Here is a 107,036-nt window from a genome sequence, read left to right on the forward strand (position 1 = left end):
TTTAACTTTTTTCGTCTGCATATAATCCTCCCGAAAAGATAAGAGGGAACATTTCTATTCCCTCGTTTATGTATTATATATTTCTATTTACCATTAAAGAGTGGAGAGAGTCTCGTCTTTGTAGATTGCCAAAGTGTGACGACCCGCATCAACTAATCCCGCTCCCATATGTTTGTCAAAGCGCATTGTATAAGAACGATCCTTAATTGTTTGTTCTTGCATAGGTACAACATCACCAGCAAATTGAACTTTAAGAGTTTTCAGGTCATCAGATGCTGCTGGAACGATATAGATCAATCCTTTATCTAGTGCAGTCTCATAACCTTGGAATCCAACATAAGGATTATCCAATTTAATAACTGGAGCTCCTTTATATGTACCAATCAAACCATTGGAGTTTACTTCATCGATAATGTTGTCACTGGTGCGACCTTGAATAGAAGTCAAATTAGGAAGTTTTTGCAAAGCTTCGTAGTCACCGATGATTGCAGCTCGACCACCAAAGCGCTGCATAGCAGTAAGCAATGGATCGAACGCATTTGCAATAACGCCGTTACCTGAAGCATAGATTGGAGCAGCAAGACCTTCATAACCAGCATACAGAGTGCTTTGTACTTTTTGAGCTGCTTTGATTTCAAATTCATTTGCTGTGTCACGAAGCAATTCTACAAAATCATATCGACCAGCAGCAATTTCAGCCCACTCAGCAACTGGCATTGCAGACAGCTCTTCAATATCCAGCCCAGAATATTTATGTCCTACTTTAGAGCGATCCGCAGTACCGCCAATTGCCTGCCAGTAAGCTTTAATTCCTTCTGTTTTTGTTTTGAATTTTGGACGTTCATTGAAATCTGTTCGCTTAACTTCGGCAATCATTTCAATGTACTTAAGTCTAGTGTCCAAAATAGTATCTACAGAGTAAGCAACAATTTGGTTGAGTTCATATAGGTTCATCGGGTTTGGGTTTGAAGCCAATTCCTTGATTAAATTAACAGAATCCTCGTAATCCATCTCATTATATTTTTTATTAGTGGTTGCTTTGGACATTGTTTCGATAATTGCTGATCTTTTGTTAATGTTGGACATGTATTTTTATTCCTCCGAATTATGTATTATTAAACAGTTACTACTTGAACTTTAAGAGCTGGCTTACCATATAGAGTTGTTTTATCTTTTACGACAAAAGTAATTGCTGGGGTACGAGATCCAATCGCCTCTAGTTTTCCGCCTGCGCCAACCGCCACAATATCATTTACATTGAATGTGGCGATATCGCCATTGATTTGGTCAGTGGTAAAAGCGTTACTTGGGAGGAAGGGCTTAAGGCGTAGGAATTTTTCAGCACGAACAACGAAGTCTGCGTCGGCTACAAGTTCTTGGTCGATGTGTGTATTTTGGTTGTAAACCATCAACAACCCTGCCTTATCACCAGCAGTAGCGTCCACTACAGGCGTTGCTGATTGAGTGCCATAATTTGGTGTTACAAATACACCGTTAGCTGTTGGTACAGTTGATTTGAGATTTCCGATATATGTATTATCTGTTGCTTGATTAATAATTGCGGACATTTATAAATCCTCCTAGTATTCTAAAATTAGTTTCGTGGTGCGTAGAGACGTTCTTTTGCTGATTGAGGGATAAGATCTTGCTGTTTTGAGGCAGTAACAATTACAGTTTCTTCTTTTTGTTCATCTGCTTCATCTTTAGAAGACTTACTCAAAATCTGTGCAACAACAATAGCATCTAGTTTGCTAGAGTTTAGTTCATTAATTGCTTGTACTACTTCTTCAGATTTCATTGACTCCTCAGTAAGTACTTTTTGATATTTGCTTTGTAGTTCATTGATTTGCTGCTCTTTTTCTGCTGTTTCAACTTTAGATTTATATGGTTCCAATTCTTCAATTTTAGAGTTCAGCTCTTTTTTGCTTTCCTCAAGACTCTGAATCTCTTCTTGTTTACCAACTAGAGCGCTATTGAGTTCTTTGACTTGTTTATCTAGTTCTTCGATCTTACTGTTTAGTTCTTTTACTTCTTCTTCCATTTTTTCAGTTTCCTCCTTATGTCTTGCATTTAGTTCAGTCGTGATTGTCGCTGCCTCTGATTCTTCTTTTTCTCTTGCTTCAATTAGTTCATCTACATTCACACCTTTTGGGATAAATCCTTTATAGCCCTCAATCCAATTTTCCTTGTCGTCCAGAATAACAATATCGTTCTCAATCTTATAGTTGATCTTAAAAAGAACTTTGTAATCATCTTCATCTTCAACAATTACATGATCAATGTACATTTCCTGAATATAGTAGTTGTACGAACGATAATTACTTCGAGGATTGATAGGATTAAGGATGTTGTAGATTTGATTTGAAACATCAGAGAATTTTAGCGACGAGAGCTCCAGTTTTCCATGGTATGCAATTTCAATATCTTTGTTAAATCCAATGTCTGTTTTAGTCATCTTTATTTCTTCTCCCAAATCTTTTTCTAGAGCCTGTGCTACCAACAGAGTTGGTTTCGATTTTACCTCTGCTGGTTCTGATACAATACAGGAACCAAACAAGGAGTTTACCTTACCTTCAAATTCGTAGTCCACATTACGAATACCCGTATCATCATCGATAGATTCATATCCATACACCATTGCTTCACAACTAAACTCTAGATCGCCTGATTCATATAGGGTGATAATTGATTCGCAAACAGTAGGGTATCGTTTAAGTATTCTTACATCACCCATAAGTTTTAAAGCACCATCGGCGTCCGTTTCTTCACGGAAATCTACAAAAGTACCTATTGTGTCAGTTTTAAGTAAACTTGTATGTTTATCTAGTTCGTGATTAAGGCTTGCAAAAAATCCATTCTCAAGTTTTGTACGATTGACAACTAAAGGTATACCAATAAATCTGTCTTTATTCGCAACTACACCCTTAATGTAACTCTCGTTAAACTTCAGGTTGTTTAGATTGGGTTGGTCAGTCAGGATACACATACTTAGTTCCATATACACGTCATTTGAGGTACTGTTCAGTTCTAGATTTTTAGATTTTAGGGAGATAACTTTCTCTTGATTTATTTTTATCACCTCCTTAACCAGTTAATACTCACCTAGGTGTTGCTTGGAAATGGACTTTCATTTGCATTACTGTTATTGTTTTTGTCCGACTCATCAGTTGACTTGTTTTCACTCTTTCTGCCAGAAGATGAACCATCTCCACTTTGAGTGAAACTGGTAGCATGAACAGGGAGTTCGTCAAGTTTCAGAACTTCATTTTCATACCTAACCTGAGCAAGCCAGTGATCGAAATTATATCCGGCTGATTCAACATAGTCTTTTAGGCTGCCACGGCCTTTAAGATATAGGGATTCTGCCTGTTTGAAGCCAGTCTCCTTGTCTAAAATCGTCGCGCGACTGAATCGAATAGAAGGGTTCAAGTTATCATTAGTTGCTATCTGCTCCATGTAGAAGTTCAAAGCTTCTTCAATGTCCTCTAACATGTAGAAGATAGTGGAGTAGATTTTTTCTACATTAATTGAAGATGAACCAAAGCTTTGACCATTTGCGCCGCCCATGTTAAGTGACATTGAATAACCTAATTTTTTATAAATGTCTCTTTCAATTCTTTCCCACACCTCTTTTGGGAAGGTGTTCATATTGACCTTAAGTTCTTCTATGTTGATAAATGAAGGGACTGTGAGGGGAGCAGTAGAGGAGCTATCTGGAGAGTGATGATCGTGCTTTTTCTGAACAAGATTTTTAAGATTATTATGATAACCTTGAGTAGCATCTTTTGACACAGGAAGTTGAGTTTTTCCATCTTGACTGGGAATGGTTCCGATTTTCTGAATGATGATTTGGTTGGTAACTCGATCAGCCAGTGCCTTTTCAGTCTTCTCCAATAAATCTCTATGGAGAATACTTGCCACAGCAGGAATGCAGTAGGGGATACTGTAAGGTTCATTCCTTGAGCCGCGAAGTTTAAACACTTGAGTTTTGTGAATATCAAGAGGTACGTAACGTTCACTTTTACCAGCCTTATAGTCTAAGTATTTTCTAGTTGTGACCTCGTCGGGTGCTGCATTAATTTGTTGCGCAAGCCCTTCGTTGAGCTTATAACTGGACAAGTATTCTAAGTCATAAAGCACTTGCCAACGACCATTAACCATATATTCAATGCATATTTGGTCAGTCTCTAAAAACTGTATGTATTTATTCCCTCGGTTGTACCAGACACAAACACCTTCAACGATCTGCGTAAATAAAGTATCTCTGGCAAGTTTCTTGACGTTTATCTTCTTAATGAATCCGTTTATCTGAGTTTTATTCTTTTTAAAGGCCATTGCCTCATTATTTAAGTTTACCGAGTAGTTTAAAACAGGAAGGGTTTTGAAAAGATCGTAAATATCAGTTACAATACCTTCTTTGTTGTAATAGTACCTACTCAACTTGATAAGATTTTTTCGATGCTGTAGCGGATTCCTGAGCCATAAATAAAGATCTTTCAAGTTGACATCGATTACAGCGCTTTGCTGACTGTATTGCGATAAGAAATCATGAAAAGAAGATAGCTCGAAATAACTACTGTCTACTAACCCGTTGTGATTATCAGTTATTTTTTTCACCCACTCTCTGTTCAAAACGTAACTTAACCATAGATAAAGAAATGATGATCATCATTATTCGTTTCTCTAAATAGACTTCTCTCTAGTTCCGTTGCGATATAATTTCCATATGTAACTGAGCTATATCTATCTTTTCTTTTCGTCTTTGGTTCTCTAAGTCTGACGAGTCCATTATCTGTGATCTCACCTTCTAGATTGATCATTTCGTTAATCAATAGAGTGGTCTGGTTGAATGGCATCTCATATTTTACTTGCAATTCTACTGAGAGGTCAGAGTAGCCTTTTAGTTTCTTAAGATATTCTCTTCCTTCCATATCGTTAAGCAAGAGTTTCACTTTGCCCTTCTTAAGTCCATCTCTAAGCAAGATAGCGCACTGACTGTTGAATACTTGATTACCCTTTATACTGTAGATGACCTTTGGAGCGGTTGGGTAAGTGCATCTCTCAGCCATCTTCTCATCATTAATACAGTTCCAAGGATCGTACTCTATATTTCTATCTTGATCGAAGAGAGGTTGAACCAAGGAATCATAAATACCAAGTCCCATGCTTTGTGTATCTAAAACAAGATAGTCACAGTCAAAATCGTTAAATAACTGTCTGATCCTAACAGCCTGAGTGGTGGTATGACCACCGGAAATACTCTCCATGTAAATGATATGGCGATCGAAACCTTTTGCGCTTGGAACTAATCGAAAAATGGTGTAAACACTGCTGTCATTTTCTTTCCCAGCCATACCCGCAATGTCACAACTGACCAATCTAATCTCGCCAAGTTTTTTAGTTTCATATTGGAATGTTTTATCTTTAATCAGACCGTAATATTCTCTGGGATAAAGAGGTTTATTAAGTCTACGATTTTTATTCAAATCTTCATATTTGAAAAATGCCTTCTCAGATTCACCGAAGAACATGCATTCCATTTCCATGAAAAATGCTGTGGCATCGAAATCCTCTTCTGACATTTCATCTTTCACTTGATCTTCCATTAACAGGCTCTCTTTGATTGCCAATTGATAGGGTAGACCGCAAACAAAATAACTTTTACCAGATACCATGGATTTATAAAATGACTTTAATTTTGCCCAAGACCAGTGAACAGTGTACCAGCAAGAGGATAGATATACTTCTTTATTTCTTTCTTGAAGATGTGCATATTCAGGTTTGTTTAGATACTTGGGTTGGCGAGGGGCAGTGAGGAACTTACGGAGAACTTTATTGATAATATCAAGATCAATCATACGGAACTCATCTGCTATCAGAAGATTCGCGCGCTTACTTCGAGCACCATCATTTGAAGCAACTACCTTTATCCAACTACCATTGTGAAATTCAACTTTTGGATCGTTTGCTGATGTTGATAAGTCAGATATTTCCCTAGCCAAGTTAGACGAATTTTTCCTTAAATCATCTATCTTTTCTATCACTTCTCTTGCTTGACCCTTAGTACCTGATGCGATAATAATTTTAGTCTCAGGATAAAGGATGGCCCTCACACAGCAATATATTGAGGTGAGAAAGGTCTTTCCTTGCCCCCGACTAGCCAGATACATAAAGTAGTGGGACAGGTTCATCATAAAGATGAGGATCATCTGGAACATTTTTAAATTAATACCTAGGTATTCTTTAACAAATCTTTGTGGATTAGCCCGATAAAAGCTTGCCCAAATACCGATTCCTTGGTTCAATCTATCCGATTTAGTTAGATTGTCAGAATGCTTGTTGTAATTTCTTCCCTTGTCGAAAAGGTTGTTTCCCTTAGTGGATTTATTTCTCTTTACTTGGAAGTTTTTATGTCCACTCATGAGTTCACCGTTTCATCGTCTTCGACATATTCGGGTGCATCTACTTTGTATTTAGAAATCTCATCTTCATACATTTGTGCATATTCATTGTTAATTCCTAGCATTCTACACAAATGCCCTAAAAACCAAATTTGCACATATTTTTTGATTCCGTCAACATCAGCCCACATCGGATCTGGTTCAGGAACTGGTCTTTCATTCTCGTATTTTTTAATCAGCGTTCCAAAAGTCGCCTGTTCTGTTGCATTTGCTCCGGTTTCTTGAACTGGTTTGATATTAGACGAACCAAGTAGCTCTTGCAGAGTTTTTAGTAGCTTTTCTGTAGGTTTGTTAGCTTCTCTAGCTTTTCTAATGGATAATTTTTCATGAGCTATTTCTTGAAAAAGCATCTCTTGGGCATAAGAGTCGCACTCATATGAACTTAAGAGTGTTTCGTATTCATTTTCCAAATACAAGTAGTCATCAATTTCATATCCTTTTCCCCAGAAAGAGACATATTTATTTTTTTCATCATCGTTTAGAGTAACCTGTGCTTCTGAGTATTCATTCAAATCATCAGAGGCGCTATATTCTGGCATTGAATTAAAGACACTATCGGAAAAAGTCTTTCCTTTGTAGTGTGACAACGATGAGATTTGAGGGATGTACTTACTCCAATCTCTATCGCTACTCACCCATGCATCATAAATGAAAGGCTTATCCATAATTGCTAGTACAGATTTAATCCTATCCTCATAGCCATTTGACTCTTTTGATCCAATGTGATCAGATATACATTTCTTACATATTTGAATCTTATCAGTGGAGAACAGCGGATTCGTGTTTACATAGAAAGTGGTTGGCATTTTTAACTCATTACACTTTAAACATTTTAATTTTATATTCTTTGAAGCAGTAATTCTGCATCACCTTCCTAACATGCTCCTTAATTAAAAAAACCATGGGGTAGGAGGGAGCGTCCGGTTTAAAGAACCTTATGGCAGGATCTCCCCATGTAAAAATAAATAAGAAAAAACCCGATTCTATATGTAATCAGGTAGTCGATTTATGTATTCTTTTGAGTTTTACAATCTAATGTTATAGGTGAGTGTACGCCCTTTATTTTCTTCAAGAATCATTACTTTGGCCCCAGCGTTTGATGTCTTTTTAAGCTTGAGAGAGTAATCATCAATACCTATAATAGAAGGGGATTGTACGTATTCAATATCTCTCATGCCACTCATACCAATAGTTTTCTCATGTGAGTGATGCAAATGCCCACTGAGCAAAAGATGAATTGGCTTGTTATATGTTAATGAATAATCTTTGATGCTATTTTCTAGGTTCTTTTCGTTCTCGCCATGAACCCCTAAAATTTTTGTACCAAGGATGTCTAGATACATGAATTCATTGCAGTTAGTTACTGAAACATTCTTATTGTCCTTTAGATTTGCCGAAATCAACTTAGTAATCCACTTTTGAGCATTTTCATGTGGGAATTCATCTCTTTTACCTGACAGGAGTCTAAGCTGATCGTGGTTTCCAAATATAGAGAAGTAGTCAACTAAGCAATACTTCGACAATTCGTTCAGCCACTGACTCATAAATTCAGCAAAATGGATTGCCGAATCAGTTACTCCCATTTTGAGACTCATTAACTGACTCATTCGAAGAATACCGTCAATACTATCACCTAAATTGGGAAGGGTTACGTGGTTAATCTTTTGTTCATCGTTGATGGACACAAACTCTTCGAGCAATTTCCACATACGTTTCTCTAGAATCTCTGGGCTGTATTCGTTGAGAAGTTCACCTTCCCATCCAAACAGTTTGAATGATACACCGTCATGCATGTCCGCAATAGGGAAGAGGAAATCACGTTTTGCGTTATTCTTTTTGATATGAATATCTGGAATATGTATAGTAGGGCGATTATTTACTGCTTCTATAATCTTTTCTTCAAGCAAATCCGCTCTACCTTGCTCACGAATCATTTTGTTATACTCAATCTTTTCAGTTTGAAGCTTAATGCGCTCTTTTTTTAATTCAATAGTTGCATCCTGAACCTCATCAACCACTTCGCTTGTTGCATATTTCTCAAGAATAATTGGCTTCCATTCTACATAAGAAGCATATTTCTTGCGCCATCTCGATTCAGTATATTCTTCCTCTGATTCTTGATTTAATAACTCCGCTGCTTTTGTCCAATTTAATTCGTATAATTCAAGATTGTCGCCTAATCGAATGTGGTAGTCTGTAATTGATTCATTTGAACCTCTTTTAATAACTGTAGGAGTCACTCAATCACCCCTTTGGAACAACTGGCAGATCTTCTTTGATTGTGATTGTTACATCTTTTCCGTCATAAAATTTAAGTTCTTCAAGTAAATCATACACCTTCAAACTATCTTTTTCTTTCTCTGTGATCTCCATTACTTCTGTATTAAGAAATCCTTTAAATTGAATAGAATTGTTCCGTTTTGCCATACTATAATGCCCCCAAATTATTTATTGTAAAAAAGGTGGAGAGGAGAGAAGAAGCATCTCATCCTGTCCTTATCAATATTAATGATGTATATGTATTATTTTATCGTTAAAAATATATAAAATTACTCTTTTACAGCATTTTTTAGCGCAGTCGCTGGCTTGAAGGCTGGAGCTTTACTAGCTGGAATATCCATTTCTTCGCCAGTCTGCGGATTCCGTCCTTTGCGCGCTGCACGATCACGAACCTCAAAATTACCAAAACCAAATAGTTGAACTTTTTCGCCTTTTGCGAGTGTTGCTGTGATAGCACTTAGCGTTTCATTAATTACTTGCTCTGCGTCCTTTTTAGTCAAACCCGTTTTCTCTACTACCACGTTGATCAAATCTGCTTTATTCATTTATAAATCTCCCTTATTATTGTTTTTTATTTTTTGTGGAGAAAGTATGCCAACTAAAACTTCTACTGCTTGTCATTAAGTTGCAATAGCATACCTCCCCCTAAAACACGTATCTAAAAATACGAACCAATTTAGCAAACCCTTGATACATAAGGGTTTCAGTATTTAAGGTATTTTTTGAATTGATTACACGAAAAAATTATGTATTATCGAGCTTAGTTCTTAAGTTTCTAACATTCTCTCTTACTTTTTCCCTTCTTACTTCGAGCGAACATGGATCACAATATTTCTTTGAGTTTGCGTTTTTGTCTCTTTTATTAGCGAACACAGTTCCACATTTTTCACAGAGTTTTAGTCTAGCGGAAAGATTATGCTTAAGATTCTCTACAATGATGTCGCCAAAACTTGACCATAGAGTGGTTTTATAGCTACTATTCGAACCAGTATATAGATGTTCGATAATCACATCCGTAACTAGAAACGGATTGTCACAAATCTTCAATAATTCTTGTTTGATATATGTATAGACAGGAAGATGGTCAGAACTGTTGATGTCTCCATTGTTGTTCTTTGATGAAAACTTCCATTTTTCACCATTTAACTCTTCATATTTATCCCGAATCAAAAAATAAAGTTTGTCTTTTTCTCTGGTGGCTTGCATTAGGTTCTTATAGTCAAACTCATACATGTCAGAAACTGCTTTAAATTTGATGCGGACATCAGGAAAAAGATCTTTGATTCTATTTACTGTTGTCGAGTCGTTCCATGGTTCAGTTGTGCGTTTTGGTTTTTTCTTTTTTCTGTCTTGCGGTTTAAGTCTGTATTTTTCATAGGTAAAGAAATGAGGCATTTTCATTTTATTAAATGGTTTAAACATCTTTTTAATATGCTTTGGTCGGGTGGGCTTATAATTAGTTTTGGCTGCATCAATCTCAAAATTATTTTCCATTGTTCTAATCTTAACTAGGTCTACATTCACAGAGCTACTATTCCACAGTTTAGTGATGTCATTACTAACGATACCAATATTCCCAGAGAAAGCTCTTTTTAGATTTTCTTTGATACTATGTCTGTTTATTTTCTCAGCAGGAGCCTTCTTCATGTCATAGTATAGCGGTACAACGTCGATCATATTCTTCTCAGCTACAGAGACTAACGTTTTATCATTGCTGACTGTAACTTTATCTCCATCACAGTCAAACATGAGCATTTTACTGATGGGGTCATGAATTGAAGTGTGAACGTTTTTAGTGATAAACCATTTTTCCGTGAGTTCATTTTTTGTATTTAGTCTTACGGCATGTTCCTTGTATAGATGTGGACTTCTAAGACAATCAACTTTTTCATGATCTGCGATGGCTTTACATGAAACTTCCCCATTCAGTAGCAAACCTTGAGGATTTTCGTTTTTGTCAAATAAATACTCACAAAATGCATATAAATCAGGCGCAATGAAAGTATAACATCCATCTACTTTGATTTTTCCGGTATATGCTTTTCTCATGAGGCTGGCCTTCGCTTCTTTTAATTTTGTTTTCGCGTGAGGATCTAAAAGAAGTTCGGGATATATATATAGGGCTTTTTGTAAATTATTCTTATCATCAAAGCTCCCTTTTGTTGCCCCCATGAGACTAAGCATCTCTTCAGGATTGCTAACTGTTTCTTGAATTTCTCCTCTTGTTGTTGAAACTAGATCATCTAACTGTTCATCTGTTATCTGAGTTAGAGTTTGCAGCATTTGGTAACACAGTCGGGCAGAACTCAAATCATCCTCCTCTACGTTTGTAATACTGGCGTGGCAATCATTTTCTTTATAAAGATTTTTGTATTCGTCCCAACTCTCATAATACTTCCACATCTTAAACTGGCTCTTAGTAAATATGACCTCTATTTTCTCTTTAATGATGTCGTGTTTTTTGCCATAGATATCAGTAACAATTCTATTTGTTTTATTTACAAACTTGTCAAAAGGAAAGGGGACCAGCAAGCCTTTAACCCAAGGCAGACGTACCATGAACGATTTTTTACTTTTCTTAGGCAATATCATCCCACAACCATCTGTATGATTGATTGGTACATTCATTTCTTTTCGACTAACAGTGTATGTAACATCGTCAACAAAATCAACGGTTGTATTAATAGAAGTTTCAAAATCTTCGACTACAATGGAGCGGTCAATATTAAAACCTTCCCACAGATCGGTAGCACTCGAACATAGAGCCAAATAAGCTAAGTATTTGTTTATACTCACTCCGTATATCCTTTTATTGTTCTTACTTAGGTCATAATGATTGTTAATCCTTGATTCAGAAAGACCGCACATTAACGTTAACTTAACTTTTTCCCAAGTTTCCTTTTTCATGAATACTGTTTTTTTAGTCCTAATTTGTCCAGCAGACGCAGTGAACGGAACATATTCTTCGCCATTTAGAGTAAATCCATTTTCTATTAGATTATCGAAAATACTATAATAGTGTGTTTCTACAATGATTACATCTTCATATGTATTGTTTTCTTTTAGTCCCAGTGTTCGTGTAAGAGAAGACTCAAAAAGAGAGACCTTATTACTGATTGATAGGCTATTGGGATTCAAGCTACGCTTTAGGTGAACATTGGAATCAATAATGTTACGAAAACTTTTATCGAGTTCTTTAGCTTTATCATTCTCTTTTTTTTGTTTAGCCTTACTAATTTCTTTTCGAAGCAAACTTTCCCTTCTTGTAAAGAAGGCGCTCGTATCAACGCTATATATGTATACTTGCTTATCCAATGCCATTCAAACACCCTTTGCTATATCATTTCTATATGTATTATTTATTCACAATTTTTTTGTACCAAAGAAACTCACTATCTACCACGTCCATATACTCGATGCAATCTTCAATTCCCTCTTTTATCCAACTTGACACCATTTTCTCATCATAATGATCTACATCGTATCCATCATAGTATCGATCCTCCCATGTAATAGTAGAGTGATTTCCTTGTTGTCCTTTTTTCATTCAGTTTTCCCTTTCGGCGCTTGGCTTTTTATGTATTCGGAGTGTATGTCCGTGTTTCTATTATATTCACGACAACAATTATCGTCAAGTATTATATTTACATAACTAATCTTATCATATATAATAGTATTACGAAGACACAAAGGGGGACAAGAATATGACTGTAGTTCATAATGTAGTGGGTTTACATAGGGGTTCGATTGATGAAGACATAAAAACATTTATAGGAAAATTTCAGAGTCAACACACAAGAAAGAGCTACGAGAGAAGTATCAGGAACTTTTTTATGTGGTACAGAAATAAAGATATTGAGCAACTTACAATAGAAGATATAAAAATTAGAAATACAGATATCGTCAAATATCAGACTTATCTAAAATCTCATGAAGCAGACTACGCCAATGTCACAGTGAATAATTATATAGAGGCAGTTCAAAGTTTGTATGAGTTTTTTGAGATTAATGAATACCCTGTAAAGTCAAAACATTTAAAGATAGACATTCTTTCTAATGATAGCGAACATGCAGGAGCTCTATATCTTCATGAAGCAGAGCAGATGGCAGAGCTTGTTTTAGAAGAAAGGAAACAAGGACAAGAAAAATCAGCATTTTTACGTATGGCTTACACAACTAGTTTTCGTAAAAGCACACTTCAAAATCTGAAATGGACTGATATTAAATTAAATATCAGTGGTAACTATTATGAGGTTTCAGTAGTAGGAAAAGGAGGAAAGAAGCATGTAGTTCCTATTTCAACCGATCTTTACAATGAGCTTCTCAAGATTAGAGAATTTGCTTATTACCAAAAATATGAGGATGACCGTATATTCCACCTAACAGATAAAACCATAAGATTGATGTTGGAATCTTTGAAACAAAAATTAGGCATTTTGCCTGAAAGAAACGTTGTATTCCACAGTTTCAGAAATGTGGCTGCTGGTTTTGGAACTTTAGAAGAAGCAAAAAAACATCTTAACCACTCAAATATCTCCACGACCGAAACTTACTATAGGCATATCAATGAAGACCTATCAAATAGCATTAGTTTGAGGATTGAAGATAAGATAGATGATTCTGTTCTAGAATCGCTTACAAAAGAAGAATTAATTGAGTTAATTGTGAATCAAAATCAAGGAACATTGGCACAAATCAAGAGAGAGGCACAAGAAATAGTGCAGAATAAAGGAGAGATGAATAGTTGAGTATTATTGAACTGAAATTAACACCAGAAAAGATGATGTTTCCGAGAAGAGAGGCTGACAATAAAAATGATTTTAGGATATATTCATGCAATACCAAAAGCCCAAATGTACTTTTAAACTCTTATGACAACTTGAGTATTAAAGGCGTGATGCAGCGGTTAGAGCTAGGGGTTGAGTACTCAGCTCAAATAGAACTTGAAAAAGTAGATCCAAAGCACGGCGCTAGTTATAACGTGTTATCAATTTATCAAGAAGTTCCTGAAGCAATGGAGGGACAAAAAGCCTTCCTTGCTACTTTAATGACAGAGTTACAACTTAAGGAAGTGTATAAAACGTATCCAAATGAGGATATTGTAAAAATGATTATTGATGATAAATTTGAATATGAAAAAGTTAAACAGTTCGGATCAAAGACTTACAAAAGGATTAGGGATAGGATTCTTGAAAATATCGCTTACCGTGACATACTAAGTCGATTAGGTAAATACGGCATCACCTATGATATCATTTTAAAACTTGAGAAAAGTTTTGGCTCGAAAGAGTTGGCAATCCAGAAAATTGAGGATAATCCATATGAACTTACTCAATTATCTGGATTTGGATTTAAACGAGCAGATAAAATTGCACAGTTAATGGGTTTTAAGAAAGATGATCCACATAGAATAAAGTATGGGATAAGATTTACTATTGATGACAACCAGCAACAAGGGCACACATATATGCTAAGAGATGAGTTGCTGAGAAATGCTTCTGAGAAACTTGAACTCACTGAGGTAATAGTTGAGGATAATCTAAATGATACTGATGGAATAGTGTTTATTGGTGACAAGGTTTCATTAACTAGAACCTACAATGCTGAAAAATACATAGCCAAACGACTGATGGAAATGTTAAGTAGCGGAAAGGAATTAAATTTTGATCACGAGAAATACATTATAGATATTGAAGAAGAGTATAAAGAGGACATACCAAAAGGACTTACATATCAACAAAAGGATTTCTTTAGAAATATTCAAAAACATTCCGTCAACCTACTGATTGGCTATGCAGGAACAGGAAAGTCAAAACTTCAAAAGTTCCTTGTGAATCTTCTGAATAGACTCGGACTTACATATGTTTTGCTATCCCCATCAGCTAAAGCAGCAAAGGTTACCCGCACATACACAGGGGTTAACGCTCAAACGATACATAGAAGAATTGGTTTTGGAATGGACAAAGAAGAGGAGATGATGCTTGAGATCCACGAAGATTTTGTAATAATTGATGAGTCCGGTATGACAGATGTGTTTATTCTTTCTTCTTTACTTTCTAAGATTAAGAATCCGAATTCGAGAATACTGTTCGTTGGTGATGATTTTCAGTTACTATCAGTACAAGCAGGTAACTTTCTACATGATGCTATTGAGAGCGGAGCAATTCCAATGACTAAACTAGATATTGTCTTCAGACAAGGTGATGGGGGAATCCTTAATGTCGCAACTAAGATCAGAGAGGGTAAACAAATTGTGTCTGATGATTTTGATGGTAAGAAGTTATTCGGAAATGACTTTCTTCTTCATTGTGTTGATCAGATTCAAATAGAAAAAGGATATAAACACTACTATAACTTGTTACTCAATACATATAAACCCGAAGACATCATGGTTTTATCCCCAACTAAAAAGGGGAAAATAGGAACAATAGAATTGAATAAATACATACAAGAACAGGTCAATCCTTTTGATGGTAATAAGAAGCAGCACGAATATGGATATGATGGATTAATAAGAGTTGGAGATTATATACTCAACACGGTTAATATGTACAAGATAGCAAACATGAATGAAGAAGCTATTGATGTTGTAAATGGAGATTCAGGGAAAGTTATCGATATAAAGACAGAGGACGACAAGAAGAGTAGTGATGATGATCTACTGGAGAGTGAGAAGAAGGGGATTGTAATTCAATTTGATGATCAATTAGTTAGATTGGACATTGGATTAGCAGCTCAATTATTATCTGCATGGGCATTAACAATACATAAGAGTCAAGGTAGTTCCAGTGAAGTAACGTTAATTGTAGTAGATAGGTCCAATAAGTTTCAGATTAGTGCTAACTTGATTTATACAGCTATTACGAGAAGTGTATCAAAGTGTATATTTTTAACCCAAGCAGAGACATTGAATTTTGCTATTAGAAAAGTGGAGAGCAAGAGACGTAATACTCATTTATGTGATTTATTACGTGAAAATAATTAAATATATCTATTTTTAATACGATGAATGAGTCCATTGGATATGAGTGTCCAGTGGACTTTTTGTGTTTCACGATTGAGTTACGATTGAAGATAATCGTTAATTTGGATGATAAGATAAAAAGTGTAGGCATATCAAGGGAAATCGGTTGTTGAGGGTATATTGAGAATATTAATCATAAGTGTGCATCGTAAAAGTGTAGGCATATCAAGGGAAAGAGACTGAAATATGATGTAAGATGAGACAATATGCGATAGTTACAACATTGTAATGTATTATAAAACATAGATGAGATAAGGGAAATAGAGAGGAGATGCGATTGAGATTGTGATTGAAATTTGGCGAATAATGAGTGAATGGTTACAAATAGATTACAATTAAATGGTAATAATATGGGAGGGGATGAAATAAAAATCAGGGTGTGGGAGTAGAAGTGCTAGGCCACTATTTTCCAATTATGACTCGATTTTGGATTTAAAATAGCCCCCCATCCATGCTCTATGTATCATATAAGATATATTATAGGGTAGATAGAACTACCCACCAACACACATCCAACTGATCCACTATGCTACTCAATTGTCAATACTTTTCTCAAAAAAATATTCAAATTGCTCAAAAAATTTCAAATTTCAAATTTCACATCCATATACCCCAGTAGGGTATGTTAAAATCGCTGAGTAACAGTGTTTGCATATATCATGACTTATTATAACTATTTTAATAACTATCACTCATCTACTCATCTCACCGTTATCACATATCTCCATCTATCTCACTACTATACTAACTATATCCATCATATCCTATCACTACTCATCACATATATACTATTCACCTTACCCTATCCCAACTCATCCACTACACAACCTACACATCACCACATACACAATCTCCATCTCAATTTTCACTCTCACAATTTCAAATCCAATTTCCTAATCTTACTTTACATTTCAAATTTGCCTTATCACTAATCCATCCTAAATTTCCATCTCAAATTTCAACTTATAATAATAAAATAATAAATACTATTTTTAACTTTACATACACTAAAGTAAAGTGTATAATTGACTTATGGGATTGGAGGTGTTAACATGACAAGTAACGAGCATCAACAAATCATCAACCTGATACACTCACTAGCCAACCAAGACAAGTACATGCTGAGGTTACATGCTAGGCAACGTATGAATGAACGTAGAATGACCGACTCTGATGTTAAAGATATACTAACCAATGTTAAACGAGTACTACGAACAGATGAAAACAATCCAGACGGTGTTACATCGTATAAGATAGAGGGTGGCATACATAACCATAGACTAGCCATCAAGTTCAACCTAAACGAACTAATTATAATCATTACAGTAATGGATAGGCACTAATCTGTGCTTATCCTTAATAGGAGGAATAATGTATGAATAAGCTTACTAAGTGTGTAGAGTGTGGTTCAACCAGTCTAATCGAAATCAGCCATACAATGGAACATAATGAAGATGGTAAAGTGTTTGTTATAGAGAACATACCAGTAACACAATGTAACGTATGTAATGATATATACTTATCACCTGAAGCAAATAGATACATTGATAAGCAACTAAGTATATTTCGTTCTGGTGGATTCGATAACAAGGCCAAGGAAGTTACTAAGAGTAAAGGGATAACTCAAGAGGAGTTAGGCAATAGGCTTTCAGTAACTAAACAACGAGCTAACCAGATACTCCATGATTACAACTTAGATGTTCAAACGATGATCAAGGTGGCTTCTGCAATCAATGAACCAGTCAAGAATGTGTTTGATTTCCGATCCATACAGGAGAAGGATAATAAGTTTTACATTAGTTAAGCCGTGATAGGCTTTTCTTTTTACCTTAATTACAATAAAATAATATTGATAATTTTATAAATGAGTTGTATAATTATTGTATCCATTAACGCTTTCACTCTAGCAATGGAGTTTTACATATATGATTCATTATTCATTTAACCATATAAGAAAGGAGGACTAAAGTTATTGCTCGCAAAAAAAGACTCACAGTAACAGACATCATAGGCAGCGAAGTTGAACAATGGCAGCAGGGTGAGATTATCACAATTGAAGCTGGTACAGGTGTAGGTAAATCATACTTCATCAAGAACACTCTATATGAGAAGGCTAAACGTGAGGGAACTAAGATACTGTTCCTCCTTAACCGAACACGACTGAGTGAACAGTTTCAACGTGAGATTGAACAGGATAACAAGAATGATACTATTGACATTTTCCTGTATCAAACTATTGAGAGTGCGTTACGTAAGAAGAGTAGAGTTTTCAGCGACAAGTATCAATACATTGTATCTGATGAGTTTCATTACTTCTTAACTGAGTCAAAGTTTAACTTCAACACTGAGGACTCGTTCAATATGATATTGGCTGATAGCAGAAAGACAAAGATCTTTATGTCAGCTACAGCAGATTCATCTATTGAGTACTTTAAGCACAAGGGTATTCAATACAGGAGTTATAATGTTCCTCATGATTACAGTCACATCAAAGAATTGTTGTTCTATAGAAATGATAAAGTGTTAGAAAAGTTTCTACATACGATTCCTAAGAATCAAAAGGTGATATGTTTTACTAAGTCAGCAACTAGAGCAGCCGATTTACATTTATTATTTAAAGATTCACTTTTTGTTTGTGCTGAGAAGACAGTATCTGGAGTAGGGAAGAAAATTGATAAAGAAAAAATTAGTCAAATGCTTACAGATGAAAAGTTTGAAGAGAAATTCCTATTCACCACATCAACACTTGATAATGGTATTAACCTGAAGGATAGACAGATTAAATATGTTATTGCTGATATTGAAGACGTGGATACTCTGATCCAATGTTTGGGCAGAAAGCGTATTATGGATGGTCGAGATAAAGTTACTGTTATTATCAAAGACATGTCCAATAAGATGATGAACAAGAAGATGGTTCAGTGTGAACGTACGATTGTCCCAGCGAAATATTTACTTGAAACTGGATCTGCTGAGTTCATTAAAAAGTATCGCAGAAGCAATAATCCTCTTATCTACGACAAAGCAGCAAAAAACGTGGTTGGATATGAGAAGGTAGTAAATGAAATAAGATACTTTAAAGAATGCTATGATCAGATTTTGTACAAAAACTTACTTGAGAAAGAGGAAGGATACATTAATTATATGAAAGATAAACTTGGACAAGTGAATCACAGTGTATTAGACGATACAGTTAAAAAGGCTACGATATCAGATTATCTGGATGGAATTGTAGGTAAACGGTTATACAAGGAAGATCAAACTGAATTAATAAAAAGAATTGATCTGAGAGATGGACGTGGTAGATTACAGAGAGATTGTGATCAATTAAATATTTATTTCCAAAAGAATGATTTGCCATATAGTTTGAACAATAACGATAAAACTAACAAGGACAGAAGGCGGAAATTGGGGGACGGTCAAATCAACCCAAATTACAACAAGAGATGCTGGATTTTGGCTAAATATCAGGCTTTTGACGTGTAGCTTGCGTCCAAAACGTGGAATATTCCTTTATATAAGGGTTTTAATTAGAAAATAACATAGTAAAATCGTTGATACATAAGGGTTTTTGATCACCTTTGCGTCCAAAACGTGGAAAATGAAAGTACATATTTGATTATTTTTGATGTATTGAAACTTGAAAAAACGTTGATACATAAGGAAATATTGGATTTACGATTAATTCCAAAATAATTCACTTAATAATAGGTGGCGAGATCCATTCCGTTACACTCCATGGCTGTCGCTTCACCTTCATCCACAACATAAACCGTTGTGTCTGTCATTTGGTTTACTTATTCCTTAGCTTAATTCAAATTATTAACACATTAAGTCACTACTAAAAAAGGTGGCTTATTTGTGTTAATAATGAATAAATAATACTAGACAATCATATGTTTATCGTATATAATAAGTATATAAGGTAAAGGAAAACGAATAGAGGAGTTGAAGCTAAATGTGTCAAACTAAACTGGCAATTATGAAGTCACAATGGGCACGTAAGCAAGCACTAAAGAGTAAAACAATCGTAGGTGCATTGATCCTTCGTTAATATATAATAACAATAAAATAATAAAATATAAGGTGGTAATTATAATGACAAACTTCAACCAAATGAACATGGATTACAAAGTGGATTATCTTTCAGAGCTACTTGCTAACCAAATTCGCAAATTTGACGACAGATATAGTAACTTGTCCGATGCTGATAAAGGTTCTGTGAAATTGGGATTTCATCTTGATTTGACTGACAACAATGTCGATGTTACCGATGAATTAATTGAAGCTGTAAAGGCTGAATTCTCTAATTCTCCTATGGCTGACATGCTTATTGAATTCATGCAAGCAAATACTACTCAAGTGACAGAGGATCAAAAAAAGATTTTCAATGCACTAGAAGAAGGACGAAAAGTGAGTATTGTAAAATTCTCTGAGTTTGGATTTCCGCAACTCACTCATACGGTTATCGAGTCTGTAAAAGTAGGCCGTTACGCTCAGTATAATAATGTATTATACATAAATCACAAACCTAAACGTAAGCGGATTAGTTGGACTGAAGTTGTTTTACCTTACCAAGAAGTAATAATTTATGATGGTTGGATTGATTTTGATATTGATGCAATCTCCAATACAATCACATCTAATCATTCTATAACTGTTAAACAATCTAAATATACAAGTTTTGATCCTCAATTTATGAATGATATCAAGTCTAACTTAAATTTTAATCCACTGATCACAATCAACAATAGAGAGGAGGTAATCACATGTTAAGAATTTACTACATAAGTCCAGTACATAAAACAAACCCATATGCAGCGTTTAAGCAGCCAGAGCAAAGAGTAATCTCACAAAATCACATCAAACGTTCGCCAGTAGGGTTATCCTTCAGCCAGCACCTTGAACTTGTTAATTCATTGATTAAATAACAATAAAATAATAAAATAAGGATGTGTATTAGAGTGAAAAAGTTTACTGTATTGTTGATGGTGTTCGTATTGTCTCTGATGGTGTCTGGTGTGACTATGGCAAGTGGGACTGAACAAGAGTCCAAACAGGCCACTATGACAGTCGATAAGGTGTATTACATGAAGGGTAGTGGTTACTATGTTGCTCATACAACAAAGGATGAGGAAGGACACTTCTGGGTGCTACAGGTTACTGATATCGCTATCCCTAAAGAGGATAAGTCATTTACAGAGGTGTTACGTAAACAATATCAGGGTAAACAAGTAGTTGTAACATATGCAGAACCATTGAATGATGATGAAGAGGTAGAAATCTGGGGAGTTAAACTTAAATAGTTGACAGGTTTGTATTAAAGGTATATGTTAAAGTTAGGTTATGATTATTACGAATGATTGAGGTGGTAGCTACTCTTGGCGGGGAGGCTATCAAAGAGGGAGACTCTACTTAGGTAGAGTTTTTTCTTTTTCATCAATTACAATAAAATAATACTTGTTTTAATGTAGGAAATGCATTATAATAAGATTATCAAATAGATGAGGTGATTCGGATGCATTACTTAGATAAGCAAGAAGCTAAAGTTAACATCATGTATAAATTGGTGGACGCAGGTTGGCGAGTTTTTGGATATAAACAAGATGAATCCGATTCAATGGTTGATTATTATTCTCCTGCTTCGTGGTCTGGTGTCGCAACTAAGAACGGGTATGTATTGCTGGTTGATGTGTGCAAATATAATCTTTCTGATTCTGGTCGCGAAGTAAGAAAATATGACTACAATAAGCAATCATATGTTGCAAACTCTCGTATCGAGAAATTAAAAGCTATGATGATTGACGCAGCTTCTACAGAGAATGAGAAGGCTTCATGTGCTGTACTAATTGAAAAAGAAATGGAAAAGGCCAATGTTGAGCCATCTTATACAGTTATCGAAACTTATCCAACTTTTGTATTTGCTAATCCCAAAGGTGCAAGTTGGCACATCGAGAAAGATGGTCAAATCATTGCAAAAGGTAACGGAGTTTACGCAACCAATACATATGATTGGGAAAACAAAGAGAAATCTGCAACCCAACAAAAAGAAGAGAAAGTTATGTCTTTGGTTAAACGTATTGAAAAAGCTTTGACTGATGCAGATGCTCTACAACCTGAAGTTGTTAAAGTTCCTGTTAAAACAATTCAAGTAGTTGAAAAATCTGTTACTGGAGTTACTGAAGCATATATCAAAGAAGGATTCACATTTGTAATGAAAGTTGGATACACTCATGGAGCGAGTAAAGGAAACAGATATACATTAATTCACATCGATCAACAGTTTAATAAATATCACACTTTTGCAAAGTTAGGTAAAAACAATAAACCATCTAAAAGCATTGATAAGTCTTGGAGTCTTTCCGTTGATAAAATTAATGCCCTGCTGGGTAAAGGGCATATTGCCGTTATTGAGTTTATTGAAGTTACTGAGTATGTAGAAAAAACAGTTTACAAAAAGACAGCGCGCAAACAAACCGTATCTGATGTTCCAGCAATTGAAACTACTCAACAAAATGATAGTAATGAAGAAATTGGTGAGACAGTAAACAAAAATAGTAACGAAGAATTAAAAACTGTTTCTGTTGTTTTGAACGAAGAAAAGAATGGTATTGAAATTTCCTTTGCTGAGAAGCCAGAGTCTGAAATAATTGAAGAACTAAAATCCAATGGCTTTCGTTGGTCTCGTTTCAATGGTGGTAAGTGGTGGGCAAAACAATCTTCTGAAACAATTGCATATGCTGAGTCGCTTGCGGTAAGCAATGACGATTCACAAAGTGTAGTACAAGAAGATGAATTTGAAGCTTCTCATATACGAGAAAATAATATAAAAAATATAAATGAAAATGAAAATGTTTATACACAGGAGGAAAAAACTATGAACAACGAAGAAACCGCAAACAACATTGAAGCCATTGACGATATATTTGCAAAGTTTGATGATATTGAAATAACTAATGATCAAAGAATTGCTGATGATGACTACACGTTTTGTAAAGAGCAAGAAACAAAATATAAAGCTCTCTTATTGGCCTACAATGGTTTTAATGATGAACTTAACAAAATTTCTCATGGTTCCTTTCATGGCGTAATGAGTTCTTATGATTATGAAAATAGTTTAACAAAGATCAAAGAAAGCTTCATAAAGAATATCTGTTATCACTTTATAAATAAATATAAAGTAACAATTGAAAGTGAAAAAATAATCAAAAAATTGAATTTTGAGAGTGGTTTTCAAGATATCTTGGACAATATCTTTACTCAATTGGATGGGTACTCATTTACTGAAAAAGCCGAAAAAGAAATTAAAGATAATACCAAAGAAATATTCAAATATGGAGAAAAAATATTAATTAAGGGTAATAAACTAAATCTTGACGGATATTTTGCACATTACGATTCGATTTGGAAGAGATATGAATTAAAAGAGGATAGCATAATTAAAATTTTTACATCATTACAATTATTCGATAGTGGATCACTTACAATAAACGAAGAATTAAAAGATAAGTATTGCGGATATCAAAATCAAATAAAATTAGAAAACTATGAACGCTATGCAACACAAACATTGAAAAAAGTAAAATCAATTAAATTTTATAAAAATGGGAAATTGGATATTGAATTTATCAGCAATCAAGAAGCTGCACGATTCGCGTCTGAATATTGTGGATATAAAAAAATAGCTATGTAATTGGAGGAAGGAGTTTAAACAAGTGGCATATCAGATTACAACTATTTCTGTTCCATTAAATAAGAGAAAAAATATAAATGATAAAATAATTCATCTAATTGATAATGGTTTGACTGAAAAATACGGAATAACGAAACAAAACATTTTCGATACATACACAGGGAACGGCGGTCTTCATGGATTGAGCTTTTCTGACTATAGAAGTTTCCATGAATACACTGAAGCCAAGAAGGATATGGAGGTGGGGCAGTTCTTTACACCTCACTTTCTATCTAAATTCCTCATCGACTGTCTTAGACCATCTAAAGACGATTTAATCGCGGATATGACTTGCGGCATGGGTAACTTCTTTAATTGGTTACCTAATCATAATAACGTATATGGAAATGAACTTGATATTAGAGCATTTAAGGTGGCTAAACATCTCTATCCAGATGTAAACATGTCTCATGACGATATTAGAAATTATGAACCACAAATCAAGTTTGACGTTGTATTGGGAAACCCACCCTTCAACTTGAAATGGGCTTACAATAACGAAGAATATCTAAGTCAATTATATTATTGCTTGAAGTCGTGTGAACTTCTTAAACCTTCAGGAATACTTGCTTTGATTGTTCCTGTGTCGTTTCTAGCTGATGATTTCGCAGATGGTGGTATGATCAAGACATTAAACGATAAATTCAACTTCATTTATCAAGTTGAGTTACCTTCTGATTCTTTTGAGAATGTTGGCGTAAGTAATTTTAGAACTAAGGTAATGTTTTTTCAAAAGAAGAGTCAGTATATTGTGTTTGATAGACCATATGAAAGTACTATTTCATCAATTCAAAACATAAGTGAATCAGGCAGTGATTTCATTTATAAAACATACATAGAACCAATCGTTAAAGAAAAGGAGAAAATTAAGCATAAGATATTTTTGGAATCATTAAGAAGCGGAAGCGAAGATAGTAATTATCAGGAGGCCGTTAAAAAGCTATTATTTGATATAAAGCGCAATCCTAAAATTAGCGACAAATATACTAAATGTTTGGAAAAGGTTAATCAGTTAGCCTCACAAAAACAGCCTGAGTCGATGAAATATGAAGAGTGGGCAAAAGTTAGGTTAACACCAAATAAGGTTTTATCATATCTGAAAAGAATAGTTAAGAATCAACACATAAAAGAGATTGATACAATAGAGTTAGTTAAAACAGCTTCAGGTTTAAAGTACAAAGCTTATTCTCATAAAGCGAAATTGCAACTATCTAAAATGAATAAAGTAAAAGAAGCATCATTTGTAGATATGATTATCAATGAAACATATCCTTTTGAAGATCAAAAGTTTAAAAAGTTACAACAAAGAAAAATTGATGCTTACAAGAAGCAAACAGAGCCATTTAAAACAATGTCACAAGATAAATATATCTCTAAATGGTTAAATGAATATGAGTTAAACGACACTCTGAATGACCGTGTAATCAAACTCAACGATATACAATGCGATGATATGGGGAAGATGCTTCAAAAGCGATATGGGTTGTTACAGTGGGACTGTGGGGGTGGTAAATCTCTTGCAGCCCTTGCCTATTCTCAGTATCATCTACAGCACAACAATGTGAGAAATATGTTTATAGTTGCTCCAGCAATTGCAATCACAGGTACATTCGAAACGATACTTGCTAGTTACGGAATTCCTTTTGTGAAAATAGATTCATTACAAAGCCTATCTACCATTAAAATGTCTGATATTGTGTTGGTAACGTTCAATATGCTCACTAAGTATCAAAGACAGATAAAGAAGTTTATCGGCTTAAATGGGCGAAAAATTGGCTTAGTTCTTGATGAGAGTGACAGCATAGCCACCATGACAAGTAAAAGAACGAAAGCTACGTTAAACGTATTTAGGAATGCAAAGTATAAGCTGTTGACAACAGGTACGAGTGTTAGAAATTCAATAGGTGAGGCATTTCCACAATTTCAGTTACTTTATAATTCCTCGGTTAATTTCTTAAACCAGTGCAAAGAAATATATGTAGAAGATAAGAAAACAAAGGAATTAAAAACTGAATTAAATAGTCATTACCTAAAACCATATCCGCAATATCATAAAGGACAAAAATTATTTAAAGAAAGTCACATACCTGAAAAAATAACAGTATTCGGAGTGTCACAAGCTACGCAACACATTTACAATTCCGATACGCTCAAAACGCTAATAGATTCAACGATTATTACAAGAACCTTTGAGGAAATTACAGGCAGATCAATTGCTAACATTGTTCAAAGTACATGTAGTTTTAATAATCATGAACATGATTTATATAAAAAGATCATAGAAAAGTTCTATGAAATGACTAGAAACGTAAATAGAACAGGTAATAGTAGAAAAGATAGAATGTTAGAAATCCTTCAACAACTCAATATGCTTATTAGGAGTTGCAGCGCTCCACACCTTTTTAAGGAATATGAAGGTAATGGATATTCGTCTAAGTTTGAGAATGTGTTTGAGAAGCTGAGTAAGTGGGATAATGAGCCCATTGTAATCGGATGTAGATTTAAAAAGACAGTCTATAGCTATGCAAATTATATCAGCAAACTATTCCCAGATCGTAGACTGTTTATTGTTACTGGAGAGGACATGAACCTTAAGCAAAGAAAACAAATGATAGTCGAGATGAAAAAATGCATTAATCCTATTATGGTTTGCACTCAGCAATCATTGTCTAGTAGTATAAGCATCAATTACGTAAACAAAATCATTGTTCCAGAGTTGGCGTGGAATGGAGCAAGCTTACATCAGTTCACAGCTAGATTTGTACGTTTTGATTCAGAATCAGACAATAAAGAGATACACTATGTAACGTATGAAAATAGCATAGAAAGTAATTTGCTTAAATTAATATTGAGTAAGGAAAAACTTAATTTATTTATGAAAGATGATGAAATAAGTGATGATGAATTATACAATCGGTTTGGTGTAGATTTTGATATTGTAAACATGTTAATGACCAAGGAGCAAGATAAGGACGGATATACTAGATTAAAATGGGGACAACAGGAGATAGTATAGATAAAAAACATTTAAATAACAATAAAATAATACTAGACAAGGTAATAAAAATGGTGATATAATTACATTAACAAGTTAACCACTAAGGAGATGATACATATGTTTAAATTTATCAAAGGAATCAAAGAAGCTAAGGCACAGAAAGAAGCAACTCGAATTGAAGAAATTAATGTTCGACTTGCGGAAGAACGTGCTAAACATGAACGCATCTGTGCAGAGTTTGCAGCAAAAGAAGTTGCTCGACTAGAAGCAATGCGCAAGGAAAGTGGCGAGAAATGGAAACAGCGCTTTCGTGAAGAGTGTGAACTTCAGGGCAAACAAGTACCAGCATACATGAAGTGATATAATGATTTTCATATGAGGAGGGATACGATTGGAAAAGACTAAGTTTGATGGTCTATACGAATACATGGGCTATGTAATATACAACGGTGGATCTAAACATGAATGGGACGTGGAACCGATCCATTGGGACATAAAAGCCGTTGAACGATTTAAAAGTCAATCAGAAAGCCATAAGACTTTAGCCAAAGCCAAGAAGTGGATTAAAGAAAATGCAGATTTGGTCAGAGAGAAAGACTACTTATAAGTTAATTATGAGTAGTCTAAAATTATAAACAATAAAATAATACTATACAAATATATAGTATAGTGATATAATTACCTTATCAAGTAAAGATAATACATAAACAACGTATCGGAACGAGAAACGATTTACTGGAACTAGATAATATACTCATTTGATCAAGATATTAGGAGGAATTAACAATGAAAACAAAAGAAGAATTGGTTGCCCACTATGAAAAACAATTGGAAAAGGTTATTGGTGCATGTGGAAATGATCATAGAAAAGAAGACTACATTGATCATGCGAAAGCTAACCTTGAAGCAGTAAAGAAGGGTAGAGGTTGGTAGGTGGAACATGGACTTATATAAAATTTACGAAGGAACTATCAAGGCTATGCAAAACACTCCATGTAAAGTGGCTGTGTTCACGGATGGAGAAAATACAAAAGTGTTTCAAAAAGTGTTCTACAAAAACAACTTGAATAGACCTAATTGGTTTAGAAATATCATCTTAGAGAGAAGCAACCTAACTTCAGTTGAAAGTACGCTTTTGACTTCTGGCTATAAGAGTATGTAAAAGAGTGATTTCATCCAGATGCGGAGGGGAAAGAAATGGCGGTGAGAAAAACACATAACAGGAAAACAGATAACAGATTTTTCTCTACAGATATGAACGAAACAATTAGTAAGGCGAAAAAACATTATAAAGTGTTTGGAGAGTTTTACGTTAACACCGTTATAATCGACAACATTGTCTCCTACTATGCTGGCAATCAAAAGAACAGCACGACACAAACACACTTTATAAATACTTCAAATTATGGCGATAGAGCGAGTTGGAAGGAAGTAATGTCTGAATAAAATTCTTGTTTTAAAAAGAAAACTATAATACATAGGAGTGATTATAATGTTTACACCTGATGAAGTAGTAGAATATAACAACGTTCTGTATGTGGTTGACTGTGATACTGAAGAATATGTTTATCTGTTTAATGAAAATGACACTCAAAGGGTAAACGTTTGGGGTCGCCAAGATATCAAGAACCGGGGCGATGTAAATGTGAAGTTTGAAATCTTTAGGTATCACAGGGTTCCGGTATTTGAGGTTTAATCAACTACGAGAGGAGTGAATACATGAAAAAAGTACTAGAGTACATCCACGTAACTTATCACTATGAATCCAGAGAAGAGCGAGAGGGCCACGTTTTACAGATGGAGTCCGAAGGATGGGAATGCAGCGGTCAAATTAAAGAAACAGCATCACTACACACTGGAGAATATGTTTATTGTGGGAAATTCGTAAAGCACAATCCATTTATAAAATAATACATAGGAGTGATTGCATTGAGATATACATTTGAAAACTGGATTCAAACAGAGTATTGGGAAGGAGCACTAATTACCTCTCCGACAGGATTAGAGTACTTAACGAATGGAGTTTCAAAATGGGAGCCAAACGCAAACAGAAAATATAGAGTCGTTGACAGCATTAGTAATAAAATTGGTTTCAAGAGTCGATGGAGTATGTATTCACCTTATGACCAAATTGAAGGAGTGAAATAGCAATATGAAGGATGAATTAATCATCACATTGAAATCAACTAATAGTGTTACAGATCTCATAAACTTTGTTACAGAAGTAAATAAATCGAACAACTTATCTGCGCTGGTGTTACCAAGATCAGAAAATGAGCAGCTTCAAATTCAGATTTATAAGATCAATTCATAACCACCTTCATATAATGAAGAGTTTAGATTTTAAATTAAAATGATATAGAAAAAGGAGGCATCTATATGAAAGTTGAAGAAAATCATGACTTAGCTAAGAAGATTATTTATTGGGCTGGTCGAGGACTAGAAATTAGCTACGATATTATTAATCAAATTGATAATGGGCACCAAAAAGATGTTGAGGCTGGACACTCACCACTGCATACGTTCACTGTTTATGTCTTTAGTAAACAGCAGGAAGACTATATTTATATGGTAGCTCATGATGACCCCATTGAAGCGTTGAAAGATGGCGTAGCTTATTGCGAAGAAAAGTTTACAGATTATGTTTATTGATAAAAAAAATAGCTTGATTAGAACTAACTACTGCATAATTATTCGGGTTTAAAAGTATAACGCTCGCAATTCATGATAATTCTATTCATGGTACTGAATAAATATTAATTCTACGAGAATGGAGAATGGAAATAATGAAGATTGATAAATTAGTTAAGCAAATCACTAAGAAACTTGATGCTGAAGGATTGAAATATGAAGTAATAGGGGATCAACACACATTCGCTATCTCACCTACATGTACAATACACACGAACCAATGCACAATTGAGATCATAAAGGATCGGATCACGGTTAATGAGTTGCCTGTAACGGATGTTGATGAAATGATGGAAGAGATTATGGAAGTTGAAGGCGGGACATATGTTGGTTAAGTCTAAATGAAATGCCTATTTGAACAAATTTTTTTAATCATAAATTAAAATATATTTTAAGGAGGTGAACACATGACGCTCAAAGAAAGAACGCAAAAAGTTATTGATGAGTATGGAATCAAGAAATCCTTTATTGCTAAGAAACTTGGAATCAGCAATTCATTGTTTTCATTGTTCATCAACGGGAAGCAACCATTACAAAAGCCTGAGATACAGAAATTAGAACTACTTATTGAATCTTATAATAAATAATACATATTGAGGAGAATGAAAATGGCTAATGCAAAAGTAGATACATATATGGAAGACGTATTGTTGAGAAACCAAAATGTTAGGCGTGTAGAGGTATTAGATAAGATTAAAGAATTGGTTATGCTTCCTGACAACAAGCATGTTACTGTTAAAATGATTGCTGATTATTATGAGGTCGATAAGAATGTAATTGAACAAATCATAAAGAAGCACAGAGATGAGTTCGACGAAGATGGTGCACGATATTTGAGAGGACAAGAGGCAGTAGATTTTAATACTGAAAACAATTCAGTATTAAGAATACCTCGTAAAATGGTGAATGTTTATAATAGAAGATCAGTATTGAGAATTGGTATGCTTCTCAGGGATAGTAGCGTTGCAACTAAAGTAAGGCGGTATTTATTAGATGTCGAAGAGAAAGTTTCGGATAATGTTAAGGGAGAGGTATTAGGAAGTTGGACAGACAATGATTTGTATGTTCTCAATCAAACAGTCAATGAAGAAGTGGGAAAAGGTAAGACAAAAATGAATGCAATAAGAATAGCAGCAGAGAAATTAAACAGAAATGCAAATAATGTTCAACAGAAGTATTATCAAATTAAAAGAAAATACGGATCTTTGCAAGATTATATAGTTAAACATAATGTGATCTATCTGGAACCTTCATACGACAGTCTCATGCCTTCGGAGAACAATTCGACACAACAGCACTCTGACGTAGTTTTGGCTTTAACAACTCACTTAGAGTCTGTCTTGAGAGATGTTAAAATAGAATCTAATCTTATGTCTCAAATCAATGAACTTAGATTAGAGGTTGGCGATCTGAAGAATCAACTTAAATTGAAAGAAGTTCTACTTGAAGGAAAAGAAGCTCAACTGAACAACAAGACAAAGTTAAACAGTAAGCTTAAAAAAGAGAAGTCCGATTTAGAACATAAACTGAGATTCATCTCCCAGATTCTTAATAGTAGCAAAGTGGTTGATAATACCCATACAGAAATTCAAGACACAAAGAAGTATGTGATCAAAAATGGTGTCATAGAGACCCAATAAAACCAGTCTTTCATAGTGATTCAAAAACCTATGTTGTCATCGTTTGAGGTATAACATATACTATATCTTACATTTGAAGAGGGAGTGGATATTTATGGGAAGTAAAATAAAGTATGAGTTTACTAATGAATCTGATTATTTCGTGGTGCTTGGAGATTTCAACAAAATTATCTCAACTTGGGAAAGTAGAGACGAAGCAATTATTGCATTAGACAAGGAGAGTAAACTCAATAAGGATAAAGATATCTTCCCCGAAGATCAAGCTCAGAATAATACTATTTGGGCAGATATTGCACTTGTGGAACCGGGAGAAACTATTCAGGGCACTTTATATGGGCACATTAAAACTCCTGAAATTATTGAACAGCGTGAACTCAGCTTGCCATCTCGGATGTGGGCAGATCCAAGCTTCCTTTACCAAGATTAAGAGTGGTCGATTATATATAGATTAAGAGTCCTGATAGGGCTCTTTTTTTGTTCGTATAAAACAAGACTTTTATCGTTAATAAAGATAAAATAATACTTGTATATGTATATTTATTGTTGTATAATTATATTCAGATAGAGAAGATAATACATAAAGAGGTGTTAGGATTGAGTGCAAGAGATCTACTGAAAAGTCTCAAGGAAGATTATCTAATGAACGACAATTTAAATTGGGAAGAGAGAATGAACCTGAAGAGTAAAATCAGAACAATTGAAGACAGATTGGGTATTCCATTGAACTTTAGATTCATGAGATAATAGGAGGTATGAAGATGTTGAAATTGAATGATGGAGGAGTTTCACTTCTTAAGTTAGTAGTACATATTCTTTTGGTATATGATGTAGTGCGTATGGGAATATCTTTTGTTCACTCTGATTATAATGCCATGATTACAAGAGCCTGTTCTATACTGTTTATAGTTGCAGTATACACATTTACAATGCACAGATTGAAGAAGGAAGAAGATAACTCTAAATGAAATTTTAATTTGATTAGAAAGGAGAAATTAATCATCATTAAAAACAGATACACTATTGACGGAAACATCACAACATTACATATCACAAGAAGGAATGGAAAAATGTATGATGTGCTAATCGACACAGAAGACTTAGAAAAAATTCATAAATATAATTGTGCTGTATGTCTAACTTGGAAAAATAATATAAATGGATTTTATGCACAAATGACTAAGTATTTAGGAATCAGTAATGGAAAAGTAATTAATGAATCTTATACCCTACATAGATTTCTACTGGATGTGGGAAAAGATATGATGGTTGACCACATCAATAATGACACTTTGGATAATAGAAAGTCTAACCTTAGGGCAACCAACAATGATGAAAATTTAAAGAATAGAAGTGGTAGGAACATCAACAATAAATCTGGGTACAGAAACGTATGTTGGAATAAAGGATATAAAATGTGGGCAGTACAACTACAGATAGAAGGTAGAAATAAAGTTCTGGGACTGTTTGATGATGTGAATGAAGCTGGAAGATACGCCGAGAAGATGAGACGTTACTATTATGGAGACTTCTCTGGAAAAGGAAATTGAATACATACTTTTACATACAAAATGAGGAGTCTGCAACTAAGCAGCTCCTTTTCTATTTCTTTTTTATAACGAAGTAAATTGATAGTACCAGTAACACTAGTGCACATATTAGGACAGCATATACAAATTCAATCTTGTCTGTTTTTACATATAGCAAATATGCAATGACAGCCATACAATTTCCAGCAAACCATATTGCTGTACTCTTATTCATTTTCTTCGATCATGGACATAATTTCATTTACATCAATTTCTAACTCAATGCAGATCTTTTCAATATTTTCAAACGATATGTATATAGCTTCACCATTGATAATCTTGCTTATGGTCACATGACGAACTCCTGTACGTCTTGATAGTTCTCTAGCTGATATATCTTTGCTATCAAGTAAATTTCCTAAATGTATCTTTAGTCTACGAGAAACCATAGAGAATCCCCCTTTATACAAAATCAGTTGACAACAGACAGTATTTGGTTTAAATTTAGAAGGGTGTTACCGTTTGGGTAACAAAAAACAGACATAACAAAAGCACCCTCATGAAAGAGAGTGCTTAACTGGCAGTTTAAGGTACTGATCTGTTAAGTATTAATCAAATATAGGTGTAGAATGACGCTCCAGAACAACTACAGCAGAATATACATAAGGAGAATCATAAATGACATACGAATCCCTATATGCAGCACTAGATATCAACCAAAAGGCAATTATATTGAAATCGAATATGAAAACCATATTGAAAACTCAGGACGAAATAGATGAGTTTTATTTGCGTCTAAAAAATGATTTTTCTGAGCTGAATATACATAGAGAACTATATAAATTTAGATTGGAGCAACAACGTAATTCTAGTGTAATTGAGATCATTTATCAAGAGTTTCAAGAAAATCCCGTAAAAACACTTAGTGATTTGTTTAATGAAACAATAGTTGAAACTCATGTTAAGCAGATGTACAAATATAAGGTGAATTTTGGTGATATGTTAGAGATACGGAGGAAAAATAAAGGAATAAGGTTTGGAGATGCTTTGAGTAGATTAGCCATAATAGGCTGATTTGTTCCTCCTATAACGATAAAATAATACTAGACACCGTAAGTTATGTAGTGTATAATTTGATTATGGAGTTAAGGTAACAGCTTACTGGAAAGAGTAACATTTTATTGTTTAGGATACATAAAACAACGTGAAACAACGATATCATTAAGAAATGGAGAATGTTTATATGAACAAAGAAGTGTACAGCCGTAAAACGCCATCAGGAGTTGTAAATAAGCCAGCTTACAAAATTAAGAGCCGTGTCATGGTATTGATGGGTGGAAGCAGGGCATTGCATCTAATGGGTGATATTGGACGCACAGAAGATGATTTGATTAGCGTGAGAGCTGAAGATGATGAATTTTACATTGGAATGTTTTGCGAAGGATTTGGGTTCATGGATGTACATTTTCCAAAAGTGAATGTTAGGCCATTAACTAAAGAAGAAGTCAATAAGCTGAATAAAACCTATCAAACAATTAACGGCAGAGCTTTAGGAAAAAATCGTTACGATTACGAAGGGTATTGGATTGCGACCAATTAAGAGTTAATCAAAACAGTAATTCATAGGGAGATGAACAAGATGAGTATTGGGCTAGAGTACATCACCAAGATATTTGGTGGAAGCTACACAGATGTAGCGAATAGATTACAGATTACACCTCAAACAGTAAGTGATTGGATTAGAGGGAAAAGGAAAATATCATCTTCTAAAATCGATGAACTTGCTACTCTGTTTAAATTGGATAAGCACTTATTTCAAAAAGAGCTAACTGAAGTTGAGAAAATAGAAATAGAACTTGATTATCTTAACAGGCTTTCGAAAAGAGATGCCATGCTAGTTCCTGAAGGCAATGACACATATAATCCGCACAGTGACGTGATCGAGTCTAAATTGAGGGAATTGGAAAACAACAAATTATTATTACGAGTGAAGCGTTTATTGTATTCAAACTCTAGCAATACATTCAACTCAATTGATGATTTAATTACTAGCATTGAAAAAAATGAAAGCATATAGAACAGGATTGCACTGAGGAGTTGAACAAGTTGACTATTGGATTAGAGCTGATCTGCAAATATAGAGACATTGAATATAAAAAGCTTGCAGAACAATTAGGAATCTCATCGCCAACCATAATGGGATGGTTGAGTAAGAAAAGACCAATTCCTAAACCAAGACTCAAACAACTATCTGAAATTTTAAATGAAGACGAGAGTTTTATAACAAAAGACATAAGTATTGAAGACAAGATTTCATTTTTAGAATTAGAAGCGAAAAGGTTGCGAAAAGAACACAGTATAGATATCTAAGAAGAATGGAAACTATTTAAAAGCAGGATATCATTTAAATAAAAAGGAGCAATACATATGATTAAAAGCGCTAAAGCAATGCGAGAATTAGCAGAAAACAAACAAAATGAATCTGACTTTGAATGGTGGAAAAAGTTTGAAATAAAACTTAGCGAGGAAATCCAAATGTATGCAAGCGGAGGTAGTTTTCAACTTTCAATTGATAAGGATAGTAAACTAAACGAATATGGTTTTATCAGTTGTAAAAGACTTTGTGATCTCGCACAAGAACAATTGCAGAAACAGGGATATGAGGTTACATATAGTGCAGGGTCATATCAGATGGACGGAGACGACGAAAGTCTAATCATTAAATGGTAATGAAACAGTTATTTTACAAGAAAGAGTGGATTTGAAATGATTAAAAATGTCTATTTCGACAGTAAAGAATTCAAACATGGAGTATCCTTGTGGATCAATATTGAACACGAAGGAGTAAAAACTAGAAAGCTACTAGGCAGCACATTTAAAAGTAAGGATGAGGCCAATCTCTACATATTAAATATGGCAACTCAATTCATTAAGTAAGGGGGAAGTATATAGTATGGGAGATAAACCAATACGTCCAACCAAAGCAATATTCACTAATGAAATGAAATACAAGGACTTTGTAGAGTACGCAGTAAGTTCATGTAAGACTAAGAGTGTGGGAATGGACAAGATGCGTAAAATGATGAAGGAATTCAAGAAAGCAAATGAAAGTTGAATTTCAAATAGAAAGGTACATGAAAACCGATGAAAGATATCCAGCAGCTTATTAAAGAAGTGGCATAGCGATATGGGTTGGGTTACAATCCAGATCAAAAGAATGTACAAGTAGAACGACAAGATGGAAGTGTAAAAGAGATTACCAATGAGGAATGGGAAGATGTATTTAAAGCAGGAAACTTTAGAAAGATACATAAAGGAGAGACCTGATATGAAAATTAAAATATTCCAATTTCCGATGTGGGCGGTCTATAAAAATATTCTTAAGCTTGACCTGAAAGAAGACATTACACCTGTCGAGGTTGGCTATATCATGTTAGATTCTTTTGACAGGGACGAGTGTTGGCACTTGGGTAATTGGGGTGCTTGGACAGAAGAAAAACCAGAAAATCTTCACTATGACGGTAGAAGTTTTTCAAGTGACGTGGTTTTCCTGAACCCCATAAACAATAGGTATCATTGCGCAATGCCTTTCGGTTGGCATGAGTCAAATAGTTTAGAAGAAATTGTTGAATATATTGAAAACTATAGCTTTGGAAAATAGATAATACCTTATCAGTTCATGAAAGGAGATAATAATATTTCTAAACATATTCAAGTAATTGCTAGACCAGTGAACAAACCGTGGTGGAAGTTTTGGGATGTTAAAGTAAAACTTACTGAAGGCATTGATTACATATTAGACGGATATAAGATCAAATGTATTAATCCTAAGATTAGACACGGGTATACCTTGAAGATTGAGTATAAAGATAAGTTTTAATTGGATGCATAAAGGGGAGTGTATGTTATGGGTTTATTTAAGGACTTGACAGAGATGAGCCGTGAAGAACTATTGGAGTTGCTTGATAGCAACATGAAAAACAACAAACAAGAATACAATTTAGCCGTTAAAATGGGTTCTCTTGGAGTTTCACCAAGCTACATGAGTAGGTATATTGAAGCTACTGAAAAGATTAGAGCCTATGAAAATAGACAAAGAGGATATGAGGCATGAAAAATTACACAATAGCATTTTATAATCGTTTTGCGTGTCAAACTCAAACCGTAGAAATTCAAGCTGCGAACCTCTTCAGAGCAGGGAGAGAATTTTATAGACAACATGACAGGAAGATATATCTGGAGAGAATCGAGTCGATTAAAGAGCATAAATAAAACCGAACTGAATAGGAGGAGGCTGTTGCAAGTGGAATTATTAACAGATAGTGAAAAGCAATTAGTTTTATATTCAAAAGGTCACTTTTTAAAGACTAATTTAACTGATGACATTAAAAGAATCATAGCTGAGGGATTTGAAATTCCGCTGGAATCAACACAGTTCTATCATGTATATAGCTTTGTCACAACTATATTTGTGAAACTTCATGAGAAAAAATACATAGACAACAGTATTAACGATTTCTTATGTGGTTTATTTAAATGGAATGACACCTTAAGACCAGAAGATATGATTCAAAATATGATGAGTAGCATTTCTTCTGTAAAGGCTGTGGGCTTAAACTTAGGGAAAGCAAATAGCAAATACCTTACACCTAAAATAAGGCAGACATAAGCCACATAATGATGATGAAAGTCTGATTTCGTTTAAAGTTCTTTTTAGTATGTTAAACTAATTCATAAAGAGTATAATTAGGTAGTGTAGCTGATGGATTAACTTACCACCTTATGAGATTAAAAGAGGAGGAGAAATGAAATGTCGAAACATGTTATAGTACTTGAGAAGAACAATGGAGAAGTTCTATATTTCAAAGAGTTTGATGAAAAATCTAAAACTCCGCATTTTACTGCTGATTCCAAAGAAGCAAAGGAGTATTTAGAAGGCTCATCTGATCTTCGCTCTGAGCACTATGTCAAACTAAGAGTGCAAGGATATAATGTCAATGTTTGTGAAGTAGTTAATGGATTGCCCAAATAACCTTCTAGTGATATTTGTAATGTGTATAATCTAATTGATGACACCCATTAATTTCGACGACTCCCGCAAAAAAAGAGGGAGTCTTTTATCTGTCTTAGTGTTTTTTCGTTTCCTAAGAAAGATTAATTTTACCCAGAAGAGACTCTGGTGTTAAAATACATACAATGACAACTTAGAACCTACTGGATGGTGAACTGTATGAACGATACACTTGTTAAATGTTTAAGAGAAGGTTGCAACAACATTAGGAATGAAATCGTCCCTCTTGGGCTGTGTTACCCATGCAGAGTGTACATGATAGATGCTGCTAGAATGATTAGAAAGTCGACTAAAAAGGCAACTCACAAGGCAAAAGCAGATATGGTGAGGTATAAATACAGTGTATGCAGTGTTAAGAGCTGTAAAAAGAGATCATTTATGAGAAACAGATGCAGGAAGCACTATATTGAGTTTATGAGCCAAATTTCTAATAAATAATCAAGTACGGATAAGTATATCAGGCACAGTTATTCATCGACTGTGTCTTTAAATATGTGTAAAATAAAGGATAATATTATGATCCCCTTACATAGAAAAACACTGTATATTGTGATATAATTTAATTGAATTATCAATATATAGTGTTTGGAGGTGAGGCAATGAGAAAATTATATCCTACATTTGGTGTTCTATGTTTGGTTTATCCTATCTTGTCTTGGATTTTGTACATAGCATATAGTAATAGTCCAAAACAAACAGATTATATGGGTGTGGCTATTGATAACAGTTTGAATAATTGGCTATATACGACTGCATACGACTATCTTGTTAATGGTGGAGTCGTGGCTATATTTTTGGTAGCATCAGGAACATTTTTCTATTTAAGCGTCAAAGATAAATTTGAATTTTAGGTTTTGACGATAACTGGAGATGGCTTAAAGCATCTCTTTTTCATTTTAATTACAATAAAATAATACTGTACAATTATAAATATAAGATATATAATAAGATTATCAAATAGAAGAGGTGATCACGATGTACCAAGTGGTTGTCATTGAGAAAATTCTTGGTAAGATTGAAGTTAATACATATGGATTTCCAACTGAAGAACAGCGAGACATGTTTCGTGAATTGTGCGAAGATGATGATGTAATTGTCGTCACGCGGGAACAGGTTGCAGTTTAAATCAAACTATAATTTTATTCAGAAAGAAGGATAAGAAAATGATCAAAGAACAAGAAGCATTTCTAGAAACAATTAACAAAGGTAAATGGTTCACAGTGAAAGGAAAATACGGTGGAGTATATGCAGTAAAAATGGCCAAAAGTCATTCCTATGATGAAAGTATCCACTCGCTATGGATTTCGACGTACGATCCAGAATCAATGTCAATTGAAGATTACTTGAAAGGTGACTGGAAGTTCGAAGGTAATAAGTTTGAGCAACAGGGTGCAGGTGTATATCATTTTGGTTCGTACGAGGTAGAAGAAGATTCGATCTATGATGAAGAAGGAAAAATTGTTATTGAAGCTATGATTGATCAGATTCTTAAAAACACCGAGGACGGATTTGTAACTAGTGAAGAGATAATAGATGTATGGAACAAATTATCAGAAGATGTTGTTGCTTTTGAAATATTAGAGTGCAAGTGAAATGATCCTTTCACTTAAACAGGAGATGGGGGCGAGATCATAATGTACGCTTTTGAAGTTGCTGCAAAGTACGTGGTGGGTACTTTAATTGGGTTTGTAATAATATTCTTCCTACACAGGTTCTTAGAAAAGAAGAAGTTAATAAAAAAGCTCAAAGCTGAAGGTAGAGAGATTGTCTATATTAAGTTTAAAATGGACAATAAAGTTAGAACCGGAATCATAGTAAACACTGACAAAGAAGGTGGCTATCGAGTGTTGAGTAATGGTCAGATCAGAGTAGTTGAACAAGATAAAGTAATTATCGATTAGAGTACAGGAGGAAATCAGATGAGTGCAATTTTAGAGATATTTGGGATAGAAATTTTAGAGTGTGAATACACCGATGCGTCTGAGGAAAGTCTACAATATGAAAATGTAACGTTTTTTATTGAATCTCTATCTGTCTATAACGGAAAAATTATCGAAGTACTACATGACTGGAAGATTAAAGTATGGGACGAACAAGGGAGCGTAATCGACATATTCTATCTTATTGAAAATGGTGAATTTAGGGAAAAACTTTATCAGAAGTATCCACTATAAATTGTGAGGAGAGATAATATGGCTGTTTACAGGGTTAGGTATACAAGGGTTAGCGAATACATAATGGAAGTGGAAGCCAAGTCCGAAGATGAGGCGCTTGATAAATACAGGAATTTTGACTGTCTTGGTAATTACGAGGATCAAGGAATATCAGAAGAAGTTATTTCGGTTAGAAAAAAGATTTAGTCAAATGAATATTTCACTTAAAAATAGGAGGAAGAGATATGTATGGAAAATGGGTAACTATTTGTTTGGGTGATTCAATTGAGTGTAAAGTGTGGGTTAGTTGTACGCCAAGCACATCTGAAGAAGCACTTCAAAGCAGCGCCAGAAGTATTTTAAAGAAAAAGTTGGCCTGAAGAAAGTACATACTAATATGATAAAAAGATTATTTTACTAAAACAAAAAACGGAGGATTTTAAAAATGGGAATGTATACAGGACTACGTTGCAAAGTTATTGTTAAACCAGAATTTCGTCAAGAGTTCGAATTTTTGAACAATGAGGTTCAATATGAGTGGACAGAATCAAACATTGATTTTCTGAAAGAGTATGGAGAGTATTCAAGGGCAACCTTCATCCCAAGAGGTGGACTCTCATATATGCCTGACTGTTGGGAAGATGTACCGAAAAATGAAAATGGAGATCGTGATTGGCGTAATGCATCACCAACAGACGGTTTCAATAGAGAATTTAATAAGGAAACGGGACTATGGACATTTCAGTGTAGTTTGAAGAATTATGAAAGTACAATTGAATACTTCTTAGATAATGTGTTATCAATAGTGGTTGAAACTATCATTCACTTGGAATATTACTATGAAGAATGGGATAAAAGCATCATGTTTGAACTTATCGACGGGCAGATAACAAAAAGTGTCAAAGAAGGAATTAAATACAATACTTATATTTAATAGATAAAAACAAGAGGAGATAAATAAACTATGGGATTAACAGTATCGCACGGAGCGTTCGATGGAGCTTATTCAGCATTCAATCGATTTAGGCAGTTTGTAATGAAGTCAATCGAAGGCAACTATCCACCACATAAGGACATAAATCTTAGTGAGGCACATTGGTACTTTGGTGACGGGTATGACACTGAGACTCATCCGGGTTTAACAGAATTTTTCAGACATAGTGATTGTGATGGATATATTGAACCCGAAATGTGCGGCACGATTGCGAATGAGTTGAAAGTCATTCTCCCTTTGGTAATTGAGCTTGAGAAGTCAGAAGGAACAGGTGGAGGACATATTGCAGCTCAAGGCGGGTTTGCGCATGTTTTGAGGTATTTTATTGAGGGTTGTGAAGAAGCTTATAGAAAAGTGGAGCGATTGGAATTTAGATGAAAGGATTCTTTCATCTTAATATGGGAGGGAAGCAATGGACTACCTTAAAATCTTGTCATTCAAGTACGACATGGTAGAGGATTGGTCAAGGCATGGCGTAACCGTCTTGAAGAGTAGTGATTTATATATTCAACTAATTGAGCCATATCACAGGACAGACTTTCAGTATTGTTTAAGAGCTGACTTTCCAGAGACGTTTGATAGATGGGGTGTGGCGCTGCTTGTAGAGGAATTCGTAAACGATGGGGGCTTCTTGCAAGTATTAGAGGCACTTGATACTTTTTTAAAAGATAAAATAATAATAATTCATGATTTTTTGTCAAAAGGCATGAGTTCGGAATAAAAGAAGTATTTTAAAGGAAGGTGAATAATTATAATGCCTGTGCTATATCAACATTGGAGGTTTTCTGTGGCTGAAGGATACAGTGGGAGAAACTTGGTACTGCAAACATTGCCATCGTAAACTAGTTGTTATGTCTTATAGAGGAAAAAGGAATGACGATACGCTGGAGAAACCTTGTCGCTGTACAATTAAGTAATTAATTACAATAAAATAATATATAAAAGGAGATACAAAAAAATGAACACATATAATATCATTGTAAATAACGAGGTAATCGAAGCGGTTGAAGAACAGGGACGTTGCAAGGATACGATTGCTTACATCCTTATGGATAGAGTGTATACACTCACGAGTCAACTCAAACAGGCCGTAGACGTCCGTATTGCTCAAACGGGGGAGGCATATTATTACAATGTATAAACGTGGCAGAAGGCTTTTGGATGGAACCATGTGGGTACAGGATCATGATGGCATATGGGTAAGTTTAAAGGAAGCTGCTGAACGATACAACAGAGATTGCAATAATACATATTATAAGACGAGATAATCATTCTCGTCTTTTTATTATAATAAAATAATATTGATATAATTAAATGTATGTGGTATGATTATATCAGTTAAGAGAGAAACGCCGTATTGTAACGAGAAACATTGTACTGTAATCATACATAAATTAAAACATGAGGTGAATCCATTTGAATATTCCAGTAATTGATACTAATACAAACGAAGTGCAAGCATTAAATGCTTCTGATATTTTTTATGTCACCAGAAAAGACACAGATGGTGAGTCAGTAATTAAAGTGAAAACTGAGAACAATGAATATCAGATGTTAAGTAGTACGGAACTAATAAAGTATCTGAGCGATACTGGGGAATTCGTAAGATCTGACAGAGGCACTTACATTAACCCGTCAAAAGTGAAAAGATTGGATAGTACTCAGATGTCTGTTGAATTCGAAAATGGAAAACAGGCTATTGTATCAAGATTAGGTTTTAATGCAATTGATGTATTATTGAACAAATCAAAGTAGTAGATTAACCGTTGCTACTATATAATTGAGTTACGTATATAGTAGCAACATACATAATGATTGTGAAAGGTTTATTTCATTTAAATAATATGGAGGGGAAAAACTATAGATTATAAACAGTGTAGTGTGTGCAACCTGAGTAAGTCTCTGAATGATTATTATTCAAGGGAGGCTTATTCAAAGAAAAAAGGAAATTATATTTATTACCATCCTGAATGCAAAGGATGCACTAAGAGACGTTCTTTTAATTGGATCGAGGAAAATAGAGATCAGTTTCATGTCATTTTGAATAAGTACAATAACAAGCCAGACAGAAAGCAATCAATGCGTCATGCATCTAAAGCACAAAGAGAATCGGGAAAACAAAAAGATTGGGTGAATAGAAACCCCGATAATAAAAGAAGTTATGCCTTAAAAAGAAAAAGTAAACTTTTTAATATTACAGAGTCAGAATGGTTGGCCTGTAGAGAATATTTCAATGATTCTTGTGCTTACTGTGGAATGAGCAGTGTAGACCATAAGCATAAATACAATAAAGAAATAAATAAAGAACATTGGGACGATGAGGGTCTTAATGATCTCTCAAATTGCGTTCCTTCTTGTGGGAGTTGCAATTCAAAGAAATGGGTTTTTAAGTTTAATGATTGGTATGATGAATCTTATGAACACTATGATGAAGATAGAAAGCGAAGAGTTTTGAAATGGATTAAAGACGATTATAAAAGATACATAAAACATTATAATTTAACTATTTCATAAGGGGATGAGAACAATGATTGAAGTAGGAAAGACTTATTCTGATGCACTTAGCACTCAATTGACTGTACAAAAAATAGATAATAACCGCATCTTCTACTTTACTAACTATGATGAGGTGCTGAGAGAAGCATCTCTAAAAGACTTTATTAAGTGGACAACTAAATGAAATGACTGTTTCATAATAATAATGAGGAGGTTATCGGGATGGAATACAATGAAAATGAACTAGAAAGTATTGGTGAGAGAATTAGAAGTGAGTTGGGCTTTTCAAGTATATCTTTCGATAAGAAAGTATCTGACGAATTATATTTTAACGTTTGGGACGGTGAGGGAATCAAAGATAGAGTTCGCTTTAAACCAAATGCTGGGCTTCTTTACACTTACTATCAAGGACAATGGAAACAAGTCTATGGTTTTAAGTTTGACTAAAATGGCTATTTCAACTGAAAGTAAATACAAACTTATTCTGAAAGGTGTGACCATATGTTTTCTTCAAATCAATATCCAGATATTATGTGGAAATTGTTAAAGCAGAAATTCAAGAAATTTAAAGAGCAGAAGACGAACAGATCTCAAATCGCAAAAGAAATATTAGCACTATCAATCCTTCCATTAGCCATTCTGTCAGTAATAGTAGCAGCTACTTGGACTCTTACTTACTTTTTGCATCCTGCACAAGTATTCATTGTTGTTATAATGTTGGGCCTATTGTCGCCAAGTATTTTCTATATCAGATCTAAGTAAAAGATGTGTTTCACATACTTTGGAAATAAATTTAATTCATCATTGATGCTATAATGAGGTGATAAAGAGAGGTGTAATTATGAAGCGTTTAAGACGTGTTACTTCAAGATCGCGAGATGATTTTTTTGTCAATATGAATGTAGGTGATAAATTCTCATACTCGATTTTTTGGGGTTACGTTGTTGATAAGGCTCATAAAGGTGGAGCAACAATAGATAAATGTGGTTTTGAAATGGGAATTGTAACTGAGAAGCATGAAATAAAAAATAATATGTCTGCAACCTTAGAAGAAGAGATTGTTGTCCCAGAACATCTAAGAAAACAGAAGAAAAAATACCTTAAAAATGAGAGACCTGAGATATTCAAACAGCTCCACCCACATAAAAACAAAGACATTGATATAGATAAATTAACTGTTGGAAGCACCAAGAGAGTATGGTGGCTCTGTCTCAATAATCACGAATGGGAGACTACGGTGTCAAGTAGAACTCAAATAGGTAAGGGTAATTGCCCATATTGTTGGCGTGATAGAGAAATAAATGGGAACAATTTTACTAAAACACATCCAAATCTCACGAAGTTTTGGAACAAAAAGGATAATGGAGATCACAGGCCAGAAACATCTACAACTAGAGATGGTATAAGGATAAACTTCACATGTGATAAAAGACATCAATTTAGTAGAATGTTATACAATAGTTTACCTGATTTGTGTCCAAAGTGTAAAATTCAAGTCAGACGAAAAGCAAGATTATTGAGTAATGAGGATGCAGCTAAAGTAAAACAATTATATAAAGAGGGTATGAAGAAGATCGATATAGCCAAAAAAATGGGAGTTCATTATGGAACTGTTAAACAAATAACACTTGGTAACACTTACAGGGATATTGAGTAACCTTAAAAAGAAAGGATGTGCGACCATGACAGATAAGATCAGGCTTCAGGTAGACGACCTCAGAGACTGTCCAGAAGGCTTTGTGGTCGCTCGTACATATTATGGGAAGCAAATACATCTGTTCTCGAATTAAAAACGATCCAGGGAGGGTTACACAGTGAACAATGAAAGGAAATTATCGGGCCAACAGCAAACTCTTATGAGTATTGCAGAGAAATTCATCAAGAACGATATTCCTTTTGGTGATAATTTATCAGGAACAGAGAAGAAAATCTTAAACCTTTTTATCGAAGGGAAATCATATCGTGCGATTGCTGAAGAAGTAGATTACACTCCTCAGAGAGTGGGTCAAATGTTAACAAATAATAGGGGATCTATATACTCAAAATTACGAGCAAATTGGCAACAACAGTTTAAAGAGAAAAAAGATGATACATTTTCTTTAACTAGAGAAGAATTATTGAGCGAACTAGCGAAATGCGACAGAGGTACATTAAATGAGGCATTAAAAGACCTACATCTTACTCATTTGAAGCGATTATGTAAAAGTGTGAGAGATTTGGGAGGCCAAAACTGATCAGCCCGCAATTTTAGATCCCATGTGCCAAACTGAAATGTTCATATGATTGTAAAGGCATGTTTTACATAGAGAGGGGGTTAGTATGGATAATAATGAAGTGGTTTTTGAATGTATAAAATGTGAACACCATCTTTTTGTAGAAAATATCAGTTTAGAGCTGATTGATAAAGTTTCGGGTATGGATTGTCCTAATTGCGGACAAAGAGCTTATGGTAATTGGATTTTAGTTGGTCTTGGGAACTCTGAGAAACAACGAGACGATTTTAATTGGGAATGAAATGCAATTTTGATTAAATCTCGATGGGAGGTACTGTTGTGAATATTATCTTGGAGAGTCATATCAATGGAGCGTTTTATGGATGGAGCAACAAAACATTATTTAAGATAGGTAACCAGTTTTGGATTCAAGCAAGAAATCAAAATAGTTACATGTACTCATTCCAACCTAAAGCCAAGATATTCGAGAAAGGTGGAAATTACTTTCTTGAAGTTGAGAGGATGAAAGGCTCTATAGAGGTGAAAAAGGTAGGGAATGTAGTCGAGAGCCAAATAGAAGATGCTTTCAAAGGTTGGGATGGAAAGACTGAATTTAGTTTAACTAATGGTCAGATCTGGCAACAAGTTGAATACAGTTACATGTACCATTATGCATATCGTCCAAATGTTTTGATCTATCCAGACTCTGGAGAATATCGTCTAAAAGTAGACGGTGTCAAAGATACCATATCAGTCAGAAAAGTACGATAAAATGTAGATTTCACATAGAGATAATATTTAAACCCACCAATTAAATGGCGGGTTTTTTGTTGCGTTCAAATGCTCCCAATACAGCAGCTTTAGACAATATCATTGCAAGAGCCTGAGTATTTTGAATTGTATCTGAAGTCATCTCAGAACGCTTAATTTCAATCTCTAAGGATACGTTCTGTATCTTTTGTGCTATTGCTTCCTTTTCTCTGTTAAGGCGCTGTAGTTCATCCTTAGCGGCTAAGAGATAGGTGATAACATCATCAAATGAAAATGTATTATCTTTCGAATTGGAAGCAGATTTCAGTTTACTATTTAATTTCTCCGTTTTTGCGTTAGCGATAGCATCTTTATATCTATGTCTTACATTAGAATTCCAGCGGAACCCACAAGCGGCAGAGGTTCTACTTAACTTCTCACCAACATCATTGAATGCTTGAAGCTGTGTTTTTCCGTATTTAATATAAGATAGAACTATATCAGCAAGAATAAAATCGTCTTCTATATTCCATTCGTCTTTCCTTTTCATATGATCACTCCAAATTGATTAGATTAGTCTTAATACCATATATATCCTAAAAGTCAATAGGATATTCACTAATATTGGGAATATTTTAGTCAACTACTAAAAACTCTTGACAGAACAAACGTTCCGTATTGTCAGACAGAGAAATTACATCTATAATGATAATATAATATTAAGTAATTAAATGATTGAGTACATAAAGAGTGTGGTAAATATAGATTATAAAAGATAAATAATAAGGAGTGTTGATTATGGCGGTAGCAATGGAGCGAATTATGAAAAAAGAAGTAAGACGATTAGATATGTGGAATGCCGATCTAGGAGAGAACAAAGGAAGTGTACAAGGAGGAGTTAGACCAGTAGTGATAGTAGGTAATGACATGGGAAACAAGTACAGCCCTGTCGTTATGGTTTCTCCAGTAACCTCTAGAGTAAAAAAGTCTATGCCTACACACGTTAAAGTAAACAAAGAAGATCTAGGCCTCTATGAAGACAGTATAATTCTGTTAGAGCAGATTATCACTATTCCAAAAGATAAGCTCGATTTTAAAATCACTCAAATTCCAAATCACCTCGCTGGTGCAATTAACAAGGCATTATCATTATCTTTGTCGTTGTAATATTTTACCTCTTGTTTAGTTAGTATGGGTGAATATAATATTACATACAAACGTCAAAGTGGGTGCTGCAATGAAAAGATATCGATTAATGAAGCTAGTGGATTATGATGAAAGAAGCAAGTTGGAGACTTGGAAATACACAAATTTAAGTTCAGATAAGCCTCACGAGTTGAACAATTTTATGTTTAATGGGTATAGAATTTGCGATACTTTAGAAGATAAAGTACTTAGAACTAATTTAGAATTACATAGATGGTTACAGATGAAAGCCTCTGATTGAGGCTTTTTGTTTTGTTTTGCAATAGCCTAAATAGTGTAGTATATTGATAATGTAATGAGAATGCAGGATATATAATACATGTTAGAAAGGAGTTGCATCTAACAAGGGAAGAAATTGCAGCTTTAGATTTCTTATGATACTTTTTGTATTATTTTTAGACATATGTGCTATAATGTCTATTAGAGGTGACTACATAATGAAGATTGATCGAGAAGAAATTGAAAAAAGAGTAATTGAAAATTTAAAAAGCATTCAAAATTCTAGACAAAAATTATATGAATTAAATTTGAAACTTATGGATCACAATGTACCTTTCGGATTGGTTCAAACTATATTTCAAAATGAAGAAAATATTTCGGACTTAGAGCTTTTTATTTTGATTGGGATAACATCTGCGCTCTATGATTTAGGTGAGGGATCACTAAATCCCAATGATTTATATGGCGACAGAGAGCTACGTGATGCAAGAATACTACTCAATCAAAAACAAACAGATCGTGTTTATTTGCCAATAACATTAAAAGACGTATTGAGAGTTAATTATGATAGTTACATAACTATAATACGGATTGCAGATCTGGTTAAAATGGTTGAGAGCCAATTGATAGTATATGATGAGGAAACTCAACGCGGTGTCGTTTATAAGGAAAGTAAGTCTGGAGGCATTATCAAATCTCCAATTGTCAACAAAGCAAGTGTAAAGAGAATATCTAATAAAGTTGTAAAGAATCAATATTTTGAGGATATGATTACTTTAAATATTTATTCCACTGAGGTTGAACCTGTTACTTACAATGAAGAATCTAGGAGCTTAGTTATAAATGATGGTGTAGTGATATCTATTTTAGATGGCTTTCACCGCTTACAAGGATTCACCGCTGCCATAAATAACAACCCCAACATTGAATTGAATGAAATACTCTCAATTAGAGTGTACGATTATGAAACAGCTAAAAGGTTTTTTAGTCAGATAAATACAATTAATGTGTTGAAAAAGGAACGTAGAGATGAGCTTGCACAGGAAAGAATGTCAGATAAGGTAGTTGCTGATCTTCAACGTAAATCTGAAATCGGTGAACAAATTGCATCATCCGCTTCTGTGAATGATTTAGTTGGCGAATTAACAACATTCGATATTATGTCTTATGCGATTGATCATATATATGAGTTTGAGAGGCAGTTAGATGTTATTAAAACTGCAAAGTATTTAAACGAATTTTTTGCATATCTGGTGGGTACATTTCCAGACGAATTTTCAAGTAACATAAAAAAGCGTAAAGTTTTAACCATGAGTCATCCATTAATGTTTATTGGCTACATTGTACTGTCGAAATTTATGCAGGATCATGAAATTGAGTTAGAGAATATTGAGACATTTATAAATAAAATAGACTTTGAAGATGAAAGATTGTTATCTCTATTGCTAAAAAGAAAGTCTTTAACAGGAAATAAGAAAATTCGCGATATGATTTGTGAGTATTTTGTAAATGTTTTTGGAGGCGATAAAGATGAATAGTGTGTATAGAGATGATTTCTACAATATAAATCAAAAGCAAAGGTTTTTAAAAGATTTAGAAGAATCTACAAAAAAGGCATATTCAAGAGTACTAAAGAGAGTTTCTATAATGGAGAATAAATTAGATAAAGACTTGTACGATTTTAACTTGAGTGAAATCAGTCAATTTTTATTTCTTTTAAAATCTACAAAGATATCTTCTTTACAGCAATCAGGATCTATAATCAAAATGTACATTGATTGGGCCATTGAACAGGATTTGCGTAGGGATAATATTAATCCTATAGCTGCTGTTGCATCATTTGAATGGTATAACCAATTTGTGGACAACAGTCAACAAATGGTATTCAGTGAAGAAGATATTAGTAATGTTGTAGATGGGTGCATCAATTTTCAGGATAAAGTAGTTATACAGGGAATATTCGAAGGAATAATTGGACGCGGAAATAGTGAATTACTGAATATGAAAATGGAACATATAACTCAAATGTCAGATGGTGAGTATAAAATTAAACTGTTCAACGAATTAAGCAATGGGGAAATCGAAGTAAGAGAAACGCCCATATCAAAATATTTATATGACATAATGAGAATAGCAGACAAAGAAGAGGTTTACACGAAAAATAATGGGATACTCAATCCAATCATAAAAAAAAGAACTAATGATTTGATCGACAATGACTATATTATCCGATCAGCGGTTAATTCTAGAGTCAAGCAAGAAATAAATGATCCTTCTCCAGCTCAATTGATAAACAGGAGAGTCTCTAAAATTGCAAAATGGCACAATCTTCCTCTACTCACAATCTTGAATATTAGAAATAGTGGGATGCTCAAAATGGGAAGAGATTTATATTTGAAGCATAGAAAGTTTGAAATGAACGAATGTAAAATCGTTGCTGAATATTTTAATTTAAAAAAAGACTCAAACAATGTCTATAATTTAGGCGTAATGAGGGCAGGGTTTTTAAATATTGAAACCATCAAAAGAGTGTACAAATTGGAAGAATAGAGTGAAAACTTTATTCTTCTTTTTTTTGTTTTTTTAGTTGACTCATACGTGTACGTATGATATATTTAATTCATGAAATACATATTATTTATTCATAACTAAATAACAGAACGGAGTAGCAACAATGATTGAGGATACTTTATATGCGTTGATGAGTTTGATGGATGGAATTACAATATTTATGTTTGCATTTGGGGTTTTCAAATTAAACTTTAAAGACTATTGGAAAGAGATTCTAGTGACTAATTTAATAATCTCAATAGGAACATTTCTTTTAAAGGGGTATGAGACTATTCTAGGGTTTATTCCAGTATTATGTTTTGTGTTATTGGTTTTATCATTAACTTTCTATTTTAGAATCAAACTGTGGGAAAGTTTCAAGTTGGCGTGTTATGGTTTTGTAGCTCAAATAGTAGCTCAGTTTACAGTTGTCGCACTCTTTATGCTTAGTTCAGGACTGAACTTTACACAGGCATCAAGTGAGTATGGTTCTATAGTACAACTGTTAGCAAATGGATTTTTAATAGGCCTTACACTTATTTTGAGACAAAAAAGGATTTGGTTCAGTACTATGTCTTACGACTATAGTTTTAAGATCAAGTTGAATAAAATAAACATTTTTAGCACACTAATTGCAGTTGTAATCATAGCATTGCTGTACAACATAAAGACGGTAGAAAACATCTATCTGACAATCCTGTTCTGGGGAGTGTGCCTAATTAATTTAATGTACATAGACATTAAAAAAGAAAAGAGTGGAATGTATGATTGATAGCTTTGCCACACGGATATCAACTAGGCTGGTTGAAAAATTTCCAGATGAATTGCCACCATTGGGCATAACGAGATACGGTATAAAATTCTTAATATCTAATGTTGTTCCTGTAGTACTACTATTGATTATCGGCTTAATGCTAAATATCGTTAGTGAAGTAGTAATATGCTTAATCTCCTTCTCATCCTTAAGAATGGTTTCTGGTGGGTATCATGCCAAAAAACCTGAAGCGTGTCTTGTTATTTCAACGATTTTAATTGCCCTTATTGCGAAGTTTGGATACCTTTTAAGTGACTACACGCTGCTAATGAATTCATTAAGTTTAGTGTTGGTGGCGATCTTCGCCCCATCGAATATTGAGAACCAAACTAAGATTCTCAAGGAGCACTTTAAGTACTTGAAGGCGATATCTATAGGCATGATAATAATGAGTTTTTTGTTAAATAATTTTCTAATTAGTGCGGCTCTATTAGTTCAGTCCCTTCTACTCATTCGCTTGAAGGGAGGTGAAAAGAATGATCAAAACAAAAATGATTAAAATGGGCGTAACTGCCTTCGGTTTTATGTTGATGGCAGTAGCGACAGCAGGTGTCAATGTCGCGAGCTGGACTGTGATTCATAACGAACCAGTACCAGAAGAAATGAAGTAAAAAATTTAGCTCCCTATTCTTCTTGCAGGGATGGGGAGCTGATTTTAAATGAGGTGAATCATATGGACAGAATTATGGTACAGAGGAGAGAGGGCAAAAAGATAAGTGATGAGGCAGAATGGATCAATGCCGATGATGTTAAGCACTGTACAAGAGAAATGTTTGCCAAGCAACAGTATCGAATTGTGATCCATACAGAAGATGGACAGTTTGTGCATTGTTTTAGTAATGACGCGTTTCTAAGATTGATGAGCGAGAGACATGGAATGATTATGACTGATGCAGGGGTAGTAGGTAATTTAGCTAAAATGAAAAGTGTAGATTATGAGAACGGCAAAGTGTACTTCGATTTGGGACAAGATGAGTACATAACTATCTCAAGACCAAGAACTAATTTAGTAAGAGAGTACATTAATAAGCTGTTTGGAAAATAAGCAGCTATACATAGATTAAAATAATATATTTAAGTTAGAATACTCTGTCAACTGCTGTATCATTCATTGGATTTGTTGTATAATAAATACGAACACAGGTTCTGTGTTTATCATATTCGACAAAGTACGACATCAATTTGGGTTAATATCCATATTTATGCACGTGTCAAGCACTTTTAGTAGACTACTAACAGTCATTGTCAAGTGTATAATGATGGATTATGATTGTTACATAGGGAAAATTTACATCTAGATAACATTATATATTTACTACGAGAGGGTATGAGTCTATGCAACAACAATTGGATGTGCTGGGGATTAAAAAAAGTGCCTTAGAAATTGTAGCTATGATCGAATTTTTGTTTATAAATAAAATTGACATCTTAATAGATAATTGTCTTGATAAATCAGAGGGATATATCCATACATTTATCTATGATTATCGTAAACAGATGATTAAGGAGACAAGGTATGCATCTTATTTTGAATTTGAAGATACATACAAAAATAATAAAAAAGAAGCTCTGGCGCGTTTGTTTCAGGAATACATGAATGATGCTAAATTGGCGGGACTTTTTTGCAATGATCCAATGGTAATTTACAATCAACATACTGCTGACCCTGAGATTAGATTCAATAGATTCGCTATGCAGTTCAGATAGCCGGGATTTCCCGGTGAAATTTAATTATAATAAAATAATACTTGACGAATATAAAATAAATGGATATATTAATAGAGTAAGGTTAAACAAAAGCAAATGAATTAATAGTTTCATCAAGAAATTGGATCTGAGAAGAGAAGCATACAAGAGCATATGGAAGAATGACGGAGATTAAAATAACACGCTTTGCGTGATTATATAGAGGCAGCAAGTTTACTCTGAAAAGGTGGTGGAACATATGAAGAGCAGATTGAGAAGTCCTCCAATGCAACTGATTAACTAGAGAGACACACAATCAAAAAAATACATATACACAAAGGGAGATAATATTAATCAATGGCAGAATACACAATTAAGGTAAACAAGACTCACAAAGGAAAAGAATTCAAAGCACCGTTCCGCTTTATTGGAAAAGTGAGTAAGTTTAGCAAGAAGGATCAAGAGACTGAAAGCTGGGAAGAGCTACCTTATTATGAAGAAAAAATGACCCGATCTGCAAATCCAAAACCTCGCCGGGTGTTGCAATTCAATATCGAAACCGCACTTAGCAACAAATTGAAAGTTGAAATTGCAGGAATGGAACAAAAGTTTGTATATGCTTACAGTCGTACCAATAAAAATACAGCTAAAATTGACTGGAATGTTCGATTCGATAAAGATAAATGGGTCGATTTGAATGGAAAAATCCAAAATATTGATGATACATATCACCTAATTGATTCTCCATGGGATAAAGCAGAATCACTCTCCGCACTGATTAAAGACGATGTATGGGTAGAGGTTAAAGGGGAGTATGAGTTTGAGTCAATTTCGGGTGACGAGAGAGATATTGAATTCCGCAAACGGACAATTAGTTCAATTAGACCTATCATTGATGGTACATTTATTGCTGATGATGGAAAGCCTCTTCCGATTAAAGTAAATAATAAAGAAATTGAATATGTAATGGATTTGAAATCTCCTGATTTTATCGAAGTAAATAGTTTCAATATGCAAATTGGAATTAAGAGTACTTATCAAGATGAAGTTACTGGAGATACAAAGGTAAACGCAGTATTCTTGAAAAACGCTAAAGAACGTTCAGAACCAATGGATGTAGAATTAATTGTATATCAAAAAGAAGTAGAAAAAGGAAAGTCAATGGCAGACGCATTTGCATCTCTTAATACATACGATTTTATTGAAGTTACAGGACAAGATAATAATAGAGCAACGTTCGCATATGTAGACATTGTAGAAGACATTCCTTCCGATGATCCTTTTGCTGATGTAGATGATACGCAAAAAGTAACGCGTCAAGAACGTGTAACTAATGGAGACAAAAAGGGATTGGAAGTAATTAGTTATGTACAAGGCAGCATTATGCGTGAGCTGTTGACTGAAGAAGAATTTAGAAAAACAGCAGCACTAACTAGTGACGATCCATTTAGTGGTAGTGGAAATGCCGACGACCTGTTTGGTAAATCAGATAGCGATCAATTCGCAACTAACAAAGATGACGACCCATTCGCTTGATCAGAGATAGATGTGGGGGTGACTAAAATTCACCCCTTTCCAAATAGTATAAACATTAAAATAATATAAATGGAGTGATATGATTAAATGAGTTGGAGAAAAGATGCTGTATCAAAGAATGTTCCTAAAGTAGACCTACAAGCATACAATGTACTGGTGGCAGGTGGTTTTAAAGCGGGCAAGACTAGATTGTGGAAAGAGGTCATGGAGCTATTTTATCCAAACGACCCAGACGCAGGTTTGCTGCTTGCTTTTGAAGATGGATATACATCATGGGAACTTGAATCGATTATTGATATGCATAACCGAGATTGGAAATTCTTTAAAGAGGTAGTCGTTAAGAACCTTGTGGCTGAAGCCGCTGAAAAAAGAATCGCCAAGGTTCTAGGAATAGATACGATCGATCGAATGTGGGCAATGGCAGAAGAATATATTATTGATACATATTCTAAAAAGTATGCTAAGAAATTTGCTTCTCTTCAAGACATCACGGAGAGTGTAAAAGAGTTGAACGGTCATACACTTACAAAGCAAGAAGTATGGCAGCAAATTGATATTTTGAAGAAGAGCGGGTATGGATTCTTTTGGCTTTGTTGGACCAAAGAAAAAGAAACAACCACAATCGATGATGTCAAGTTTCAATCTATTGAACTGTCATTGAGCAAGTCGGGTAGAGATATTTTTGAATCTCAGGCACATCTAATTGTAACACTGTTTAATGAGGTTGTAGTAATTGATAAAGAAGGAAATGAGCTTGAGGAGAATAAGAAGACTAAAGGTGGTAAAGATGTTGCCTCTAAATTCCACAAGAGTGAGGTTATGATGTACTTTAGACCATCGAACTATATCTCTATTGGTGGAGGACGATTCACAGATTTACCTGATAAAGTTGACTATAGTGCAAAAAACTTCTTGGAAGTGTTTGAGAATGCAGTTAAAGGTCAGTTGAAGAATACGTCAGCTACAGTAGAAGAATTGAAAATCGCTCAAGAACAAGATCGTGATGTGCAAGCAAGAGTAGCTGTCGAACAAGTTGAACAGGTGCAGATGTCTTCAGATGAATTAAAGAAAAGCATTGCTGAATCGATGCAAAAGTTTGATTACAATCAACGAAAAGAGCTGATTGGCCCTAAATTTATGGAGCTTCTAGGGGATTTGGATTATCGCAAATCAGAAGATGTATCAAAACTATCAGAAACATTGAAGTATATTGAGCAACTACAAGTTTAATACATAGAGTACATGAAAGACAGAATTCATAAAGAATTAATGTCTATATGCAGAGATTCATAATTAAAATATATCTACATATAGATTGAAAGGAGGTGAGTTGATTGAAATACTATCAATACTCAAAGGGATCTGATACAGGTTATCAGGGTTGGATTGAAAATGATAACGGTGAAGCCATTGCTTTCATTAAGGATAATGGTGATGTCATCACGCAGTGGTAAATCAATAATACATACGGCCTCACTTGAAATAGTGGGGCTTTGCTATAATCAAATATCAGGAAGGTGATACGTTGGAAGTACTCCTATCTCTATTGTTGGCACTGTCCATTGGTCAGGCAGGATTAGAAAGTGCCAATCAAGCACGAGAAGCGAAAAACACGACTAAGATTGAGAGTGTTAAAGTTGAAAAGTTGGTTGACTCTAAGAAAGTAGTTCAAAAGGAAGTTAAGCAAGTAAAAGCAAGCACTAGCAAGAAGAGTAATGATGATTATGATTGGATGTATTTTACACTCACCGCCTATACTAATCACGAAAATAGTACTGGTAAAAGCAAAGGACATCCCGATTATGGGAAGACAGCAAGCGGAGCAATGACGAAAGAAGGAGTAACAATTGCCGCTGACTGGAAAGTGTTACCCGAAGGAACAAAGGTATACATTGAAGGCGTTGGAGAGCGAATTGTACAGGACGTTGGGGGAGCAATAAAAAAGAACAAGATCGATGTTTATTTTGAAAGTAAAAAAGATGCAATTGATTTTGGTAGAAAGAAGAATGTAAGAGTAAGAATTATTGATTAGTAGAGGATGAATACATATGAGCGAAGTTGTTGAAGGAGTAGGAAAGGACGCTCCAACAGTTACCAATGAACTTGGTGGGAAGCAATCACAAGTCCTGTATCGGTTTGATCTACTCAATCCTGCTGCAATGTTTGAGATGACAAAAGTCTTAAAATATGGAGCAGATAAATATGGTGCAGATAACTGGATGAATATCGAAGTAAGGGATCACATCAATCACATGTTGATTCATGCGTATGCTTATTTGGCTGGAGACACCTCTGATGAGCATCTGTCACATATTATGTGTCGTGCAATGTTTGCACAAGCTGTAGAGTTGAAAAATCAGCAATATCAGAAAGACAGAGTAGTTTGTGAATAGGCTTAAAACAGTCAAATACATAAGTGAAACCTCTGTGGATGAGATGGTCGAACAGATCGTCTCTAGACAGAGTGATATAGATAAGGTAATTGAGTCAGCAAAAGCAAGTAGAACTGAATATGGACTCAAGGTGCAAGCGTTGATAGACAAATTGACAATATAGTAAACAAGGAGGATATATATGTGGATTTTGACTGATTATCAAGTTGACTATATCGATACGGGGTGTGATGTGGTCGATAATGAAATGTTTCAGGTGCAGAATAAAAGAGACAACAGTACAAAATGGATTGATCAATATGCCTACAACAAAATGATAGATTTAGGTCTAATTGAAAGTAAGTAAAAGCTGTATTTCATCGGAATTATAAATTCATATAACAAGGAGAAAACGAATGAATAAAATCAAAGAGTTCATCAAAAAGGTTAAAAATAGATTTAGCACACCAGTTAAACCATTGGCAGCGGACGTGTTTAAGGAAGAAAAGAGCATCAAGATTAGTAAAGATAGCATCGAGCTGGGAAACTTTAAAATTCAATCGAATGGCGATGTTCACATTACTTCAGATAAGGGAATCAATTTGACAGTAGGTAATCCAAGTTCGATCGTAGAAGCTAAGATGATTGAAGCGCCATTTAGCCCAAAATGGATCAAGAAAGAGATTGTAAAATATCCTGATTTGAATAGACGCATGAAGAAAACAAAAAACAAAAGAATCAAAAAGAAAATTCAGAAACGGATTGATGGATATGGAGACAAGTAACTTAGATGTGGCTACTCAAAGATACGATTGTTGCTTTGAATTGCTACGTAAGGGAATTTACTTTGAAGTCGATACTGAGGGATCGCATGTATCTTTCTCCAATTACAAAGACTCTGAGTTTTTGACGGAAATATGTCTCAAGAAGGATGATGTAATACGTTTAATTGAGAAACTTCAAAGCTATGTTTCAGTAAAATAAAGAATTCATTTAGAAAGGAGTTGTTCTAAATATGGAAAGTAATATTACTATCACAGAAGATGAGTTGCTATTGGTAATGGTTTCTTTGACTCTTACGATTCAAACTCATGAAAAATACAAAATGAATCGTGGTGTAGAAGGATTAGATTTTGAAACAAAGAAAGCTCTCTCAGACTGCAAACAACTCTATGAGAAACTAAGTAAACAGTATTTTTAGGTTAGATTAAACTATAAAGATTACAAGAAAATGGGAGGGGACAAGGAAGTGAAAATTGAGATTGATCTACACGAAAAATCAGAAACATATATCAAAGAAACATTCTTAAGGTATACGAAAACTGATGAAAGTCCATTTATGAAAACTATTAAGCATTGCATAATTCACATGTATCCATGTAGTGATACCTATCAAGATGACGGAGAATTGAATGGATATTCAGATGCTTTAAACTTTAGAGTCTCCATTTGCGATATTGAAAACATGACAGTGTATAATTCAAGTTTCCACGATGCAATCTTTACCGAAGTTCAGTGTCAGGTTAAGTACTTCAAAGACCTGAGTACGATGATGCATTTTGAGAGACCAATTCAGTTGATTATGGGCAAAGGAATTCACGTAATTAAGCCTAACTAGTGCTTGTCTTTAAAATAAAAAATGTTTTTAGAAATGGAGATTGTAAAATGAAATCACATCTTAAAAATAATTATTTAAACCATATTTTGGTAATCATTGCTGTAGTAGCATCATCGCTTTTGCAAGAAAGTGTACTTAAACTTAGCTTTCAAGGTATCTGGGTATGGTTTATATTACTGCTGGTTTGTCCTATCATTTTGGCTCATGTTGTCGTCTATTGCTATATGTTGATTATGGGAGGTAGTTATACAGTTAGTAGTGAAGGCATTGTAAATAGATTAAAAAAACTAAAAAGATCTAAGTAAAATTGATAATTCATTAAGAAAGGAGAGATGACATGAGTATGAATGCTATACATGTTAGCGCAATGATATTTTCTGATGATCAATCAGACGCAGAAGCTAAGATGAATGAGCTGGTCAGTTTCTTATCTGAAAGATCTATTATTAAAAGAGGAAATGATCATGTTAAAACTACAATTGGTACGTACAGAGCTAAAAAATATTCCGAGGGATGTAGAGGGTATAGATATCAAACAGTTTATATCGACAAGTCTTTGTCTGTATCTTCTGATGTGGTCAATTCCATTTTAATGAAGTTAAGATCACCAGACTTTTATGGAGAACCAAAGAATGATAATTATAACTGGAAAGATCATGTACATTTCTTTTGATAAAACGATAAGGGTGATAAAATGGTGAACAAAATTGTAGTCCGAGAATATTACTATAGCTGTTCAGATGATTGTTGTGGCGAATGGGGAACAGAGTTGATTGTCAACGATGGGATGGCTGGCACATATACAGATGTTGACATGGATGTTGTAAGGAATTTACTAGAAGCATTAAATGTGGAATTTGAACTCGAATACATATACGACCATCAAGATTAGATGAAGTCGATCACTTGCCGAGAAGCGAGGTGTAGAAATGGCAGAGGAACATTTTAAAGAAATCATAGACACCTTAGAAAAGGGAATGAATTATACTTTTAGTAAGGAAGAACTGGATTTCATGCGAGAGATACATTTATCAGGATTCATTAGTGGACGACTTGAGGCAACAAAAGAGATAAAAGATGAAATGGTCGCATTTTACAGTGAGAGAGGGATTCAATATGAGTAAAACAACAATAGTAAATAAACATCATAAACTGCCCTACGATGTGTACATTGGACGTGGATCAAAGTGGGGCAATCCGTTTAGTCACATGGACAACACTAAGGCGCAATTTAAGGTGGACTCTAGAGATGAAGCAGTAGAAAAGTATCGTGAGTATATTATGGCTCAACCACATTTATTGAAAGATTTACATGAGTTAAAAGGAAAGACGCTATGTTGTTTCTGCAAACCGAAGAGTTGCCATGGAGATATCCTTGCAGAATTAGCAGACAGTATTTAAATGATATCAGCACTTCATCAAGATAAGGAGAGTTTTTAAGTGCCCAAGAAAAGTAATCACAAACATGAGTATGAGTTGATAGAATTAAAAGAATTTTCTTGGTACACTCATGAGCAAAAATGTAAAATATGCGGACATGTATATACTCGATTACGAGTAGAGCAAGGAAATTAACAGTACTCAGTAAGGGAGCAGTATAAGATGTTCAATGTAGATATTGGTTTAAAAAATGGAAGTATTCTGCGTAATTGCTCAATTTTCGAAGAAGTAGTAGAAGATATTAGAGTGAAAATGGTTCATGTTACAGACAAAGGGAAGGTTGAGCAACAGTTTTCAAAAATGCCTTGGGGTAATGAACACCGCTTTGTATATTTTCAGAATGAGGACATGAACGGAAAAGTAAATGTGATGAATGTAGAAAAATACACCTATGTCGAGGAAGGTAATAAACGATGAATCGTAAAGCAGAAATTGAAGCAGTAAAGAATTTAGGGGAGAAGATTGGCTATGGAAATCTAATGGATATTGCTTCAGGCTTATGGGGAATATCATTAGAAGATAAGTATGGAATTAAAACAGGAGCATTTGTACCCACAGTGTTACCATTCATAAATAAAAAAGACAGAAAGATTGCTGAAGCACGATTTGAATCAACAATGGAACATATTAGAGAGTTGATAAAATGAAACTTTGATCAAAAAAGGGTGAGTTAGATATTGAAAGACAAATGTGTTAAGTGTGGAGAAGAAATATATGAGTCAGGATCTATAAGTAGATGTTTGAGATGTGGAAAAGCAACAGTCAAGGAAATACCCGGAGAAGATTATTTTAAAGCTAAAAATAATATAGATGCGAAGGAGTAACATATGGATTGGTTTAAAGATATTCCTGTTTTGAAATGGGATGATCTAGACGGTAAAACTCTGTTTATACGTGTAGAAGAGTCTGAGGGTGTAAAGATTATAGCTGGCTATGATCCAATAGATGGAAAAATGTATGTACTAGCAGAAGAACTTAGTTTTGATAGGAGTTGATTGGAATCAGAGACTTCACCAAGGAAGAATCTAATAGCTATACAAAAGCTTTAGAAAGCTTGTTCTCTCCAACAGGTAGAGAAGGAACAAGGTTGATAAACGTTAATCAATTGATATGTATATTAAAAAATCTAGTCATAGCTGCAAATGAATTAGATTCTGAACTATGCACGATCCTGAGCAGAGGTGTCGATGAAGGCGCGAGTATGACAGGCAATAGATATGAAGAGCTGTTGGACTACATCGTTGTAGCTGAAGACTATTTGAAGGAACAGGGAGTTGATGTCGATTGAGTTATACGGCAGAAGAAAGAGAGGCAGTATGTGTATGTAATGATGAAACAAATGAGTGGGAAGTTTATAGCTGTTCTCCTAAAACAATCACAAAGATCAAGAAAGCTGGATTGGAATTGTTGCGAGTTGATGAGCATGGAGGACATTACTTTAAAGGTGATTATGGACAGGTGTCGTTTCGTGCTAAGAGTACTGGTCGAGTATGGACTGAGGAGCAAAAGCAAGCTGCCGCTGAACGCCTTAAAGAAGCAAGATCAAAGAAAGGACAATAGATGAATAAAGAGACTAGAGAGCGAACAGAGACGCAGAGGGATAAGATTATTGCAACTTTGAAACGAGCTGGAGATTCAGGAGTTACAAATCTGGAACTAAACAAAATTGCTCTACGATACAATGCACGTATTCAAGAGTTATATGTACGTGGATATAAAATACATAGTGAAGAATTAGATGGTGGAGTTACTAGATACATATTGGCTTCAGAGCCAAGAGAACCATTTAAGAAGCCAGATAAAGCCATAGATATTTTGATTGAAGATATAGAGAGTAAATTTAATGGCAACATTAGCGCGCGCGAATTGAGCGAGTATTTAGATGCACAGGGATTCACAGTCAGACGTAAAGTGGGATCATATTGTTAAGGGGGCTTACATGAGAAGAATTGTTAAAAAGTCAGTTGAAGTAACTGAAACAAAAGATGTGGTTGTTTCTGAGTCAGTAAGATGTAATAGATGTGGAGAACAGTATGAAAACGTATATTGTGATTCCGAACGATTTATTGGTAATTGGGATGCAATGATTCAATCATTTAAGTTTGCATTTGGATATGGCAGTAAATTTGATGGAGAATATTGGGAATTTGACTTATGTGAGATTTGTTTAGAAAGTATTTTTAAAGACTTCAAATACGTTCCAAACGGTTTTAGGTCAGATGAGTATATTCAATTGGATGATGAGAGGCATCAGGCAGTTTTTGATAACTGGAAGGTAACTGGTGAGTGGGAAGATTTAAAATATCATACATATGATGAGTTATTGGAATACGAAGACTTGTTCAATGAAGACTATTTTCAGAAGATGATCAAAAAGTATCATCCAGATAAAGTTTAGATAAAATGAGAATATCATTTAGAAATGGAGAACGATAAAAATGGCAAAAGAGTTGTTGTGGTCAGAAGATTCTGATTTTGTATATGGTTTGGCTAATGACTTTCTGAGTAAAGAGGAATTCGTTGAAGAAGTAAAAAAGCAGTATGATGATGGCGAGTGTGAGGTTAGTAATTTTCAAGTGCAGCCTTGCATTTACTCAGAAAAAACTATTCATGCGGATTGTCTCATTCCATTAGTCTCGGCTTATGTTAGTATTGAGAATTATTTTACTGCAAGCGTTGAATATAAATTTACCGAGGAAGATTAAAGAGGGGAGGCGAGTTATTGAACGTAATTAAGCGGTTGTTGTTGAAGAGTAATTTCTTTAGAAAGACAGTACATAGAAGTAGCGAAGAAATACATAAGCAAAAACTAAACGACATTAGTGGACATCTGAGAGAAGTTAAAAATGAATTGATCAAACTACTGCCAACTCAGATGTGGCAGCGGTTTGAGAGCGAAGCATATATTTCAGGTGGATGTATATATAGCCCATATCACGACAAGCAGCCAAAGGATTACGATTTCTTCTTGGTAAATGAATCGCTCGCAGATGAGCTCAGAGAATATTTTATTGATCATGCTGGCTACCATGGAAGCGATATAAGTGGTGGTACTTATCACGACTTACCTTTGATTATCACAAATAATGCAATCTCAATTGGTAAGTATCAGATCATTACTCAATGGGTTGGTGAACCACAAGATGTCATTGGGCAGTTTGATTTCAGGCACAATCAATTCTACTGGAAGAGTAAGAAAGTATACACATTGAGCGACTGGTCTTATCTGAAGGGGAACGCATTAGTCTATAATGAGCAACGAGCACGAGACATTGTTGGAACCATTGTACGTGTACCAAGATTCATTCAGCGTGGAATGACGATTACACAAAAAGAAATGAGCAAGGTGTTGTTGAGACTGAATAGCGTAGGGTTTACAGAAAAGGAAGTCGAGATTTTAGAAAACAACAAACTGGATCGTTTTGGGTCGTAAAAAAGAGCGGAGAATATCCGCTCCAGAGTAATTTATTTGAAGAATAAGGTCATTGCTTGGTAGCTGTTTGACTTAAAGTTTCCATTTGAACTATCTAGAATTATAAAATGATTATTGCATTCATGCTCAGGTGTAATTGAGATGTTAACAAATACATCTGGTGGAACAGTTATCACGATAATTTGAACAGTGTTTATTGTTACGACTACTGGTGGCACTAAAACCATCTCCTCTATTAATTAATGTGGTTAACTATCATTACGTTGAAAGTATATACACATTAAATGAAAGTTATACCAATTGATAAAATTTAATAGATTTAACGATATCGTGATTTCATCAAGAGAGAGGTGAGTGGTTAAATGTTACTCGGGATCATTGGAAAGATTATTGTGTTTATAGCAATCTATATTCTCATAGGTTGGCTGTGGCAGTGGAGCGAAAAGATTATGTATGGTCATATTACACCAAGATTGCTAGACGATTATATCTGCATACTATTTGCAGCCTCAATTTATTTAAACATTGAAGACTACTTGTAGAGAGGAGAATAAACATGTCTGTGTATTGCGATAGTGAATGTGAGATGGTAGGAGCGATTTGTGATTTCTGCATCCATTATAAGGATGACTATACTAATGGTAAGTTTCAGGGTGAGGGAACATGTAAGGCAAAGAACATTCAAACTGAAGCACACTTTTCATGTGACGATGATTTTCATTGCTTTCAGGCTTTGTCAGCAGAACAATAGTTTCGGAAGGGGTTAATTTAGATGTCCATTAGGATCACTAGGAGTAGCGCAGAAGCAAAGAGAGAAACAGAACTCAATAGAGTGTATTGCCCTGAATGTAATTCAGAAGTGTATTTTGGCACATACCATTACGAGGGATCGGGTTTCTTAAGACTAAAAGATGTAAAGGTATCAAGTTACAACTGTCACGAATGCGGTTGTCAGTTTGAGCAAAGGAAGTAAAATCGCAATTTGATTTAGAAAGGGAGAATCAATGAACAGCCACTATGAGTTAGATAAGGCCAAAGTTATGTTCAAGAAGATATTTAATGAGGATGTTGTAAATTATGGATTCGAAAACACAAGATACTTAAAACTTGTAAACCAATACGGAATGATTACTGGTCTAATTCAAAAAGCAATTGAATATGCTGATCTTCATTTAAAACTTCAGAGTGACAGTGCAAGATGTGGGGTTTATGTCGAGGATGATGCGTTTATTGAATTAATTCAAAGTAATTACAATTCATGAAACCACACGAAAGAGGACTTTCACAGAGAAAAGGAGGAAACAATACATGAGTGTGTACAGCGAAATGGAGACACTTAGAAAAGAAATCGAGGAAAAGACTCGTAAGCTCCAAGAAATGGAACAAGAGAACTTTGATGTAGATGGGGTATGGGAGTTTACGACCGAACTAGATTGTGAAGGCCGCAGATCAAGGCGTTTGGGAAGGTATGAAGGGAATTTATATGATGGAATTAAACTGTATGGAAGTCAATGCTATTACTCTCTTCGATGTAAAAGAGTTGGCTTCTTAAGCATTAAAAATAGTAAACCAAGAAAAAAGTCAGTATGTTTTAACATTGAAGATAATTCTATCAAACCATCCGATAAAAAAGATCAATTGGAAAAGCTCAAAGTAAGTGTTCCAGTCGGACACACGCTTAAAGAAAGTAATCAGTATGGCTGCATTACTCTAGAATGGGAGGCGTAACAGTTTGAACTGTAACAATAAACACTGTTTATGGAATGCTTTTGATCAATGTTGTCCAGAAAGTGAAGAGTTGCATATTGCAGCTATTCCTAATACTTTAGATTGCCCATCGGCTATGCGAGTCGATCATCAGGAGGCAATGTACCAGATTATTGATGAGGTTGATGAGATGATGATGAAACGAAATTTCAAAGAATTAATTGATATACATAGATTTATTAAAGATCAGAGGGTTAAATAGATGGATGAGCTATATGAGAAATACATAAACCAACCAGAACCGCCACGCCTTATGTGTAACTGTGGATGGAAAGGTAATAAACCAAAAACAATAAAATTTAAAAAAGTAGATCCCAAAATTTGTTGTCCTAATTGTGGAGATCATGTATTCCCTACCGCAGATCTAATTTTTTGGAGAACCGCAAACGGCTACGATGAAAGAATAGTATTTCAAGATATCTTTAACGGAAGACATGGTAAGAAGAGTGTGTGAAATGTAAATTTTACTGAGAAAAGAGGAACAAGATGAGCTATCAGGAAACGACAACAAACAAAGAAGCAGTCAGCGAGATCGTTAGGGACATCTTAAAAGACGAAGATCATCCAAATACAGAATTATTGATTCACTTTGAAGACGGAGAATGGTGTATTACAAAGGATAGACGGTTCTATTCTTATGGGCTGAAGGTGGAAGATAAGGTTAAGCATCTAGAGGGAGTTATTGAGTCATGCATGAAGGAATTGCAACAATTCACTAGGCCAATTGATTCCGATGACATGAGAGAGATTGTAAATGGTGTGATGTATGACCTGAAAATTGGGATGCAGAAATATAAAAACAATGAGATTGACTAGTCTAATTAGGAGAAAGAAAAAAGAATGAAAGTAATAAATGTTAACAATTTTCATATTAATATCGATGACGAAGATTATGATTTTATCACTAACTTTTACGATGTATCAATAAATAAAGATGGATATCCTTATTGCTCACCAAAGAAAAAATACAAGCATAAACAAATTGGACTGTATTCGAAATCTCTTCACAAGATCCTGATTATGCCTGAAGGAAGAGGAAGGGGTATAGTCGTTGATCACATTGACGGAAATAAATTAAACAACCAGAAATGTAACTTAAGAATCTGTACACATGCCGAAAACATGAGAAATAGAAAAACAAATACCAATAGCAAACAAAGATTTAAGGGTATTTTCTGGAAGGAGAATATGCAGAAATATGAGGTTAAGATTTATCTTGATACAAAATGTACATATATAGGTGCATTTACAAGTGAAATCGCAGCAGCAAACGCTTATAACTACTGGGCTATTAAATATCATGGTGACTTTGCGAGATTAAATGATGTTGAGTTTATGGAAAAAGAGATTTGGGAAAGTTATTCCGCTAGACACAATAAGAGCAGTATGTACAGAGGAGTTTCAAAGACGTATAAGGGTCTATACAGCGCAAAAATATATCACAACAAAGAGAATGTAGTTGTTGGTGAGTTTGAGACAGAGTATGAAGCAGCTAGAGCTTATGATTTAAAAGCGATTGAACTAAAGGGCGTTAAAGCAAAAGTTAATTTTGATTATAAATAATTTAAATAATACATAATAGAGGAGAATGATTGAATGAGTAAACTTTATGACCTTGGTGAAAAGTACAGACGCTTTAATGAATTTGTGGATGCAGCATGGGATGATGAGGATCTGACAGAAGATGATCTGCAACTGTACATCGAGACTCTAGAATCAATTGAAGATGAGGTTAGTGTTAAGGTTGAGAATATTGTTAAGTTTATGAAAAATATTGAAGGTGACATTGAAGCATTTAAGAATGAAGAGAAACGACTTGAGAAAAAGCGTAAGTACCTTCAGAATAAATACGATGGGCTTAAGAGTTACACGCAAACCACTCTAGAGGTAAGTAAAATCGACAAAGTTAGTGCTGGAACGTTTAAGGTAAGACTGCAAGTTAATCCACCATCAATCAATATTGTTGATCCAACGAAAATCCCTGATACATATAAGATTGCACAGGAACCGAAAATCGATAGCAAAGCCTTACTCAAAGATGTAAAAAATGGACTAGAAGTTGATGGAGCAGTTCTTATAACAGATAAAAAACATCTTCGAATTAGTTAATTACAATAAAATAATACTATACAATGTTATTTCATGGTGATATAATTACTTTAACGAGTTGTTATATCACCATTTTCTTTTATAAGGACGTGATACATAAGGTGCAACGCAGGAGCAGGTTGTTAGATTTAGCAGAAGAATTACGCAGCAGTACAACTATGAGATCAAAAAATCCTGAGTTGTGCTTGAACAGTGAAAACAAAAAGAAACAAATTGAAGTGTTGGATGTGCTGATGTTTCTGTATTTTGAAGAGTATTTAGCAAAAGAGTGAGTAAAAGATCTGTTTCATCAAAAAATTGGAGGTAGTTATATGAAAAGAAAAGATTGGATTGTAACCGAATATGCGGCGAGACCAGCAGGTAAGCCCAATCGTTGCTTTTATTGTCATAGCTTGATTGGAGAGTCACACGCTTCCGAATGTGTAATTAGAAACAGAACAGTTGTTATGGATTTTACTATTAGGATGGTAATGGACGTACCGGAGTCTTGGAAGGATGAAGATGTTGAGTTTAGATACAATAAGGGATCATGGTGTGCAGACAATCTTATTGAAATGATTGTAAGAGAAGAAGATGGGTGTTTGTGTCCTCATGTTCAGGCAAAATTCGTCAGAGAAGCAACACCAGACGACGAAGAGAAATGGGGCTTAGTTAGAGTAGATGACTTGCAATCATAGTCTAAGTAAAAGGCACGTTTCATAGGAAGAGGTGAAGAATTTGTTAGAAATTAGTAACGAAGTAAAAGCTGAGATTGAAATAGCACTTGAGCACCTAGAGAAGATAATTTACTCTTCAGATAATTATAATCCCAAATATGACCCCAGAGAAAGCGTATATGATTTTATGTACAAATTTCAAAGCGAAAAAGAAAGTGTGGATGGTAAGTTATCGGTAATTACAAAAGTTCTTACTGAACTGATTACAGAATACAAACCCGATGCCGCAGACAGTAAACGTTGGAGAGAGTAGGAGGAACTGTATTGATTAGAATAATTGAGGGAGATCTGCTTACCGCAACAGAGGATATTATCGGACATCAAACAAATACCAAGGGTGTATGGGGCTCAGGAATCGCCAAAGCAATCAAACATAAATACCCAGATGCTTATCCATTTTACCAGTTGGCATGTCATGAATATGGTGATAGATTACTGGGCTTATGTTGGACGACCAAGGTGAATAATAAGAGAGTTATAGCAAATATATTTGGACAGAGTACATATGGAAGAAATAAGAATGTTGTATACACAGATTATGCCGCTTTGAAAGCTGCACTTGAATCATTGAAAATACGTGCTAAAAAATTTGGTCATTCAGTCGCCTTACCATATAACATTGGATGCGGACTAGCTAATGGGGATTGGAAAGTTGTCTATGGGATTATTGAAGAAGTGTTCAGTGATTATGAAGTAACACTATATAGGTTGTGAGGGTGAGCAAAATGTATAAAAAACACTGGAACGAAGATGGCAAGAGGTACATGGTAAAAATCAACGAAGTTAAGGTAATCACAGATACTAAAGGTCAAACGACTTACTATAAAAATGTTCAAAAGTTAAAGATTTTTGAGAAAAGAAAATACTTCATTGGCTGGAAATGTATTTACATAAACCAGTGGGACTTAGATATAGGTGTGGACATGAAAGAACAAGTGCGCAAAAGTATTCAAGATTGCTTTGTGGGAAACTAAAAAGGAGGTTGACATGGAATACATAATTAGACTTTCTGAAGACTATGAAAAGTGTGAACAAGTACTTAATAAATTGGGAATTGTGGAGTATATTTCACCTGCTGTAGATGGATTGATTGGTTACTGGAGTAGTCTTGATATTGAGTATTTAGAAAAGAGAGACTTCATTGGTCAAATTGAAATTGCCCCAAGAGGGACATTCGTGCTATACGATTGAGAGGAGAAGAGAAATGATGTTGACCTTATCTGGACTATTAGATGTGCTTCCTACGGGAGTAGTCGCAAGAGCTGATTACGCACAGGATAACGAGTGGTATGTCACAAGAAGATATGGAGACGGAGCAATAGTACACTGCGATCAGTATGGTAAACATTCTGACGAAGTTATTAAGCTAACTGAAAGCAACCTAGAGGCATATTATACGATCTTGTAAAAGGTCTATTTCAATTAGAAAGTGAGGAATTAATTTGTATTATATAGGAATGAAATCTTATGATTCTCTGGATGTAGTTGAAACGCCAATTTACAACGATGAAGTAAAAGAGATACTGGAGTATTTTTATGGAGATAATTATTTTCTTGCTTTTGTGATTGAGGGACAAGATATTTTTATCAAAATTTTATACAGAGAACCCATTAAAGACCTATTGAATGAGTGGACAGAAGAAATTAATTGGAAAGCTACCAATGAGGACGAGTATAGAACTAACTTGGCTCGCCTGAATGAGTTAATTAAGTGAAATGCGTGTTTCATAAAATTAAAAAAGGTTTTGAATGGACTTGAGTAATGGTGGTATGACTGACAAGGAGTTTGAGTTTGCTAATCATATAGTTGCTGCGTGGAATGGATTTATAAGTTTGAAACAAAGTCACCCTAACGATAAGTATGAGTTTCATCAGGGAATACATATTCTACAGAAGACATTAGGTATGCGAGTATTACGTAGAGACTACCCAGACTATTGGATTGATAAGGGAGAAGCAAAAGAGGAGGCAAAAAATGCAGCTAATAGAAATGAAGAATGAGTATGAACAAGCAAAAATGGATTACGGGAATGTAAATAGCAAAACAGCAAAAAAGGGTATTGGCGAAGAGATGTACAAGTTAAAACATAAGATTGAAACGGAAGAACGACGATTAAATAGTAAACTTAAAACAGCAGATATAAATGGTGTTCAATACGAAATCCCAAAGAGCTTCAACTATGCTCCAGATAATGAACGATATACATATGAAATTAAAGATGGTTGTCTTTATCAATTTGAGAAAATGAGAAATGATCCAGACGGAAGCTTCAATTCGCGTCAATACGTATGGATTCCTCAAGCAGAAAATAAATACGCTGAATTGTGTGTCAGAGTGCTGGGTGGAGATGCTTATGGAGAAAGATATTACTTAAGAGTTCACTACTATAAACATCCATCAGATATGACTTCATACTTAACTAAAGATATCAGAACAGATAACTATAGCTATAAGCCATTTTATGATTATGTTCTGGGGAAACTGGGGCTCAAACATAAAAAGGATAGACACGAAACAAACAAATTAGAATGGGTAAACGAGGAGGGAGTTTCAAATGTTTAGTACTGAGATAAAGGTTAACGGGAGATTCATAAAAGGGAAAATAGTAAAACAAATCGGATTTCCGTATCGACTTGTTAGCAATATCAGTTTAACAAATAACACATGGAGTGCTCAGGACCTGAAGGTATTGCTGATGAATTTAATCTGGTGGCAAATGAACTAGATACGCAGAGTGAAATCGACTGCGGAATGAAAGAGTGCGAAAGATCAATAACAAATAAATAATAAGCATATAATATTGGAGGACTAAACAATGAACAAAGAACAAGAGGATTTACTAATGAAAGAACAAGAAGATTACAACTACCAATGCTTTGATTCAATGATGAATTCACTTTTTGATTTAGCCAATGAGTTGCACGATAGACTGGAAGAAGACGAAGAATTGACCGATGCCGAAGCAGTGTTCTTGCGGAGTTTTGATCTTTATGTTGATTCATGTTGCGAACTGGATGATTTAGAGGAGACTACAGAAAATGTTTAAAGTGACACCTACCTACAATTTGACTTTGGTAAAAGAAGTTTATAGCGTACAACAGCTTGAAAATGGGCTTACACAATTTCTTTTATTTGATGAATACTCCAAAAGGTGGCTCTGGATGCCTTCGAGTGAGTATATCCCTTTCAATGATACTCAAATTAAGACGAGAAAAAATAAAAAAGCAACAGATTCGGAGTGATTTCAGATCGAAAAAATAATTGAATGGGCAATCAATTACTCTAATAGCGCTAAAAAGGTCGTGGATGTACTTAACTATCATCAAATCATGCCTGAGGATTCTTATAGGGCTGAAGGCAGAATTCAGGCAATAGAAGATGTTATAAAATTTATTGAAGACAAAGCATTTAAAGAAGATTGTAAATACTGTAGTGGCAAGCCATTCGTAGATAGAGAGCCTTTAATGAAGGCCCAATTAAGTGATTATAGTGTAACTATCAACAGTGTCAATTATTTGGAAGATAGTATTATCGGAGGAAGCGCTTCACATTCCTTATATGGAGTGAAAGTAAATTACTGTCCGATTTGTGGTAGGAAACTAAAAGTTTGAATAAAATACATATTTTAAAAGGAGTAGTCAAGGATGTTTTATTATACAATCTCAGATAACGAATATGAAGATTATTTTTACACTACACTTTCACATGACACTGAATTTAGTAAGAAAGAATTTTGTGAGATGTACAATAGGATAATTGAAGATGCAGATAATAATTGTAGCCACCATGTCATTGTTGAAGAATTAAGCAGTAAATATGGATTCAAGGAGATAAAAGTTAAATATGAGATCAATTCTTGTTATAGCAACCATGAGAAACCAATTAGCAATGAGCTGATGACACAAGAAGAGGATACTTTTATTTGCGAAGATTAGATGAAATGAACATTTGAAGAGAAAAGGAGCAGTAAGTAATGAATAAAAAAGTAAAAATAGTCAGACGTATTGATGATTTAGGTAGAGTTGTGATTCCGAAAGAATTAAGACAAATGATGAATATCATACAGAATGATCCTTTAGAACTGTTCTTTGATCATCAAAACTCACAAATAGTAGTTAGAAAACATGAGATTGATGAGATTGATTACAAAGAGTTGTGGAATAAATTTAAAAACTTCAATTCCGATATTGCCGAAGAAATGAATAAATACGAAATTGAACTAAAAAACAAATCGTAAGGAGATTCTATATTCTGAATAATTATTTGAATACGGCACTGTGGATGTTACTCACAATGATTTTTGCATATATTCCCGTTCGTTTAATTACCTTTGGAAACAGGATGAGATTTTCGCATAAAATATACTTCTACGGGATGATGGGATCATTTATAGTAGTGGCAGTTCTGCGAAGATTCAATATTGCTTAAGAGGAGCTGAGGGAAATAGTTGATTTTGCATATCTAAATTCTCCAAAGGGCAAAGAAGAGATGAGTAGAAGACGTGAAGAGCGAAGAGAACAGGAGGAGCTTGAACGTAAGACGGTATCATTCACGGGTCACAGACCGTCTAAGTTAGGGAATTGTTACAGCCTAAAAGATGAAAAGTCTAAATACATAAGTGGCAAGTTGAAACCAGTTTTAGAAGAACTCATTAAGAGTGATGGTGTTGAACGGTTTATATCTGGTGGAGCAATAGGATTTGACCAGATTGCCTTTTGGACCATACAGGGATTAAAAAATACATCATATCCAAGTATCAAAAATGTTGTAGCTGTTCCTTTTAAGAACCAAGCAATTAAATGGACTGATCGTGAAACTCAACACTGGTATAAAAAGATGATTGAAGTAGCCGATGAGGTTGTTTATGTGGACGAGTTGCCAGAATATAAAGTCGAAGGTGTACCCATTGGTGATTATCATGTAGCAAAGATGCAGAAACGTAATGAGTATATGGTAGATCAGAGCAGGATTATCGTTTCAACTTGGGATGGGACAAAAGGCGGTACGGGCAATTGCTGTAGATATATTAGAAAAGTAGGTAAGACATTATACAATTTGAGGCCGCAATATGACTTTGAACTAGACATTACATATGGGTTTAACGGATAGAGGAGATAAAAAATGAAGAATAGAATTTGTGTTTTATTATTGGTAGTAGCAATGATAATGCTTACTGGTTGCGAAAAAGACAGAAAGATAGTTTTTAATCAGACATACATAGAAACAATCAGCACACAAAAGGGTGATATAATGATTTTTAAAAACTCAGATGGACATAAGTATGGTTGGATTCTAGATCCATCTGATTCATTTAATCCAGTTAAAAACGAAACCTATGATATTGAGGTTACACTAGAAACCATCACTACATATGGAGGTTTTATTAAAGGAATTACAGAGAAATAACTTGATGAAAGACAAGTTTTAATAAGAAAAGGGGTGGAGTAATCCACCCTATAGTTTTACCAGCTTATTCTCAGGTATATCATACTTGTAGACTACGCCATTAGTCAGTTCAACATAATAATATCCCCAAGTGACAATGTACTCAGGATGATTTTCATATACTCTAATTACAAAATACTTTCCATCTTCGCTATAACCCTCATCCATCATCCCAAGCTTGAATTTATCTACGTCCTTCTTAATTTTCGAATATACGTACTTGTAGGCATTGTCTTCATTTACAATATATTTCGGCTGCTTGCCGATATAAAGACTATCTCCTTTTAATGAAACCTTCTCACCGATCGCACTGCTCATGCTTCTTACTGGTACATATGTAGTGTTCTTGTACGTTATTGCATCAGTTGTGGACTTCTTATTTCCATCTACGTAAAGATTGACTTTCTGGATTACTGCTTTAATCGGTGTGGTAGTGGCTGCAAATGCTGTTGCTCCTGTAATTGTTGATCCGATCAGAATACCTATGACCAAACCCTTTAACTTGTCCTTCATCGTAATTCTCCTCTGTTATGTGAAATAGATTGCTTATTGTAGTATACAACTTAAATATCTATATGAACTACAAAAATTTCCTGTTGCATAAGGAACGTCTGTTCGGTGTATAATACTTATACAAACAAACGTTCTTATTTGATAATGGGAGTGATAATAGTGGCTAAGAAAGAGCGGACAATCATGTTAATCGACATGCAATCGTTTTATGCCAGTGTGGAAAAGGCTAAAATGCCACAGTATAAAAACAAACCATTGGCAGTTGCAGGAGATCCAGCAAGACGTTCAGGAATAATACTTGCTGCATGTCCTTTAGCTAAAGCGAAAGGCGTATCAACCGCTGAACCATTATGGCAGTCACTTCAAAAGTGTCCTGAGTTGATCATTGTAAGACCGCATATGCAAGAATATATAGAGGTTTCGACTCAAATTATGAGTATAATTGAGGAATTTACTGACTTAGTAGAGCCCTATAGCATAGATGAGCTATTCTGTGACGTGACTGGAACGTTGCACCTTTTTGGCAACGACCCGATTGATTTGGCAAGACAGATCCAAGATAAGATTTACAATGAAACGGGTGTATATGCGAGAGCTGGTATCTCAACCAACAAGGTGATGAGTAAACTTTGCTGTGATATGATCGCAAAGAAAATTGAAGGTGGTGTATTCTTTCTTAAAAAAGAAGAACTACATGAACATATAGGCGATAAGCCAATTCGTGATATGTGGGGCATTGGCTCAAGAATGGAAAAACACTTGTGGAAAATGGGGATTCGAACAATAAGACAGCTTGCGAATACACCCTTATCAAAATTGAGAAACAAATGGGGTGTTAATGGTGAGGTTATTTGGAGAGTGGCTAACGGACTAGATGATTCTCCGGTAACCATAAATACTCATAGTGTGCAAAAGGATATTGGTAATGGCATGACACTCCCTAGAGATTACACAGAGCAGTGGGAGATTGACGTTGTGATTCAAGATATTTGTACCGAAGTATGTAGACGTGCACGTAAAAAAGGATTAATGGGTAGTGTGGTTACTATGAGTTTATCTGGTGCGGACTTTGATCATCCAACTGGATTCAGCAGACAGGTTAAACTTCAAGATCCCACTAATATAACGGTAGATGTGTGTAAGATAGCTAAACAGATCTTTCGGCAACATTGGGATGGTCAACCCGTGAGACGAGTTGGGATATCATTATCCAATCTTTCCAATGCTGAGACATATCAACTGTCATTGTTCGATGATCAGGAACAGAAGAGAGCGGTGGACAAAGTAATGGATGACATCAAGGATCGCTTTGGTGATATTGCAATATTACGGGCAAGTTCAATTACATCCGCTGGTCAGGCCATAGACAGATCAAATAAAATTGGGGGACATTATAAATGAGTAAAAAATTGCAAGCAAATGGATTGTGGGAATCAAGTCGTATGATGTTGCCACAACATAAAGAAAGAATCATTGAACATCGATCACGAGACAATATAAGAACAAAGCCATCTTTACATGAAGATGAAATTGAAATTATGTCACTTAACTTGCGAATGTCATTGAGTTACACTATAGAGGCAGACATCGAAGTTTTTAATGAATTTGGGAATAGGACAGTTAAAGGTATAGTTGCCTCGGTCAGCAATTCTGGAAAGAGAATAAAGCTTGAGACAGATACGGGATATGAGTTCTTCAATTTTGATGACTTAGTTTCTGTAAGATTGAATGAAGGAGGAGATACATTTGAAACAGACACCTGAAGAGTTGTTGGCTGTCAAAAGATATGTTGAGTTGCCATATTTAATGAGTTCGATTGAGCATGACAAGAAGCAAATGGCTAATTCAGATATGAAATTGAAAACTGTTTATATTGATCACCTTGATAAGATACAAGCAATAGTTACTGCCGTGACCTACAAATTGAAAAACTACCTAAAAAATAAAGACATAAAAATCATCGATTTAACTAAGACCAGTGAAAGTCTAAAGATTGAGTACTCAATTAGAGGTTATACTCAGAAAATGGTTTTGTTGTGGAGTAAGGTCAAGGTGGACATAACACTTATCCTCAGCGAGTATATGAGAGTTGATATAACAGAGTTAAAGTGAAATATAATGATTGACTTAATTACAATAAAATAATACAATATGATTATAAAGTAAAGATTTAACTTGAAGGAGTATTGAGTTTATATAGAGAATAAATACTAATAACATTATTACTGGGGGAATTGTTGTGGGCACAAGGATATGGTATGAAGTTTCAATGACTAGTGCTTTTGAGGAAATACGATTTGTCAGAATGTATTATAATGCAACAAATAAAACAGCGGTCGCATATGTATCAAATGCAAATAATGAACTCCCAGAGAACCTTAAAACGAGAGTGGAGGAATTTCTTAGAAATCAAGGTTCTGCGCACTTGTTACACAAGGTCAAGCCATACTCTGAAATTGAGGCAGATCAAGTTTCTTTTCTTGCTGATCCTCCTTTGGAGATAAAAAGGCTTGCTTTGCTCGGTTCTTTAAACCAGTCAGGAATTAAAAAGTCTTTGAGTTTAGCATTTCCATTCTTAGATATGGAACTTACCAATTTTGAGAATGGAGTACTTAAAATTTGGATATCTAATCAGGACAGTCTGAGTCAAATGGAATGTCAAATTATAAGAGATTACTCGAATGAAATTGTACCACTAGGGGTTACAGTCGAATTTATCTAAATCTGTAAAATTAGTCTTTCATAAGGAGTGTTGTTAAATGGCGAACTACAGTATTAGTGAAATGACTCAGGGAATGACACAGGAGGAAGTTGATCTTGTCTATAAAGGTGTCGGCAGCTACAAAGGTTGGTCATGTGCAGAAGTTGGAGCGGGGCTCGTAGCGATGCATAAAGACCAAGAAGTAATTAAAGCATATAGAGGATGGGAAGTAGATAATTGGATTCCTGTGTGCTGGCAAGAGGTAAAGCAAAAGATTGATCAGTATGAAGATAGAAAAATTCACATGAAAGAGTAGTTTCATAAAGAGGTGATAAATTGAAAAAGAAAAAAACTATTATCAAAGAAGAATGGATTAAGGATTATGTTGAGAATAATGGCCCAGTTAACATTTTAGATGTTAAATTTGTGGATGCATACATAGATGAGTTCAATCCTAAACATGCAATCCAGCCATTCGGAGCAAATAAATGCAAGGAGCTTGGTAAGATGTTATCAACGCTTTATAATGACAACATCTTAAATAGAAGTAGGATTAGTATTCATGGACTTGGATATGACTACCCAAACTGGGTCTATGTATATGAGAAAAGACAATAAAACGAATCTTTCATAAGGAGAGCTATATGAATATTTTTGAAGCATTTATCATGATGAACTTAGGACACGTAGTAAAAACTAGTGATGGCACTTGGTATAAAAAAGAGGGCAATGTTCTAGTTGATTCCGAGAATAAGGGTAAAACATGGTACACCACAGAGGAGTTGATTTTTGATTCTTTGAGTGAACAGTGGGAGCTAGTTGAATGAAATGTGAGTTTGACTAAGAAAGGGGAAAAGAAAATGAATCACAATCTTGAACTGATTACAGAATTGAAAAATTCACTTCCATCCAAGAGGATGCTACAGGTTGTCAGTGCGGCTATTGTGGATGTTGGGGATACTACATTCATATTAAAAAATAGAGGCCCTGAGTATATTCTATGAAATATGCCGATTTTACATACTACAACGAAAATCATGGCTCTGATCTTCATTATAATTATGATGAGATTGCAAGAAAGAATGTTAGATTTGACTTGAGTTTATTTGGAGAAAGAGGGAAAAGAGCAGTAGACATCTGCCAAGATCATAAAAATTTTGAACAATATCTGTTTCAAGACTAAACGAAATATGACTTTCTTAGAGAAAGGAATGGGTAACATAAGCATCTATATTACTGGCGATATACACGGAACAATCAGTGTAAACAAGAGGCTCAATACAAAGAACTTCCCACAGCAGAAGCAACTTACTAAAAATGACTATGTGATCATTGCTGGTGACTTTGGGTTGATATGGGATGGAACTAAAGAAGATCAGTATTGGCTCAAATGGTTAGATAAGACTAAATCATTTACAAGTTTGTTCATCTGTGGGAACCACGAAAACTTCACCTTGCTTGAAGAGTATCCAGTGGAGATTTGGAATGGTGGTAAGGTACATAGAATTAACGATAGCGTAATTCATTTGATGCGTGGACAGGTATTTGAGATTGAAGGTAAGAAGTTCTTCACGTTTGGTGGAGCTGCATCACATGACAAAGAGTATCGTAAGGAAGGCAAGTCATGGTGGAGTCGTGAGATGCCATCACAAGAGGAATACGAAGAAGGCTTGAAGAACTTAGAGAAGTACGACTTTAAAGTTGACTACATACTGACACATACGTGTTCCACTACATCACTAGAGTATATTGAGCAGCGTTGTAATATACGAATGGATCGAGATGAAATGCATCCATACTTTTACGGCATTGAACAGAAGGTAGAGTATAAACAATGGTACTTTGGACATTTTCACCATGACTTTGAGTTACCAAATAATCAAAGATTGCTGTATACAGATATCATTAAGATAGATTAGGAGAAGATATGATGGATTTAAATTCTTTGAAAAAAGCACTAAAAGATCTGACTGATGATGAACGTATGGAGATATTCAGTGATTATTGTTTACACTGTGGTAGACATGATGTGAATGAGAATAACTCACCGTTCTTTAGAAGTTGTCAATGTTGGAATGACGAATAGAAGATAATCAAACAAATATTTTACCTAAAGGAGACATATGAATTTGAAAAAGGAAATTGTCGGATGGTTAGGTGGATATTATGATCAATTGTCCATTCATGATAACAAGAAGGATGCAGAAAGAGGTCATTATGGAGGCGAAACATTGGACAATTTAACAAGAGAATTTCAGGACAAAAAAGTTAAGATTGTAATCGAGATCATTGAAGAATAAGTGAAACGCACACTTTACGAAAAGAGTGATATAAAAAAATGATTTGGATTCAGATTCTTGTATTTCTAATTGCTCTGTTCTATCTACGCGGTATCCTTAGATTAGGAAGAGACACATTGTTTATAAAATCTGTAGTTGTTGTTCTACTAATAGTCGTATTTGTATTGCCTTTTATTTTCATTTACAATATCTCTCCATGGAAAGAGGGGCTAGCATTGTTATTGATATATTCTTTGTTTTATCTAACAATGATCATTTACCTTGCAAATATCAGGCCTAAAAATAATTAATCTTAATCAAATTTTCCTTTTACAGAGAAAATGGAGGAATTAAATGAGTAAAACATATGTAAAAATTTTTGAAGACATAGAGTACTATCGAATACTATATGCTGGAGCAGATAAGCAAATTGCTGAAAACACAATAATTTGCAATGTTGACCAGAATGATTATAGAGATAGCGATTACGCATCTCATACTCTTCAAATTTGGGAGAATGGGATGATTTTAGAGGAAATACATACTGACGTGGATGGAAAAGAAATTGAGGACGAACAAGACTAAATCAAATCTTTCTTTCACATAGAATAGGGGAGAATATAAATGAGTTTGAATGAAAAACAAGCAGATGTGTTAGAAATATTAACGGGAACACATAACCTTGAGTACGATTTCGCAAAAGAAATTGCAATTGAAACTTATGGAGACATGGATGCAGCAATTGGAGCTCTCACGTTGTATAAATTGGGATGGTCTGAAGAAGAGGTAATTAGGTCACTACGCAAATAATTGAAATGAAGGTGAAGAGATGGGAAGCAAAGTGATAGTTAGAGATGCGTCTATCTGGAAAGAAGCGGTAGGAAAAAGTGGTAAAATTAAAGGGAACCCAATTCGCTTGTCCAACGGGGAGGAACTATTTCTTGTATCATTTGATGACAGAGAAACCGATGAATTGAGTAAATCTTACGGGGGATTTACCTTTAAGAAAGACGACTTAGAGTTTAAATAAAAGTTTACTTTCACAGGAAAGGAGGAATTTAGATAATGGGTTGGAGCATTGATTTGGTATCAGACAAAAAGATATCAGTAGAACAGGCTGATATATTGGTTAGCAATTTACCTGCGAAATTTTCGTTTCCATTAGGCAACACTAAGCAACCATGGGGATGGGTAACAATGGTCGATATAACACTTAAAGATGATAATGTCATGTGGTTAAGTGGATCATATGGCATGTCAGGTAAAATTGCAGAAGAATTTGCAATACATATAAAAAATGAACTGAAGAGTTTGGGTCACGTAATGACAGTGGTTTATAGGTGGTAGACCAGTAGAAAGGAGGGAAAGTTTTTGTCAGACGAAAGAGAGTTGTACAAGCAAGCGATGGGACGAATTGATGAGCTGATTGAAGAGGTTTTTCAAATTTGTGATGATGTGGCAGATACAAACCATTACGAAAAAGACTGGGTATTGGATCGATTTAGAGAGAAATTTAATAAAGCTAGACGAGAGTCAACCTAAGCTGAGAGAAGTACATAAAAGGTTGATATCAAATAGAAATGAGGATGAAGAATGAAAGTTAACAATCACAAAGGATGGGCTGAGATTAAAAAGTCACTCAATTATGCTTCAGAAGTTAGAAAAAAGATGATCTCACTGTCTGCTAAACTAACCGTAGCTATACTAAGAAAGCAGGAAGAGGAGGGAATCAGTAATGCAGATCTCGCTCTGAAAGCTCAAGTTGGTGGAAAAAGCATTGTTGATTTAACTGAGGACGATGGTGTTCCAAGCATCGAAGTGTTGATTAAGTTAGCGTTGGCACTGGATATGGAGTTTGAAATCAATTAATAATAATAAAATAATACTTGAACAATAAATATACATATGATAATATAAATCTAAAGGAGGAATTAAATAAATGGAATATATTTTTGAGAAGAATAAATTGTACAATTACTTGGGAACAAGCTTGGTGAACACTCTGAAGGAACATAAAGCATACATAGCAGGAGGAACAATCACCAGTCTGTTTAGTAACAATCCGGTTAATGACATTGATCTGTATTTTAGAGATGAAGAGTCTTTAGCGGAATTGATTGAGGAAATCTATGATGACAGTAACGATTGGGTGAATGCTCTAACATCTAAGGCATTGCTAGTCAGAGTCGATGACAAGGAAATTCAAATGATCCACTTTAAGTATTTCGAGAAAGCCGAAGATATCTTTGAAACATTCGATTATACGGTATGTATGGGAGCATTTGATTTTGAAACAGAACAGTTTGTATTGCATGAAGACTTTTTGAAGCATAACGCACAACGGATTTTGAAGTTTAACAAGAACACTGATTTCCCAATTGTTTCACTACTCAGAGTTCAGAAGTATAAAGATAAAGGATATAACATTTCTAAGCCTGAGTTTCTGCGAATTGCTCTGAGTTGCATGGAGTTAAACATCACAAATACAGACGAATTGAAACAGCATCTTGGTGGAATGTACGGCATCAACTATGACAAGTTGGTTGAGCTTGAGGATGGAGAGACATTTAGTCTTAGTAAGATCATTGATAAGATTGCAAATATTGCATTGAGTGAAGACTACTTTGAGAAGCCTAAAGAAATAAAATATGACAATGTAGAAGATATTTTGGACGTAATCGTGAAAGAGCCAGTTAGAATTGTGAAAATTAAAGATAATACATATCGAATTACTAAGAAAAACGTACTAAGAGAAATCAATGAAGACCCCAAAAATAAAATTGAGATTGACGCAAAACAATACATAGATTCACAAAAGTACTACAAATTTGTTGAAAAACGTGATGATAAATACTTTAGCCACCACGATAGTAAATTTGAGTATATGTTTGGAACACTGGTGAAACCTAAAAACGAACATATCTACTTTAATGAAAAAGAAGAAATTAAAGAATCACATTACTATAATAAAGGCGTTCTGCTTGAAGTGGTCATTCCATATGAAAATTTCACAAAAAAAGAAGGAGACAAAGTTTTATCCAGTGGGTGCTATGTTGTGCGTGAAGTACTAAAAGAGGAATGGAAAGAGTGGATGAACGAAGTAGCTAAAGATGGGGTTGCAAATGGCCTTCCTTTTATGTAAAAGTACAGTTTCATCAAAATATTGAACTAGTAATGTGGAGATATCGAGAGCATATGTGAGCTTAAGGGAGGTGTTTTAAAGTGACTTATGATGTAGCCAAAGGTCAGAAGTTTAAACATTACAAAGGTGGAATTTATCAGTTTGTGTGTTTTGCTACACACACTGAACAGCAAGAAGGCTTGGCAGTTTACATGGACGATAACAATCAAGTATGGGCCAGACCAGTGGATATGTTTTTTGGGTACACAGATGATGGAACAAAGCGATTTGTAGAAATTTATGAATGGGAAGATAACGAATAAACGAAGATTGGATTGATTGTAAGTGGAAGTAGAATTTAAAACAGTTGACGATATATTGAACCATTACAAAAGCAAAGAAAATGATGAGAAGAAAGCGAATGAGGAGGGAAGCACTTGAAGGAAATTACAGACATTCAACAGGCCATAGCCATTATTCATGAAGTCGGAGAGAAGCATCAAGCATATGTAATTGATATGCTTAGGAGTTTAACTTGGGACACCAAAGAGTTGAAATATGAAAGAGACGCACAAAAAGTAATTGACAATATGGAATTGGAATATGCGTTGAATGTTGCAAATGTTCTGTGGTCAGAAAAATACGATCAAATTCCCGAATATGTAAAAAATTATTCTCAGGATTGAAAGGAGGCGATCAATCTGGCTAGACCAGTTAAGTGTCCAATCTGTACACAATATGGACAGAAGGAAGACATGAAATATGAAGAAGATAAACGATACTATCATTTAGAGTATTGTCATGGTAAGTATTTAAAGTTGAAGGCAGAGACAGTAAAAGAGAATCAAGAGTGGGATAATCTATACCAATACATAATTAAGTTGCACGATATTTTATTGTTACCAAAAGGAAATATCACACGTCTCAAGGATCTAAGGGCTGGTTATGAGACTAAGAATGGTAAACGTGAGCGTAAATGGAGAACGGGGCCTGATTTTGGACTGATGCTGGATGCATATGTTTTGGCTGAAGACAGCATTAAATGGAATCTTACAAATACTCTGGATGGGTCAAATGATGTTAGAGCAATAAATTACTGTATAAGCATAATGATTGGTAAATTAAATGAGGCATTTGCAAGACGTAAAAATCGGATTGAACAAATAAAGATAATTAAAAAGACAACTAATCAGGATAAAGGGATAATTAGTAGCTCAATTAATAATAAAATAATAAAAAAAGATGATATGGATATTAGTGATTTTCTTTAGGGGGTGTGTGCTATAAACTATTTATTAGAATTTTGTGAGCCGTCAAGAATTCATGAGTCTATTTTTGTTGGATATTTGTGGAGCAATCCATCTCTATATGAAAAGTATAAAAACCATGAGATAACAAAAGATACATTTACAGAACCAGTATGGTGGTTCTACTTTTACATAGGAAGAGAAATGAGTATAAATAGCATCAAAACCTTTGATGATACAACAACATATTCATTTTTATCATCACGTCCTGTAGAAGTGGGCAGGAAGTCATACTTCGAATACTACAATGAATACGGCGGCTACTCCACAATTGAAGAGATTGTTGAGGAATGTGAGAAGGATAAAGGTAACGATGAATATCATTTTTCGGAAATTCAAAAGTATGAAAGCCTAAGAAAATTTCAAAAAGAGGGATTAATTAATACTGGCGATCTCAACCTTGTAAAAAAATTAACAAAGATGAATCTAAAGCAGCTCCAATCTTTCTTCCAATACAAAACTAGCCTTATCTTTTCACATATTAATTGTGGAGAGGTGGTTGAATACAACTTAAGCGACGATCTCGACCAAGCCATTGATAAAATGAATCAGGGCGAGGCAATGGGGCTTCCATTGCACGATTCCCCGAGACTTAGTAAGAAGATAAAGGGATGGAGAAAAGGTGAACTTATTTATTTGGTTCTTAGTTCAGGTGTGGGGAAAAGCTCTATAGCTATGGAGAAATTTGTTTTGTCTCTATATGAAAATGATCAAAAAGGCATGATGTTTACCAACGAAGAGAACGTTTGGAAATCTAGAAATCTTCTAATGGCTACGGTTTCTTCTAAAAAGCTAAACAAACCAATTAACCGAGAGAAACTTTCAGAGGGGAAATTTGATGAGGCAACTCTTGAGAAGCTTTACAATGCGAGAGATTGGATTCAACAATATCCAAGAGATTTAGTTAAATTTTATGATCTGAAAAAATATCGAGTCGAAGATGTGTTAAGCCGTATCCAAATGATGAAACCGCTCAACTATTCATATGGTCTTTTAGATACATTTAAACCAGATAATTCCGCGAATGAATCGGCTAGATGGGAAGCTTTTAGCAATGCTGCTCAGGCAATCTTTGACTGTATAAAGCCAGAAGCAAACAATTTGGGGATGTTGGCAACTGTTCAACTGAAGATAGGTAAAGAGTATAGATTCCTAGATCTCAGTGCGATTGGCAAGTCGCTTGAAATAGTAGAGGTTGCTTCGGTAGTTCTTATGGGTCGTCTTCTATACAATGACGAGATGCCCGGAAAAAAGGAAGAAATATTTGCTTACAACTGGGAAAAAAGTGATTTTGATGGTAAGTGGCACAAAAAAGAATACACACTTGATCCAGAAAAAACCTATCTTATTGTATTCATTGCCAAAAATCGTGCTGGGGAGACATCAGAACAAATCATTTATGAGGTAAACTACGGAATTAACAGCTTTAAAGAAGTTGCCTATTCTCAGATGGGTAAAAAATCAAACTCAGCGTTCTAATTGAGTTCTTGTTGATTGAAGGTGGAATAATGAGTGAGTGAAGATTTGAAGTTAATCAAACAGAAAATACTTGAGGAAGACAGAGTTGGAGAATTGCTTGAATTAATGGGATGTGAACATGTTAATCCCAAGAAAAATAGATATGAAGCACAATTGCCCCACAAATTTGAGTCCCCAAATAAAAGGTCTGTACAGGTTTACCTTAATGAATCTTTATCTAGCAGAATTAGGTCGCTTGGAGAATCAGATATCGATATTTACGGATTAGTATCATACATAGTTTTCGATCATTATACATTAGAAGAACAAAAGAAAAGTTTATCAAAGGCTAAAAGATGGATATGTGATAAGTTAAATTATAAGCAGTTTTTATCAGGATCTTATTCTCCTAGTCCATCATTAGATCATTTGAGTTGGCTAAAAAATGTAAAAAGAGGACGTAAGAAGAGTCGGCTGAGAGATGATTTGGAAAACGATATCTATGACGATGAATACATGAATCAATTTGTCATGTTGCCACATAAAAAATACTACGATGAAGGAGTTGATTACAAAACACAGATTGAGTTTGGCATAGGATACGACATAAGAAGTCAAAGAATTGTATTTCCAATACACAACCGTTTCGGGGATATTATCTCTGTCAAAGGCAGAACAATTTATGAGGATTATGAGGATAGGGATATCTATAAATTTATGTATCTCATCAACTTTAACAAGATGATAGAGTGGTACAATTGGCATCGGGCTATGTACTATATTCTTGAGGAAAAAGAAGTTATTATATTTGAAGCTGAAAAGACATGTTGGTTAAGTAGCCAGTTTGGCTATAGAAATTGTCTTGCAATTAGCGGTGACGACATTAGTGAGTATCAGGTAAAGATGATCAAGGAGTTAGGGTTAGACATCAACATAGTAATTGCTATGGATAAGGATAAGTCCGTAGAAGCAATAAAAAAACAAGCTGCTAAGTTCGGTAAAACACGGAATGTGTATGCGTTATTTGACAATAAAGACATGTATAAAGATAGGGACAGCCCTTGTGACCTTGGAATGGATACATTTAAACAATTGTACGAAGAATCTAAATTTAAAATTTCTGTATGAGAGAGGTGTTAAATGTTTACGGTAAAGCAACTTGAACAACTTAGCTTTCTATCTTGGTGGGATCTGGAGTGTCCACCCCTAAAGTTTTTAGTGAGTGATTGGAAAGAGGTCAATGGATTGAATGATGAGACTATTGAATCGATGATGGATATTTTGACTGATGTATAAGCGGATAAAATATAGTTTTCATAAGAATTAATTATGATAAAATAATACTAGACAAACAGTGAATTGTATAATACAATACGAAGTATCAGATCGAAAGGGATGGTCGAATGTATGTTGAGATAGCCGATTCTGATTTAATACCAACACTCAATGAGGAGGAAGCCACCCATGTCAAAATTGTAGACAAACTAAGGAACCTGCCAGTCTCTGTTGGGGGAATGTACGAGTTGAGAATTAAGAAATACGATGATTGTGCCGCAATTGATGAGGAAACATACATAGTAGACGATAGAGGACAGGAAAACCATTCATTTTGGATCTGTTGCAAGAAGGAATTTTACAAAATCAAATAATGATAAAATAATAAATTCATTATAAATGTTGGATTTCATTAAAACTACGGAGGTATTAAAAATGAATAAGCAAGCAAAATTCGGAACTTACACTGCCCACCAACCAAACTATGAAGCGTTCAGAGAGAGCGGAAAACTTGATGATTATGCATATCAGTCACTGGTTCACATGCAGAACGCCTCTCATCAGCTTTCTTGGGCATTGACTGTCTTAGATCATGCCAATATTCCCGTGGAACTGCTTGAAGAGGTACGGTTGGCTGTAATCAAAACATCTGGTACATTTGGGGACTTGCAAGAAAAGTTGCGATCTTATAAAAAATAATACTAAGGGAGAGACACAACAATGAAAACTTGTGACCACATTAATTGCGACAAGCAAGCAATGTATGCGGGACATATCTATGGACGTGTAAGTGGTTCTGATGACAAAGATGGTTTCATTCCTGTAAATGCCTGTGATACTCATAGCGAAGATGATGGATTTTATCCTGACAAACCTTTGAGTGAAACTGAATAACAACACAGCACTAAGGAGGCGATTATAATTGGATATTGAAAAATTTACTGAATTGCTCGATGAGAAGATATTTGAGATAGCGAAAGAGTTGCGTGATGAGCATGGATTAACAAATTTGATCATTAATCAGGATTCAACTTACTCTACTGGTCAAATCACAATCAATTTGACCGAGAAGTAAAAATCTAAGTAAAATTTGAATTTCATAAAGAGAGGCACCCCACATACTGGAGTGCCATAGGAATATGAGATTAACAAACACAAAAATGAATTAGCTCATTAATCCAAGAACTCGCATAGTACGTATTGGTTGATGCAATATATGTCCAACCATTTACATAGTACGATAATAACCCATCTGACCTTACATATGAAATTACTTGGGATATATAAAAAGCAATGGGTTGTAGTGGAAGCGACGGAGCTCCAGGGCCACTCGACCCACCAACCAGCATTAATGACCATTTAGCCGGGCCCCCTGGTATATTGGAACATCCAATTAAAATTGATGGATTAACGCTTCTATTCTGAGAATAAAGTGGGGGTGGCGTTGGCGGTGGTGGTCCATCTGGAATATCATCAATATTAGAAGGGGGATTATCAACGTAATACTGCAATTGATTTTGAGATAAAGTTTCTAAATACTTTAGTTTTCCAAGAATCTTTGGATTTGGTGGACTTTGTGGAGTAGCTAAATATACGATTGGATTTACATATGGAACATAGGTCATAACGTCGTACCTCCCATAACTGATATGTATAATTTATATAAAAACTAATGTAAATATATGCAAGTACAAATAATTAAATCAAATAAAAAAACGAATGCTAATATTTGTAGTTTAAATGAAACTGCTCTTTCATCAAGAATTACAGCTCAAAAAAGCCAGTAAACACAAGGGTTTTGAGACTGCTGCTTAACTAATTTCTGAGGAGTGATTGATTTGAGAAAAGTAAACATCAAAATCATCAACAAACAGACAGGATTGGTAGACAAGTGGTTAACGAGTAGTTGGATGAATAATAGTGAGAATATTGCATTGCCTAAAAAATTCAAAATAGTAATTCAATAAAATGTTGAAAGGTGTGAATTTGCCATAGCGTGGAAACAAAAACAACCTAAAATTCCGTTTGAGCCATACGACAATACATATTCAAAGTTAGCAAAGATTAACGGGATTGAGAATATTGATGAGTTCCTTAATCCACTCTCTAATGTAGTACACAGTCCATATCTATTGAAGAACATCGATAAATTAGTTGAACGGATTATAAGAGCCATCAAAGATAATGAGAAGATTGTAATTTATGCAGATGTCGATTATGACGGGATTTCTTCGACTGTAATACTATATAAAATATTATTGAGGTTCACTGACAATGTTCAGATCAAATATGTTGAACGTAGCCAAGGACACGGCTCAAAATTTATCATCGACCAAATTGAAGATGATACAGACTTATACATAGCAGTAGATAGCAGTAGTAATGATGTAGAGCCATTAAAAGTGCTCACTGAAAAAGGTATTGATTGTCTAGTTATTGATCATCACTCAGTTGATGTTGAAAATCCATACTGCGTTCTAGTGAACCCGCAGCAAATCGATTGCAAATACCCTAATAAGAATGCTTCGGGTGGATTGTTGGTATATAAAGTATGTCAAGTAATAGATGACTATATGGACACACGACATGCGCTTGAACTGAGTGATTTACCCGGGTTCGCTTTAATGGCAGACGTTATGTGCATGAAGGAAATGGAGAATAGATATTTTGCAAAAGTGTCACTGAAAGGCTTGCGACATGAAGGTTTGAAGCTATTGTTCGAAGCAATGAATGCAGATTTAAAAAATCTTACTTCAACAGACTTTTTGTACGGTGCAAGTCCAGCAGTTACAGCAGCAACAAGAGCAGATAATATCAAATTAGCAATCGATTTCTTGATGTGTGATAAGGCAACCCCAGAGACAAAGGGATATGTGAAGGAATTAATCAAACTTAATGAGAATCGCAAAGTTGTTCAAGCTGAAGCTCTTGAGAGACATAAAGACAGCATTAAAGATGAAGATAAAGTAGTCATTGTATATGATCCATCTATCGGCAAGGAGCTAAACGGATTGGTGGCGCAAGAACTATCTAAGAAATTCAATAGATCAGCAATCGTATTGGGCGATGGAGACGATGAAAATACATACGCAGGTAGCTTTCGTGGATTAGAAGAGTTTTCAATGCTGGATTTACTGGGTCAATGTGAGAATGTTAATCATACTGGAGGACATGACGGTGCTGGAGGATTAAATCTAAACAAAGAGGATCTACAAGAATTAAAAGATGAATTGAATAATCACCTAAAAGACTTTGTGCCCGATGACACCCTATATTATGACTTAGAATTTAGTGCCAACAATGTCAATGAAGACTTAATCAACTATCTAACTGAGTTTTATCGCTACTCAGGAAACAACTTTAAACCGGGAACATTTCTAATCAAGGATTTATTCATCTCAGATAAGAAGTTGATGGGCAAGACAAACAATACAGTGAAAATTGATTGTGGAAACTTGCAATTGATGAAGTTTAAGACAGATGAAGAATATTACGAGAAAGTACCAGTGTTCACAGAAGTTGAAGCTGTAGGATCGCTTAATATGAATGTTTGGACTCAATATAGACCCAAGAAGAAAGTCATCAAAACATGTCAATTGTTCATTGAAGATTATAGAGAAGTAATTAAACAATAAAATAATACATATACGAATGGAGAAATATACATATGAAATTTTACGGGATTGCAACTAACAACAATAATCAAAGCGTGGTAATCGATAATCTTCCTATAGACTATCTTGGTGCAGTTAATGCAGCTAAACAACAAGCAGCTAAAAAAGGCTTCACGTTCCAATATGTTAAGCCAGCAGAAAATGGTCGAAAGGAAGGATCTGTGTTGACTAAATTCAAGAAGCAACGTACTCAACGCAAATCTAATAAGCGGTAATACATATGAGTAACCAAAAAGTAAGAATCAAAATCTCGGAACACGCGAGAGTACGATGTGAGCAAAGTAATGTTGGAGTGGGATATCTCATTAAGATGATATCCTCTATTCCAAATGTTCAAGGTAAGTTAAGGTGGATGACTGAAAAGGGTGTAATTGTGATTGAACGTGTAAATGAAGGATTGATTCTAGTTCGTACATTCATTGCTAGATTTAAGTACAAGGGTAAGAGATATCGTAAAGGATGTACAACTTTTTAATACATAGATAGGTGATCAAATGGATAATGAAGCACAAGAATTTATTTTTGGCAGAGTCGTATTTAGTAGGCCAGCAGTTTATGAGAGACCTGATTTTGTTGTCAGATATATAGAGAGACATAAAGAATTTGATAGAATGAACGAGTTTTATGATCTGAAGGATAGATTAATGAAAAGACGGATCAGAACAATTAACTTGTAGAATAAATGTCTTTATAAATGAACTGTATCATCAAGATATACGAGGAGAGTGTTTATGAAATCGATTGATAAACAAAAAGAAAATCTTAAACATTTGATGATGCTAATCGACAACAATCCAGAATTAACAATTTACCCTATGGTCGACTCCGAAATAGTTGCTGATGATGGTTTCAGTTGGTGGCTTGCAGGTTGGGGAAGTGCATCGATTGAAGAAGTTTGGAGTAATGATGAAAAGATCTACATTCGTTCAGAAGATGAAGAGCAACTCGTTGAAGAATTGTGGGAAAGTATGGAGCCCAATGGGCTGTCCGATGATCAGCTCTATGATCTGGCAAAAGAACAAGTCAACCAATATGAATGGGAAACTGTAGTTACTGTAAAGATTGGCAAACTGTAAGACTAAGTAAAATACAAGATTTATTAAAAGATTAAAGGAGAATGTAAATGTATTATTTGCGCAAAGAGCCAGAAGAAAGGGTTGTCCCTGAGATTGTTAAAACTGATGACACGGTTATTCCTGAGAGAAAGTTTATGAGTGATGATAGAGCTATCTATAAACACCATGATTTTTCACGCTTTTATCGAGGCACATTTAAAGGGATAGCTGAAAAATATCAAGGCATGAAGGTATACCAGTGCAAGACTCTCAAAAGAATCGTTGAATTGCGAGAAAGCATGTATCAATACTGTGGTGAGTATTTTGATATTTACGATGAGAACGGTAAGGTTGCAATTTAAGTTTGTGTAAAACGCTTCAATAAAAAAGGAGATCTGAAATGGCATCGATAGATTTTTCTAAATTAAATATAAAGTTAAGTAGTCGTGAGCTTGCAGATGAAATGGTCAAATTTTTAACCAGCAAATTAGGACTTGAACATAGTCAACTTACTCTTGGTCATCTCGATATCTACGAAGGTTCAGTCTGGAAGAAAAAGTCTAACTCGTTGGCGCTGCTTATCACAGATGATCTTGAAATGGTATCTTTATTTAAAGCTGCCAAGCAGATAGAAAGTTTATAAAAACAAGTTTGATTTGAAAGCGAGGCGATGGATCATTTTTCTCAGGAAGAAAAAACTCTTGAAGCAAATTGAGCAGATGCTTGAAGACTGCGAGTTTCATAAAGAGAAGGTGTACAAGCTTGACACCAATGAACATAAGCAAAAAAGAGAAGTCTTTCTAGCTAAACAAGCAGAATTGATGGATCTTCAATATTGGATTAATCATGGTGAGAGTATTAGACCACTGTATGACAGAAAGCGTCACTTTGGATTGAGATAAGCAGTTAATAATTATAAGTAAAATAGTGGCTTTATTGAGATTTGGAGGCGAGAAAAATTAAAGCAGCTTTATTGATTTTAAAGTTTATATTTCTATGGTTAGTAATTGGATTCATTTACTATTATCTAGCTCAGTTTATATTTTTACTAAAGCCTTACACAGAAATCGGGAAGATAATAGGAGTAATTATCACTCAGTTGATGGCTCCAGCAAGTGCATTAATGGTGTTGCATATTCCATTTGTTAAATCTAAGGGAGGTAAGTAAATGTATCCTGAGTTGAGCTACCTAGATATTACAAACAAACTTGAAGTTCTACGAACAAAGCAGCGGAAAATTAATATTGAGATTGCCAATCTAGAAGAAATGAAGAGCCGTAAACTGTCTGATGAGTTTATTAACTGGAGTTTGTATCAAAGCAAAAAGAAAGATTTTTACGATCCTTATCCAACTGTTCGTTTCTAGAAAGGAGGCATACATATATGGATGAATTAATCGAAAAGATCTTCGAAGAGATTGAGATTTCACTTAACTATTACAAAGAATCAGATCCAGTGGCATACGAAGGTAAAATTCTTGGGCTACAAGAAGCATTGGATATTATTCACGATAAATACGAAATTAGCAAACATACATAGAGGAGAAATGAGAAATGTTGATTATCGATTTGGAGAACGAAGAGAAGACATTTACTGAAGTAGACGAAGCTGTAGAATTCTGTGAGAAAGAGTTTGGTTATAAGGGTTCTATGTGGGATGCCGTTAAACGAAAATGCAATCTAAATCAACTTTGTGAGTTGCTTTGTGCAGATGAGATTTGTGCTTGGATTCATCCATAAAACAATAGGAGCGATTTAACTACATGATGATTTTTCTGTCAATTTTATTCTTTGCTTTAAATTTGTACACTGTCTTTAAGGGTTCTGTATTTTCAGAGACAGGTAAGAAACTGAAGTTATTAGAGATTTCAGAGACAGAAGGTAGACGAACAGGCAATGACTATAAAAGCAAGCTACTTGATGGATTTATGAAGGATGGTTGTTTACCGCTAATGATTGCATTAGCACTGACTGCCACAGAAGTAATTTATTTGATTGCTGCTATTAGATTTGATCCAATTAAGTTTCCAACACTACTTGCAATTTTACTTTTTATATTTATGTGGATTCATTCTTCATTAAAGAAAAAAGCTAAAGATATGAATGATTCAGAGCTTACCGCCGAAAAGATGAAAGTGCTAAATAGTAAAAATGTGACACTTAGCAGTACACTAATTGCAACATTCTGGACTACATATTTTGGGTATATGATCTACAATTTAGTATTCTAAGTGAAAGATATATTTCAACACCAATTCAACAATCAAAGGAGAGATTTAGATGTTAATTATTCAACTAGAAGACGAAGATAAGGAATTTGATAATTTTAAATCTGCGATTTCCTTCTGTGAAGACGAGTTCGGATTCGAAGGTCAGGCTTGGGACGAGGTAGTCAACTCACTATCAATGAGTGAATTATATTACTTTCTAGAAGACGATGGTGTATGGGTAATTCACAAGCCATAGGTTTTAATAAATGTGAGATTTGATCAAGAAAGGATTGGATGAAAATGAAGAATGAATGTGGTTGTGGATATCCCGCTCAGATGATGTACCGTGATATGCCAACAGTTCATTATATGGATTCATATGATAGTTATTATTGTGAGCAATGTGATGCATGGGTGTCTGATGAGTGTAAGTGTCCCGCCGAAAGGTGCGAGTTTAGGGGAAGACCAAAAAATCCAAGCGATGTATTTCAGTGAAAGGATAATTTCAGAGGAAAGGAAGCGAATAAGTGAGTATAAAGGAAGCAATGAAATACATAGAAGACAATAAGGATGATTATTTACAACAAAAACTAAGTGAGGAGAAGAATATGCTTATGGGAGTGCAAATTTTCAGTCAGATTGTTTGTCTAAAGGACTGGTTTTCGCCTTTGGATAGAAGTTCAATTGTTCATCGAAAAGGTGAAATCTACAAATTACACAATTCTCCAGCGACTAAATATGGCTTTTATGCTTCAGATTGTGACGAGAATGAGATGAAAGTAATCGTTCAGATTGGAGATTTAGACTATAAGTTTCTGTGAAAGGCGTAATTCATAGGAAAGGAGACTTATAAATACTTGAGTAAAAAAGAATATACATATGATGATCCTCTAGAGCGTGGCTATAAAAAATTTGAGATTACTAAGAAACAGCATAATCATCTTTTCCCCAATAGGAAGAGAAAGTGGAATACAACATATGAGTACTTTTATAACGAGCACAGAGTAATGCTGCACCAGTTTTCAAGTAAAAAAGCAATTATAATGACCACATTATTGTTTCCAGTCCTCATTTTGTTTGCAGGTTTGAGTAATTTTAAAGAAGCGATTACTGAAATGAAGTGGCTCTACAATGAGAAAAAGTACGGTAAGTTTAGTAGCGATTGGATTAGTAAGGGGCAGCATCGCAAGGGAGATAACGAAAAATATATTGAAATAATTAGAGTTATTGAACAGGGTAAATGAGGAAATTGGGGAGGTTCTAACAATAAAAACGAACATATTTGTACCACAGAAAATTAAAATAGGATTTCAGAATAGAGAAAATACATATACCAAAACGTTGGCATACGTTACTTATTATGATGTAAAAGGAAAGGTTCGCAAAGAGACTTCATGGGAGAATTGGCGAGATAAGAAAATTGACCCTGTTGACCACGAGAATATCCCAACATCAGGTTTTGTATTGAATAAGAAAGTTGGAGATTATGTATCTGACTGGAACCATCGTCAAGCCTATGTGCGTGTATATGATCCAAGAGGATTTGAGTTTGAAATTACAATTGAGAACCTCCTATACATACTGGAGAATGCCAACTCCATCAAAGGTAAGGGATTAGAAGGTGAGTTCATTTATGGATGGGATGGTAAAGACCTCGTGCTTTTACCTGTGGATTCTCCAGACTATAAAGAGATTAGTGCATTTAATACTATCTTACACGAGAAGAACTATATTAAGTCAAAAGATTTATCTATTGGTGGGACATATAAATATAAGGATAATAAAGAATGGATATTTATGGGGAAATTTGACTTGAAAGAAACTAAATCCGAGAGAGTAGAAGAGGAGAGCAGGTCAAACGGTTACTGGAATAGAACGAATTACAGTTATGTTTATCATAAAATCTCCAAAGGAAAACATTACTTTTTTGTGCGAGAGGAAGAATATAGTGGAGGTAAAAGCTTTTTAAGGCTTCTTACCGTTAAGTCGTTAGGAGATAGGTTCATTGAATGTGTTTCAAGTGAGTGTGCCCCTGAATACTCTGAGTATTTTGATTGGTTAGAAAGACAAACAAATTACTCTCATCGAGATGAATCTAGGGATGAATGGATTAGTTATTCTTTAGATGAGTTTGTAGAGCGAGTGAATACAACCGAATTCACGGATAGTCGATGGGGAAGCAGGTTTGATATCTACAAAGCCCCGGAAATTCGAGAGGAACTTAGTTACGACTTAAAAACCAAGCAATTCTATAAAGAAGGTAAATGGGATAAAGATAAAACTGAATATGAAAAGCTTTATGTAGGCAACGTATTGGATGTATTCAATCTATATGAACCAGTTTACAAAAACGAATATTTAGAAAATGGTAAGATTTATAGGAGGGTTAAATAAAATGGCAAACTTAAACGATAGTAAGATTCTTGAATTGAAAAAACAGATTGAGGAAAAGAAAAAATCAGTAGGTAAATCTAAAAAGTTTACTCCTGTAACCAACTGTTCCATAGAACTAGATGGAGTGAGAATTAACATTCAAACTCTGACCAAGGAACAACTCATTTTTTTACTAGTAAAACTTAATTCGTATGCTGCATCAGCTATTGAATTAGAGTTGCTTGATCAATATGTCATTAGTGGCTATAACATTGCAGATTGGATTGGAGATTTAAAGTCTAAACTTGAATTTATCAATAGTAAAGATGAAGAGCAGAAACTTAGACTCATGGAGTCGAAGCTTGATAAGTTGCTTTCCGATGATAAAAAAGTTGAGTTGGAACTTAATGAGATTGCTGAGATGTTGAACAGATAAGGAGAGGTGTATATGGATATTGTTGAAGTACTAAGAAATAAGATTGATGTACTACAAGAGTATATCGATGACATCAATAAGGACATTGAAGAAGATTACAACCCTGAAGAATGGGCAGGTGGGAACTTCGATGATTGCTATGAGATGGGATGTAGTCATGGAAGGAGATTTGGTAGGATGACTGCATATCATGAAATTTTGGCGCTACTTGAGAATTAGAAATCGTTGATACATAAGGGTTTTTAGAAGTGGAAATGTTGATGAAAGTCAAATTTTATCAAGACCGTTGGAGGGATATAAATGACAAATGAGGAAATCATAATCGATAAATTATGGGATCGATATTATGATCTAAAGGATGTAATCGAAACATATGAACGTCGAATTGAGGAAGTAGAAGAAGATTTGGATGAGGTTAAAAAAGAGCTCGAAGACCTAGGGGAAGCAGTCTAAACTCACAACACTAATTATAAGGGAGACAGATATATGAACACACAGATTGAAAACAACTTTTCTTACCATTCACCAAAAGAAGGTCAACCTCAAAAGTATGAAGAGATTCGAGAAGCAGCAAAAGAGTTGGCTTACCTGTTGGAAGAATCAGTACCCAATAGTCGTGAAAAATCATTAGCAATGACAAATCTTGAGCAGGTAGTATTCTGGGCTAACGCTGGAATCGCTCGTAACGAATAGGGGGATTAATAAATGGATAACAAAGTAAAAGAGCTTGTACGAGAACTTGAAAATCTACATAGTGATTATGACTGGGAATATGATAAAGCCTTGAACCTGAAAAACAAATATCATGAGCAGCAGGGAAGATATGAAAAGATTGGTGAAAAGATAGCTGAGAAATTGAGAGAGCTCCAGAAGGCAGATCCAAACTATGAGTACGAAACCGAATTTATTTAAGAGAGGTGGACTATATGAAGCAATATGATGAAGAGACTCTTGACTATTTTAGAATAGAGATGATGAACGCCGAAGACTTTGCCCTATTAGGCTATGATGCCGTTTTACACAAATCATATCATGATTCAAATCCGTCTCCTGATATTGTCGCCCAAGAAGCAAAAAAACTGGGATTCGATACATTTGAGATTGCATATATTACTAAGACAATCAAAAGATACGCGATTGATTAAAATGCACATTTAAAGAGAGTTGGCTGATTTTAAATGGAAACCAAGGCTTTTAAGGAATCTGAAGTATGGGATATTATTGAACACAAAAATGATTCTGCAATTATTATTGATGACAGGATAGCCAGCAAAGGATTTTACGAAGTTCATGACATCGATTTTGGACTTGATGGTGTTATGTATACCTGCACTTACAGGAAACATATATCTGAACACATAAGCGATAGAGATATTATTTATATGCCTAGAGCATTAGAAGAGCAACCTCATTCTATTAATACAGAGGAAGAAGCTCATTTCATTTGGAGAGAACTTATGAAGAAAGGAATATCTCATATTTCTAAAGAAGAAATCTCTCTTATTGTGGATTTACAGTACAAATATCTAGTTAGTATTGGCCTTGTAGATTAACTCTTTGAAATGTACCTTTTACATAGAAATATAATATTGAACCAATAAAGGAGATGGAGAAAATAGCTACATACGGACAACAAGTTTGGGGATCTGTAGATATCCATAATCAAGTCACAATCACAGCAAGCAACAATACATTCACATTTAGTGTAGACGGGACTCCATACACTATCACTTTACCTAATGGCACATATAATACCATTAGAGAAAAGCACGAATCAGAACTAGTCGAAGCCATTACAGTAGCAGCTTCTTCATTGAGCATTCCAGTTGTATTTAGACTGGGCGGTATGCATTATGATCAAAAGTACAATGTATTGATTATTGAGCACACAGATGAAGAGAATGGGCACCTATTGGATAACTTTACCGGAAGCGCAAATGATACGTTGTTTGGTACAATTAAATTCAACGTACCTCCTAGGGATTAATGAGGAAAATAAACAATTCAATTATGATAAAATAATATTGACGATATTAGAATTTGAGGGTATAATGAAAGAGTAGACAACAACAAAGAAGAGGTGTTGAAGATGAATAGAAATACTCGGCTTCAAAAATCACTAGATATATTAAACAAAAGTTTGGAAGCTTTGAATATGGCTGTTGATCAACAACATCTCACTCAAAAGGCTGATGACATCGATCAGTCAGTAAAAGAATTCTTTGAAGTAAAGACTTTCTTGTCAATGCAAAAAATGAAAGAGAATAGTAAGGAGTGGAGAAGCAATTCAACTAAACGAAGCAACACTTAGTTTGTCTAGAGTTCTGATCGAATGTTTTAAAGATGACATTGGCACAGATACTGAGCATTTATTGCACGAAGACAGTTACATTAGCAAAACGATGAAAAAGAAAATAGGAAAAAAGCAATTCGATGAGTTTGATAAGTATGGTGAAGAGGTGTGGAGTAATGCTTGGAATGAATTTAGTCGAGTAGTATTCCACACCAGAGACAGAAAGTGACTACAATACATAGAAGGTGAAAAATTGTATTCTAAATATGGATGGCGATTTGAGAAACATTGCTACGACAGGGGAACCTTTCTTATTGGTATGAATTTTAACACCAATGATGAATGGGGCGATAATGAGAGAGAGTCATACGTCAATATCTATCTTGGTAAATACAGTTTCACTATTGGTAAATTCCATTATAGAGTTGATTGAGCTCTGGGACGATTAACTCAAGGAGGTGATGATAGTGCAGTATAATGTATATTTGCAACACGATTTTGGAGAGCAATATGAAGATTTAGAATTTTACGTGAATGTAGACGAGGAAGATTGTTATGAAATGGCAGGAGATAGTCCAGTTACAACTCATGTGATGAGACAGGTTGCTGTTGAGTATGCAATGGCAAGGTTCTTTAAACAAAATCATGTTTTCAATATTGGAGATAGAATCTCTGTTTTAGAGGTTGAAGAGATGTACACATAAATAATACATATGATTTAATGAAATAATTCTTTTACACAGACATACATAGACAGAGGAGATGTTTAGTTGCCCCGATTAGTAAACAAACCGAATAACAGACAACTAGCTTTTGATGAGAATAGAATTAATACATATGCAGACAGAGTAATGAGTGGATTTGACTTAGACAAGGAAAAGTTGATCAAAGGTGTTAATAGTAAATTGAGACGTGACGAGGTAACAGCAGAAGAAATCAGTGAAGCATTCTCGATGACAGCTCTGGACTTGATCACAAAAGAAGAACCAGATTGGAAATTTGTTGCTGCAAGAGGACTCCTGACAAAGCTTTATAAAAAGACTGCAAACAATCGAAAATATAAATCATATGTTGATGAGGCATACGGTTCATTTTATCCTCTAATCCAAACTTTAGTTGAAAAAGGAATCTTTAGAGAAGAGCTTCTCACCTGCTATACAAAGGAACAGATAGAGGAGTTGGGAGAGTACATTAACCCAGAGCATGATCTGCTGTTCGATTATATTGGATTGCTTACCCTAACAGAACGCTATCTGGCGCATGACTTTGATGGAAAGTTAATGGAGTTACCTCAAGAGCGTTATATGGTTATTGCGATGTATCTAATGCATCAAGAACCTGAAGATAAACGTATGGATCTAGTCAAAGAATCCTACTGGGCAATGAGTAACCTATATATGACTGCTGCAACACCAACAATGTCTAATGCAGGTAAAAAAGTGGCTGGACAACTCTCAAGCTGCTTCATTGATACTGTAGATGACTCACTTGAAGGCATCTTTGATTCAAATACTGATGTAGCACGACTAAGTAAAACAGGTGGAGGAATTGGAGTCTATCTTGGTAAAGTTAGAGCAAGGGGCTCTGATATTCGAGGACACAAGAATACGAGTTCAGGTGTAGTGCCTTGGATTCGCCAACTAAACAATACAGCGGTCAGCGTAGACCAACTTGGTACACGCAAAGGTGCAATTGCGGTTTATTTGGATGTATTCCATCGTGATATCCTAGCTTTTCTTGATCTGAAGCTCAATAATGGCGATGAACGAATGAGAGCACACGATATCTTCCATGGTATCTGCCTTCCCGACTTATTCATGGAAAGAGTTGAGAGTCGAGGAGAATGGAGTTTGTTCTGTCCACACGAAGTAAAGTCTATTATGGGATGGAAAGATAGTAATGGACGACCACTTGGATTGGAAGACTTCTATGACGAGGAATTGGGCAAAGGAACCTTCAGAGAAAAATATGAAGAAGCAGTAAGTCACCCCTTACTACAAAGAATCACCGTTCAAGCGATTGATATTATGAAGCGTGTGATGAAGTCTCAATTGGAGACTGGGACACCATATATGTTCTATCGTGATACAGTGAATCGCGCGAATACTAACGGTGCACATGGAATGGTATTTTCCTCAAATCTTTGTACAGAGATTATGCAAAACCAATCTCCTACTGTAGTTGAAAAAGAAGAATTGGTAACTAAAGACGGTCAAACGCGTATCATTATCTCTAAAATTCCCGGCGACTTTGTAGTATGCAATCTCAACTCCATTAACTTGTCTACAGCAGTACCAGATAATGTTCTTGAGCGACTTGTCCCAATTCAAACTCGAATGTTGGATAATGTGATTGACATTAACAATATTGATGTACTGCAAGCCCAATACACGAATGCACAGTATAGAGCTGTTGGATTAGGAACGTTTGGACTTCACCACCTGCTTGCTCTCGAAGGCATTCATTGGGAGTCTGAAGAAGCTGTAACGTATAACGATAATCTGTATGAAAAAATTAACTATCTACTTGTTAAAGCAAGTATGGATCTGTCCAAAGAAAAAGGACATTATCCTAAATTTAAAGGCTCTGACTGGGACACAGGAGAATATTTTGTTAAAAGAGATTATGTTTCAGGTGAACGAGAAGGAAAATACATAACCACCGAACAGTGGAAAGAGTTGCAAGCTGAAGTACAACAAAACGGTGTCCGCAATGCTTGGATGTTTGCTATTGCCCCAAATGGATCTACATCAATTATTGCTGGTTCAACCGCATCGATTGATCCACTATATGAATTAATTTCATATGAAGAAAAGACCACATATAAGATCGCAAATCCAGCTCCTGATTTGTCCGAAAAAACAAGCCCTTATTACCAAACGGCGTTCATGGTGGATCAACATGCTTCCGTTAATATGGCGGCTGCTCGTCAGCGGCACGTTGATCAGGGGCAAAGTTTTAACTTTTATGTTCGACCAGAAATCAAAGCAACTGACTTCTTAGCACTTCATCTTCATGCATGGAGAGCTGGTATGAAAACTACCTACTATGTTAGAAGTAGAGCTTTAACAGTTTAAGGCCACGAGTCATGCGCTAGTTAAATATAAGGAGAATACGTAATTGAAAATTCAGAAAATCTTCAACACAGAAGCACCAAACAAATCTACACGTATTATCGAGGGGGAAAATTCGGGCATCCTTAACTGGAACGATATCCGAATGCCTCACATGTATAAACTATACAAAGTTTTGTTACTTAATCATTGGATTGCAGATGAAATTCCTATGTCTAAAGACGCTTCACAGTTTGCTCAACTTAGTAAAGTGGAACAGGATACATTCAAGATTAACATATCGCTACTGGCAGTATTGGATTCAATGCAAACAATGTTTGTTGGTGACGTAAAACGTTACTTTACGGATTCATCGTTGGAAGCAATCTCTGCAATCATTGGACAGCAAGAAGTAGTACATAATCAGTCTTATTCTTATGTACTTTCTTCGATTGTATCTGATCAAGAACAGAAAGAAATCTTTGAGTATTGGAAACATGATCCCGTATTACTTGAGCGAAACCAATTCATTTCAGATATTTATCAGGAGTTCCGTGACAACCCCAATCCACAAACGTTCTTTAAGTCAATGGTTGCTGATTTGATTCTAGAAGGTATCTTTTTCTATACAACGTTTGCATTTTTCTATAATCTAGCTCGTGACCAAAAAATGATGGCAACATCTCAAATGATATCCTATATTATGCGAGATGAGAATCAACACTGCTACTTTTTCGCAGAGGTATTCAAACAGTTACTGATCGACTTTCCTGAGCTTAACACACCAGACAATATTGAATATATCTATAAAACAATTGATAAAGCTGTCCAGCTAGAGACTAATTGGGGGTACTACACTCTCAAGGAGATTGAAAGTATTGATCTAAATGAACTAAGTGACTACATCAAATACACTGCAAATAAAAGACTTACCTTGATGGGCATGGGAAAAGCATACGAAGGCGTAGATGTAAACTGCATGCCTTGGATTAAGCCGTTTTCGGATGAAGCTTTGAACTCAACAAAAACCGATTTCTTCGAGGCTAAGTCTCGTAACTATGGTAAAGTTGGCGATGATAACGGATTTGATGATTTGTAAAAGGGAGATAGATACATAGATATGACAAACTCAATTAATAATAAAACTGATTTTATGAAGGTACGAGAGTTTCAAAAAGCATTTAACTGTCCAGCACCAGAAACACCCACAGCATTAGATGATAAGTTAGTTACAAATAGAGCCAATTTTATTATGGAAGAAGTAGTTGAGCTACTATATGCATCATCTGATGGTGACAAAACAAGGTTTAATGAATTTGTACACAACCTTATTAATTCAATTTATGATACATACGATAAGCAACTAACCAAACCGTTTCCCGAAGATCGACTAATTGGACAAGTTGATGCTCTGATTGACATTAAATACTTTGCTGAAGGTGGACTTGTTGAGGCATCGGTTATCCCTGATGAGATTTTCGATATTGTCCATAGTGCAAACTTATCCAAAATCTTTCCAGATGGAAAGCCGCATTATAACGAAGTTGGTAAAGTAATTAAACCCGATGGATGGGAAGCGCCAGAACTAAAGATTGAGAAGGAAATCAAGCGCCAGATTGATTTGGGAACATTACGATTTAACTAATACATATGGGCGGTGGTTAATCCACTGCCTTTTCATTTGAACATTAAGAGAAAAACAAAAAAAGACATAAGAAACTAAAAGGAGAATACACAAAATGATGAGATATACGTATTTATATGAGGTTGTATCAACAGGCGAAAAATCCGAGTTTAGTCAAATGGCAACAAGCAAGGAAGAGGCTGCTGCACTGATCGTTGCACGTATAGCCGATCTGGAGTTTACAGATGAGTCTGATATCAAGCTGGGCAAAGTTATCGCCATCAGCAAGAAAGTCGGTGACAATTATATTGCTTGCGAAGGGTGTGCGTCTTAAGTGAAAAACTATCTAGAACTACTACAGGATATTCTGAACAACGGCTTGCATAAAGGAGACCGTACAGGAACAGGAACACAATCTGTATTTGGCAGACAGCTCCATTATGATCTTTCCGAAGGATTTCCGCTGGTAACAACCAAACGAATTCATCTCAAATCGGTTATTCATGAACTGTTATGGTTTCTGAGTGGTGATACCAATATCTCTTATCTGGAAGAGAATGGTGTGAAGATTTGGGGCGACTGGGCAGATGAGAACGGTGATCTTGGCCCAGTATATGGCTCACAGTGGCGTACGTGGGAAGCACCAAACGGAGAAAAAATTGATCAGATCTCAGCAGTCATTGATTCGATCAAAAATAATCCGGATTCACGTCGTCACCTTGTCAGTGCATGGAATGTGGCTGAGATCAACAATATGAAACTTCCACCTTGTCATTTTGCGTTTCAGTTTTACGTTGCAGAGGGTAAATTATCATGTATGCTTACGATGCGTTCCGTGGATACGTTCCTCGGATTACCGTTTAACATCGCGAGTTATGCGCTCTTGACTCATATGATCGCCCAGCAATGTGATCTGGAGGTAGGTGATTTCATCTGGTCTGGAGGGGATGTTCACATCTACTCTAACCATGTTGATCAGGTTAAAACTCAGCTGGAGCGTGAACCTTATGCTTTACCTAAGCTGGTAATCAAGCGTAAGCCGGATTCTATTTTTGATTATAAGTTTGAAGATTTTGAGTTTGAGAACTATCAGTATCATCCGGGCATTAAAGCTCCAATTGCAGTATGAGTAAAGTTTCAATTATTGTTGCTATGGATAAAAATCGATTAATTGGTGATATGGGTAGATTGCCTTGGCATATTCCATGGGATCTTAAATACTTTAAAGAGATGACACTAAACAAAAATGTGGTAATGGGTAGAACAACATACGAATCAATTGGTAAAGCGCTACCCTATCGAACAAACATTGTACTCACTTCTGACAGCAATTACACTGCAAAAGATTGTATCGTAGTCAACAATATAAGTGAAGTGTATGATTATATAAATGAATCTAATCAGGACACATTTATAATAGGTGGATCATCAATATATGAACAGTTTTTGCCACTTGTTGATTCAATGTTTATCAATGAGATTCAACACACATTCAATGGTGATTCTTATTTTCCACTCTTTGATGAGAATGAATGGGACATTGTTACAGAGCAAACGATTGAGGCCACTGAAGATGTAACAACATATAAGCTAAGAGTAAAATACATTAAAAGAATCATTTAATTATGATAAAATAATACTAGACAACTAATTGAATAAATGATAAGATGAGTACAGGTCAAAGAGAACCTGTACTTTTTTCTATAGGAGGGGATTAAATGGACGAGAAGGTGATTGATAATTTTAAAAATAGCTCTAATCTTCATACCGCCAACACTGTTGTTATGGTTTATTATCAAGAATAAAGCACGATTAGTGGATGAGTTGAATAATTTAAAACAAATAAATAATATGGAATACATTTATTATTCAACAGCGTTTGCTTTTATCGGATTCAACCTTATTAACTCATTGACAACTAGATATTTTGAAACGGCAGCAATAGCGAATGTAGAAATCAACATTCCAGTCTTATATATCTATAGTGTTACATTTAGTCCCATCATCGAAGAGTACATATGCAGAGGATTCATATTTAAGAAGTTAAACGTTAAGTTAGGATTCGTGTTGTCCGCTTTAATTAGCTCAGTAGTATTTGCAATACCACACTTCAACCTAAATGTCTTTGCAGGTTATGTATTTCTAGGGTTCGTATGGTGTTGGTACTACAAGAAGAGTGACAGCTTGATTGTTCCAATAGTTAGCCACTCACTATTCAATTTTATAACAATACTAATTATGTCGCTGAAAGGGTGATGGATACATATGTTTAACAAACTAATCCGATATTTATTCTGGAGCAAGTCATTTGAGAGTATTCGTGAAGCACACAGAGAGATGTGCTACGAACAAGGAAGGTATGATCAGGAAAAAGAGTTGTCCTATACATATATTGATGAACGATATAAACATTAAGGAGACCAATAATACATATGAAAATTAAAACAAGTGTTATCGATAAATACAGTCAGCTTTGCATGAAGAGTTATCTGAGCTGTGATTCGTTTGAGGATGTGAGATACAAAATTAAGAAGTGTGTGACGCTAGGTCAGGTAATTAAACTTGAAGGAAACAAGAAACACATCCAGTATTACTACAATCGATTTATTGTTGAAAATGATGAGGTAGTAGATTTATATCAAAACAAGAACTCATACATAGAAGTTTCAGAACGTGTAAAGGCAGCATACGATCGATTGGAAGGTAAGGTAGTTGTTTAAATGAAAGCCGTCTTTCATCAAAATAAATACTGCATATAACAATGCACTACCAACATAAAAAGGAGATGATTAACATGGAATATCCTAAAACTATTGAACTCTCTACTCACGGCTTTGAAAGAATGCAGGAAAGATTCCCTGAATACAGCAAAAACAAAAAGATGGCTACTGATTATGTCAGATCATTATTGAAAAGCTCTGAATACATCGGAATTGTACCAGATCAATTCGGAGTTGATTCGCACATGTACGTTTTCAATCATACAGTTGCTATTCATATTGGATTAGATCCTGTGAAAATTACTACGGTGTATCCAATCGAAAGAGATATTGGAAAAGAACATAAGAAGATTACGTTTCGAGACAGAGTTGAAGAGTTATACAAAAAAGAATTCAGAAAAATACATAGAACAGAACTGGCAAAACGCAAGAAGATTAAATATTCCAAAGCTAAAAATGAAGCTGAGATTGCTGCACTTAAATACAAGCAACTCATTACACGTTCTGAGAATGTAAAAGAGATGTGTGCAAAAAGAATTAAAGAATTACAAAACGAGATCCTTCATGAAGAAAACATAATCAAGGATGTTCAGGTACTAAAGAGAAGTGTGGCCTATGCCATTGCAACAGGAAATTATTAGAGGTGGGAATATGAATTTACTACAAGCAGCTCAGTACAGTGTACATGGATTCACAGTGATATCAAACTCTGGCAAACGCTATTCTTCAGACATGTTAAATGTGAGATGGAGCGGATCACACTATGCCTCAATGAATAACTGTGGAATGACTGAATCTGAACGTAAGGGTGAATGGGAAGCAGTAATTAGTTTGAAAAATAAGTTCAAGAAGATCTAAATTTATCAAAAATATCTAGGAGGATATAACACATGGCAATTGAAGCACATCATTGTAACGTAAAAGATTGCAAGGGATTCATCGTATTTGAAAATGCAGACTTTGATAAACCAGAAGTAGTCGATGGAATGTACCAGTACACGGCTCCAAGGTGCACAGAATGTGGAAAAGAGTATAAGGTTGTTCCTCACTATATCGTAATTAGCTTGGATGAATACGGGGATATGGAACACGTTGAAACGGCATGTATTACCGAATATGAAAGACGAGCGAAGGAGCGTAAGATTGAAGAGGAAACAGATCCGTGGGAACGTGTTCGTAAATTCATTGAATTCAGCGGCTACACGTACTCAGTGAACGATGTTATTTACGCATACGCTGACTATCGGCAAGAGCCACAGTATTTAAGCCATAGCATGAAAGATTGCATCGACAACCTGAAAGAATCGCTTGATAAACTTGTGCCATTTGGCATGTAGGGAGGATACATAAATGACAAAAACATTGACAAGGGAGCAAGTATTGGCGATGGGGCCAGTGGAAATCGACCGCTATATTCATTCAAATTTGTTTGATGGTGAAGATTTAACAGAATTTAAGTATAAACATGTAACTTATACAATACCCGACAGACGTGTTTTTGTTAAAGAGACTGATACAGGTGTCACATGGAGAGAATGCCTAGCCTACTCTTTAGAAATTTCATCAGCATGGAAAGTTGAAGAGAAGATCAAGGAGCTGAAGTTGCAGGCTAAATATTGCATAGCATTAAAACAGGTCGTGATTGGCACAGGTGAGTACGTTGGAATGTTTGATTATATCCACGCAACACCAGAACAACGTTGCAAAGCCGCACTATTGGCTGTACAGGACATTTAGGAGGATGTTAAAGATGAATCAGTACCTTGTATACTTTAAGACAAAAACTGAGTTTGAAGTCGGTCTAATGTTCAAGATTGAAGTCTCTGTCAACAGACCTAACAATCCTTCTGATGATGAGATAATCAATGATTATCTGAAATTGAACTATGGTGAAACCATTGATTATGAAACCTTACATTGTCAAGTGTTGAGTGATGTTATACATATTGATGAAGACTATTGTGTAGAAACTTAATCGAATTAAAATTCTAAAAAGGGGCTGGA

The 107,036-nt window shown here is 34.9% G+C and carries 176 protein-coding genes (1 of these 176 running past the window's edge); 160 read left to right on the top strand and 16 right to left on the bottom strand.

The annotated features are described in order from the left end of the window. From NSQ20_RS11585 to NSQ20_RS11640, 12 genes are all read right to left on the bottom strand, one after another. Positions 1-21: the 5' end (the start) of a hypothetical protein gene (locus NSQ20_RS11585; protein ID WP_091014501.1), read on the bottom strand. The gene continues 417 nt to the left of window position 1, outside the view; the window shows 21 of its 438 coding nt (coding positions 1-21); its start codon is at positions 19-21; its stop codon lies beyond the left edge, outside the window. A 72-nt stretch (positions 22-93) separates the two neighbouring features. Then, positions 94-1,086, bottom strand: a complete 993-nt coding sequence (locus NSQ20_RS11590) for a hypothetical protein (protein WP_340032501.1) — start codon at positions 1,084-1,086, stop codon at positions 94-96. 29 nt (positions 1,087-1,115) lie between these two features. Beyond that, positions 1,116-1,568, bottom strand: coding sequence for a hypothetical protein (locus NSQ20_RS11595; protein WP_340032502.1), 453 nt, complete (start codon positions 1,566-1,568; stop codon positions 1,116-1,118). A 26-nt stretch (positions 1,569-1,594) separates the two neighbouring features. Further along, entirely contained in the window at positions 1,595-2,998 is a 1,404-nt protein-coding gene (locus tag NSQ20_RS11600) for a hypothetical protein (protein WP_340032503.1), read from the bottom strand. 104 nt (positions 2,999-3,102) lie between these two features. Beyond that, the gene (locus NSQ20_RS11605) at positions 3,103-4,632 is read right to left on the bottom strand and encodes a hypothetical protein (RefSeq protein ID WP_340032504.1); all 1,530 of its coding nucleotides are present in this window, start codon (positions 4,630-4,632) and stop codon (positions 3,103-3,105) included. Positions 4,633-4,640: 8 nt separating this feature from the next. Further along, a complete protein-coding gene (locus tag NSQ20_RS11610; RefSeq protein ID WP_340032505.1) occupies positions 4,641-6,422 on the bottom strand; it encodes a terminase family protein in 1,782 nt (593 codons plus the stop codon). After that, positions 6,419-7,267, bottom strand: a complete 849-nt coding sequence (locus tag NSQ20_RS11615; protein ID WP_340032506.1) for a hypothetical protein — start codon at positions 7,265-7,267, stop codon at positions 6,419-6,421. Before NSQ20_RS11615 ends, NSQ20_RS11610 begins: the two co-directional genes overlap by 4 nt. Positions 7,268-7,486: 219 nt before the next feature. After that, complete coding sequence (locus tag NSQ20_RS11620; protein ID WP_340032507.1) at positions 7,487-8,701, bottom strand: metallophosphoesterase; 1,215 nt, start codon at positions 8,699-8,701, stop codon at positions 7,487-7,489. A gap of 4 nt (positions 8,702-8,705) precedes the next feature. Continuing rightward, positions 8,706-8,888 carry a YonK family protein gene (locus tag NSQ20_RS11625; RefSeq protein ID WP_340032508.1) on the bottom strand — a complete coding sequence of 61 codons (183 nt, stop codon included), beginning with the start codon at positions 8,886-8,888 and terminating at the stop codon, positions 8,706-8,708. 122 nt (positions 8,889-9,010) lie between these two features. Further along, on the bottom strand, positions 9,011-9,286 hold the full coding sequence (locus NSQ20_RS11630) for an HU family DNA-binding protein (protein ID WP_340032509.1): 276 nt from the start codon (positions 9,284-9,286) through the stop codon (positions 9,011-9,013). A gap of 199 nt (positions 9,287-9,485) precedes the next feature. Then, positions 9,486-12,062, bottom strand: coding sequence for a hypothetical protein (locus tag NSQ20_RS11635; RefSeq protein WP_340032510.1), 2,577 nt, complete (start codon positions 12,060-12,062; stop codon positions 9,486-9,488). Between the two features lie 34 nt (positions 12,063-12,096). After that, on the bottom strand, positions 12,097-12,288 hold the full coding sequence (locus NSQ20_RS11640) for a hypothetical protein (protein WP_340032511.1): 192 nt from the start codon (positions 12,286-12,288) through the stop codon (positions 12,097-12,099). A 157-nt stretch (positions 12,289-12,445) separates the two neighbouring features. Between NSQ20_RS11640 and NSQ20_RS11645 the strand changes: the two genes are divergently transcribed. The 22 genes from NSQ20_RS11645 to NSQ20_RS11750 all read left to right on the top strand — a co-directional run bounded on the left by NSQ20_RS11645 (position 12,446) and on the right by NSQ20_RS11750 (position 32,373). After that, the gene (locus tag NSQ20_RS11645; protein ID WP_340032512.1) at positions 12,446-13,489 is read left to right on the top strand and encodes a site-specific integrase; all 1,044 of its coding nucleotides are present in this window, start codon (positions 12,446-12,448) and stop codon (positions 13,487-13,489) included. Then, positions 13,486-15,726, top strand: coding sequence for an AAA family ATPase (locus NSQ20_RS11650; protein ID WP_340032513.1), 2,241 nt, complete (start codon positions 13,486-13,488; stop codon positions 15,724-15,726). Before NSQ20_RS11645 ends, NSQ20_RS11650 begins: the two co-directional genes overlap by 4 nt. 1,414 nt (positions 15,727-17,140) lie before the next feature. Further along, positions 17,141-17,569, top strand: coding sequence for a YgiT-type zinc finger protein (locus NSQ20_RS11655; protein ID WP_340032514.1), 429 nt, complete (start codon positions 17,141-17,143; stop codon positions 17,567-17,569). Between the two features lie 239 nt (positions 17,570-17,808). Continuing rightward, complete coding sequence (locus NSQ20_RS11660; RefSeq protein ID WP_340033020.1) at positions 17,809-19,251, top strand: hypothetical protein; 1,443 nt, start codon at positions 17,809-17,811, stop codon at positions 19,249-19,251. A gap of 612 nt (positions 19,252-19,863) precedes the next feature. Beyond that, complete coding sequence (locus tag NSQ20_RS11665; RefSeq protein WP_340032515.1) at positions 19,864-20,541, top strand: hypothetical protein; 678 nt, start codon at positions 19,864-19,866, stop codon at positions 20,539-20,541. Then, positions 20,535-20,696, top strand: a complete 162-nt coding sequence (locus NSQ20_RS11670; protein ID WP_340032516.1) for a hypothetical protein — start codon at positions 20,535-20,537, stop codon at positions 20,694-20,696. Before NSQ20_RS11665 ends, NSQ20_RS11670 begins: the two co-directional genes overlap by 7 nt. Positions 20,697-20,729: 33 nt before the next feature. Further along, the gene (locus NSQ20_RS11675) at positions 20,730-21,071 is read left to right on the top strand and encodes a hypothetical protein (protein ID WP_340032517.1); all 342 of its coding nucleotides are present in this window, start codon (positions 20,730-20,732) and stop codon (positions 21,069-21,071) included. Between the two features lie 212 nt (positions 21,072-21,283). Then, a complete protein-coding gene (locus NSQ20_RS11680) occupies positions 21,284-23,458 on the top strand; it encodes a hypothetical protein (protein ID WP_340032518.1) in 2,175 nt (724 codons plus the stop codon). A 22-nt stretch (positions 23,459-23,480) separates the two neighbouring features. Beyond that, complete coding sequence (locus NSQ20_RS11685; RefSeq protein ID WP_340032519.1) at positions 23,481-26,513, top strand: N-6 DNA methylase; 3,033 nt, start codon at positions 23,481-23,483, stop codon at positions 26,511-26,513. 99 nt (positions 26,514-26,612) lie between these two features. Next, the gene (locus NSQ20_RS11690) at positions 26,613-26,855 is read left to right on the top strand and encodes a hypothetical protein (RefSeq protein WP_340032520.1); all 243 of its coding nucleotides are present in this window, start codon (positions 26,613-26,615) and stop codon (positions 26,853-26,855) included. Between the two features lie 31 nt (positions 26,856-26,886). After that, positions 26,887-27,102 (top strand): hypothetical protein, encoded by a 216-nt coding sequence (locus NSQ20_RS11695; protein ID WP_340032521.1) that lies wholly within the window; start codon positions 26,887-26,889, stop codon positions 27,100-27,102. A 179-nt stretch (positions 27,103-27,281) separates the two neighbouring features. Next, complete coding sequence (locus tag NSQ20_RS11700) at positions 27,282-27,428, top strand: hypothetical protein (RefSeq protein WP_340032522.1); 147 nt, start codon at positions 27,282-27,284, stop codon at positions 27,426-27,428. Between the two features lie 264 nt (positions 27,429-27,692). Further along, a complete protein-coding gene (locus NSQ20_RS11705; protein WP_340032523.1) occupies positions 27,693-27,941 on the top strand; it encodes a hypothetical protein in 249 nt (82 codons plus the stop codon). A 46-nt stretch (positions 27,942-27,987) separates the two neighbouring features. After that, positions 27,988-28,191: a hypothetical protein gene (locus NSQ20_RS11710; RefSeq protein ID WP_340032524.1), complete on the top strand. Its 204-nt coding sequence runs from the start codon at positions 27,988-27,990 to the stop codon at positions 28,189-28,191. 23 nt (positions 28,192-28,214) lie between these two features. After that, positions 28,215-28,406, top strand: coding sequence for a hypothetical protein (locus NSQ20_RS11715; protein WP_340032525.1), 192 nt, complete (start codon positions 28,215-28,217; stop codon positions 28,404-28,406). Positions 28,407-28,874: 468 nt separating this feature from the next. Further along, entirely contained in the window at positions 28,875-29,147 is a 273-nt protein-coding gene (locus tag NSQ20_RS11720; RefSeq protein ID WP_340032526.1) for a hypothetical protein, read from the top strand. A gap of 134 nt (positions 29,148-29,281) precedes the next feature. Next, positions 29,282-29,521, top strand: coding sequence for a hypothetical protein (locus tag NSQ20_RS11725; protein WP_340032527.1), 240 nt, complete (start codon positions 29,282-29,284; stop codon positions 29,519-29,521). A 72-nt stretch (positions 29,522-29,593) separates the two neighbouring features. After that, on the top strand, positions 29,594-29,773 hold the full coding sequence (locus NSQ20_RS11730; protein ID WP_340032528.1) for a hypothetical protein: 180 nt from the start codon (positions 29,594-29,596) through the stop codon (positions 29,771-29,773). Between the two features lie 21 nt (positions 29,774-29,794). Next, the gene (locus tag NSQ20_RS11735; protein WP_340032529.1) at positions 29,795-30,826 is read left to right on the top strand and encodes a hypothetical protein; all 1,032 of its coding nucleotides are present in this window, start codon (positions 29,795-29,797) and stop codon (positions 30,824-30,826) included. 94 nt (positions 30,827-30,920) lie between these two features. Next, entirely contained in the window at positions 30,921-31,253 is a 333-nt protein-coding gene (locus NSQ20_RS11740) for a hypothetical protein (RefSeq protein WP_340032530.1), read from the top strand. Between the two features lie 331 nt (positions 31,254-31,584). Beyond that, the gene (locus NSQ20_RS11745) at positions 31,585-31,791 is read left to right on the top strand and encodes a hypothetical protein (protein ID WP_340032531.1); all 207 of its coding nucleotides are present in this window, start codon (positions 31,585-31,587) and stop codon (positions 31,789-31,791) included. A gap of 9 nt (positions 31,792-31,800) precedes the next feature. After that, positions 31,801-32,373 (top strand): hypothetical protein, encoded by a 573-nt coding sequence (locus NSQ20_RS11750; RefSeq protein WP_340032532.1) that lies wholly within the window; start codon positions 31,801-31,803, stop codon positions 32,371-32,373. 206 nt (positions 32,374-32,579) lie between these two features. Here NSQ20_RS11750 and NSQ20_RS11755 read toward each other — a convergent pair whose 3' ends face one another. Continuing rightward, on the bottom strand, positions 32,580-32,801 hold the full coding sequence (locus tag NSQ20_RS11755) for a helix-turn-helix transcriptional regulator (protein WP_340032533.1): 222 nt from the start codon (positions 32,799-32,801) through the stop codon (positions 32,580-32,582). A gap of 229 nt (positions 32,802-33,030) precedes the next feature. Here NSQ20_RS11755 and NSQ20_RS11760 point away from each other — a divergent pair, with 229 nt between their 5' ends. The 28 genes from NSQ20_RS11760 (at position 33,031) to NSQ20_RS11895 (ending at position 46,050) form a co-directional block, all read left to right on the top strand. Next, complete coding sequence (locus tag NSQ20_RS11760) at positions 33,031-33,426, top strand: hypothetical protein (RefSeq protein WP_340032534.1); 396 nt, start codon at positions 33,031-33,033, stop codon at positions 33,424-33,426. Positions 33,427-33,595: 169 nt separating this feature from the next. Then, positions 33,596-33,952 (top strand): hypothetical protein, encoded by a 357-nt coding sequence (locus NSQ20_RS11765; protein ID WP_340032535.1) that lies wholly within the window; start codon positions 33,596-33,598, stop codon positions 33,950-33,952. Between the two features lie 39 nt (positions 33,953-33,991). After that, positions 33,992-34,429 carry a helix-turn-helix transcriptional regulator gene (locus NSQ20_RS11770; protein ID WP_340032536.1) on the top strand — a complete coding sequence of 146 codons (438 nt, stop codon included), beginning with the start codon at positions 33,992-33,994 and terminating at the stop codon, positions 34,427-34,429. A gap of 29 nt (positions 34,430-34,458) precedes the next feature. After that, positions 34,459-34,722, top strand: coding sequence for a hypothetical protein (locus tag NSQ20_RS11775; protein ID WP_340032537.1), 264 nt, complete (start codon positions 34,459-34,461; stop codon positions 34,720-34,722). Between the two features lie 57 nt (positions 34,723-34,779). Further along, complete coding sequence (locus tag NSQ20_RS11780) at positions 34,780-35,082, top strand: hypothetical protein (protein WP_340032538.1); 303 nt, start codon at positions 34,780-34,782, stop codon at positions 35,080-35,082. A gap of 598 nt (positions 35,083-35,680) precedes the next feature. Then, positions 35,681-36,013: a hypothetical protein gene (locus tag NSQ20_RS11785; protein WP_340032539.1), complete on the top strand. Its 333-nt coding sequence runs from the start codon at positions 35,681-35,683 to the stop codon at positions 36,011-36,013. Between the two features lie 246 nt (positions 36,014-36,259). Beyond that, positions 36,260-36,466: a hypothetical protein gene (locus NSQ20_RS11790; protein WP_340032540.1), complete on the top strand. Its 207-nt coding sequence runs from the start codon at positions 36,260-36,262 to the stop codon at positions 36,464-36,466. A 189-nt stretch (positions 36,467-36,655) separates the two neighbouring features. Next, positions 36,656-37,021: a hypothetical protein gene (locus NSQ20_RS11795; RefSeq protein WP_340032541.1), complete on the top strand. Its 366-nt coding sequence runs from the start codon at positions 36,656-36,658 to the stop codon at positions 37,019-37,021. Positions 37,022-37,162: 141 nt separating this feature from the next. Further along, entirely contained in the window at positions 37,163-37,384 is a 222-nt protein-coding gene (locus NSQ20_RS11800; protein WP_338593163.1) for a hypothetical protein, read from the top strand. 638 nt (positions 37,385-38,022) lie between these two features. Then, complete coding sequence (locus NSQ20_RS11805) at positions 38,023-38,274, top strand: hypothetical protein (protein WP_340032542.1); 252 nt, start codon at positions 38,023-38,025, stop codon at positions 38,272-38,274. Positions 38,275-38,398: 124 nt separating this feature from the next. Further along, positions 38,399-38,548, top strand: a complete 150-nt coding sequence (locus NSQ20_RS11810; RefSeq protein ID WP_340032543.1) for a hypothetical protein — start codon at positions 38,399-38,401, stop codon at positions 38,546-38,548. Between the two features lie 38 nt (positions 38,549-38,586). Then, a complete protein-coding gene (locus NSQ20_RS11815) occupies positions 38,587-39,015 on the top strand; it encodes a hypothetical protein (RefSeq protein ID WP_340032544.1) in 429 nt (142 codons plus the stop codon). 42 nt (positions 39,016-39,057) lie between these two features. After that, complete coding sequence (locus tag NSQ20_RS11820; protein WP_340032545.1) at positions 39,058-39,324, top strand: hypothetical protein; 267 nt, start codon at positions 39,058-39,060, stop codon at positions 39,322-39,324. 18 nt (positions 39,325-39,342) lie between these two features. Next, on the top strand, positions 39,343-39,597 hold the full coding sequence (locus tag NSQ20_RS11825) for a hypothetical protein (protein WP_340032546.1): 255 nt from the start codon (positions 39,343-39,345) through the stop codon (positions 39,595-39,597). An 18-nt stretch (positions 39,598-39,615) separates the two neighbouring features. Next, on the top strand, positions 39,616-39,783 hold the full coding sequence (locus NSQ20_RS11830) for a hypothetical protein (protein ID WP_340032547.1): 168 nt from the start codon (positions 39,616-39,618) through the stop codon (positions 39,781-39,783). Between the two features lie 38 nt (positions 39,784-39,821). Continuing rightward, positions 39,822-39,956 carry a hypothetical protein gene (locus tag NSQ20_RS11835; RefSeq protein ID WP_340032548.1) on the top strand — a complete coding sequence of 45 codons (135 nt, stop codon included), beginning with the start codon at positions 39,822-39,824 and terminating at the stop codon, positions 39,954-39,956. 65 nt (positions 39,957-40,021) lie between these two features. Next, positions 40,022-40,510: a hypothetical protein gene (locus NSQ20_RS11840; RefSeq protein WP_340032549.1), complete on the top strand. Its 489-nt coding sequence runs from the start codon at positions 40,022-40,024 to the stop codon at positions 40,508-40,510. Positions 40,511-40,540: 30 nt separating this feature from the next. After that, complete coding sequence (locus NSQ20_RS11845; protein WP_340032550.1) at positions 40,541-40,948, top strand: hypothetical protein; 408 nt, start codon at positions 40,541-40,543, stop codon at positions 40,946-40,948. 34 nt (positions 40,949-40,982) lie between these two features. Beyond that, positions 40,983-41,291: a hypothetical protein gene (locus NSQ20_RS11850; protein WP_340032551.1), complete on the top strand. Its 309-nt coding sequence runs from the start codon at positions 40,983-40,985 to the stop codon at positions 41,289-41,291. A 237-nt stretch (positions 41,292-41,528) separates the two neighbouring features. Then, on the top strand, positions 41,529-41,711 hold the full coding sequence (locus NSQ20_RS11855; RefSeq protein WP_340032552.1) for a hypothetical protein: 183 nt from the start codon (positions 41,529-41,531) through the stop codon (positions 41,709-41,711). Between the two features lie 275 nt (positions 41,712-41,986). Next, positions 41,987-42,325, top strand: a complete 339-nt coding sequence (locus NSQ20_RS11860; RefSeq protein WP_340032553.1) for a LytTR family transcriptional regulator DNA-binding domain-containing protein — start codon at positions 41,987-41,989, stop codon at positions 42,323-42,325. 324 nt (positions 42,326-42,649) lie between these two features. Beyond that, the gene (locus NSQ20_RS11865; protein ID WP_340032554.1) at positions 42,650-43,084 is read left to right on the top strand and encodes an HNH endonuclease signature motif containing protein; all 435 of its coding nucleotides are present in this window, start codon (positions 42,650-42,652) and stop codon (positions 43,082-43,084) included. A gap of 13 nt (positions 43,085-43,097) precedes the next feature. Further along, positions 43,098-43,250, top strand: a complete 153-nt coding sequence (locus NSQ20_RS11870) for a hypothetical protein (protein ID WP_340032555.1) — start codon at positions 43,098-43,100, stop codon at positions 43,248-43,250. A 38-nt stretch (positions 43,251-43,288) separates the two neighbouring features. Then, a complete protein-coding gene (locus NSQ20_RS11875; RefSeq protein ID WP_340032556.1) occupies positions 43,289-43,513 on the top strand; it encodes a hypothetical protein in 225 nt (74 codons plus the stop codon). Positions 43,514-43,907: 394 nt separating this feature from the next. After that, a complete protein-coding gene (locus NSQ20_RS11880) occupies positions 43,908-44,723 on the top strand; it encodes a zinc-ribbon domain-containing protein (RefSeq protein ID WP_340032557.1) in 816 nt (271 codons plus the stop codon). Positions 44,724-44,880: 157 nt separating this feature from the next. Beyond that, the gene (locus NSQ20_RS11885; protein WP_340032558.1) at positions 44,881-45,300 is read left to right on the top strand and encodes a hypothetical protein; all 420 of its coding nucleotides are present in this window, start codon (positions 44,881-44,883) and stop codon (positions 45,298-45,300) included. 85 nt (positions 45,301-45,385) lie between these two features. Continuing rightward, positions 45,386-45,580 carry a hypothetical protein gene (locus NSQ20_RS11890; RefSeq protein WP_340032559.1) on the top strand — a complete coding sequence of 65 codons (195 nt, stop codon included), beginning with the start codon at positions 45,386-45,388 and terminating at the stop codon, positions 45,578-45,580. A gap of 38 nt (positions 45,581-45,618) precedes the next feature. Beyond that, positions 45,619-46,050 (top strand): hypothetical protein, encoded by a 432-nt coding sequence (locus tag NSQ20_RS11895; RefSeq protein ID WP_340032560.1) that lies wholly within the window; start codon positions 45,619-45,621, stop codon positions 46,048-46,050. A 40-nt stretch (positions 46,051-46,090) separates the two neighbouring features. Here the strand turns inward: NSQ20_RS11895 and NSQ20_RS11900 are convergent, their stop codons facing one another. Beyond that, positions 46,091-46,579, bottom strand: a complete 489-nt coding sequence (locus NSQ20_RS11900; protein ID WP_340032561.1) for a hypothetical protein — start codon at positions 46,577-46,579, stop codon at positions 46,091-46,093. A 248-nt stretch (positions 46,580-46,827) separates the two neighbouring features. Here NSQ20_RS11900 and NSQ20_RS11905 point away from each other — a divergent pair, with 248 nt between their 5' ends. The 50 genes from NSQ20_RS11905 to NSQ20_RS12150 all read left to right on the top strand — a co-directional run bounded on the left by NSQ20_RS11905 (position 46,828) and on the right by NSQ20_RS12150 (position 72,902). Next, on the top strand, positions 46,828-47,196 hold the full coding sequence (locus NSQ20_RS11905) for a type II toxin-antitoxin system PemK/MazF family toxin (RefSeq protein ID WP_340032562.1): 369 nt from the start codon (positions 46,828-46,830) through the stop codon (positions 47,194-47,196). A gap of 476 nt (positions 47,197-47,672) precedes the next feature. Beyond that, positions 47,673-48,992 carry a DNA sulfur modification protein DndB gene (locus tag NSQ20_RS11910; protein ID WP_340032563.1) on the top strand — a complete coding sequence of 440 codons (1,320 nt, stop codon included), beginning with the start codon at positions 47,673-47,675 and terminating at the stop codon, positions 48,990-48,992. Then, positions 48,985-50,004, top strand: a complete 1,020-nt coding sequence (locus tag NSQ20_RS11915) for a hypothetical protein (protein WP_340032564.1) — start codon at positions 48,985-48,987, stop codon at positions 50,002-50,004. Before NSQ20_RS11910 ends, NSQ20_RS11915 begins: the two co-directional genes overlap by 8 nt. A 124-nt stretch (positions 50,005-50,128) precedes the next feature. Next, the gene (locus NSQ20_RS11920; RefSeq protein WP_340032565.1) at positions 50,129-50,776 is read left to right on the top strand and encodes a hypothetical protein; all 648 of its coding nucleotides are present in this window, start codon (positions 50,129-50,131) and stop codon (positions 50,774-50,776) included. Beyond that, positions 50,769-51,317: an accessory gene regulator B family protein gene (locus NSQ20_RS11925; protein ID WP_340032566.1), complete on the top strand. Its 549-nt coding sequence runs from the start codon at positions 50,769-50,771 to the stop codon at positions 51,315-51,317. The genes NSQ20_RS11920 and NSQ20_RS11925 overlap by 8 nt, the downstream gene beginning before the upstream one ends. After that, entirely contained in the window at positions 51,295-51,429 is a 135-nt protein-coding gene (locus NSQ20_RS11930; RefSeq protein WP_339304439.1) for a cyclic lactone autoinducer peptide, read from the top strand. The genes NSQ20_RS11925 and NSQ20_RS11930 overlap by 23 nt, the downstream gene beginning before the upstream one ends. 62 nt (positions 51,430-51,491) lie before the next feature. Next, positions 51,492-51,863, top strand: coding sequence for a hypothetical protein (locus NSQ20_RS11935; protein ID WP_340032567.1), 372 nt, complete (start codon positions 51,492-51,494; stop codon positions 51,861-51,863). Between the two features lie 290 nt (positions 51,864-52,153). Beyond that, a complete protein-coding gene (locus NSQ20_RS11940; protein WP_340032568.1) occupies positions 52,154-52,525 on the top strand; it encodes a hypothetical protein in 372 nt (123 codons plus the stop codon). Positions 52,526-52,861: 336 nt separating this feature from the next. Further along, complete coding sequence (locus tag NSQ20_RS11945; RefSeq protein ID WP_340032569.1) at positions 52,862-54,040, top strand: hypothetical protein; 1,179 nt, start codon at positions 52,862-52,864, stop codon at positions 54,038-54,040. 87 nt (positions 54,041-54,127) lie between these two features. After that, positions 54,128-55,270: an AAA family ATPase gene (locus tag NSQ20_RS11950; RefSeq protein WP_340032570.1), complete on the top strand. Its 1,143-nt coding sequence runs from the start codon at positions 54,128-54,130 to the stop codon at positions 55,268-55,270. Positions 55,271-55,565: 295 nt separating this feature from the next. Beyond that, positions 55,566-56,072, top strand: coding sequence for a 3D domain-containing protein (locus NSQ20_RS11955; protein WP_340032571.1), 507 nt, complete (start codon positions 55,566-55,568; stop codon positions 56,070-56,072). 16 nt (positions 56,073-56,088) lie between these two features. After that, positions 56,089-56,433: a dATP/dGTP diphosphohydrolase domain-containing protein gene (locus NSQ20_RS11960; RefSeq protein WP_340032572.1), complete on the top strand. Its 345-nt coding sequence runs from the start codon at positions 56,089-56,091 to the stop codon at positions 56,431-56,433. A gap of 181 nt (positions 56,434-56,614) precedes the next feature. Next, positions 56,615-56,779, top strand: coding sequence for a hypothetical protein (locus NSQ20_RS11965; protein ID WP_340032573.1), 165 nt, complete (start codon positions 56,615-56,617; stop codon positions 56,777-56,779). A 49-nt stretch (positions 56,780-56,828) separates the two neighbouring features. Beyond that, entirely contained in the window at positions 56,829-57,197 is a 369-nt protein-coding gene (locus NSQ20_RS11970) for a hypothetical protein (RefSeq protein WP_340032574.1), read from the top strand. Between the two features lie 230 nt (positions 57,198-57,427). Continuing rightward, entirely contained in the window at positions 57,428-57,613 is a 186-nt protein-coding gene (locus NSQ20_RS11975; protein ID WP_340032575.1) for a hypothetical protein, read from the top strand. Between the two features lie 48 nt (positions 57,614-57,661). Beyond that, positions 57,662-58,030: a hypothetical protein gene (locus NSQ20_RS11980; RefSeq protein WP_340032576.1), complete on the top strand. Its 369-nt coding sequence runs from the start codon at positions 57,662-57,664 to the stop codon at positions 58,028-58,030. Positions 58,031-58,077: 47 nt separating this feature from the next. After that, on the top strand, positions 58,078-58,335 hold the full coding sequence (locus NSQ20_RS11985; protein ID WP_340032577.1) for a hypothetical protein: 258 nt from the start codon (positions 58,078-58,080) through the stop codon (positions 58,333-58,335). Positions 58,336-58,367: 32 nt separating this feature from the next. Continuing rightward, the gene (locus tag NSQ20_RS11990; protein ID WP_340032578.1) at positions 58,368-58,703 is read left to right on the top strand and encodes a hypothetical protein; all 336 of its coding nucleotides are present in this window, start codon (positions 58,368-58,370) and stop codon (positions 58,701-58,703) included. Positions 58,704-58,959: 256 nt separating this feature from the next. Beyond that, entirely contained in the window at positions 58,960-59,154 is a 195-nt protein-coding gene (locus NSQ20_RS11995; RefSeq protein WP_340032579.1) for a hypothetical protein, read from the top strand. Further along, entirely contained in the window at positions 59,147-59,431 is a 285-nt protein-coding gene (locus NSQ20_RS12000) for a DUF4326 domain-containing protein (protein ID WP_340032580.1), read from the top strand. Before NSQ20_RS11995 ends, NSQ20_RS12000 begins: the two co-directional genes overlap by 8 nt. Positions 59,432-59,632: 201 nt before the next feature. After that, positions 59,633-59,887 (top strand): hypothetical protein, encoded by a 255-nt coding sequence (locus NSQ20_RS12005; RefSeq protein ID WP_340032581.1) that lies wholly within the window; start codon positions 59,633-59,635, stop codon positions 59,885-59,887. Then, complete coding sequence (locus NSQ20_RS12010; protein WP_340032582.1) at positions 59,884-60,117, top strand: hypothetical protein; 234 nt, start codon at positions 59,884-59,886, stop codon at positions 60,115-60,117. Before NSQ20_RS12005 ends, NSQ20_RS12010 begins: the two co-directional genes overlap by 4 nt. A gap of 180 nt (positions 60,118-60,297) precedes the next feature. Continuing rightward, positions 60,298-60,465: a hypothetical protein gene (locus NSQ20_RS12015; protein ID WP_340032583.1), complete on the top strand. Its 168-nt coding sequence runs from the start codon at positions 60,298-60,300 to the stop codon at positions 60,463-60,465. A gap of 92 nt (positions 60,466-60,557) precedes the next feature. Then, the gene (locus NSQ20_RS12020; protein ID WP_340032584.1) at positions 60,558-60,758 is read left to right on the top strand and encodes a hypothetical protein; all 201 of its coding nucleotides are present in this window, start codon (positions 60,558-60,560) and stop codon (positions 60,756-60,758) included. After that, positions 60,755-61,030, top strand: coding sequence for a hypothetical protein (locus NSQ20_RS12025; RefSeq protein WP_340032585.1), 276 nt, complete (start codon positions 60,755-60,757; stop codon positions 61,028-61,030). Before NSQ20_RS12020 ends, NSQ20_RS12025 begins: the two co-directional genes overlap by 4 nt. After that, positions 61,031-61,399: a hypothetical protein gene (locus tag NSQ20_RS12030; protein WP_340032586.1), complete on the top strand. Its 369-nt coding sequence runs from the start codon at positions 61,031-61,033 to the stop codon at positions 61,397-61,399. 10 nt (positions 61,400-61,409) lie between these two features. Further along, entirely contained in the window at positions 61,410-61,868 is a 459-nt protein-coding gene (locus tag NSQ20_RS12035; RefSeq protein WP_340032587.1) for a hypothetical protein, read from the top strand. A 40-nt stretch (positions 61,869-61,908) separates the two neighbouring features. Next, the gene (locus NSQ20_RS12040) at positions 61,909-62,175 is read left to right on the top strand and encodes a hypothetical protein (RefSeq protein WP_340032588.1); all 267 of its coding nucleotides are present in this window, start codon (positions 61,909-61,911) and stop codon (positions 62,173-62,175) included. Positions 62,176-62,192: 17 nt separating this feature from the next. After that, positions 62,193-62,903 (top strand): hypothetical protein, encoded by a 711-nt coding sequence (locus NSQ20_RS12045; RefSeq protein ID WP_340032589.1) that lies wholly within the window; start codon positions 62,193-62,195, stop codon positions 62,901-62,903. A gap of 1,004 nt (positions 62,904-63,907) precedes the next feature. After that, positions 63,908-64,165 carry a hypothetical protein gene (locus tag NSQ20_RS12050; RefSeq protein ID WP_340032590.1) on the top strand — a complete coding sequence of 86 codons (258 nt, stop codon included), beginning with the start codon at positions 63,908-63,910 and terminating at the stop codon, positions 64,163-64,165. Between the two features lie 46 nt (positions 64,166-64,211). Continuing rightward, a complete protein-coding gene (locus NSQ20_RS12055; protein ID WP_340032591.1) occupies positions 64,212-64,631 on the top strand; it encodes a hypothetical protein in 420 nt (139 codons plus the stop codon). A 4-nt stretch (positions 64,632-64,635) separates the two neighbouring features. Next, the gene (locus NSQ20_RS12060; RefSeq protein WP_340032592.1) at positions 64,636-64,872 is read left to right on the top strand and encodes a hypothetical protein; all 237 of its coding nucleotides are present in this window, start codon (positions 64,636-64,638) and stop codon (positions 64,870-64,872) included. Positions 64,873-65,156: 284 nt separating this feature from the next. Continuing rightward, positions 65,157-65,486, top strand: coding sequence for a hypothetical protein (locus tag NSQ20_RS12065; RefSeq protein WP_340032593.1), 330 nt, complete (start codon positions 65,157-65,159; stop codon positions 65,484-65,486). 24 nt (positions 65,487-65,510) lie between these two features. Further along, positions 65,511-66,233: an HNH endonuclease gene (locus NSQ20_RS12070; RefSeq protein WP_339193886.1), complete on the top strand. Its 723-nt coding sequence runs from the start codon at positions 65,511-65,513 to the stop codon at positions 66,231-66,233. A 33-nt stretch (positions 66,234-66,266) separates the two neighbouring features. Beyond that, positions 66,267-66,779, top strand: a complete 513-nt coding sequence (locus tag NSQ20_RS12075; RefSeq protein ID WP_340032594.1) for a siphovirus Gp157 family protein — start codon at positions 66,267-66,269, stop codon at positions 66,777-66,779. Between the two features lie 119 nt (positions 66,780-66,898). Then, positions 66,899-67,051 (top strand): hypothetical protein, encoded by a 153-nt coding sequence (locus tag NSQ20_RS12080; protein ID WP_340032595.1) that lies wholly within the window; start codon positions 66,899-66,901, stop codon positions 67,049-67,051. Between the two features lie 39 nt (positions 67,052-67,090). Then, the gene (locus tag NSQ20_RS12085; protein ID WP_340032596.1) at positions 67,091-67,456 is read left to right on the top strand and encodes a hypothetical protein; all 366 of its coding nucleotides are present in this window, start codon (positions 67,091-67,093) and stop codon (positions 67,454-67,456) included. 40 nt (positions 67,457-67,496) lie between these two features. Then, the gene (locus NSQ20_RS12090; RefSeq protein WP_340032597.1) at positions 67,497-67,748 is read left to right on the top strand and encodes a hypothetical protein; all 252 of its coding nucleotides are present in this window, start codon (positions 67,497-67,499) and stop codon (positions 67,746-67,748) included. 11 nt (positions 67,749-67,759) lie between these two features. Continuing rightward, positions 67,760-68,209 carry a macro domain-containing protein gene (locus NSQ20_RS12095; RefSeq protein ID WP_340032598.1) on the top strand — a complete coding sequence of 150 codons (450 nt, stop codon included), beginning with the start codon at positions 67,760-67,762 and terminating at the stop codon, positions 68,207-68,209. Positions 68,210-68,220: 11 nt separating this feature from the next. Further along, on the top strand, positions 68,221-68,469 hold the full coding sequence (locus tag NSQ20_RS12100; RefSeq protein WP_340032599.1) for a hypothetical protein: 249 nt from the start codon (positions 68,221-68,223) through the stop codon (positions 68,467-68,469). A gap of 13 nt (positions 68,470-68,482) precedes the next feature. After that, positions 68,483-68,686, top strand: a complete 204-nt coding sequence (locus tag NSQ20_RS12105; protein WP_340032600.1) for a hypothetical protein — start codon at positions 68,483-68,485, stop codon at positions 68,684-68,686. Positions 68,687-68,937: 251 nt separating this feature from the next. Beyond that, positions 68,938-69,210, top strand: coding sequence for a hypothetical protein (locus tag NSQ20_RS12110; protein ID WP_340032601.1), 273 nt, complete (start codon positions 68,938-68,940; stop codon positions 69,208-69,210). 34 nt (positions 69,211-69,244) lie between these two features. Continuing rightward, complete coding sequence (locus tag NSQ20_RS12115) at positions 69,245-69,496, top strand: hypothetical protein (protein ID WP_340032602.1); 252 nt, start codon at positions 69,245-69,247, stop codon at positions 69,494-69,496. Then, a complete protein-coding gene (locus tag NSQ20_RS12120; RefSeq protein WP_340032603.1) occupies positions 69,471-70,058 on the top strand; it encodes a hypothetical protein in 588 nt (195 codons plus the stop codon). The genes NSQ20_RS12115 and NSQ20_RS12120 overlap by 26 nt, the downstream gene beginning before the upstream one ends. Before the next feature lie 253 nt (positions 70,059-70,311). Further along, the gene (locus NSQ20_RS12125; protein ID WP_340032604.1) at positions 70,312-70,542 is read left to right on the top strand and encodes a hypothetical protein; all 231 of its coding nucleotides are present in this window, start codon (positions 70,312-70,314) and stop codon (positions 70,540-70,542) included. Then, positions 70,535-70,738, top strand: coding sequence for a hypothetical protein (locus NSQ20_RS12130; RefSeq protein WP_340032605.1), 204 nt, complete (start codon positions 70,535-70,537; stop codon positions 70,736-70,738). The genes NSQ20_RS12125 and NSQ20_RS12130 overlap by 8 nt, the downstream gene beginning before the upstream one ends. Before the next feature lie 402 nt (positions 70,739-71,140). Beyond that, a complete protein-coding gene (locus NSQ20_RS12135; protein WP_340032606.1) occupies positions 71,141-71,431 on the top strand; it encodes a hypothetical protein in 291 nt (96 codons plus the stop codon). Positions 71,432-71,469: 38 nt separating this feature from the next. After that, positions 71,470-71,733: an AbrB/MazE/SpoVT family DNA-binding domain-containing protein gene (locus tag NSQ20_RS12140; protein WP_340032607.1), complete on the top strand. Its 264-nt coding sequence runs from the start codon at positions 71,470-71,472 to the stop codon at positions 71,731-71,733. Between the two features lie 251 nt (positions 71,734-71,984). Further along, a complete protein-coding gene (locus NSQ20_RS12145) occupies positions 71,985-72,605 on the top strand; it encodes an SLOG family protein (protein WP_340032608.1) in 621 nt (206 codons plus the stop codon). Positions 72,606-72,617: 12 nt separating this feature from the next. Further along, complete coding sequence (locus tag NSQ20_RS12150) at positions 72,618-72,902, top strand: hypothetical protein (protein ID WP_340032609.1); 285 nt, start codon at positions 72,618-72,620, stop codon at positions 72,900-72,902. Between the two features lie 48 nt (positions 72,903-72,950). Here NSQ20_RS12150 and NSQ20_RS12155 read toward each other — a convergent pair whose 3' ends face one another. Then, positions 72,951-73,454 carry a stalk domain-containing protein gene (locus NSQ20_RS12155; protein WP_340032610.1) on the bottom strand — a complete coding sequence of 168 codons (504 nt, stop codon included), beginning with the start codon at positions 73,452-73,454 and terminating at the stop codon, positions 72,951-72,953. A 144-nt stretch (positions 73,455-73,598) separates the two neighbouring features. On the opposite strand from NSQ20_RS12155, the gene NSQ20_RS12160 reads away from it, so the two are divergent. From NSQ20_RS12160 to NSQ20_RS12280, 25 genes are all read left to right on the top strand, one after another. Continuing rightward, the gene (locus tag NSQ20_RS12160; RefSeq protein WP_340033021.1) at positions 73,599-74,855 is read left to right on the top strand and encodes a DNA polymerase IV; all 1,257 of its coding nucleotides are present in this window, start codon (positions 73,599-73,601) and stop codon (positions 74,853-74,855) included. Continuing rightward, complete coding sequence (locus NSQ20_RS12165) at positions 74,852-75,217, top strand: YolD-like family protein (protein ID WP_340032611.1); 366 nt, start codon at positions 74,852-74,854, stop codon at positions 75,215-75,217. The genes NSQ20_RS12160 and NSQ20_RS12165 overlap by 4 nt, the downstream gene beginning before the upstream one ends. Beyond that, positions 75,201-75,566 (top strand): hypothetical protein, encoded by a 366-nt coding sequence (locus NSQ20_RS12170; protein WP_340032612.1) that lies wholly within the window; start codon positions 75,201-75,203, stop codon positions 75,564-75,566. Before NSQ20_RS12165 ends, NSQ20_RS12170 begins: the two co-directional genes overlap by 17 nt. 127 nt (positions 75,567-75,693) lie before the next feature. Next, entirely contained in the window at positions 75,694-76,176 is a 483-nt protein-coding gene (locus NSQ20_RS12175; RefSeq protein ID WP_340032613.1) for a hypothetical protein, read from the top strand. Positions 76,177-76,213: 37 nt separating this feature from the next. After that, entirely contained in the window at positions 76,214-76,471 is a 258-nt protein-coding gene (locus NSQ20_RS12180; protein ID WP_340032614.1) for a hypothetical protein, read from the top strand. Positions 76,472-76,491: 20 nt separating this feature from the next. Next, positions 76,492-76,773, top strand: a complete 282-nt coding sequence (locus NSQ20_RS12185) for a hypothetical protein (RefSeq protein WP_340032615.1) — start codon at positions 76,492-76,494, stop codon at positions 76,771-76,773. 26 nt (positions 76,774-76,799) lie between these two features. Continuing rightward, positions 76,800-76,982 carry a hypothetical protein gene (locus NSQ20_RS12190; RefSeq protein ID WP_340032616.1) on the top strand — a complete coding sequence of 61 codons (183 nt, stop codon included), beginning with the start codon at positions 76,800-76,802 and terminating at the stop codon, positions 76,980-76,982. 384 nt (positions 76,983-77,366) lie between these two features. Beyond that, complete coding sequence (locus tag NSQ20_RS12195; RefSeq protein WP_340032617.1) at positions 77,367-78,074, top strand: metallophosphoesterase; 708 nt, start codon at positions 77,367-77,369, stop codon at positions 78,072-78,074. A 210-nt stretch (positions 78,075-78,284) separates the two neighbouring features. Then, entirely contained in the window at positions 78,285-78,455 is a 171-nt protein-coding gene (locus NSQ20_RS12200; protein ID WP_340032618.1) for a hypothetical protein, read from the top strand. A 333-nt stretch (positions 78,456-78,788) separates the two neighbouring features. Then, positions 78,789-79,019 (top strand): hypothetical protein, encoded by a 231-nt coding sequence (locus NSQ20_RS12205; protein WP_340032619.1) that lies wholly within the window; start codon positions 78,789-78,791, stop codon positions 79,017-79,019. Positions 79,020-79,058: 39 nt separating this feature from the next. After that, positions 79,059-79,244 (top strand): hypothetical protein, encoded by a 186-nt coding sequence (locus NSQ20_RS12210; protein WP_340032620.1) that lies wholly within the window; start codon positions 79,059-79,061, stop codon positions 79,242-79,244. 19 nt (positions 79,245-79,263) lie between these two features. Further along, complete coding sequence (locus NSQ20_RS12215) at positions 79,264-79,464, top strand: hypothetical protein (RefSeq protein WP_340032621.1); 201 nt, start codon at positions 79,264-79,266, stop codon at positions 79,462-79,464. A gap of 35 nt (positions 79,465-79,499) precedes the next feature. Beyond that, positions 79,500-79,781, top strand: a complete 282-nt coding sequence (locus tag NSQ20_RS12220; RefSeq protein WP_340032622.1) for a hypothetical protein — start codon at positions 79,500-79,502, stop codon at positions 79,779-79,781. Positions 79,782-79,805: 24 nt separating this feature from the next. After that, positions 79,806-79,976, top strand: coding sequence for a hypothetical protein (locus NSQ20_RS12225; RefSeq protein WP_340032623.1), 171 nt, complete (start codon positions 79,806-79,808; stop codon positions 79,974-79,976). Positions 79,977-80,027: 51 nt separating this feature from the next. Next, positions 80,028-80,303, top strand: coding sequence for a helix-turn-helix domain-containing protein (locus tag NSQ20_RS12230; RefSeq protein WP_340032624.1), 276 nt, complete (start codon positions 80,028-80,030; stop codon positions 80,301-80,303). A 70-nt stretch (positions 80,304-80,373) separates the two neighbouring features. Continuing rightward, positions 80,374-81,576, top strand: coding sequence for a hypothetical protein (locus NSQ20_RS12235; protein WP_340032625.1), 1,203 nt, complete (start codon positions 80,374-80,376; stop codon positions 81,574-81,576). Positions 81,577-81,656: 80 nt separating this feature from the next. Next, positions 81,657-81,878: a DUF1653 domain-containing protein gene (locus NSQ20_RS12240; RefSeq protein WP_340032626.1), complete on the top strand. Its 222-nt coding sequence runs from the start codon at positions 81,657-81,659 to the stop codon at positions 81,876-81,878. 114 nt (positions 81,879-81,992) lie between these two features. Continuing rightward, a complete protein-coding gene (locus NSQ20_RS12245; protein WP_340032627.1) occupies positions 81,993-82,241 on the top strand; it encodes a hypothetical protein in 249 nt (82 codons plus the stop codon). 69 nt (positions 82,242-82,310) lie between these two features. Continuing rightward, the gene (locus NSQ20_RS12250) at positions 82,311-82,826 is read left to right on the top strand and encodes a hypothetical protein (protein WP_340032628.1); all 516 of its coding nucleotides are present in this window, start codon (positions 82,311-82,313) and stop codon (positions 82,824-82,826) included. A 180-nt stretch (positions 82,827-83,006) separates the two neighbouring features. Next, a complete protein-coding gene (locus NSQ20_RS12255; protein ID WP_340032629.1) occupies positions 83,007-84,341 on the top strand; it encodes a replication protein in 1,335 nt (444 codons plus the stop codon). Between the two features lie 33 nt (positions 84,342-84,374). Continuing rightward, positions 84,375-85,448, top strand: a complete 1,074-nt coding sequence (locus NSQ20_RS12260; RefSeq protein ID WP_340032630.1) for a DNA primase — start codon at positions 84,375-84,377, stop codon at positions 85,446-85,448. A gap of 275 nt (positions 85,449-85,723) precedes the next feature. After that, positions 85,724-85,969: a hypothetical protein gene (locus tag NSQ20_RS12265; RefSeq protein ID WP_340032631.1), complete on the top strand. Its 246-nt coding sequence runs from the start codon at positions 85,724-85,726 to the stop codon at positions 85,967-85,969. A gap of 61 nt (positions 85,970-86,030) precedes the next feature. Further along, the gene (locus NSQ20_RS12270; protein WP_340032632.1) at positions 86,031-86,294 is read left to right on the top strand and encodes a hypothetical protein; all 264 of its coding nucleotides are present in this window, start codon (positions 86,031-86,033) and stop codon (positions 86,292-86,294) included. Positions 86,295-86,315: 21 nt separating this feature from the next. Then, a complete protein-coding gene (locus tag NSQ20_RS12275; protein WP_340032633.1) occupies positions 86,316-86,489 on the top strand; it encodes a hypothetical protein in 174 nt (57 codons plus the stop codon). A gap of 28 nt (positions 86,490-86,517) precedes the next feature. Beyond that, complete coding sequence (locus NSQ20_RS12280) at positions 86,518-86,670, top strand: hypothetical protein (RefSeq protein WP_340032634.1); 153 nt, start codon at positions 86,518-86,520, stop codon at positions 86,668-86,670. Between the two features lie 70 nt (positions 86,671-86,740). On the opposite strand, the gene NSQ20_RS12285 is transcribed toward NSQ20_RS12280, so the two are convergent. Next, positions 86,741-87,220, bottom strand: coding sequence for a hypothetical protein (locus NSQ20_RS12285; protein WP_340032635.1), 480 nt, complete (start codon positions 87,218-87,220; stop codon positions 86,741-86,743). Between the two features lie 507 nt (positions 87,221-87,727). Between NSQ20_RS12285 and NSQ20_RS12290 the strand changes: the two genes are divergently transcribed. The 35 genes from NSQ20_RS12290 to NSQ20_RS12460 all read left to right on the top strand — a co-directional run bounded on the left by NSQ20_RS12290 (position 87,728) and on the right by NSQ20_RS12460 (position 107,007). Next, positions 87,728-89,230: a DHH family phosphoesterase gene (locus tag NSQ20_RS12290; protein ID WP_340032636.1), complete on the top strand. Its 1,503-nt coding sequence runs from the start codon at positions 87,728-87,730 to the stop codon at positions 89,228-89,230. Between the two features lie 32 nt (positions 89,231-89,262). Next, positions 89,263-89,484: a hypothetical protein gene (locus NSQ20_RS12295; RefSeq protein WP_340032637.1), complete on the top strand. Its 222-nt coding sequence runs from the start codon at positions 89,263-89,265 to the stop codon at positions 89,482-89,484. A gap of 516 nt (positions 89,485-90,000) precedes the next feature. Continuing rightward, positions 90,001-90,345: a hypothetical protein gene (locus NSQ20_RS12300; protein WP_340032638.1), complete on the top strand. Its 345-nt coding sequence runs from the start codon at positions 90,001-90,003 to the stop codon at positions 90,343-90,345. Positions 90,346-90,392: 47 nt separating this feature from the next. Then, on the top strand, positions 90,393-90,686 hold the full coding sequence (locus NSQ20_RS12305) for a hypothetical protein (RefSeq protein WP_340032639.1): 294 nt from the start codon (positions 90,393-90,395) through the stop codon (positions 90,684-90,686). 38 nt (positions 90,687-90,724) lie between these two features. After that, positions 90,725-90,967: a hypothetical protein gene (locus NSQ20_RS12310; RefSeq protein ID WP_339193822.1), complete on the top strand. Its 243-nt coding sequence runs from the start codon at positions 90,725-90,727 to the stop codon at positions 90,965-90,967. A 58-nt stretch (positions 90,968-91,025) separates the two neighbouring features. Then, the gene (locus NSQ20_RS12315) at positions 91,026-91,226 is read left to right on the top strand and encodes a hypothetical protein (protein ID WP_340032640.1); all 201 of its coding nucleotides are present in this window, start codon (positions 91,026-91,028) and stop codon (positions 91,224-91,226) included. 266 nt (positions 91,227-91,492) lie between these two features. Next, a complete protein-coding gene (locus tag NSQ20_RS12320) occupies positions 91,493-91,690 on the top strand; it encodes a hypothetical protein (protein WP_339193819.1) in 198 nt (65 codons plus the stop codon). 17 nt (positions 91,691-91,707) lie between these two features. Next, positions 91,708-91,863, top strand: coding sequence for a hypothetical protein (locus NSQ20_RS12325; RefSeq protein WP_340032641.1), 156 nt, complete (start codon positions 91,708-91,710; stop codon positions 91,861-91,863). 14 nt (positions 91,864-91,877) lie between these two features. Further along, complete coding sequence (locus NSQ20_RS12330; RefSeq protein WP_340032642.1) at positions 91,878-92,063, top strand: hypothetical protein; 186 nt, start codon at positions 91,878-91,880, stop codon at positions 92,061-92,063. A 23-nt stretch (positions 92,064-92,086) separates the two neighbouring features. Beyond that, complete coding sequence (locus NSQ20_RS12335; protein WP_340032643.1) at positions 92,087-92,554, top strand: hypothetical protein; 468 nt, start codon at positions 92,087-92,089, stop codon at positions 92,552-92,554. Between the two features lie 49 nt (positions 92,555-92,603). After that, on the top strand, positions 92,604-92,789 hold the full coding sequence (locus NSQ20_RS12340) for a hypothetical protein (RefSeq protein ID WP_340032644.1): 186 nt from the start codon (positions 92,604-92,606) through the stop codon (positions 92,787-92,789). 271 nt (positions 92,790-93,060) lie between these two features. Further along, a complete protein-coding gene (locus NSQ20_RS12345; RefSeq protein WP_340032645.1) occupies positions 93,061-93,354 on the top strand; it encodes a hypothetical protein in 294 nt (97 codons plus the stop codon). Between the two features lie 36 nt (positions 93,355-93,390). Beyond that, a complete protein-coding gene (locus tag NSQ20_RS12350; protein WP_340032646.1) occupies positions 93,391-93,777 on the top strand; it encodes a hypothetical protein in 387 nt (128 codons plus the stop codon). Continuing rightward, entirely contained in the window at positions 93,761-94,927 is a 1,167-nt protein-coding gene (locus NSQ20_RS12355) for a hypothetical protein (protein WP_340032647.1), read from the top strand. Before NSQ20_RS12350 ends, NSQ20_RS12355 begins: the two co-directional genes overlap by 17 nt. Position 94,928: 1 nt before the next feature. Continuing rightward, positions 94,929-95,342 (top strand): hypothetical protein, encoded by a 414-nt coding sequence (locus NSQ20_RS12360; RefSeq protein WP_340032648.1) that lies wholly within the window; start codon positions 94,929-94,931, stop codon positions 95,340-95,342. Positions 95,343-95,354: 12 nt separating this feature from the next. After that, complete coding sequence (locus tag NSQ20_RS12365) at positions 95,355-95,561, top strand: hypothetical protein (RefSeq protein ID WP_340032649.1); 207 nt, start codon at positions 95,355-95,357, stop codon at positions 95,559-95,561. Positions 95,562-95,642: 81 nt separating this feature from the next. Further along, positions 95,643-95,795, top strand: a complete 153-nt coding sequence (locus tag NSQ20_RS12370; protein ID WP_340032650.1) for a hypothetical protein — start codon at positions 95,643-95,645, stop codon at positions 95,793-95,795. 33 nt (positions 95,796-95,828) lie between these two features. Next, positions 95,829-96,035 (top strand): hypothetical protein, encoded by a 207-nt coding sequence (locus NSQ20_RS12375; RefSeq protein WP_340032651.1) that lies wholly within the window; start codon positions 95,829-95,831, stop codon positions 96,033-96,035. A gap of 12 nt (positions 96,036-96,047) precedes the next feature. Further along, positions 96,048-96,254 (top strand): hypothetical protein, encoded by a 207-nt coding sequence (locus NSQ20_RS12380; RefSeq protein ID WP_340032652.1) that lies wholly within the window; start codon positions 96,048-96,050, stop codon positions 96,252-96,254. A gap of 14 nt (positions 96,255-96,268) precedes the next feature. Then, positions 96,269-96,487, top strand: coding sequence for a hypothetical protein (locus NSQ20_RS12385; protein WP_340032653.1), 219 nt, complete (start codon positions 96,269-96,271; stop codon positions 96,485-96,487). A gap of 33 nt (positions 96,488-96,520) precedes the next feature. Next, entirely contained in the window at positions 96,521-96,895 is a 375-nt protein-coding gene (locus NSQ20_RS12390; RefSeq protein WP_340032654.1) for a hypothetical protein, read from the top strand. 53 nt (positions 96,896-96,948) lie between these two features. Then, positions 96,949-97,329 (top strand): hypothetical protein, encoded by a 381-nt coding sequence (locus NSQ20_RS12395; protein WP_340032655.1) that lies wholly within the window; start codon positions 96,949-96,951, stop codon positions 97,327-97,329. A 102-nt stretch (positions 97,330-97,431) separates the two neighbouring features. Beyond that, positions 97,432-97,653, top strand: a complete 222-nt coding sequence (locus NSQ20_RS12400; protein ID WP_340032656.1) for a hypothetical protein — start codon at positions 97,432-97,434, stop codon at positions 97,651-97,653. 449 nt (positions 97,654-98,102) lie between these two features. After that, the gene (locus tag NSQ20_RS12405; protein WP_340032657.1) at positions 98,103-98,339 is read left to right on the top strand and encodes a hypothetical protein; all 237 of its coding nucleotides are present in this window, start codon (positions 98,103-98,105) and stop codon (positions 98,337-98,339) included. A gap of 66 nt (positions 98,340-98,405) precedes the next feature. Further along, positions 98,406-100,712 (top strand): ribonucleoside-diphosphate reductase subunit alpha, encoded by a 2,307-nt coding sequence (locus NSQ20_RS12410; RefSeq protein ID WP_340032658.1) that lies wholly within the window; start codon positions 98,406-98,408, stop codon positions 100,710-100,712. Between the two features lie 43 nt (positions 100,713-100,755). Further along, positions 100,756-101,787: a ribonucleotide-diphosphate reductase subunit beta gene (locus NSQ20_RS12415; RefSeq protein ID WP_340032659.1), complete on the top strand. Its 1,032-nt coding sequence runs from the start codon at positions 100,756-100,758 to the stop codon at positions 101,785-101,787. A 21-nt stretch (positions 101,788-101,808) separates the two neighbouring features. After that, a complete protein-coding gene (locus tag NSQ20_RS12420; RefSeq protein ID WP_340032660.1) occupies positions 101,809-102,333 on the top strand; it encodes an HAD family hydrolase in 525 nt (174 codons plus the stop codon). A gap of 94 nt (positions 102,334-102,427) precedes the next feature. Continuing rightward, the gene (locus tag NSQ20_RS12425; protein WP_339193786.1) at positions 102,428-102,646 is read left to right on the top strand and encodes a hypothetical protein; all 219 of its coding nucleotides are present in this window, start codon (positions 102,428-102,430) and stop codon (positions 102,644-102,646) included. Then, the gene (thyA, locus tag NSQ20_RS12430) at positions 102,647-103,441 is read left to right on the top strand and encodes a thymidylate synthase (protein WP_340032661.1); all 795 of its coding nucleotides are present in this window, start codon (positions 102,647-102,649) and stop codon (positions 103,439-103,441) included. After that, entirely contained in the window at positions 103,438-103,935 is a 498-nt protein-coding gene (locus NSQ20_RS12435; RefSeq protein ID WP_340032662.1) for a dihydrofolate reductase, read from the top strand. The genes thyA and NSQ20_RS12435 overlap by 4 nt, the downstream gene beginning before the upstream one ends. 809 nt (positions 103,936-104,744) lie before the next feature. After that, positions 104,745-105,032, top strand: coding sequence for a hypothetical protein (locus NSQ20_RS12440; RefSeq protein WP_340032663.1), 288 nt, complete (start codon positions 104,745-104,747; stop codon positions 105,030-105,032). Positions 105,033-105,106: 74 nt separating this feature from the next. Continuing rightward, the gene (locus tag NSQ20_RS12445) at positions 105,107-105,673 is read left to right on the top strand and encodes a hypothetical protein (protein WP_340032664.1); all 567 of its coding nucleotides are present in this window, start codon (positions 105,107-105,109) and stop codon (positions 105,671-105,673) included. 249 nt (positions 105,674-105,922) lie between these two features. Continuing rightward, positions 105,923-106,369: a hypothetical protein gene (locus tag NSQ20_RS12450; RefSeq protein ID WP_340032665.1), complete on the top strand. Its 447-nt coding sequence runs from the start codon at positions 105,923-105,925 to the stop codon at positions 106,367-106,369. A gap of 13 nt (positions 106,370-106,382) precedes the next feature. Continuing rightward, entirely contained in the window at positions 106,383-106,769 is a 387-nt protein-coding gene (locus tag NSQ20_RS12455) for a hypothetical protein (protein WP_340032666.1), read from the top strand. Between the two features lie 13 nt (positions 106,770-106,782). Further along, the gene (locus tag NSQ20_RS12460) at positions 106,783-107,007 is read left to right on the top strand and encodes a hypothetical protein (protein ID WP_340032667.1); all 225 of its coding nucleotides are present in this window, start codon (positions 106,783-106,785) and stop codon (positions 107,005-107,007) included. Positions 107,008-107,036: the final 29 nt, after the last annotated feature.

Source organism: Paenibacillus sp. FSL K6-1122, from assembly GCF_037977015.1.
Taxonomy (GTDB): Bacteria; Bacillota; Bacilli; order Paenibacillales; family Paenibacillaceae; genus Paenibacillus; species Paenibacillus amylolyticus.

Excerpts from the sequence above, each read along its gene's own strand:
- NSQ20_RS11875 (WP_340032556.1), top strand. The coding sequence starts at position 43,289 with ATGGAATACAATGAAAATGAACTAGAAAGTATTGGTGAGAGAATTAGA.
- NSQ20_RS12400 (WP_340032656.1), top strand. The coding sequence starts at position 97,432 with ATGAATAGAAATACTCGGCTTCAAAAATCACTAGATATATTAAACAAA.
- NSQ20_RS11890 (WP_340032559.1), top strand. The coding sequence starts at position 45,386 with ATGGATAATAATGAAGTGGTTTTTGAATGTATAAAATGTGAACACCAT.
- NSQ20_RS11785 (WP_340032539.1), top strand. The coding sequence starts at position 35,681 with ATGAAAATTAAAATATTCCAATTTCCGATGTGGGCGGTCTATAAAAAT.
- NSQ20_RS11765 (WP_340032535.1), top strand. The coding sequence starts at position 33,596 with ATGAACAAAGAAGTGTACAGCCGTAAAACGCCATCAGGAGTTGTAAAT.
- NSQ20_RS11915 (WP_340032564.1), top strand. The coding sequence starts at position 48,985 with ATGAATAGTGTGTATAGAGATGATTTCTACAATATAAATCAAAAGCAA.
- NSQ20_RS11730 (WP_340032528.1), top strand. The coding sequence starts at position 29,594 with ATGACGCTCAAAGAAAGAACGCAAAAAGTTATTGATGAGTATGGAATC.
- NSQ20_RS12210 (WP_340032620.1), top strand. The coding sequence starts at position 79,059 with ATGAGTTTGAATGAAAAACAAGCAGATGTGTTAGAAATATTAACGGGA.
- NSQ20_RS11845 (WP_340032550.1), top strand. The coding sequence starts at position 40,541 with ATGGGATTAACAGTATCGCACGGAGCGTTCGATGGAGCTTATTCAGCA.
- NSQ20_RS11645 (WP_340032512.1), top strand. The coding sequence starts at position 12,446 with ATGACTGTAGTTCATAATGTAGTGGGTTTACATAGGGGTTCGATTGAT.
- NSQ20_RS12040 (WP_340032588.1), top strand. The coding sequence starts at position 61,909 with ATGGCAAAAGAGTTGTTGTGGTCAGAAGATTCTGATTTTGTATATGGT.
- NSQ20_RS12380 (WP_340032652.1), top strand. The coding sequence starts at position 96,048 with ATGGATAACAAAGTAAAAGAGCTTGTACGAGAACTTGAAAATCTACAT.
- NSQ20_RS11755 (WP_340032533.1), bottom strand. The coding sequence starts at position 32,801 with ATGGTTTCTCGTAGACTAAAGATACATTTAGGAAATTTACTTGATAGC.
- NSQ20_RS11990 (WP_340032578.1), top strand. The coding sequence starts at position 58,368 with ATGAGTATGAATGCTATACATGTTAGCGCAATGATATTTTCTGATGAT.
- NSQ20_RS11995 (WP_340032579.1), top strand. The coding sequence starts at position 58,960 with ATGGCAGAGGAACATTTTAAAGAAATCATAGACACCTTAGAAAAGGGA.
- NSQ20_RS11600 (WP_340032503.1), bottom strand. The coding sequence starts at position 2,998 with ATGGAACTAAGTATGTGTATCCTGACTGACCAACCCAATCTAAACAAC.
- NSQ20_RS11725 (WP_340032527.1), top strand. The coding sequence starts at position 29,282 with ATGAAGATTGATAAATTAGTTAAGCAAATCACTAAGAAACTTGATGCT.
- NSQ20_RS11855 (WP_340032552.1), top strand. The coding sequence starts at position 41,529 with ATGAACACATATAATATCATTGTAAATAACGAGGTAATCGAAGCGGTT.
- NSQ20_RS12270 (WP_340032632.1), top strand. The coding sequence starts at position 86,031 with ATGAATAAGCAAGCAAAATTCGGAACTTACACTGCCCACCAACCAAAC.
- NSQ20_RS11940 (WP_340032568.1), top strand. The coding sequence starts at position 52,154 with ATGCAACAACAATTGGATGTGCTGGGGATTAAAAAAAGTGCCTTAGAA.
- NSQ20_RS11945 (WP_340032569.1), top strand. The coding sequence starts at position 52,862 with ATGGCAGAATACACAATTAAGGTAAACAAGACTCACAAAGGAAAAGAA.
- NSQ20_RS12390 (WP_340032654.1), top strand. The coding sequence starts at position 96,521 with ATGGAAACCAAGGCTTTTAAGGAATCTGAAGTATGGGATATTATTGAA.
- NSQ20_RS11640 (WP_340032511.1), bottom strand. The coding sequence starts at position 12,288 with ATGAAAAAAGGACAACAAGGAAATCACTCTACTATTACATGGGAGGAT.
- NSQ20_RS11820 (WP_340032545.1), top strand. The coding sequence starts at position 39,058 with ATGTACGCTTTTGAAGTTGCTGCAAAGTACGTGGTGGGTACTTTAATT.
- NSQ20_RS12030 (WP_340032586.1), top strand. The coding sequence starts at position 61,031 with ATGAATAAAGAGACTAGAGAGCGAACAGAGACGCAGAGGGATAAGATT.
- NSQ20_RS12300 (WP_340032638.1), top strand. The coding sequence starts at position 90,001 with ATGAAATCGATTGATAAACAAAAAGAAAATCTTAAACATTTGATGATG.
- NSQ20_RS12375 (WP_340032651.1), top strand. The coding sequence starts at position 95,829 with ATGAACACACAGATTGAAAACAACTTTTCTTACCATTCACCAAAAGAA.
- NSQ20_RS12105 (WP_340032600.1), top strand. The coding sequence starts at position 68,483 with ATGGAATACATAATTAGACTTTCTGAAGACTATGAAAAGTGTGAACAA.
- NSQ20_RS11590 (WP_340032501.1), bottom strand. The coding sequence starts at position 1,086 with ATGTCCAACATTAACAAAAGATCAGCAATTATCGAAACAATGTCCAAA.
- NSQ20_RS12460 (WP_340032667.1), top strand. The coding sequence starts at position 106,783 with ATGAATCAGTACCTTGTATACTTTAAGACAAAAACTGAGTTTGAAGTC.
- NSQ20_RS11740 (WP_340032530.1), top strand. The coding sequence starts at position 30,921 with ATGGGAAGTAAAATAAAGTATGAGTTTACTAATGAATCTGATTATTTC.
- NSQ20_RS11865 (WP_340032554.1), top strand. The coding sequence starts at position 42,650 with ATGCGTCATGCATCTAAAGCACAAAGAGAATCGGGAAAACAAAAAGAT.
- NSQ20_RS11935 (WP_340032567.1), top strand. The coding sequence starts at position 51,492 with ATGGACAGAATTATGGTACAGAGGAGAGAGGGCAAAAAGATAAGTGAT.
- NSQ20_RS12135 (WP_340032606.1), top strand. The coding sequence starts at position 71,141 with ATGTTTTATTATACAATCTCAGATAACGAATATGAAGATTATTTTTAC.
- NSQ20_RS11760 (WP_340032534.1), top strand. The coding sequence starts at position 33,031 with ATGACATACGAATCCCTATATGCAGCACTAGATATCAACCAAAAGGCA.
- NSQ20_RS12085 (WP_340032596.1), top strand. The coding sequence starts at position 67,091 with ATGAAAAGAAAAGATTGGATTGTAACCGAATATGCGGCGAGACCAGCA.
- NSQ20_RS11705 (WP_340032523.1), top strand. The coding sequence starts at position 27,693 with ATGGCGGTGAGAAAAACACATAACAGGAAAACAGATAACAGATTTTTC.
- NSQ20_RS12180 (WP_340032614.1), top strand. The coding sequence starts at position 76,214 with ATGGCGAACTACAGTATTAGTGAAATGACTCAGGGAATGACACAGGAG.
- NSQ20_RS11900 (WP_340032561.1), bottom strand. The coding sequence starts at position 46,579 with ATGAAAAGGAAAGACGAATGGAATATAGAAGACGATTTTATTCTTGCT.
- NSQ20_RS12310 (WP_339193822.1), top strand. The coding sequence starts at position 90,725 with ATGGCATCGATAGATTTTTCTAAATTAAATATAAAGTTAAGTAGTCGT.
- NSQ20_RS11635 (WP_340032510.1), bottom strand. The coding sequence starts at position 12,062 with ATGGCATTGGATAAGCAAGTATACATATATAGCGTTGATACGAGCGCC.
- NSQ20_RS12305 (WP_340032639.1), top strand. The coding sequence starts at position 90,393 with ATGTATTATTTGCGCAAAGAGCCAGAAGAAAGGGTTGTCCCTGAGATT.
- NSQ20_RS12250 (WP_340032628.1), top strand. The coding sequence starts at position 82,311 with ATGAAATATGAAGAAGATAAACGATACTATCATTTAGAGTATTGTCAT.
- NSQ20_RS11710 (WP_340032524.1), top strand. The coding sequence starts at position 27,988 with ATGTTTACACCTGATGAAGTAGTAGAATATAACAACGTTCTGTATGTG.
- NSQ20_RS12150 (WP_340032609.1), top strand. The coding sequence starts at position 72,618 with ATGAAGAATAGAATTTGTGTTTTATTATTGGTAGTAGCAATGATAATG.
- NSQ20_RS12130 (WP_340032605.1), top strand. The coding sequence starts at position 70,535 with ATGTTTAAAGTGACACCTACCTACAATTTGACTTTGGTAAAAGAAGTT.
- NSQ20_RS12035 (WP_340032587.1), top strand. The coding sequence starts at position 61,410 with ATGAGAAGAATTGTTAAAAAGTCAGTTGAAGTAACTGAAACAAAAGAT.
- NSQ20_RS11905 (WP_340032562.1), top strand. The coding sequence starts at position 46,828 with ATGGCGGTAGCAATGGAGCGAATTATGAAAAAAGAAGTAAGACGATTA.
- NSQ20_RS12395 (WP_340032655.1), top strand. The coding sequence starts at position 96,949 with ATGGAGAAAATAGCTACATACGGACAACAAGTTTGGGGATCTGTAGAT.
- NSQ20_RS12235 (WP_340032625.1), top strand. The coding sequence starts at position 80,374 with ATGGAATATATTTTTGAGAAGAATAAATTGTACAATTACTTGGGAACA.
- NSQ20_RS12440 (WP_340032663.1), top strand. The coding sequence starts at position 104,745 with ATGAAAATTAAAACAAGTGTTATCGATAAATACAGTCAGCTTTGCATG.
- NSQ20_RS12435 (WP_340032662.1), top strand. The coding sequence starts at position 103,438 with ATGAGTAAAGTTTCAATTATTGTTGCTATGGATAAAAATCGATTAATT.
- NSQ20_RS11790 (WP_340032540.1), top strand. The coding sequence starts at position 36,260 with ATGGGTTTATTTAAGGACTTGACAGAGATGAGCCGTGAAGAACTATTG.
- NSQ20_RS11975 (WP_340032575.1), top strand. The coding sequence starts at position 57,428 with ATGGAAAGTAATATTACTATCACAGAAGATGAGTTGCTATTGGTAATG.
- NSQ20_RS11735 (WP_340032529.1), top strand. The coding sequence starts at position 29,795 with ATGGCTAATGCAAAAGTAGATACATATATGGAAGACGTATTGTTGAGA.
- NSQ20_RS11970 (WP_340032574.1), top strand. The coding sequence starts at position 56,829 with ATGAATAAAATCAAAGAGTTCATCAAAAAGGTTAAAAATAGATTTAGC.
- NSQ20_RS11595 (WP_340032502.1), bottom strand. The coding sequence starts at position 1,568 with ATGTCCGCAATTATTAATCAAGCAACAGATAATACATATATCGGAAAT.
- NSQ20_RS12145 (WP_340032608.1), top strand. The coding sequence starts at position 71,985 with ATGAGTAGAAGACGTGAAGAGCGAAGAGAACAGGAGGAGCTTGAACGT.
- NSQ20_RS11950 (WP_340032570.1), top strand. The coding sequence starts at position 54,128 with ATGAGTTGGAGAAAAGATGCTGTATCAAAGAATGTTCCTAAAGTAGAC.
- NSQ20_RS12325 (WP_340032641.1), top strand. The coding sequence starts at position 91,708 with ATGGATGAATTAATCGAAAAGATCTTCGAAGAGATTGAGATTTCACTT.
- NSQ20_RS12295 (WP_340032637.1), top strand. The coding sequence starts at position 89,263 with ATGAAATTTTACGGGATTGCAACTAACAACAATAATCAAAGCGTGGTA.
- NSQ20_RS11930 (WP_339304439.1), top strand. The coding sequence starts at position 51,295 with ATGATCAAAACAAAAATGATTAAAATGGGCGTAACTGCCTTCGGTTTT.
- NSQ20_RS11770 (WP_340032536.1), top strand. The coding sequence starts at position 33,992 with ATGAGTATTGGGCTAGAGTACATCACCAAGATATTTGGTGGAAGCTAC.
- NSQ20_RS11985 (WP_340032577.1), top strand. The coding sequence starts at position 58,078 with ATGAAATCACATCTTAAAAATAATTATTTAAACCATATTTTGGTAATC.
- NSQ20_RS12445 (WP_340032664.1), top strand. The coding sequence starts at position 105,107 with ATGGAATATCCTAAAACTATTGAACTCTCTACTCACGGCTTTGAAAGA.
- NSQ20_RS12160 (WP_340033021.1), top strand. The coding sequence starts at position 73,599 with ATGGGAGTGATAATAGTGGCTAAGAAAGAGCGGACAATCATGTTAATC.
- NSQ20_RS11850 (WP_340032551.1), top strand. The coding sequence starts at position 40,983 with ATGGACTACCTTAAAATCTTGTCATTCAAGTACGACATGGTAGAGGAT.
- NSQ20_RS11830 (WP_340032547.1), top strand. The coding sequence starts at position 39,616 with ATGGCTGTTTACAGGGTTAGGTATACAAGGGTTAGCGAATACATAATG.
- NSQ20_RS12365 (WP_340032649.1), top strand. The coding sequence starts at position 95,355 with ATGGATATTGTTGAAGTACTAAGAAATAAGATTGATGTACTACAAGAG.
- NSQ20_RS11870 (WP_340032555.1), top strand. The coding sequence starts at position 43,098 with ATGATTGAAGTAGGAAAGACTTATTCTGATGCACTTAGCACTCAATTG.
- NSQ20_RS11880 (WP_340032557.1), top strand. The coding sequence starts at position 43,908 with ATGAAGCGTTTAAGACGTGTTACTTCAAGATCGCGAGATGATTTTTTT.
- NSQ20_RS12005 (WP_340032581.1), top strand. The coding sequence starts at position 59,633 with ATGTTCAATGTAGATATTGGTTTAAAAAATGGAAGTATTCTGCGTAAT.
- NSQ20_RS11960 (WP_340032572.1), top strand. The coding sequence starts at position 56,089 with ATGAGCGAAGTTGTTGAAGGAGTAGGAAAGGACGCTCCAACAGTTACC.
- NSQ20_RS12075 (WP_340032594.1), top strand. The coding sequence starts at position 66,267 with ATGAGTAAACTTTATGACCTTGGTGAAAAGTACAGACGCTTTAATGAA.
- NSQ20_RS11965 (WP_340032573.1), top strand. The coding sequence starts at position 56,615 with ATGTGGATTTTGACTGATTATCAAGTTGACTATATCGATACGGGGTGT.
- NSQ20_RS11745 (WP_340032531.1), top strand. The coding sequence starts at position 31,585 with ATGTTGAAATTGAATGATGGAGGAGTTTCACTTCTTAAGTTAGTAGTA.
- NSQ20_RS12125 (WP_340032604.1), top strand. The coding sequence starts at position 70,312 with ATGAACAAAGAACAAGAGGATTTACTAATGAAAGAACAAGAAGATTAC.
- NSQ20_RS11835 (WP_340032548.1), top strand. The coding sequence starts at position 39,822 with ATGTATGGAAAATGGGTAACTATTTGTTTGGGTGATTCAATTGAGTGT.
- NSQ20_RS12450 (WP_340032665.1), top strand. The coding sequence starts at position 105,923 with ATGGCAATTGAAGCACATCATTGTAACGTAAAAGATTGCAAGGGATTC.
- NSQ20_RS12335 (WP_340032643.1), top strand. The coding sequence starts at position 92,087 with ATGATGATTTTTCTGTCAATTTTATTCTTTGCTTTAAATTTGTACACT.
- NSQ20_RS12330 (WP_340032642.1), top strand. The coding sequence starts at position 91,878 with ATGTTGATTATCGATTTGGAGAACGAAGAGAAGACATTTACTGAAGTA.
- NSQ20_RS12065 (WP_340032593.1), top strand. The coding sequence starts at position 65,157 with ATGAGCTATCAGGAAACGACAACAAACAAAGAAGCAGTCAGCGAGATC.
- NSQ20_RS12215 (WP_340032621.1), top strand. The coding sequence starts at position 79,264 with ATGGGAAGCAAAGTGATAGTTAGAGATGCGTCTATCTGGAAAGAAGCG.
- NSQ20_RS11910 (WP_340032563.1), top strand. The coding sequence starts at position 47,673 with ATGAAGATTGATCGAGAAGAAATTGAAAAAAGAGTAATTGAAAATTTA.
- NSQ20_RS11800 (WP_338593163.1), top strand. The coding sequence starts at position 37,163 with ATGTCGAAACATGTTATAGTACTTGAGAAGAACAATGGAGAAGTTCTA.
- NSQ20_RS12010 (WP_340032582.1), top strand. The coding sequence starts at position 59,884 with ATGAATCGTAAAGCAGAAATTGAAGCAGTAAAGAATTTAGGGGAGAAG.
- NSQ20_RS12255 (WP_340032629.1), top strand. The coding sequence starts at position 83,007 with ATGAGTATAAATAGCATCAAAACCTTTGATGATACAACAACATATTCA.
- NSQ20_RS11625 (WP_340032508.1), bottom strand. The coding sequence starts at position 8,888 with ATGGCAAAACGGAACAATTCTATTCAATTTAAAGGATTTCTTAATACA.
- NSQ20_RS12275 (WP_340032633.1), top strand. The coding sequence starts at position 86,316 with ATGAAAACTTGTGACCACATTAATTGCGACAAGCAAGCAATGTATGCG.
- NSQ20_RS11680 (WP_340032518.1), top strand. The coding sequence starts at position 21,284 with ATGCATTACTTAGATAAGCAAGAAGCTAAAGTTAACATCATGTATAAA.
- NSQ20_RS12205 (WP_340032619.1), top strand. The coding sequence starts at position 78,789 with ATGAGTAAAACATATGTAAAAATTTTTGAAGACATAGAGTACTATCGA.
- NSQ20_RS12455 (WP_340032666.1), top strand. The coding sequence starts at position 106,383 with ATGACAAAAACATTGACAAGGGAGCAAGTATTGGCGATGGGGCCAGTG.
- NSQ20_RS12055 (WP_340032591.1), top strand. The coding sequence starts at position 64,212 with ATGAGTGTGTACAGCGAAATGGAGACACTTAGAAAAGAAATCGAGGAA.
- NSQ20_RS12000 (WP_340032580.1), top strand. The coding sequence starts at position 59,147 with ATGAGTAAAACAACAATAGTAAATAAACATCATAAACTGCCCTACGAT.
- NSQ20_RS11615 (WP_340032506.1), bottom strand. The coding sequence starts at position 7,267 with ATGCCAACCACTTTCTATGTAAACACGAATCCGCTGTTCTCCACTGAT.
- NSQ20_RS11630 (WP_340032509.1), bottom strand. The coding sequence starts at position 9,286 with ATGAATAAAGCAGATTTGATCAACGTGGTAGTAGAGAAAACGGGTTTG.
- NSQ20_RS12015 (WP_340032583.1), top strand. The coding sequence starts at position 60,298 with ATGGATTGGTTTAAAGATATTCCTGTTTTGAAATGGGATGATCTAGAC.
- NSQ20_RS12340 (WP_340032644.1), top strand. The coding sequence starts at position 92,604 with ATGTTAATTATTCAACTAGAAGACGAAGATAAGGAATTTGATAATTTT.
- NSQ20_RS11920 (WP_340032565.1), top strand. The coding sequence starts at position 50,129 with ATGATTGAGGATACTTTATATGCGTTGATGAGTTTGATGGATGGAATT.
- NSQ20_RS11720 (WP_340032526.1), top strand. The coding sequence starts at position 28,875 with ATGAAAGTTGAAGAAAATCATGACTTAGCTAAGAAGATTATTTATTGG.
- NSQ20_RS12385 (WP_340032653.1), top strand. The coding sequence starts at position 96,269 with ATGAAGCAATATGATGAAGAGACTCTTGACTATTTTAGAATAGAGATG.
- NSQ20_RS12195 (WP_340032617.1), top strand. The coding sequence starts at position 77,367 with ATGGGTAACATAAGCATCTATATTACTGGCGATATACACGGAACAATC.
- NSQ20_RS12425 (WP_339193786.1), top strand. The coding sequence starts at position 102,428 with ATGATGAGATATACGTATTTATATGAGGTTGTATCAACAGGCGAAAAA.
- NSQ20_RS11665 (WP_340032515.1), top strand. The coding sequence starts at position 19,864 with ATGACAAACTTCAACCAAATGAACATGGATTACAAAGTGGATTATCTT.
- NSQ20_RS12115 (WP_340032602.1), top strand. The coding sequence starts at position 69,245 with ATGGACTTGAGTAATGGTGGTATGACTGACAAGGAGTTTGAGTTTGCT.
- NSQ20_RS11610 (WP_340032505.1), bottom strand. The coding sequence starts at position 6,422 with ATGAGTGGACATAAAAACTTCCAAGTAAAGAGAAATAAATCCACTAAG.
- NSQ20_RS12070 (WP_339193886.1), top strand. The coding sequence starts at position 65,511 with ATGAAAGTAATAAATGTTAACAATTTTCATATTAATATCGATGACGAA.
- NSQ20_RS12155 (WP_340032610.1), bottom strand. The coding sequence starts at position 73,454 with ATGAAGGACAAGTTAAAGGGTTTGGTCATAGGTATTCTGATCGGATCA.
- NSQ20_RS12220 (WP_340032622.1), top strand. The coding sequence starts at position 79,500 with ATGGGTTGGAGCATTGATTTGGTATCAGACAAAAAGATATCAGTAGAA.
- NSQ20_RS11805 (WP_340032542.1), top strand. The coding sequence starts at position 38,023 with ATGAGAAAATTATATCCTACATTTGGTGTTCTATGTTTGGTTTATCCT.
- NSQ20_RS11780 (WP_340032538.1), top strand. The coding sequence starts at position 34,780 with ATGATTAAAAGCGCTAAAGCAATGCGAGAATTAGCAGAAAACAAACAA.
- NSQ20_RS12420 (WP_340032660.1), top strand. The coding sequence starts at position 101,809 with ATGACAAACTCAATTAATAATAAAACTGATTTTATGAAGGTACGAGAG.
- NSQ20_RS12140 (WP_340032607.1), top strand. The coding sequence starts at position 71,470 with ATGAATAAAAAAGTAAAAATAGTCAGACGTATTGATGATTTAGGTAGA.
- NSQ20_RS12165 (WP_340032611.1), top strand. The coding sequence starts at position 74,852 with ATGAGTAAAAAATTGCAAGCAAATGGATTGTGGGAATCAAGTCGTATG.
- NSQ20_RS11670 (WP_340032516.1), top strand. The coding sequence starts at position 20,535 with ATGTTAAGAATTTACTACATAAGTCCAGTACATAAAACAAACCCATAT.
- NSQ20_RS12190 (WP_340032616.1), top strand. The coding sequence starts at position 76,800 with ATGAATATTTTTGAAGCATTTATCATGATGAACTTAGGACACGTAGTA.
- NSQ20_RS12050 (WP_340032590.1), top strand. The coding sequence starts at position 63,908 with ATGAACAGCCACTATGAGTTAGATAAGGCCAAAGTTATGTTCAAGAAG.
- NSQ20_RS12320 (WP_339193819.1), top strand. The coding sequence starts at position 91,493 with ATGTATCCTGAGTTGAGCTACCTAGATATTACAAACAAACTTGAAGTT.
- NSQ20_RS11715 (WP_340032525.1), top strand. The coding sequence starts at position 28,215 with ATGAAAAAAGTACTAGAGTACATCCACGTAACTTATCACTATGAATCC.
- NSQ20_RS11825 (WP_340032546.1), top strand. The coding sequence starts at position 39,343 with ATGAGTGCAATTTTAGAGATATTTGGGATAGAAATTTTAGAGTGTGAA.
- NSQ20_RS11810 (WP_340032543.1), top strand. The coding sequence starts at position 38,399 with ATGTACCAAGTGGTTGTCATTGAGAAAATTCTTGGTAAGATTGAAGTT.
- NSQ20_RS12265 (WP_340032631.1), top strand. The coding sequence starts at position 85,724 with ATGTATGTTGAGATAGCCGATTCTGATTTAATACCAACACTCAATGAG.
- NSQ20_RS11840 (WP_340032549.1), top strand. The coding sequence starts at position 40,022 with ATGGGAATGTATACAGGACTACGTTGCAAAGTTATTGTTAAACCAGAA.
- NSQ20_RS11700 (WP_340032522.1), top strand. The coding sequence starts at position 27,282 with ATGAAAACAAAAGAAGAATTGGTTGCCCACTATGAAAAACAATTGGAA.
- NSQ20_RS12100 (WP_340032599.1), top strand. The coding sequence starts at position 68,221 with ATGTATAAAAAACACTGGAACGAAGATGGCAAGAGGTACATGGTAAAA.
- NSQ20_RS11815 (WP_340032544.1), top strand. The coding sequence starts at position 38,587 with ATGATCAAAGAACAAGAAGCATTTCTAGAAACAATTAACAAAGGTAAA.
- NSQ20_RS12360 (WP_340032648.1), top strand. The coding sequence starts at position 94,929 with ATGGCAAACTTAAACGATAGTAAGATTCTTGAATTGAAAAAACAGATT.
- NSQ20_RS11655 (WP_340032514.1), top strand. The coding sequence starts at position 17,141 with ATGAATAAGCTTACTAAGTGTGTAGAGTGTGGTTCAACCAGTCTAATC.
- NSQ20_RS11925 (WP_340032566.1), top strand. The coding sequence starts at position 50,769 with ATGATTGATAGCTTTGCCACACGGATATCAACTAGGCTGGTTGAAAAA.
- NSQ20_RS12370 (WP_340032650.1), top strand. The coding sequence starts at position 95,643 with ATGACAAATGAGGAAATCATAATCGATAAATTATGGGATCGATATTAT.
- NSQ20_RS12120 (WP_340032603.1), top strand. The coding sequence starts at position 69,471 with ATGCAGCTAATAGAAATGAAGAATGAGTATGAACAAGCAAAAATGGAT.
- NSQ20_RS12230 (WP_340032624.1), top strand. The coding sequence starts at position 80,028 with ATGAAAGTTAACAATCACAAAGGATGGGCTGAGATTAAAAAGTCACTC.
- NSQ20_RS11690 (WP_340032520.1), top strand. The coding sequence starts at position 26,613 with ATGTTTAAATTTATCAAAGGAATCAAAGAAGCTAAGGCACAGAAAGAA.
- NSQ20_RS12285 (WP_340032635.1), bottom strand. The coding sequence starts at position 87,220 with ATGACCTATGTTCCATATGTAAATCCAATCGTATATTTAGCTACTCCA.